Below are 115,343 nucleotides of genomic sequence, written 5' to 3' on the forward strand. Positions count from 1 at the left end.
ACTGCGCTTTCGCGAGCAGGCTCGTTCCCACAAAGGTCAGTGGAAATCGCGGCTCTGCACGTGAATGCCGTTGAGCAGCGGGCTCAGGTCGCTCATGCGGCCGGCGATCAGGTGGCGCACATCGCCTTCGCGTTCCCAGCGGCCGTCGACCTTGAGCAATTGCGACCCCACCAGCACTTGGCGCTGACGCTCGGCCAGGTCACGCCAGACCACCACGTTGACGTTGCCGAACTCGTCTTCCAGGGTCACGAACGTCACGCCGCTGGCCGTACCGGGGCGCTGTCGGCCGGTGACCAGACCGGCCACGCTGACCGGCCGGCCATGTTCGATATCCATCAATTCCCGCGAGCTGCGGCAGCGCCGGGCCTGCAACTCGCCACGCAGCAATGCCAACGGGTGCGGCCCCAGCGTCGTCCCCACCGTGGCGTAATCAGCATGCAGGTCTTCGCCAACGCTGGGTTTGGGCAGGACGATTTTGACTTCTTCTTCGTTGGGCAGGCCGGCGAACAGGCCGAGTTGTTTCTGCACCCCAGCCACTTCCCAACGCGCACGATGACGATGCCCGGCCAGACCGCGCAAGGCGCCGGAGTCTGCCAGCAAGGCCTGCGCACGACTGTCGAGGGCGGCGCGCTCGCCCAAATCGGCAACATCGGCAAACGCCCCGTGTCGGCGCGCGGCTTCGATGCGCCGGGCATCTTCTTCGCGAAACCCCTTGATCATGCGCAGGCCCATGCGAATCGCCGGTTGCCCGGCACTCAGCGGCTCGAGGCTGCAATCCCAGTCACTGGCGCGCACGTCCACCGGACGGATCTGCAATTGGTGCCGCCGCGCGTCCTGCAGAATCTGGTCGGGGCTATAGAAACCCATCGGCCAACTGTTGATCAATGCGCAGGCGAACGCCGCCGGCTCGTGACACTTGAGCCAGCAACTGGCGTAGGTCAGCAAGGCGAAACTGGCGGCGTGGGATTCGGGGAAGCCGTAACTGCCGAAGCCCTTGATCTGCTCGAAGATCTGCGCAGCGAATTCCTGTGTGTAGCCGTTCTTTTTCATGCCGGCGGCGAGGCGCTCCTTGTGCGGCTCCAGTCCGCCATGGCGCTTCCACGCCGCCATCGAGCGGCGCAACTGATCGGCCTCGCCGGGGCTATAGTCGGCAGCGACGATGGCGATCTGCATGACCTGTTCCTGGAACAACGGCACGCCCAGGGTTCTTTTGAGTACGACTTCGAGCGCCGGCGATGGATAGGTTTCCGCCTCTTCGTTATTACGTCGGCGCAGATACGGATGAACCATGCCGCCCTGAATCGGCCCGGGCCGGACGATCGCCACTTCAATCACCAGATCGTAGAAGGTCTTAGGCTTCAGGCGCGGCAGCATCGACATCTGCGCCCGCGACTCGATCTGGAACACGCCGACGGTATCGGCGCGGCTGATCATTTCGTAGGTCGGTTTGTCTTCGGCGGGGATCGTCGCGAGCGTCAGGTTCAGATCACGATGCCGGCGCAGCAGGTCGAAGCAGCGGCGAATCGCACTGAGCATGCCCAAGGCGAGGATATCCACCTTGAGCAGGCCGACCGCATCGAGGTCGTCCTTGTCCCACTGAATGATGGTGCGGTCGGCCATCGCCGCGTTTTCGACCGGCACCAAGGTGTCCAGCGGCTGCTCGGAAATCACAAAACCGCCAGGATGCTGCGACAGATGCCGGGGGAAGCCGATCAGTTGCCCGGTCAGGCTCAGCACCCGGCGCAGCACCGGACTATCCGGGTCGAAGCCGCCTTCACGCAAACGTTCCAGCGGCGGCGTTTCATCGCTCCAGCGCCCGCAGCAGTCGGCCAGCGCGTTGATCTGATCCGGCGGCAGGCCGAGGGCCTTGGCCACATCGCGCACGGCACCGGTGGCGTGATAGGTGCTGACCACCGCGGTCAGCGCCGCACGCCGCCGGCCGTAACGGTTGAACACGTATTGCAGGACTTCTTCGCGGCGCTCGTGCTCGAAATCGACATCGATGTCCGGCGGCTCGTTGCGCTCTTTGGACATGAAACGTTCGAACAATAGCGTGGTGCGCTCCGGGTCGATTTCGGTGATGCCCAAGGCATAACACACCGCCGAGTTGGCTGCCGAACCACGGCCTTGACAGAGGATTTTCTGTGTGCGGGCAAAGCGCACCACGTCGTGCACGGTGAGGAAGTAGCTTTCGTAGCCGAGCTCGGCGATCAATTGCAACTCGTCATCGATCTGCTTGAGCACCTTGGCCTGAGGCCCTTGCGGCCAGCGCCAGGCAATGCCCTCCTCGGTCAGATGGCGCAACCAGGAACTGGCACTGTGGCCCTCGGGCACCAGCTCTTTCGGATATTGATAGCGCAGCTCGCTCAGATCGAAGGTGCAGCGTCTGGCCAGTTTTAGCGACGCTTCGAGCAAGTCCGGCGGATACAGGGCGCGCAGCTCATCGAGGCAACGCAAATGCCGCTCGCCATTGGGGTGCAGGCGCAGACCCGCTTCGGCCACGGGGACGTGATGACGGATCGCGGTCATGGTGTCCTGCAAGGCACGGCGCCCCCGGGCGTGCATGTGCACATCGCCGCTGGCCACGGCTGGAATCTGCAACTCAGCCGCCAGAGCCAACAATGCCGATAGTCGCTGCTGATCGTTCTGCCCGCGATGCAGTTGCACCGTGAGCCACAGGCGGTCGCCGAAGGTTCGTTTCAGCCAGCGCCCTTCTTCCCGGTCATCCACTGAATCCGGCACCCACAACACCAGCAAACCCGGCAGCGCTTCGGCGAAGTCTTCGCGCAGCACCTGATACTGGCCTTTCTGCGTACGCCGCCGGGCTTGGGTGATCAAGCCGCACAAGGCCTGATAACCGGCAAGGTTTTCCACCAGCAGCACCAGTTTCGGGCCGTTGTCGATGCGTATCTCGCTGCCGATGATCAACGGCAACTCAACGGACTTCGCCGCTTGCCACGCACGAACGATGCCGGCCAGGGTGCATTCGTCGGTGATCGCCAGCGCTTGATAGCCGTGCTTTTTCGCCCGCTGAAACAGTTCCAGCGCGCTCGAGGCTCCGCGCTGGAAACTGAAGTTCGACAGGCAATGCAGTTCGGCGTAATCGGCACTCATGCGAACCAGCCTTGCAGCCACAGCGGACCGCCCTCACCCACCGCCCGCCAGGCCCAACCCTGCTGACCGGCGCGGTTCTGGATCAGGTAGTAATCACGCCGCACGTCGCCACCGTCCCACCAACCGGATTCGATGCGCTCTGGCCCCATGAGAATCCGCGCCGAACCTTCCGGCACACTTTGCGGTTCGTTGAGCAGCCAGCCCGGACGCTGCACGCTGGGCAACCCCGTGCAAAGCTGTTTATCGGCAGCGTTCTGCCACGCGCACTCAGGGCGATGATCGGCCTGAAAGCGCAGCCCCTGCACCGCGTCATCACCCAGCCGTGCGCGCAGACGTTCGCGCAATTGCTCCCAGGGCAAGGTCTGCTGCGGGCGGTCGTCGAACAGCTCCTGATACTGCGGAACGAAACTCGGCAGGTCTTCGGCGCGCAAGCGAAAACCACGCACCGGTGCTTCGACCTGGACTTGCTCCAGCCGGCCACGGGCCAGTTCGAAGAGCATCGCCGCGTCACGCTCGGCGCTGAGCAGGCCGACCTTGATCACTGTGTCCGGCAGCCCGGCGTGTTCCAGAAGCAAATCGAAGCGCTGCACACCGCTGTCGCGCCCGCAGAGGAACGCCGACAAATCGCCGGTCAAGCGCCGTAACGGGAACAGCAAGGCTTGATGGGATTGCACGTCGAAATTCAGTTCGATGCGGATATCGAAACGGTCGGGCGGCAGATAGAACGCCAGCGCCAGAGGGCGTGCGCCGAACAGCGTATCCAAGTGCTTGAGCATCTGCGCTTCGAAACGCCGGGCCAGTGCCTGGCGTGGCAGGCTTTGCACCTGGCTGAGATTGCGCAGGCCCATGCGCGACAACGCCGTAGCGACATTCGGTTCCAGCCCGACGCGGTCGACCGGCAATTGCCCGAGATGATGCTGCAGAGCCTCGCCGTCCGGCACCACCAGGCCATCGTAGGCATTGGCCAGCACTCGCGCCGCCACCGGGTTCGGCGCGGCGACGATTCGATGGCGAAAGCCCAGATCTTTCAATTCCTGGCGCAGGCGAGCTTCAAATTGCGGCCAGGTACCGAACAGTCCGAGGCTGGATTCGATCTCGAAGACCACGGTACGCGGGTAATGCACGCTGACCTGAGCGCTGAAGCGATAGGCCCACGCGGCGAGAAACTGCTGCCAGTGCTCGACCTCGGCCACCTCATAATCGGCGGTGGCAAAGCCTTTGCTCATGGCTTGCGCGGCGGTCATCGACATGCCAGGGCGCAGGCCGAGTTTGCGTGCCGCCGGATTTACCGCTTGCAGCACCCGCCGCTGGGCCGGGCCGCTGAGCAGGACCAGCGGCTCTTCAGGGTCGGGCCGCTGACGCAGCACGGCATCGAGGGCCAATTGCGGAAACAGAATACATACCCAGCGCATGACGATCAGTGCCCCACGGCAAAGGCAATCGGCGCCGCCCGCGCCAGCCCGCCACGGCACTTGAGCACACGTAGCTGCGCCGGTTTGGCATCGATGGCAATCCGTAACGCTGCCGGTGACGGGTTGACCGCCTCGCTCAACGGGCGCCAGGCAAAGGCCAGGGTCTGGCCGGTTTCCGCCGCTACCTGCAAACGCCGCAAGGCTCGGTCATCGGCCTTGTTCGGCCAGCACAGCACCGCGCCGCAACTGCCCGAGCGCAGGCATTGCTCCGCCGCCCACAAGGCATCGCGCTCGCTGGCCTGAATCACCGACAACTGGCGCAGATCGACTCCGGCATTGGCCCAGGCCTGCGGGTATGGCACGAACGGCGGCGCCACCAGCACGATGCGCTCACCGGCCGCGGACAATCGCGCCAGGGTTGGCCAGACCAGTTGCAGCTCGCCGACACCGGGGCCGGCGAGAAGGATTTCGCTCAGCGCCGCTTCCGGCCAGCCGCCGCTGGGCAGAGCTGCGTCCAGTCCCGCATGCCCGGTCGGCTGCGGACTTGCCGCCGGTGGCGCAGGCCTGCCGCGCCAGACCTGGCCGCCATTGAACAGCGTATCCAACGCAACGACGGCACCCATCAGCCTTGCCTCACCAGACCACAGAACACGCCTTCGATGGCCAGATCCTGATCGTTACGCACAACGATGGGCTGATAGGCCGGGTTGCGCGGCAGCAGGCGCACTTCATCCCCGACCCGTTCGAAGCGTTTGATGGTGACTTCACCGTCCAGACGCGCAACGACGATCTGGCCGTTCAGCGCCTCGGGATTGCGCCGTACACCGACCAGATCGCCATCGAGAATGCCGTCTTCGATCATCGAGTCGCCCTGCACCCGCAGCATGTAATCCGGGGTGCGGGAGAACAGCGCCGGGTCGAGCAGCAAACGGTTATGGATATCGGCATCGGCGCCAATCGGTGCGCCGGCAGCCACGCGACCGAGTACGGGGATCTCCAGCAATTCCGGACGCGGTGGCTGACCGAGCAGGCGAATGCCCCGGGCCTGATGCGGATTGACCTCAATGAAACCGGCTTCGGTGAGCGCCAGCACATGCTTGCGCGCCACGCTGCGCGAGGCAAAACCAAAAGCCTCGCTGATTTCAGCGAGGCTTGGGGGCTGACCGTGCTCGGCGATGCGATCGCGGATAAAGGTCAGAATGGCAGTACGGCGGGGAGTCAGGTTCGTCATGGAGTACATTTGTACTCCTGTGGGAATTTCCTGACAAGAACCGCCAGTCGGCGCATGCCGACGCAGGCAGCTGCCGAAGGCTGCGATCTGATCGTTCCCACGCTCCGCGTGGGAACGATCATCGGATAAGGTCAGGAACCCAGTTGCGCCAGGTACTCCCACGGGTAAATCCCGCGTTGATGGCCATCGCTGAACACCAGTTGCACGCCATACCCCTGCGGATTTACCTCGATCAGGCGCACGCGATCATCAACCAGCGGCGTGACGCCGCGCAGGCGAAATGCGCGGCATTGCGAGCATGGGCATTGCCGGCGCAGATCGGCATGCGTGAGCAACGATTCGCGCCCGTCCGGCCAGCTCAGGCGCAACGTGCGTGCACTCTGCGAGTTGCCCACCGACAGTGGGTTCATTGCAACTGACTCAATGCGATGCGCACGGCTTTGCGTACTTCCGGGTCGCCGTCGTCCTGCGCTGCCTGCAACGCGGCCACGGCGCCGCGATCGTTCAATTCACCGAGGGCCAGCGCGGCTTCCTTGCGCAGATTGCTGATGCGGTGGCCGAGGGTGTCGATCAGCGCGTCCAGCGCCGGAACGAAGCGCAAGCGACCGAGGCTTCGGGTGGCGCGCAGGCGCACTTGCCAGTAATCATCGCTCAGCGCTTCGACCAAGGCCGGGCCGGCGTCGCTGTGGCCAACCTTGCCCAGCGTGGTCGCAGCTTCTTCGCGCACTTGCCAGGCAGGGTCGCGCAAAGCCTGGCGCAACGCTGGCAATACTTCGGCGCCACTGGCCAGACCCAGCGCACCCGTCGCGGCGCGACGCACTTCGGTGTCCGGGTCGTCGCTGGCCAGTTGCGCCAGAGCTGGCAGCGCGTCGAGCTGTTTGAGCCAGCCGAGCACACCGACCGCTTCGCGACGGACATTGGCATCGGTGTCCTCCAACGCGGCGACGGCAGCCGGCGCGGCCTCGGCGAAGCGCAATTCGCGTAACGCCCGAAAGGCGGCGATGCGCACACTGACATCGGCATGTGCGGTCCACGGCAGAATGACCCGCCCCGCCGCCGCAGTCTTGAGCAGGCTCAGACTCTGCGCCGCCGCCGATTGCACCGCGAGCGCCGGATCCGTCAGCGCTTCACACAAGGCTTGCACGACCGCCTCATCCTCCCACGCTTCGAGCAATCGCGCAGCTTCAGTGCGGACGTCCTCGGCGGGATCCTGCCGGAGTCGATCAACCAGCCAGAGCAAACCATCCGATTCCTCCAGATCGGCCAGATCAATCAGGGCAATGCGCCGCACTCCAGCGTCTTCAGCCGTCAGGCGCGGATACAGGGCGAGGATGTCTTCGTTGTCGGTCACAGCAAAAATAGAGGTCATAGGGCAAATCGCGGCAAAGGGTTTTCAGGAGGCAGGCCGAGCGGATTGAGGCGCGGCAGCGGTCGGTCGTTGTCGTGGCGCAGCAGGTCGAGGCAATGGCGTTTCAGTCGAGCGAAGTCGGGGCTGGTCACCAGTTCACTGGTACGCGGGCGTGGAAAGTCCAGACGCAGGTCTTCGATGATTCGCCCTGGTCGCGCGCTCATTACCAGCAAACGATCGGCTAGAAACAGCGCCTCGTCGATGTCATGGGTGACGAAAACCACGGTGGTGCGGATGCGCGTCCAGATGTCCAGCAGCAGTTCCTGCATGTTCAAGCGGGTCAGCGCATCCAGCGCGCCGAACGGCTCGTCCATCAGCAGCAGGCGCGGGCGGTTGACCAGCACCCGGGCAATCTCCACCCGCTGCTGCATGCCTCCGGAGAGTTGATCCGGCCAGCGCTCGGCGAAGCCTTCGAGGCCGACCAGTTTGAGGATGTCGTCAGCGGCGCGACGGCGCTCAGCCTTGCCGACGCCGCGCATCTTCAGGCCGAAGGCGACGTTGTCGCGCACCGTACGCCAGGGGAACAGCGTGTGGTGCTGAAACACCATGCCGCGCTGCGGCGACGGGCCGGTCACCGCGCTGCCGTCGACTTTCAGGGTGCCGGTACTGGCATTCAAGTGTCCGGCCAGGGCGCCAAGCAAGGTCGACTTGCCGCAACCGGACGGGCCGAGAATGCACACGAACTGGCCGGGTTCGATCTGGCAATCGAGGCCCTGCACCGCTTCGAAGGCTTCGCGGCCCTGGCCGAGGACGATGGACAACTGGCGAATGTCGATCCGCCCTTCCGGGGTTTGCATGACGCTCATCAGGCTTTGCCTCGCGGTCGATGCCAAGGCGTGAACAAGCCGCCCAAGCGTTTGATCAGCCAACTGCTGCCCATGCCCAACACGCCGATCAGGAGCATGCCGACAACAATGTCGGCGTAGTTCTGAATGGTGTAGGACTCCCATGTGTAGTAACCGATACCGAACTGCCCGGAGATCATTTCCGCCGTCACCAGGCAGAACCACGAAGTGCCCATGCCGATCGCCAGGCCGGTAATGATGCTCGGCGCAGCGCCCGGCAGGATTACTTCCAGCAGAATCGCCCGGCGCCCTGCTCCGAGGCTTTTTGCCGAGGCGATCAGGCGTGGATCGACGCCTTCGACGCCGTGCACGGTGTTGAGCAGGATCGGGAACAGCGCGCCGGTGAAGGTGATAAAGACCATCGACAATTCCGAGGATGGAAACATCAGGATCGCCAGCGGAATCCACGCCACGGCGGGGATCGGGCGCAGGACTTCCAGTGGTGGCAGCAAAATGTCTTCAGCCCATTTCGACCGGCCGATGGCCAGGCCCAGGGCGATGCCGATGATCAACGCCGCCACGTAACCGGCGAAGACGCGGCCGAGGCTGCTGCTCAGGTGCTGCCAGAGTTTGCCCGAGTCGCCCAGGCCCAGCGCGGCTTCGATCACCGCCAGTGGCGTCGGCACGTTGGCAAAGGTGACCAGGCCGAGGTTCCAGTGATGGCTGGCGGCGAGTTGCCAGAAGAGCAGGCAGAGCAGCAGTGAGGCGGCTCTTGATGTCCAGCGCAACGGTGTTTTCATAGTCCGGTTTCCAGTTCGGGTTCTGTGTGATGGCCGAGATTTACCCCCTCACCCCAGCCCTCTCCCCCAGGGGGGGCGAGGGGGAAAGGGAGCCGATTTGCGTGCTTTTCACGACCTGAGTTCGACTCGGTACTTCACGTCGGCGTATCTCTCAACAACAACTCGGTCAGTCCCCTCTCCCTCCGGGAGAGGGTTAGGGTGAGGGGCTTTTGATCTTCAGCGCGCAGCAACAACCTGCGCAGTGGCATCGCTGAAGTCGAACACCTTGCCACCCTGCGCCGCAGCGTATTGCTGGGCCTGGCCCTTGAGCAAAAATGCGCTGAGGCGGCCCTTGGCGTCGCTGGCAAACCACGCCTGTTCAGCGAGCAACTTGATCCCGCTGTCGCTGGCCTGCGCATACACCGCACGAATGTTCTTGCCCTCCTGCTTCAACGCCGCCAGCGCGGTGAACGCCGCTTCAGCCGAGCCGTAACGGCGGACTTTTTCCTCGCCACGCACCCAGATTTCCGCGACATGGCTGACGTCGGTGAAGGCTTTGCCCGTCGCCGCATCCACACCCGGCAACGGCGTCTGCGCGTAGTTGGCCAGTTGCGCGGTGTAATCAAGGTTTGAGGCCTTGAAGGCGGCGCGGATGTATTGGTCGTCGATGAAGCTGTTCAGGTCGAGCCCGCGATCGGCTTTCTTCAGCAGCTTCAGGGTATCGATGGCGGTACCGACGGCCTGGCGATATTCAGGCTTCCAGCTCAGGTCGCGGGTCTGCACGCCCAACGGGCCGTGGAACAGGTAGTTGACCTCGGCATCGACCCCGGTGACTTTGGCGATCAGTTCGCTGTACTTCTCCGGTTCGGTGGCGAGCAGTTGGTTGGCTTCGATGCTCGCACGCAGATAGGCGACGACGATTTCCGGATACTTTTTGGCGTAGGCCTGATCCACCAGTGCGCCATGGAAAGTCGGCGCGTTGGCCTGGGCGCCGTCGTAGATCTTGCGGGCGAAACCACGACTCGGGAACAGCTCGGCGAAGGGCACGAAATCGGCGTGAGCGTCGATCTTGCCGGCCTGCAATGCCGAGCCAGCGACTTCCGGTGGCTGGGCGATGATGTTGACATCCTTGAGCGGGTCCCAGCCCTGCTCTGCCACGGCGCGCAGCAACATGCCGTGAGCCGTCGAGGCGAATGGCACCGAAATGGTCTTGCCCTTGAGTTCGCTCAGGCTCTGCACCGACGAAGCGCTCGGCACGACGATGCCGTTGCCGCTGCCCTTGATGCTGCCCGACAGCACGCTGATGAACAGGCTGTGCTTGCCCGCCGTTTCGAACGCCACACCATTGAACGCACCGGGGAAATCGGCCATGGCGCCAAAGTCGAGTTTGCCGGCGACCATCTCGTTGGTCAGCGGCGCGCCACTGGTGAAGTTTTTCCACTGCACGTCGTACTTCGCGTCTTTGTAGGCTCCATCGTGGGGCAGGTATTTTTCCAGCAGACCGAGTTCACGGATCAACAGGCCGCCGGCGGCGCAGTTGATAGTGGTGTCCTGAGTGCCGATGGCGATGCGGATGGTTTCGGCCGAGGCCGACAAGGTGAATGAAGCCAGTACCAGACCGGCGAGTGCTGCACGCAACATGAGTGTTTCCCCTCGAATCATTGGTTTGAAGTTCGTCTCCGCCGCGATCAGGGCGCGGTGGGAAACGAGGGGTGTTTTGCATTCAGCGTCCGGGGTTCACCGGATGGCTATTGGATAATCACAATTGCAACGTGGGAGCGAGCCTGCTCGCGAAGGCGGCGGGTCAGTCACCATCATTGTTGAATGAACGATTGCTTTCGCGAGCAGGCTCGCTCCCACAATGGATTTGGGGTCAACGCAATAAATAGGGGATCTCGACTTTCACCGCCCCCGTCGGGCAATCCTTCTCGCACGGCATGCAGTACCAGCATTCATCGAACGCCATGTAGGCCTTTTGCGTGGCCGGGTTGATCGCCAGCAGATCCATCGGGCATACGTCGACGCACACCGTGCAGCCCTTTTCCGCGATGCATTTGTCCTCGTCGACGGTGACCGGGGCGTTGGAGCGGAAGAAGATTTCCTGAGCTTGGTAAGCCATGGTTCGGACTCTCTGAAAAATGATGTCTCAAGCGGCGAAAGCGCCGACGCGCAGGCGGTCGTAGGCCTGCATTTCCTCGGCGTCGAGCGGGATGATGTAAGGCTCGACGGCCTTCTTGAAACTGGTCATCTGGCCGTCCTCGCCCTTCTTCAGATGGCAGTGGCAGAACCAATCGGCGTCGTTGCGCTGCGGATGATCGACGCGATAGTGGTACAGGCCCCAGCGGCTTTCGGCGCGGAACAACGAAGCGCGGGCGGCCATTTCGGCGCAATCGCGGATCACGCTGGTTTCCATCGCTCGCATCAGTTCGTGAGCGTTGTTGGCTTTCATCTGCTCGAGATCGCGCTCGATGTCACTGAAGCGCTGCAGGCCGATCTGCATTTTTTTGGTTACTTTCGGCGGTTGCAGGTAGTCGTTGACGAAGCGCCGCAGCTTGTACTCGACCTGCGCCGGCGGCAGACCGTGTTCGCGATCGAGCGGCGCGTAGACCCGGGCCTGTTCCTTGGCGATCTGCTCGCTGTCCAGTGCGGAAAACTCGCGGCCGGCGGCAAACTCCGCGGCGTTGTACCCGGCGAACCAGCCGTAAGTGAACGCGCCAAGCATGTAATTGTGCGGCACCGCAGCCATGTCGCCGGCCGAGTACAAGCCCTTGACCGAAGTCTCGGCACGCTCGTTGACCCACACGCCTGACGCCGAATGGCCGCTGCAAAAACCGATTTCCGAAATGTGCATTTCGACCATCTGCGTGCGGTAGTCAGTGCCGCGATTGGCGTGGAACTGGCCACGGCTCGGACGCTCGTTGCTGTGCAGGATTTCCTCGATGTTCTGGATGGTTTCCTCGGCCAGGTGATCGAGTTTAAGGAACACCGGGCCGTTGCCGCTTTCCAGTTCCTGGTGAAATTCCCACATCATCTGCCCGCTCCAGTAGTCGCACTCGATGAAGCGTTCGCCCTTGTTGTTGGCGGTGTAGCCACCCAGCGGGCCGGTGACGTACGCGCAAGCCGGGCCGTTGTAATCCTTGATCAACGGGTTGATCTGGAAGCACTCGAGATTGGCCAATTCGGCGCCGGCGTGATAGGCCATCGCGTAGCCGTCGCCGGCATTGGTCGGGTTTTCGTAGGTGCCCATCAGATAGCCCGACGACGGCAGGCCGAGGCGCCCGGCCGCGCCGCAGGCGAGAATCACCGCTTTGGCCTTGATCACATGGAAGTCGGCGGTGCGGCAATCGAAGCCCATCACACCGTTGACCGCGCCCTCCTCGTCGGTCAGCAACCGCGTGCAGACCAGGCGATTGGTGATGCTTACCCGCGCGCGTTTCAACTGCCGATACAGGACTTTCTTGATGTCGTGCCCTTCCGGCATCGGCAGCACATAGGCGCCCATGTGGTGGACCTTTTTTACCGCGTAGTCACCGGTCTCGTCTTTCTCGAACTTCACGCCCCAGCGGTCGAGTTGTTCGATGGTTTCAAAACTGTGCGTCGCATAGGCGTAGACCGCCGCCTGATTGACGATGCCGTCATTGGCGATGGTGATTTCCTTGGTGTACTGCTCCGGTGTCGAGTGGCCGGGAATGATCGCGTTGTTCAGGCCATCCATGCCCATGCTGATCGCGCCGCTGCGCTTGACGTTGGCCTTGTCGACCAGCAAAACGCGCAAATCGCGGTTCTTCTCCTTGGCCTTGATCGCCGCCATTGGCCCGGCCGTACCGCCGCCAATCACGACGATGTCGTATTCCTGTTCTAGAACTTTGCGGGTCATGCCTGCTCCCCTTTTTGCCGGTCGATCCGCAGGCGGTACTGGAACGCATCGCCACGGTAATAAAGGTGTTCAAAGTCCAGCGGCTGGCCTTGGGCATCGTGGGTCAAGCGCTCGATGCGCATGATCGGCGAGCCCGCTTCGACGTTGAGCGCCTGGGTCAGGTCGCTGTCAGCCAGCACTGCGTCGATGGCCAGATCGGCGTGGCCGAGGGCGATGCCGCAGTCGTTTTCGAGGATCAGAAAGATGTCGCGGGTGACCAGATCCGCCTTCTCCAGCCTTTCGCCTACCGTTTTAGGCAGGTAGGTGATTTCCAGCGAGATAGGCTCGCGGTTGATCAGGCGCACGCGTTTGATCTGCGCGACGATCTCACCTTCGGCCACCTGCAGACGCTCGGCGACACGCTTGTCGGCCGGAATGAATTTGAAACTGCGCAGGCGGTTGATCACCTCGTAGCCGCGCCCGGTCATCGACTCGGCGAGGCCTTGCAGGCTGCTGACGTTCTGAAAGGTTTTCGGTTTGGCGACGAAGGTGCCCTTGCCATGGATCTTGAAGATCAGGCCTTCCTTTTGCAGATCACCGAGTGCCTGGCGCACGGTGATGCGGCTGACTTTGAACAGCGCACCGAGTTCGCTTTCGGAAGGCATCTGACTGTCTTGCGGGTATTCACCGTCGAGAATCCGCGCACGGAGCACGTCGCGCAGTTGGGTGTGCAGCGGAACGCTACTGAGGGAGAGAACGTTATCGGTCATCGCGGGATCACTTGTTATAACGAGTTATGACGTGATCTTAGAGAGGTTATGACGAGGTTGAGAAATATTGTTTGGGCATAACCTTAGATGCGCGTTGCGCCGGAAGACCTGTGGGAGCGAGCCTGCTCGCGAAAGCATTCTGTCAGTCAATACCTCCGTGACTGACACACCGCTTTCGCGAGCAGGCTCGCTCCCACAGGGGATCGTGAGCTATTCAGCGTTTGAGGATCTCGTCCATTACCCAATCGGTCTTGACGGCTTGCTCGGCCACGGCGGGATGCTGTGAATCACCCCGAATATGCGCATTCATCCCCAGCACGTGATGCCACTGAATATGCTCGTGATGAGCGATCTCCAGGCTGATCTGCTCATCGGCATCCAGCTGCACCGGATGCTCGTCAAACACCGAAAACCCGATGCGCCCTTTGCTGCCGATGATCTCGACCCGATCCTCGCGCCGGTCCGCAACAAAGTTCCAGCAGCCCATGCCCAGCGCTCCGGAAGCGAACCGCCACGTGGCGCTGACCGCATCTTCCGCCGCGTACAGACCCGCCTGACGCGCGGTGAAACCGGCGACCTCAACGATGTCGCCAAGCAGATACTGAAACAGGTCCAGGCCATGGCTGGCCAGGTCGGCAAAGTAGCCGCCGCCCGCCACCGCCGGGTCGGTGCGCCAATTATCGCGACCCTCAAGATCAGCCGGCGACGGCGCTTTGGTCAGTGTCCAGCTCAGATGGCGAACATCACCAATGCGCCCCTCCTCCAGCCATTGCCGCACCTGAGCGAAGCGCGGCAGCGAGCGGCGGTAATAGGAGACGAACAAGTGCAGACCGGCAGCGGCAAACGCTTGCTGCATCTCGCGGCTTTGCCCGGCGTTGAGTGCCATGGGCTTTTCCACGCAGCAATGCTTGCCGGCGGCGGCGACTTTAAGGCTGTAGGCGTGGTGGCTGTCGGGCGGTGTGGCGATGTACACCGCGTCCACTTCGGGATCGTTGATCAGCGCATCGACATCGGTATAGACGCGGCTGATGCCGTGGCGCGCGGCGTAGTCAGTCACCGCTTCGAGGCGTCGGCCCATCACTGCGACCAGTGCCGAACCGGGCGCCTTGTAGAAGGCCGGCCCGCTCTTGCGTTCAGCGACACTGCCGCAACCAATCATGCCCCAGCGCACCACGTTCATAGGCAGTCCTCAGCCGATGCGCAGCGCGCGCAGATCAAGGCGTCCGTCCTTGAGCGGCGGGCACCAGTAGTAGCCGCCGGTGATTGGCCGGCTGATCTGGTACAAGCCATCGGCAATACCGTCCTCCAGGCCGCTCATGCGCCGCAGCTGTGCTTCGAAAGCATCCAGCGAGAAACCGAAAGCGAGGAACATCAAACCGGCGCGATCGCCTTCGATCCACGGCATCGAGCGGCGCACGACGAACGCTTCCGGGGCGAAGCTCTCTTGCGCGGTGCGTTTGACGTGGGCGGAGATCGGCGCGTCGTCGATTTCTTCGTTATCGCTCAAGCGCCGTCCCATGATGTCGTCCTTGGCGCCGGCAGACAGGCGATGAAAACCCTTGAGGTCGTGCTGCCACTGCTGGATCGCAGCAAAGCTGCCACCGACCAGCCCGTCCGCGCCACTGCTCAGCAGCGCGGCGGCGACAGCGGCGTCATCGTGGGGGTTTTCCGTGCCGTCCTCATAACCGGTGAGGTCGTGGCCGTCCATGTGGCGGAAGGCTTCCTGCATCTCGACCAGACGCAAGGCCGGGGCCAGCGCGGCTTCGATAGCGTTGCAACGGTTGAGCAGTTCACCCCGGTCAACACCATGCAGCCAGATCCACAGGGCATGCTGGGTCGACGGGTTGTTCACGCCAACGCCGGTCAGCGCCGGGAAGCTGCGCAGGCCGGCGATTTCGACATTCAGCGCCTTGGTCAACGACTCACCAAAGCCAACCACCGCCGACTTGCCATCCACCAGCATCAGCAGGCTGTTGATCGCTTGCGGCAAGGCTTCAACCGACGCCAGGGCGAAAAACAGATGACGTGCTTGCGCAGGAACAGGGGTAGCGAGAATGCCCGGCTGGTAGTAACTCATGTGAACTCCTTGAAAAAGTGCGCGGAGTTTACCTGTAGCCGGATCGTTTGTGTGGGTGGCGAGAGCGTCGTCGTTCAGCGTTCAACGCCTTCGATCAACGCCTTCAAAGCCAGCGCATCGGCGGTGGCGGCACCGCTGGCGGTGTTGTCGAAGATGCACCAGATGTCTCTGCCGTCGGCCTTCGCGCGCCGCAGGTTCTGAGCAAGCTGTTGCAGATAGGCCGCTTCATAAGCGCTGTGATAAATCCGTGGCGAGCCGTGCAGGCGCCAATACTGCAGGCCTTGCCAGCCACCCGGTGCGGTGTCGGTGCTGATCCGCGAGGGATCGACCACCGCCTGGGCAATCTGCAAATCCACCAGCATTGCCTCAGCCTCAATCCACGATTCGTGTCGCGGCTCCAGCACTACCCTGCCCTTGAACCGCTCGCGCAGGGCATGAAAAAACGCCTCGGCCACCGGCGCATCGAAGGCAAGTTTTGGTGGCAGTTGCACCAGCAGGCAGCCGAGTCGATCAGCCAAGCCCTGGCATTGCCCGAGAAACTCATCGAGCGCGGCCGCGCTGTCCGCCAGCCGCTGTTCATGGGTGATGAGCTTCGGCACTTTCACGGCGAAGCGAAAGTCCGGCGCTACCGAGTCGGCCCAGCGCTCGTAGGTCTGACGCCGATGCGGGCGATAGAACGAGCTGTTGATTTCCACACAGTTGAAGCGCGCGGCGTAGCGTTGCAGGTGCGTGCCTTCGGCGGGGAATGCCGGCCAGTGCTCGCGCCCGAGACTCCAGCCGGCGCAACCGATGTAGATGGTTGACTCGTTCAAGCGCACACCGTCATTTCTTCCCGGGCAACACGGCGCCCAACACCTGCTTGGCGGTCTGCACGATCACCCCGGCTTCGTCCGGATCGCCCTTGAGCAGGGTCGTGGCGAATTTCTTCGCTTGCTCTAGCTTGATGTGCGGTGGCAGCGGCGGCACGTTCGGGTCGGTCTTGAACTCGATCAGCACCGGCACTTCCGAGGCGAGTGCCTGTTCCCACGCAGCGGCGACCTCTTCTTCACGATCAACGAAAATGCCCTTGAGGCCGATGGAAATCGCGAACAGATGATACGGCACGTCCGGGATGCTCTGCGACGCTTCGAACTTCGGATCGCCCTCCATCACCCGCTGCTCCCAGGTCACCTGGTTGAGGTCTTCATTGTTGAACACCGCGCAGATCCATTTCGGGCTCTGCCACTGGCGCCAGTATTTGGCGACAGTGATCAGCTCGGCCATGTTGTTCATCTGCATCGCGCCGTCGCCGACCAGGGCAATGACCGGGCGTTCCGGGTAAGCAAATTTCGCCGCGATCGCATAGGGCACCGCCGCGCCCATCGAGGCCAGGCCACCGGACAACGAGCATTTCATGCCGCGACGGATTTTCAGGTCACGGGCGAACCAGTTGGCGCAAGAGCCGGAGTCGCTGGTGATAATCGCCTGCTCGGGCAAACGCGGAGACAACTCGTAGACCACTCGTTGCGGGTTGACTGGATCGGCTTTGGCCATGGCGCGTTTTTCCAGGGTTTTCTCCCAGCTGCTGCGCCAGCCTTCGATCTTCTTGCGCCACTTGTTCGAGGTTTTCTGTTCCAGCAAGGGCAGCAACGCGGCAAGGGTTTCCGCTGAATCACCGACCAGATTGACCTCCATCGGATAACGCAGGCTGAGCATGTCCGGCTGCAAGTCGATCTGCACGCCGCGCGCCTGGCCTTCCTTGGGCAGAAACTCGGAATACGGGAAGCCCGAACCGATCATCAGCAAGGTGTCGCACTCGCTCATCAGCTTGTAGCTGGGCTCGGTGCCGAGCAGGCCGATGCTGCCGGTGACCCACTGCAGATCGTCTGGTAACGCTGCTTTGCCCAACAGCGCCTTGGCGACGCCCGCGCCGAGTTTTTCCGCCACGGCGATGACCAGGTCGGTCGCCTCCAGCGCACCGGCACCGACCAGAATCGCGACTTTCTCGCCACTGTTCAGTACCTCGGCGGCGCGTTGCAGATCGGCGGCATAAGGAACGACTTTCGGCTTGCTGTAGCCGACGCCGGAATGCGCGGTGCCATGGGCGCGCGCCGGTTGTTCGTAAGGCAGATCCTGCAAGTCATTGGGCAGAATCAGCGCGGTGACGCGGCGCTCGCCGACCGCAGTGCGCACCGCGCGATCAAGCAGATGGCGCACTTGCGATGGCGCCGAAGCCTGCTGCACAAACGCACCGGCGACATCCTTGAACATCGACACCAGATCCAGCTCCTGCTGGTAGTGACTGCCCAGCGCCGTACGCGCCTGCTGACCGACAATGGCCAGCACCGGCATGTGATCCATGCGCGCGTCGTAGAGGCCGGTGATCAGGTGCGAGGCGCCGGGACCCGAGGTGGCGATGCACACGCCCAGCTCGCCGGTGAACTTGGCGTGGGCCGAGGCCATGAACGCAGCCATTTCCTCGTGCCGTGCCTGAACGAATTCGATCTTGCCTTTGGCCCGGCTCATGGCGCCGAACACGCCGTTGATGCCATCCCCCGGATAGCCAAAAATCCGCGTCACGCCCCATTCGCTGAGCCGCTCAACCAGAAAATCACCAACTGTCATCGTCATCTTGACCCTCGCCATTTACCGCTGCATGGACATGTAAGGGTCTGGACAGCCCGGTGCGCGATGAAGTTTCGCTGGATTGCACGGGCATGGGCTCAGGCACCTTGTTTGCGCGGCAATGATTTTTTGAGGCGTGCGCCCTGCTCTGTGGTCGATTGAGAAATGATCAAAGGAGGATGGGCCATGACTGAAGTACAAACCCTGCTGCTTCAACGCAATGACTGGGTGCCGAACAATCCGCGTCTGCCAGTGCTGATCTACCGCAGCGCGATTGCCGTTGAAGGCGACGATCCGGCGGCACGCTTCGAGCAAACGTTCGGTGCCAATGGCTGGCCGGCGCAGTGGCGCTACGGCATTTATGACTATCACCACTATCACACTGAAGGCCACGAAGTGCTTGGCGTGGCGGCCGGTCAGGCGCGGTTGATGTTGGGCGGGCCTGACGGGCAAGCCGTCGACGTCAGCGCCGGTGATGTACTGTTGCTGCCGGCGGGGACCGGGCACTGCAATCTGGGATCGAGTGAGGATTTTCTGGTGGTGGGTGCTTATCCGCCGGGGCAGCAGGCGGATATTTGCCGGGCCGCGCCAAGTGGTGCGCAGTTGGCGCGGATCGAGGGGCTGGCGTTTCCTGAGACAGATCCGGTGCAGGGACTCGGGGGTGCGGTTGGGCGGTATTGGAGCCGTTAGGCGCGGCGACACTGCCGACGCTTTCGCGAGCAGGCTCGCTCCCACAATGAATACGGGTGAACCCTGTTTCTCTGTCCAATACATACCCCTGTGGGAGCGAGCCTGCTCGCGAAGGCGGCAGATCGGTTTGCATCATTCAATATGAATAACCGCACTCACCGCTGGCACCCGCCGGAAATTTTCCCTACGGTGTCTACCTGTTCTCTCCCAGCATCGACGAGGTCCGTTTCATGAGCAATGCGTCTTACGTTCCGCCCAAGGTCTGGAAACACGAAGCCCCTTCCGGCGGCCACTTCGCCAGCATCAACCGGCCGATCGCCGGGCCGACCCACGATAAGGAACTGCCGGTCGGCAAGCATCCGCTGCAACTGTATTCGCTGGCCACGCCCAACGGTGTGAAAGTCACCATCATGCTCGAAGAGCTGCTCGCACTCGGCCACAGCGAGGCCGAATACGACGCGTGGCTGATCCGCATTGGCGAGGGCGATCAGTTCTCCAGCGGTTTTGTCGAGGTCAACCCGAATTCGAAAATCCCGGCGCTGCTGGATTGCAGCGTCGAGCCGCCGATCCGGGTGTTCGAGTCCGGTTCGATCCTGCTGTATCTGGCGGAAAAGTTCGGCGCCTTGCTGCCCAAGGATCCGGCCGGTCGTACCGAAACCCTCAACTGGCTGTTCTGGCAAATGGGCTCGGCGCCGTATCTGGGCGGCGGCTTCGGGCACTTCTACGCGTATGCGCCGGAGAAGCTCGAATATCCGATCAACCGCTTCACCATGGAAGCCAAACGGCAACTGGATGTGCTCAACCGCCGTCTCGCCGACAACACCTATCTGGCCGGCGACGATTACACCATCGCCGACATCGCCGTGTGGCCCTGGTACGGGCAACTGGTGCGCAACAACGTTTACTCGGCGGCGGAATTTCTCGCGGCGCATGAATACACCCATGTGCAGCGCTGGGCCGAAGCAATCGCCAAGCGGCCAGCGGTCATGCGTGGGCAGCGAGTGAATCGCACCTGGGGTGATGAAGACAGTCAGGTGCCGGAGCGGCATGAGGCGAAGGATCTGGACTGATTTCAAAAAAACCGCATAACCCTGTGGGAGCGAGCCTGCTCGCGAAAGCGGAGTATCAGACAACGCATCTGTTGAATGACACACCGCCTTCGCGAGCAGGCTCGCTCCCACATTTGCGTCCGAAGGCCATCGAATCCAATTGTGAAAAAATCATTAACTAACTGACTCGTACGGGTTTATTCCCCCGGAAACTTCCGACATACTAATGCGAATAATTCTTACATGCACTCGCATTAGTTTCGTTTGGGTAAATCTTGGGGAAGCAGATAGATGTCGTTTCACACCATTCACCGCCGCTCGAACCTTTCACCTAACCTCCTCGCAATCGCCATCGGCATGGCCAGCATCGCTCCTGCGTTGGCTGAAGAAACCGCAGCCACTGCGCCCACCAATGGCCCGCTGGAACTGCAAGCGACCGAAATCGGCGCTACGCAGATGAGCAGCACCACCGAAGACACGCAGTCCTACACCACCGGCCCGATGCAGACCGCGACCAAGCTGTCGCTGACCATGCGCGAAACGCCGCAGGCGGTGACGGTGATCACTCGCCAGCGCATGGACGACCAGAACATGACCAGCGTCAACGACGTGGTGCGTGGCACGCCGGGGCTGTTCCTCAGCGAGGCCAGCGGCCCGGGCCGGCAGACTTACAAGGCGCGCGGTTTCGACATCGACAACATCATGTACGACGGCCTGCCCAGCTCGTATTCGCCGTTCACTTTGGCCGTGCAACCGAACCTGGCGATGTTCGACCGAGTGGAAATCGTACGTGGCGCAACCGGCCTGGTCACCGGTGCCGGCAACCCGTCGGCGGCGATCAACATGGTGCGCAAACGCCCGACCGCTGATCAGCGCGTGACCCTCACCGGCGCCGCCGGCAGCTGGGATGACTACCGTGGCGAAGTCGACGCCTCCAGCCCGCTGAACGACAGCGGCACCCTGCGTGGCCGGGTGGTGACGTCGTATCAGGGCGCCGACAGTTTTCGCGACAAGGAAGAAAACGATCACGGCCTGTTCTACGCCATCGGTGAAGCCGACCTGAGCGACAGCACCACGGCGACCCTCGGTTTCTCCCGGCAGAACGATCAGACCAACTATTTCTGGGGCGGCCTGCCGATCGGCGAAGACGGCCACCACCTCGACCTGCCCCGCTCCACTTACCCGGGCACCGACTGGGAAAACCGCAAGCTGCAAGTCGACACCGTATTCGGTGAAGTCGAACACCGTTTCGACAACGACTGGAAACTGCACCTCGGCGGTTCCACTTCGACAACCGAAGGCGAATTCTCCGGCACGTATTTGTCGCGCTACGACGGCCCGCTGGAAACCACCGCCTACCAATCGCACCACACCGACAAGCAACGCGCCTTCGATGGTTTCGCCAGCGGCCCGTTCGAAGCGTTCGGCCGTACCCACGAACTGGTAGTCGGCGCCAGCAATCGGGTGTACGACGCCACCACCAAGGAATACGCGCCCTACGACACCGGCCTGCCGATCGCCGCGCCAAAACCTGACTTCGTGCGTAGCGGCAAATCGCGCAACGTCACCACTCAGGACGCGGTTTACCTGACCACGCGCTTGAGCCTGGCCGACCCGCTGACGTTGATCCTCGGCAGTCGTCTGGACTGGTATGACTACGACGATCGCAGCGCCGACGGCGACTTCAAAGTCACCCGCAACCTGACCCGTTACGCCGGCCTGATCTACAAACTCGATGACCATCACTCGGTCTACGCCAGCTACACCGACATCTTCACCCCGCAAACCCAGAAGGACCTCGGCGGCAAAGTGCTTGAGCCGATCGTCGGTGAAAACTACGAAGTCGGTATCAAGGGCGAATATTTCGACGGCGCGCTGAACGGCAGCGTGGCGGTGTTCCAGATGGACCAGACCAACCGCGCCACCCAGGCGGCGACCCAGCTCGGCTGCCCGGAACTGACCTGCTACGAAACCTCTGGCAAGGTTCGCGCCCAAGGCGTGGACATGGAACTGCAAGGTGCACTGACCGAGCAATGGCAAGTCGGCGCCGGCTACACCTACACCCGCGCCCACTACATCAAGGACGAAAACCCGGCCAACAATAACCAGAAATTCGACACCGACATGCCCGAGCACCTGTTCAAGGTCTCCACCGTGTATCGCTTCAAAGGCCCGCTGGAAAAACTGCGCGTGGGCGGCAACGTCTACTGGCAGAGCCGCATGTACAACGACATCGCTCTGGCCAACGGCGGCAGCTATCGCCTCGAACAGGGCGGCTACGCGGTCACCGACCTGATGGCCGGTTACGAGGTCAACAAGCACCTCGACCTGCAGGTCAACGCCAACAACATCTTTGACCGCAAGTACTATTCCTCGATCGGCACCGACGTGACCTGGGGCTCGACCGATAACTACGGCACCCCGCGCAGCTACATGATGACGGCCAAGTACAAGTTCTGAGGCGATAGCGCTCAGCAAGCACCACACAGGGCGCCGGGAGTTTTCCCGGTGCCCTTTTTTGCAGGTTCATTAGGCAAGGCCGGCAATTACCGATAGTCTCTGGCGACACTTTCGCGAAGCACCGGCCATGCCCCAGACAGATTTCTCCTCCGACCTCCAGGCCATCGGCAGCATTGACGCTGTGCCGGTGATCCTGAGCATGGTCAAGCACATCACCGGTATGCGCTTCGCCGCCGTAGCGCGGGTCACCGAGAGCAAGTGGATCGCCTGCGCCGTGGATGATTCGATTGACTTCGGCCTGTTGCCCGGCGGCGAACTGGTGCTGGAATCGACGATTTGTCATGAGATCCGTCAGCACCATCAGCCGGTGATCTTCGGCCATGCCAGCCAGCACCCGCTGTTCTCCACGCACCACACGCCGAAAACCTACGGTCTGGAAAGCTACATCTCCATTCCGATCATCAAGGCCGATGGCGATTTCTTCGGCACGCTGTGCGCCATTGATTCGGTGCCGGCGAACCTTGACGACCCGGCCATCGAAAAGACCCTCACCCTCTTCGCCCAACTGATTGCGATGAGCCTGGATACCCAAGGCCATTTGCACGCGACCAAAACCGCGCTGGCCGATGCCAACGAAATGGGCCGTCTGCGCGAGCAGTTCATCGCCGTTCTGGGCCATGACTTGCGCACGCCACTCAGTGCCATCCGCATGAGTGCCGATCTGCTGGACAGCAAAGTCGAGGACAAGCGCTCGCGCACGCTGCTGTCGGCGATTCGCACCAGCTCGGTGCGCATGGGCGTGCTGATCGAAAACATCCTCGACTTCGCTCGGGGTCGGCTCGGCAGTGGCATCCCGGTACAGCGCAAACTGGTCGATGACTTGCAGCAAACGCTGCGCCAGACCCTGGAAGAAATCCAGGTGGCCTACCCGCAGGCGAAGTTTATCGATTCGCTGGAGGTGCCGGCCGGGGTCTATTGCGACCCGCTGCGGATCAGCCAGTTGTTGTCGAATCTGCTGGGCAACGCCGTGACCCACGGCTCCACCGCCGAACCGATCGTGCTCAAAGCCTTTGCCGAGGGCGACGAAATCGTTATTTCGTTGACCAATCAGGGCACGCCGATCCCGCCTGCGCTGATGCCGCTGCTGTTCGAACCGTTTTCCCGTTCCGAAGCAGGCCAGCGTCATGAAGGGTTGGGACTGGGCTTGTACATCGCCGGGCAGATTGCCAATGCGCACAACGGCACCTTGAGCGTGACATCCGACCGTGAAACGGGCACCTGTTTTGTCGCGCGCTTCCCTGCCCGCTTCAAGTGGGTCTGAGCGCCGCTCTAAGTATTCAGTGGCGTCTGCGGCGTGTCCGGGTTGAGCTGGCGGCGGCGGAACTGCCCCGGTGGCTGGCCATGAATCTGGCGAAACCGCCGGGAGAAATAGGCCTCATCGGCGAACCCGCACAACCGCGCCACCTCGCCCACCGAGCGCGTGCTGTTGAGGAGGAAGTTGCGCGCCGCGTGCATGCGCCGCTCCAGCACCAGCTCGGTGAAGGTCTTGCCGATCTCTTTGCGCAGCCAGTGCGTCAGGTAGGTCGGTGACAGATATGTCGCAGCGGCGACTTTGATCAGGTTGAGATCAGGATCGGCGATGTTCTTCCGCAAATACTCGAACATGCGGCTCAAGGCGTCGCGACGACTGTTCTCGGCAGCATTCTCTTCCGCCAGACGCTTGAGCGGCTCGGCGTAGAGAAAACACACGCTACCGATCATCTGCAGCAACAAGCCCTTGAGCATTTCCCGCGTGCCGAACTGACGGTTCTCATCGAGTGCGCGCATCTGTTCGATCAGGCCGCAGACCTGAGCGAAATCCTCATCGCCCAAAATGAAATCCAGATGTTCCTGAAAGCGGAACGGCGACAGCTCCGGCGCGAGCAGGATTGACACCTCTTCCAGATCCATCGGGTCGCATTGCAGATGCGGCAAGAGAAACGTCTGGGAAAAATTGATGACGATGAAATTGCTGTCTGCGGGATGCGGAATCACATGCACGCGGTGCGGCAGGATGAACGCCAGGGTGTTGCGCGGGAATGGCCGCTGGACGCTGCCGATGTGCTGCACGGTGTCGCCACCGAGATTGATCTGAATCTGGAAGTACTCGTGCCGGTGAGGCGCGGTTTCGGCGCGCCGACCCTTTTTGTCGCGAATGTAGAAATCGGTCAATTCGCTGCGTTGCTGCATGACGTAAGTCGGGATACGGCTGGGTGAAGACATGGGCAGAAGGTCCTCCGGGCAGTGAGGTGGCGCCTGTCATCTTGCAGGGTTGGGAGGTGGGCGGCAATGAGTCATACGATGACGTTGTTTTTTTTGAAAGAAGCCTCGCGATGAGCCTGTCCAAAAACCGCATTACTACAAAAATCAAGATAGTCGTTATTTTTCAGTATCTTGGGATATGATCCTGATCTTTATTCTCAAGACAAATCGTATTTATCTTTTTGGACACGTTCGCCAAACCCACTTTTTTCAAGAAAAAACGTTCTAACCCATCGGTTGATTTAGAACCGTTGTACGACCACTGTAATGACCAACGCAGCCCAACCTCTTTCAAAAACAATCAAAGGTGCGCACGTCATGATCCTGCTATTTCCCCTCGCCGCCCCGCCCGACCTCCCCTTGAAATCAATTGCACAAAGACGTTCCTGAACGTCTGAAAGCCGCGCTGCAACCCGTTCGATTGCCTTGCCCCACACGTTGCGGGCAACGGCATCGGCTGCTTGAAAAATCTCGATTCTTCTAACAATAACGAGGTCTCCGCATGTCCAACTCCCATTCTTCCAGTGCCACGGTGCCGCCGGTGATAGCCGGTGCACGCGATGCCGCTTCGGCGCAGCGTCTGCCTACCCGGCGGCGCTGGTTCATGCTGTCTTTGCTGCTGATCGCGACGATCATCAATTACATCGACCGGGTGAACATCTCGATCGCCGCGCCGTTCATGGCCAAGGACCTGGGCCTGGACAAGATCGAGATGGGCCTGATTTTTTCCGCGTTCGCCTGGACCTATGCCTTGGCGCTGGTGCCGGCCGGCTTCATTGCCGACCGGTTTGGCTCGCGCTTCACCTATGGCGTTTCGCTGATCAGTTGGTCGACCGTCACCGTCTGCCAGGGCTTCGCCACAGGATTTGCCTCGCTGTTCGGCCTGCGCCTGGCGGTCGGCGCCATGGAAGCCCCGGCGTTTCCGGCCAACAGTCGCGCCGTGACAGTGTGGTTCCCGGCGCGGGAACGCGGGATGGCCAGCAGCATTTACGTGTGCGGTCAGTACCTCGGCACGGCGCTGTTCACCGGCGCGCTGCTGTGGCTGGCGACCACTTTTGACTGGCGCCACGTGTTCTACAGCACCGGCGCACTCGGCATCGTCTTCGGTGTGCTGTGGCTGTACCTGTATCGCGATCCGCTGAACTGCAAGAAAGTCAGCCAGGAAGAATTGAAGTACATCGAAACCGGCGGCGGTCTGGTCAAGAGCAGCCAGGAGCGCACGCGTTTCAACTGGCGGCAGATCGCCGAGCTGTTCAGCTACCGGCAGATCTGGGCGATCTGCATCGGCAAATTCGCCAGCACCTCGGCGCTGTACTTCTTCCTCACCTGGTTCCCGACCTACCTGATCGAAGAACGTAAACTGACCATGATCAAGGCCGGGATCTTCGCCGTGCTGCCCTTCGTCGGTGCCACGGTGGGGATTCTGCTGGCCGGCATCGTTTCCGACCTGCTGATCCGTCGCGGCTACTCGATGTCGTTTGCGCGCAAGTTGCCGCTGGTGGTCGGTTCGATGCTGGGCATGTCGATCGTGCTGGTGAATTTCACCGACTCCAACCTGATCTGCATCGCCGTGCTGACCATCGCGTTCTTCGCCCAAGGCATCGCGTCCTCGTCGTGGGCGGCGGTGTCGGAAGTCGCGCCGAAAGAGCTGATCGGCCTCACCGGCGGCATTACCAGCCTGGCGGCGAACATCGGCGGCATCGTCACGCCGATCGTGATCGGCGCCATCGTCCACGCCACCGGCACCTTCGCCTATGCCTTCTGGTTTATCGGCGGCGTGGCGCTGATCGGCACCCTCTCCTATTCGTTACTGCTCGGGCGCCTGTATCGCATCGAGCTGAAGGTGCGCTGAGGCGAAATACCCGGATTTGTCCAACGGCAGGCGGCTTTCGTCCAACTTCACCGACGCCAGCCGCCGTACGCTGCCCTTTCAAACAGGATGACCCGCAGGATGAACATGACTGAATACGTCTTTACCCCGGATCTGCCCGTGACTTTGCCGGTACTCGGCACCGAGCAGCGCTTCCCCGTTGGCCGGGTGTTCTGTGTCGGCCGCAACTACCCATGGCCGGACACTCAAGGCCAGTCGCGCCAGCCGCCAGTGTTTTTCATGAAACCGGCAAGCTGCGTGGTCGACGCCGTCGGCGACATCGCCTTCCCCTCAGTGTGCGAGGACTTCGTTCACGAAATCGAACTGGTCGTCGCCATCGGTGAAGGCGGCGCCAATATCCCCGAGGATCAAGCGCTCGCCTACGTCTGGGGCTACGCCGCCGGCCTCGACCTGACCCGCCGCGATGTGCAACGCGCAGCCAAGAGCAACGGCTTGCCGTGGGAAGGCGCCAAGGTGTTCGACGGCGCCGCGCCGATGACTGCCGTCGTCCCGGTGAGCCGCAGCGGCCATCCCGAGGGCGAGTTGTGGCTGAACGTCAACGGCGAAGAACGCCAGCGCGACAACCTCGACAGCCAGATCTGGTCGGTCAGTGAAGTAATCGCGCGCATCTCGCAATCCGTGGCCCTGCGCGCCGGCGACCTGATCATGACCGGCAGCCCCGCCGGCGTTGACAGCCTGCAACCGGGCGATGTGATCAACGCTGGCATAGACGGCATCGGCCACCTGGAAATGCGCGTCGGCCCACGGCCCTGATTCCAGCGGATTGAGAAAAAGGAGAACAACACTATGACGACCTCTTTGAAAGTCGCGCTGGTCACCGGCGCCGGCAGTGGCATCGGCCGCGCCGTGGCGCTGGGCCTGATGGCCGATGGTTTCACCCTGGTGCTCGCCGGACGCCGGCCCGAGCCCTTGCAAGCGCTGGTCGAACTGGCGCAGAGCCAGGGTCACCCAGCGCTGGCGGTACCCACCGACGTGCGCGATCCGGCCAGTGTCGACGTGCTGTTCGCGACCATTGCCGAGGTCTACGGCCGCCTCGATGTGGTCTTCAACAACGCCGGCGTCAACGCCCCCGCCGTGCCGCTGGATGAACTGACCTTTGAGCAATGGCGCAACGTGATCGACACCAACCTAAACGGTGTCTTTCTCTGCGCTCGCGGCGCGTTCGGGCTGATGCGCAAACAACAGCCGCAGGGCGGACGCATCATCAACAACGGTTCGATTTCCGCACACACACCGCGCCCGTTCAGCAGCGCCTACACCGCGAGCAAACATGCGGTGCTCGGCCTGACCAAGTCCCTGGCGCTGGATGGCCGCGAATTCAACATCGCCTGTAGCCAGATCGACATCGGCAATGCCCTGACAGAAATGTCGGTGCGCATGACCAAAGGCGTACGCCAGGCCAACGGCAGCATCGCCGTCGAGCCGATGGTCGACGTCAAACACGTCGCCGATGCGGTGCGCTACATCGCCGGCCTGCCGCTGTCGGCCAACGTCCTGAACATGACCGTCATGGCCAGCGCCATGCCGTTTGCCGGCCGCGGTTGAGCCGGCCTTTTTATTGCGTAACGAGGTAGCCATGAAGCCAGAAATCCTGCAACTGAGCCCGATCCTGATCCCGGAAATCAACGCGCGTCTGGACGAACTGTTCACCGTACGCCGCTACTACCAGCAAGCGGACAAACCCGCCTACATAAACGAACACGGGGCCAACATCCGTGGCGTGATCACCGGCGGCCACACCGGCATCAGCCAGGCGCTGATGGCGCAACTGCCGAACCTGGAAGTCGTCGCGGTCAACGGCGTCGGCACCGATGCCGTCGATCTGGCCTACGCCCGCGATCGCGGCATCCGCGTCACCGCCACCATCGGCGCCCTCACCGAAGACGTCGCCGACCTCGCCATCGGCCTGCTCATCTCGGTCTGTCGCGGCCTGTGCACCAGCGACCGCTACGTGCGCTCCGGCCAATGGCCACAAAGCCCGACCCCACTCGCCCCGCTGCCCTTGGCCCGACAAGTCTCCGGCATGCGCATCGGCATCGTCGGCATGGGCCGCGTCGGCCGCGCCATCGCCACCCGCGCCGCCGCCTTCGGCTGCCCGATCAGCTACACCGACCTGCAACCGATGAGCGACGTCCCCCACACCTTCGTCGCCGACCTCAAACAACTGGCCCGCGACAGCGACGCCCTGATCCTCGCCGCCGCGGCGGACAAGGGCGAAGCGATCATCGACGCGCCAGTGCTGCAAGCGCTGGGCAAGGACGGTTATCTGATTAACGTCGCCCGGGGCAAACTGGTGAACGAGGCGGATCTGGTGGCCGCGCTTTCGGCTGGGGAAATCGCCGGGGCTGGGCTGGATGTATTCGTTGATGAACCGAATGTGCCTGAAGCGTTGTTTGCTAATGAACAAGTGGTTCTGCAACCGCATCGGGCCAGCGCAACATTGCAGACACGCACGCGGATGGGGGAAATGGTGGTGGCGAGTCTGGTTGATACGTTTGCGGGGAAGGTGCCGGTTGGGTGTGTGACCGGGTGAACGGGTTCCGGAGCGCTGTTCGTGATCGCGGCACACACCGCCTTCGCGAGCAGGCTCGCTCCCACAGGTTTGATTGCGTACATTCAGTGAGAAATGGGGCGTCTGTCAGGCCGCCTTCGCTGGCAAGCCAGCTCCCACAGGTTTTTGTGGCGTAGACAGGAACTGGTCAACACCCAACGTCCAATGCAGGCTTGCTCTCAACAGAAAAGCAAAAGCGAAGGCCAGATCAAAAGATCGCAGCCTTCGGCAGCTCCAGTTGGATCGCGTTCCGCTCAAGAACAGGTCGGCTGTCAGGCCGCCTTCGCGAGCAGGCTCGCTCCCACAGAAAAGCAAAAGCAGACCCCATCGCTTTTCACCACTCAATACAATGAGCGCAAGCTCGAGTAGCTTTTGATCCTGGAGCCCGTCGGCAGGCTGAGTGGAGGGATTGATCCGGGGGTGGGAGCGCAGCGACCGTCTGGCGCAGCCAGACACAGCGGAAGGAGGTGCAGCGAAGCAAACCGTAGCCGCTGCGCCCGGATCGATTCCGGAGCGAAGGAACCCCGAGCTCCAGCGAGCGGGCCGAACGTCAGGGCGAAGCCTTTTTGGGTACTTTTTCGGCGTCTGGAAAAAGTGCCTCGCCGTAAGGGCGAAACCGCCAGCCGCAACACCACCAAAAAAGGATATACACCCAAAAACCCAAAGCATGGTCGGCCCAAAGGCCGCCAAATCCCCAAAAAAAACCCCACAACCGAAAACCAGTGTGGGGCGAAAAAATTGGTTGGTTGCGGCCAACCAAAGGAGCTCTGTCAAAACCATTCAAGCGCTCAGATCAAATACACTCCTGAGCCGCCCGCTCAAAACTCGAAGGCAACAAATTCGACGCCAGCAAATGCCGCTCATAAATGAACACCTTGCCGCCCTTCCCCGCCTTGTACGCCTCCAGCACGTTATCCGCCGACACCTTGCTCGGCACCACAATTCGATAACTGCGCTGACTCTGCGAAACCGTCGGATTCAAGGCACTGCCCTGCAATTTCGGCACCACGCAATCGGCGTACTGCGCCGGCGTCTTGCTGGTCTGCAAGGTCAGGGTCGGATCGTTCGGCGCCGAAGCGCAACCGGCGAGCAACAGGGAAACAAAAGCCATGGCTGGCACGAATAAAGGACGCATGGAGTAAATCCTGAAAATAAAGGTTCGGTTCAACCGGCAACGGTTCGACTTCACGGCGCCGCCGTTGCCATTTACGTTTTAAGAATCAGCTCGACGCCACCAGGGCCTTGAGCGACACATCGAATTGCTTCAGCGCATTGAGTTGCAGGTCACGCTGCTGATTGATCTGCGCGGCGATCTGCGGCGCCGCCTGGTTGTGCACCCAGACCGAAGGCAACTCTTGCTCGATCGCTCCCTCGGCCTTGCCGATGTACTGCAGATCGGCGTCGTAGAACCGTGCGGAAAAACGCGCCTCGACCAAACTGTTGCGCTGAGTCAGCAAGCGGTTGAACGTGTCGAGCTTGACCACCACGTCCGGATGGGCCTGAACCAGCGCATCGAGGTTGTCATAGACGGTCACCGAGACGAACTGCTGTTGCAGCGAACTCACCAGCCAGTCGAGGGCCAGTTCCGGGTCGGAGCTGCCGACAAAGGCGTCGCGGATTCGCGAGTCCGGTGCGTCTTTCGCACCGTTCAGCGCCATGTCGTGGTAGCGCTCCAGGTATTGCAGGTTCTGCAACGTGTTTTCGCTCAACAACACACCCACGGTCTGCGTGTGCTGCAACGCCGAGGCGCTGGCGGCGATGGGTTGCAGGTGACACGACCGGGCGTCGTCTGCGTAAGCCGGTGCAGTAACCACCCCGCCCATCAGCAGGGCGATCATTGCCAGTCGAGTCAGAATGTTCATCGCGCAATTTCCTTGAGCTGCGTCTTCGATGGAGGCGATTTTCCGCCGATCGCCGGCAAAGCAGAACTTGCGTTTCTTGATGGTCACTATTACTTCCAGCAATAGTTGCGCGTCGCGCAGACTGATGCACACTGAGCACATTCAAGAAAAATGATGAGGGTCTCGCCTTGAGAACGTTTGATCTGATCCGTGACGCCGTGCTGCCCGAATATCGCGATCGCGTAGCCGAATACCTGATGCAGTACGAAAGCGTCCTGCTGGACAAAAACGCCCGCGATGCACAATTGATCCGCGACACTGCCCAGCAACTGCGCGGTTATCTGCGCGGGCTCAACACCACGCGGGTGCTGGGCATGGCCTATTGGGAAGAGCTCGATCGCCGCGTGGTAGACACCTGGCTAAGCCCGCAAGAGTGACCGCTGGAGCGCCAGTGGTCTGCCCGGCAACGCGCCCCCTGCGAAAAACCTGACCAAACGCTTACAATCGCAGGCCTATTGCCATACAGACAGGCCTGCCCGGAAATGCCGCTCGACCCGCCAACGATGCTGACCATCACGATCGCCCTCGCAGCCGCTGCCGCGCTGTACCTGGCGGTCGAGTGGCGCAGCATCCGTGAGCCTTCGCTACTGTTCTGGAGCGCCGGTTTCGCCACCATCACCATCGGTTCCACCCTCGCTCTGCTGCGCAGCAGCGGTTTTCTGCTGCTGGGCATCTGGTTCGCCAACGGCCTGCTGGTGACCGCGCACTTCTTCTTCCTCCTCGGCGTGGCGCGCTTCACCCAGACCCGACTGTCGCCGGCGTGGTACCTGATTTTCGCGACGTGGCTGATCATGTTGATGTTGCCGGACGGCCCGCTGTGGTCCAAGGCCATGCTGGTGGCCAACTCGCTGCTGGTGGCGATCCCGACACTCAAGGCCAGTTCGCTGCTGCGCCCGCACGGCAAGTCGTTGAGCGTTGGCGCGGTGCAATTGCGCTATGTGCTGCTCGGCCACGGCATCTTTTATGTGGCCAAGGCCCTGACCGTGGTGATCCCCGGCACGCTGATCGATCTGGCGGCGTTTCGTGGCGAGATCATTCAGATCTCGCTGGTCGAAGGCGCGATGGCGATCATGTTGATCGCCCTGTCGATGACCGGCACTGAGCGTTATCGCCGGGAAAAGCAGATCGCCCGCCTCGCCGAGCGCGATCCACTCACGGCCCTCTACAACCGCCGCGCCCTGGAAAAACGCACGCCACGCCTGTTGGCCGGTGTCTCCGCGCAAAGACCGGGTGCGTTGCTGTTGATCGATATCGACAACTTCAAACTGGTCAACGACCAGTACGGGCATATCGCCGGTGATCGCTTGCTGATTGCTCTGAGCGAGATGATCCGCGCCCAGCTGCCGCCCCATGCGCTGACGGCGCGGCTGGGTGGCGATGAGTTTCTGATGTTGCTCAACAACGCCTCAGCCGAAGCTATCCTTGAATTGGGCAATGCCTTGCGCGAACAGTTTCTGGCCTTGGCGTCGCACACCTATCCCACGTCCGCTGCGGTGACTTTGAGCATCGGCGCCACCCTGTTCGACAAACCGCCGGCCAGTCTGGCGGCGCTGATCGAACTTGGCGACGCCGCGCTCTACGAGTCCAAACGCGGCGGCCGCAACCGCTTGCGCCTGTCCGGCCTCGCCACTCCAGGATGACCCCAGCCATGTCCAGCCACGCCACCCCGCTGCAAGACCTCGCCGCCCCCGAAGGCGTTTGTTACGGCTGCGGCGGCCGCAATCCGCAAGGCCTGCACGTGAAAAGTCGTTGGGATGAGGACGGCAGCCACGTCATCGCCGAGCATCTGCCCGACGCTCAATATTGCGGCTGGCCGGATCTGGTTTACGGCGGGCTGATTGCCATGCTCGTCGACTGTCACTCCAACTGGACCGCCATGGCCTGGCACTACCGCGCAGAAAACCGCGAAGCCGGCAGCCTGCCGCGCATCGACTGCGTCACCGGTAACCTCGGGATCAAGTTCATCAAGCCAACGCCGATGGGCGTACCGCTGCTCTTGCGCGCACGGGTCGAAGGTGAAGTCGGGCGCAAGACCCGGGTGATTTGCGAGGTGTATGCAGGGGAAGTGCTCACGGCAGTGGGTGATTCGGTATTTGTGCGGGTGGATACGGGGCAGTTGGCGGATGCAGCGCATGGCCGCGAAAGCCAAAGTCCCTCACCCTAGCCCTCTCCCAAAGGGAGAGGGAACTGACCGCAGTGTCTGGTGGAAATAGGCCGACCTGGGAAACCGAGTCGAACACAAATTCTGAAAAGCTTGAAAATCGGCTCCCTCTCCCTCGGGAGAGGGCTGGGGTGAGGGGCTGCGGTTCAAGCCACGCAGCCACACTCAAGCCGAAAGCGAAACGTTCGTAGCCAGCTCTTCAGCGCGACAACGCCGCCACACCAGCGCGCGCCGCGTGCAGCTTTTTATAGCTCTCGATCAAGCGCAAATGCCGATCCAGCCCTTCCAGCTTCATGCTCGTCGGTGTCAGGCCATAGAACCGCACACTGCCATTCACCGAACCAATCGCCGCATCCATACGCTCGTCACCAAACATCCGACGGAAGTTGGCCTCGTAGTCTTCCAACTCGAGATCCTCGTCCAGCTCCATCTCCAGCACCACATTCACAGCCTGATAGAACAAGCCGCGCTCAACAGTGTTGTCGTTGTATTGCAGGAATGCCTCAACCAGATCCTTGGCCTCGTCAAACTTCTGCAGCGCGAGGTAGATCAGCAGGCGCAGTTCCAGAATCGTCAACTTGCCCCACGGTGTGTTGTCATCGAACTCGATGCCGATCAGCGTGGTGATATCGGTGTAGTCGTCCTGCTCGCTGCGTTCCAGGCCTTGGACCAGATTGCGCAAGCCAACCTTACTGAGGTTGTGCAGATTGAGGATGTCGGCGCGGAATTGCAGGGCTTTGTTGGTGTTGTCCCAGATCAGGTCTTCGATCGGGTAGATTTCCGAGTAATCCGGCACGAGGATGCGGCAGGCCTTGGCGCCGATGTGCTCGTAGACCGCCATGTAGACTTCGTTGCCCATGTCTTCGAGGATGCCGAACAGGGTCGCGGCTTCTTCGGCATTGGAGTTTCCGCCTTGGCCTGAGAAGTCCCATTCGACGAATTCGAAGTCTGGTTTGGCGCTGAAGAAGCGCCACGACACCACACCGCTGGAATCGATGAAGTGCTCGACGAAGTTGTTCGGCTCGGTCACTGCCTGCCCGGAGAAAGTCGGCTGCGGCAAGTCATTGAGACCTTCGAAGCTGCGGCCTTGAAGCAGTTCAGTCAGGCTGCGTTCCAGCGCGATTTCCAGGCTCGGGTGCGCGCCGAAGGAAGCGAAGACGCCGCCGGTGCGCGGGTTCATCAGGGTCACGCACATCACCGGGAATTCACCGCCCAGCGAGGCGTCCTTGACCAGCACCGGGAAGCCCTGCTCTTCCAGGCCTTTGATGCCGGCGAGGATGCTCGGGTATTTCTCCAGTACCTCTTGCGGTACGTCCGGCAGAGCCATTTCGCCTTCGAGGATTTCGCGTTTGACTGCGCGCTCGAAAATTTCCGACAGGCACTGCACCTGCGCTTCGGCCAGGGTGTTGCCGGCGCTCATGCCGTTGCTCAGGTAGAGGTTTTCGATCAGGTTGGACGGGAAGTACACCACTTCACCGTCCGACTGGCGCACGAACGGCAGCGAGCAGATGCCGCGCTGGGTGTTGCCGGAGTTGGTGTCGTACAGGTGCGAGCCACGCAGTTCGCCGTCGCGGTTGTAAATGCCGAGGGTGTAGTCGTCGAGAATTTCGCTAGGCAATTCGTCTTTCGGACCCGGCTTGAACCATTTCTCGTCCGGATAATGGACGAATTCGGCGTTGGCGATGTCTTCGCCCCAGAACTGGTCGTTATAGAAGAAGTTGCAATTGAGGCGCTCGATGAACTCGCCCAGCGCCGACGCCAGTGCGCCTTCCTTGGTCGCGCCCTTGCCGTTGGTGAAGCACATCGGCGAATGCGCATCGCGAATGTGCAGCGACCAGACGTTGGGCACGATGTTGCGCCACGAGGCGATTTCGATCTTCATGCCGAGGTCGGCAAGGATCTTCGACATGTTGGCGATGGTCTGTTCCAGCGGCAGGTCCTTGCCGGCGATGTAGGTGCCTGCCTGGGAATCGGACTGCGGCATCAACAAGGCCTGGGCATCGGCGTCGAGGTTGTCGACTTCTTCGATGATGAACTCGGGGCCGGTCTGCACCACCTTCTTCACGGTGCAACGGTCGATGGAACGCAGGATGCCCTGGCGATCCTTGTCCGAAATATCGGCGGGCAATTCGACCTGGATCTTGAAGATCTGGTTGTAGCGGTTTTCGGGGTCGACGATGTTGTTCTGCGACAGGCGAATGTTCTCTGTCGGGATGTTGCGCGTGTCGCAGTACAGCTTGACGAAGTAAGCCGCGCACAAGGCCGACGACGCCAGGAAGTAGTCGAACGGCCCCGGTGCCGAGCCATCGCCCTTGTAGCGAATGGGCTGATCGGCGATCACCGTGAAGTCGTCGAACTTGGCTTCAAGTCGAAGGTTGTCGAGAAAATTGACCTTGATTTCCATGCGGGATTACCAGAATACGGCTAAACGAATGGCGGCCATTATCCGGTTTTTGTGCGGGAAGTCTCGCCCTTTCGGGATTCGCCGCTGGCCGGCGCTGCTGGAAATTCCAACGGATTCGCTACACTTTGAAAAAATCCAGGCGATACCAATAACAACAATCTGAACATTGTGCGCTCGCCATTGTTCTAGATTCAGAAGACACCGGATCAAGGACGAGCACATGGCCGTTACTCTCCCTGCGCAGCCAATCCCCACCCCGCAACGCGCCGTGACCCGGCGCCTGGCCATCGCCGTTGGCGCACTGTTCATTGCGGGTGTCATCGCCGCGATCAGCACCTTGCTTGGCATTGCCAATACCCTTGACGCGAAAGATCTGGAACAGAACCAGTTCTATTCCGTGCGCGCCGTGGAAAACCGCATCACCGCGTCGAAAAACTACATCACCAGTTATGCCTACTGGACCCGCGCCTATGAGGCCTTGAGCGGGCCGATCGACGTCAACTGGGCCTACACCGAACAGAACATGGGCAAGACCCTGTTCACCAGCGACGGCTACGACGGCGTGTTCGTCCTCGATCGCAATCGCACCAAGTACGCGGTGATTCGCGGGCAGATGGTTGAAACCGACGTATCCAGCGTACTGCAAGCGCCCGCCTCGGCGTTGGTCGAGCAGGTGCTGAGTCAGCCTGATCTGACCAAGCCGATCAGCCGCTATTCATTGTTCGAAGGCTGGCCGGCGTTGATCACCGCTGCCGCGATCATTCCCAACGACGAGCGCCCGCTGGATGAACTGAGAAACACCTCGGTGCTGGTGTTCGTCGACAAGCTGACCCCGACCAAACTGCGCAAGATCGGCAGCGGTTATGGCCTGACGAACCTGACCCTGGTCCCGGACGACACCATTGAAAAAGGCCATCCAAGCGTGCCGCTCGACAGCACCGGCTACAGCCTGGTAGCCGACCTGCAACGGCCCGGTCAGCAATTGTTGTGGACGCTGGTGCCGCCGCTCGGCGCGACGTTTCTGGTGCTGATGCTGCTGACGGCATACTTTTTCCGCCACGCCCTGCGCTCTTCGCAATACGTCGACAACAGCATTCATGCCATGCAAGCCTCGAATCAGGCACTCGAGAAAGCCAATCATGCCCTCGAAGCCAGTGAAGAACGCTTTCGCGCCGTGGCCGAAGCGGCGTCGGACTGGATCTGGGAAGTTGATGATCAGTTGGCGCTGACCTATCTGTCGGCGCGCTTCAGCGAAGTCACCGGCTACCCGCAAGCCCTGTGGCTGGGCCAGGACATCGGCGAATTACTGACTTGCGACACCACGCCACTGGAGCTATGGCTGCGCAAACTCAGCGAAGAAAACAGCGCCGGCGATTTGCGCTGCACTTATCGCGATCACTCCGGGCAGCCACGCCACTGCCGGCTCTCGGCGCGGCCGATTTTCGACAAGGACAGCGTCGTCGGCTATCGCGGCACTGCCAGCGATATCACCGACGAAGTCGCCGCCCATGCGCAGATCCAGCACCTGTCGATGCATGACGCCCTGACCGGCCTGCCCAACCGCAACAAACTGGCGCGTTATCTCGACGACGTCCTGGTATTGAAGGAACACGCGCCGCCGCTGTCGCTGCTGATGATCGATCTGGACAACTTCAAACCGATCAACGATTCCCTCGGCCATCCTGCCGGTGACGCGGTCCTCCAGGAAGTCGCCACGCGCCTGCGCGAATGCACCCGCGAGCACGACCTCGTCGCCCGCCTCGGTGGTGATGAATTCGTCGTGGTGCTCAATGGCATGGACAGCCATAACGAGATCGACAAATTCTGCACACGGCTGATCGGCAGCCTGCATCAGCCGATCCTCTACGAACAGCATCCGCTGCATATCGGCGCCAGTGTCGGCATCGCCCTGAGTCGTCGACACGGTTTCGTCGCCAGCGATCTGATCCGCTACGCCGACATCGCGCTGTATCAAGCCAAATCCGACGGCAAGAACACTTGGTGCTACTTCGAAGCGCACATGAGCGACCAGATCCAGACGCGCCGGCAAATGGAAGATGACCTGCGCCATGCGCTAAAACACAACGAATTCGTCTTGCACTATCAGCCGCGCTACAAGGTCGACGGCAAACACATCGTCTCGGTGGAGGCGCTGGTGCGCTGGCAGCATCCGACCCAGGGCCTGCTCGGGCCGGACGTGTTCATTCCGCTGGCCGAGCAGACCGACCTGATCGTACCGCTGGGCCGCTGGGTGCTGCGCGAAGCCTGCGAAACCGCGCTGGAATGGCCCCATGACATTCTGCTGTCGGTCAACCTTTCGCCTGCGCAGTTCGCCCTCAGCGATGTCGTCGAGGATGTTCGTGAAGTGCTGGTGGATACGCGTTTCCCGGCCAGCCGTCTGGAGCTGGAGATCACCGAGAACGTGATGCTCAATGACACCGACGGCGCGCTGACCACCATGAATCAGCTCAAGGAGCTCGGCGTGCGTCTGAACATGGACGACTTCGGCACCGGTTATTCGTCGCTCGGTTACCTACGCGCCTATCCATTCGACGGGATCAAGATCGACAAACGCTTTATCGCCTCGATCAGCAGCGGCACCAACGACCGTGCCGTGGTGCAGGCGATCATTGGCTTGGGCAAGGCCATGGGGCTGACGGTGACGGCCGAGGGCGTCGAGACCGAGGAGCAACTGGCGATTCTCGGCAAGGATCAATGCAACGAGGTGCAGGGTTATTTCATGAGTCGGCCGATCGACAAGGCGGCTTTTGCTGATCTGCTACGGGCTTCGCGACTGTCGCTGGTGAGCAAAAAAGGTCGGGTGACGTGAATCTCAGCTATCGCTGGCAACGCGCACTTTGCCGCTGAACACGCGGAAACCGAAGGTGTTGTAGGCCAGCGTGATGGGGATCAGCACGGCGAATCCGACCAGCATGAAGATCTGGCTGGTGGGGCTTGAGGCTGCTTCGCTCAAGGTCAGATCCGGCGGAATGATGAATGGATACAGCGCGACCAGCATCACCGCGACAGCCAGCACACAAACGCCCAGTGCGGCGAACAGTGGGATGAAATCGAAGCGGCAGTGAAAGCCTTTGCTGAACACCCATCCTAGAGCGCTGACGATCAGTCCTGCCGGCAACCACAGGCGAATATCGGCGAGCCTCCGGGCATATTGCGGCTGCAACGTCGCCGTCCATGCAATCAGCACCAGCAATAACGCCACGACGACCAGCGACAGCACGCGGGCCTGGCGGGCCGAGTGCTGCTGCAATTCATCCAGGGTCCGCCAGTACAACCAGCACGTCCCCAGCCAGACGTAACCGAGCACCAGCACCAAACCGCAAAATACCGGGAACGGATTCAGCCAGTCGCGACCATCGCCAATGTACTGACCGCCCTGATGGGCGATGCCTTGCACGAGGGTACCGAGCACCATGCCCTGGACCAACCCGGTCAGCAGCGAAGCCAGCGCCAACACGCCGTCGACGATGCGCTTGCGTCGCTCGTTCGGTGCGTAATCGCGAAACTCCAGCGCCATGGCCCGCGCGATCAAGGCGAGGAACATCACGATAAAAGGCACGTACAAGGCCGGAAGCAAGATCGCGTACGCCAGCGGAAACAACGCCAGCAGCCCGCCGCCGCCGAGCACCAGCCAGGTTTCGTTGGCGTCCCACACCGGCAGAATCGACACCGCCATCGCCCTGCGCTGCTTGCTGCAAGGCGTGAGGCCCATGAGCATGCCGACGCCCAGATCGGTGCCGTCGAGCACCACGTAGTTCATCACCGAGAACGCCAATGCGGCAGCGCACAACAGCGTCAGCCAGTCGGTGTCCATGTCTGCGACTCCTCAGTGCCCGGTTTCGTCGGCAAGCGTGGGCTGCGGCCCGGGTTGATCCTCCTGCGGCGGCTCGCGCAACAGGCGCAGCAACACCCACAGACCGATGCCGAAGATCAGCAGATAAAACAGCAGAATCAACCACGTCGACCCGACGACTTGAGCCCTCGACACCGACGACAGACTGTCCGCCGTGCGCATTAATCCGTAAACGGTAAACGGCTGTCGCCCCACTTCGGTGACGACCCAGCCGCTAAGCATCGCCAGAAACCCGGCCGGCGCCAGCAGCACGCACGCGCCCAGCCAGCGACGCGCCGTGTACAGGCGATTACGTCGGCGCAGGATCAGGCTGACCACGCCCTGCCCAAGCATCAACAGTCCCAGCCCGACCATCAGCCGGAACGCGAAAAACACCGGCGCCACGGGCGGGATGTCCTTAGCCGGGAACTCATCAAGCGCAGCGATGGTGCTGGTCAGATCATGCTGCAGGTAGAGGGAGCCGATGCGAGGAATGGCGACTTCCCAATTGTTGCTCCGCTCGTCCATATCCGGCCATGCGAACAGGCGCAGTGGCTCCCCCGCGCCCTCTGGCGGGCGCGTCCATGAGCCTTCGATGGCCGCCACTTTCTGCGGCTGGGCGTGCAAACTGTGCCGGCCATGCAGATCCCCGACAACAATCTGCACCGGCATCAGCAGCGCAATCACCCACAGCGCCATGGAGAATTGCAGGCGAGCACGCGGGTTTTCCCGGGCCTTGCGCAATTGCCAGGCGCTGATCCCGGCAATCAGCGTCGCGCTGCCGATGAACACGGCAAGCAGCATATGCGCCAGGCGATAGGGAAACGAAGGATTGAAGATGATTGCCCACCAGTCCGCGGCGAGGAGACGCCCGTCCGCGCCAATCGAATAGCCGGCGGGGGTTTGCATCCATGAGTTGGCGGAAAGAATCCAGAACGCGCTGATCAGCGAGCCCACCGCCACCGCACACGTGGCGAAAAAATGCAGACGCGGGCCGACCTTCTTCAGGCCGAACAGCATGATGCCGAGAAATCCCGCTTCGATGAAAAATGCCGCCATCACTTCATAGAACATCAGCGGGCCGAGGACATCACCGGCCTGCACCGACAGCCGCGACCAGTTGAGGCCGAACTGATACTCCAGAATCAATCCCGACGCCGTGCCCACTGCGACATTTAGCGCAAACACTTTGAGCCAGTAGCGATAGACATCCAGATAAACCTGGCGCCCGGTCCTCAACCACAACGCTTCCAGCACCATGAGGAAATTCGCCAGACCGATGCTGAACGCCGCCAGCACGATGTGAAAGCTGATCGTGATCGCGAACTGAGCGCGGGCGGCCATCAGGGCCGAATCAACAGGCTCCATCCATCAGCCGCTGTAGAACACAGCCAGCTTGTTGCCTTCAGGATCGCGCAGATAGGCCACGTAAAAGTCCGGCGTATAGGCTTCGCGCGTGCCAGGCGGTCCTTCATTGCTGCCGCCACTGTCGAGCCCGGCCTTGTGCACCTGATCGACCTGGTGCCGCGAGTCGGCGCGAAATGCCGGCATCATGCCGTTGCCGGGCGTCGCCGGCTCACCATTGAACGGTTTCGAGATGTGCACACTGCCGGGCCCGTTGGACTTGTCGGCGCAATCGGGCAAGTAGAAACAGTAGTGTTCTTCACGGTCATGCCGGTAGCCAAGCGGCGTCAGGATCGCCTTGTAAAAAGCCGCCGAACGCTCGACATCGTTGGCGCCGATAAACAGATAACTGAGCATGGGATGTCCTCCGATGGCAGCTGTCAGCGCTGTGGCTGTTCCTCGTTCAGGGTAAAAACGTTGCCGGCGTCACGCACTAATTGACGCCATTCGGCACTGGTAATCAGGCCCTGCTCCTCCATCTGATCCGCAGCCTTGAGCAACTCGTCATATTGCTGTTCCGGATCCAGATCGCCCTCGGCCTGCTCCGCCATCCTGCGCCATGCCGCCAGTGATGCCTTTTTTTGCTGATCGAACATACGGGTATCTCCTGAGGGACTTACCCGGTAGAAAAAACAGCGCGACAGAGGTTCAGGGCAGACGACGGATGGACGGGTGATACGCAAAACCTTGTCGGAGTGAGCCTGCTCGCGATAGCGGTATATCTTTCAAAACATTTGAATGTGCCTCCGTCATCGCGAGCAGGCTCGCTCCCACAGAAAAGCAAAATCAAAAGATCGCAGCCTTCGGCAGCTCCTACAGTTGGTCGCGTACCACCTCAAGTACAGGTCGGCTGTCAGGCCGCCTTCGCGAGCAGGCTCGCTCCCAAAAAAGCAAAGCAGCGCAGCTGCCCGCGGCGAAGCCGCCCCACTCAACAATGAGCGCAAGCTCGAGTGCTCTTGATCTTGATCCACCGGCGACGTCGGAAGGCTGAGTGGAGGGATTGATCCGGGCGTGGGAGCGCAGCGACCGTACGACGCAGTCGTACACAGCGGAAGGAGGTGCAGCGAAGCAAACCGTAGCCGCTGCGCCCGGATCAGTCCCGTAGCGAAGGAACCCGAGCCTGCGAGGGCCGAACGTAGGAGCAAAGCGTTTTGGTTACTTTTGGGCGTCTGCAAAAGTGACCCGCTGTAAGAGCGGAACCGCCAGCCGCAACACCCGAAAAAACGGATATACACCCAAAACCCCAAGAGCCTGGTCGGCCCAAAGGCCGCCAAGCCCCAAAAAATCCCGCAAAGTCAAAACCGCTCCGCCACCCGCTTGTACGGATAATCCGGCTCCCGATACTTGCCCGGCTTCTGCCGTTTCGGCAACTCGACCTTGTCGCGCTTCACCTCTTCATAGGGGATGCGACTGAGCAGATCAGTGATTATGTTCAGCCGTGCACGACGCTTGTCATTGGAGTCGGCAACCCTCCACGGCGCCCAATCGGTGTCGGTATGCTTGAACATCTCGTCCCGCGCCCGTGAGTAGTCATACCAGCGACTGTAGGATTTCAGATCCATTGGTGTCAGTTTCCAGGTCTTGCGCCCGTCATTGATTCGCGCTTCGAGCCGGCGGGTCTGTTCCTCCGGACTGACCTCAAGCCAGTACTTGAGCAGGATCACCCCCGAATCGACGATGGCGTTCTCCACCCAAGGGATCGACTTGAGAAACTTGTCAGCCTGTTCTTCCGTGCAAAAGCCCATGACCCGTTCGACGCCGGCGCGGTTGTACCAACTGCGGTCGAAAATCACCACCTCACCGCCCGCCGGCAGATGTGGCAGGTAGCGCTGCACATGCATCTGGCTCTTTTCGCGATCGGTTGGCGCCGGCAGTGCCATCACCCGGAAAACCCGTGGGCTGACGCGCTCCGTGATCGCCTTGATCACCCCGCCCTTGCCCGCACCGTCGCGCCCTTCGAAAACAATACACACCTTGACACCTTTGGCGATGACCCACTCCTGCAGCTTGACCAGCTCAACGTGGAGCTTGCGCAGCTGTTCGAGATAGTCCTTGTTTTTCAAGCGTGGACGTTCGATTGCCTTTGCAGGTTTCTTCTTGTCTTTCGCCATGAACCTGTCCTCGCGCTTCAACAGCCCGCTGAATTTGTTTATTGACCCGATGGCCCTGATCCGTGAGGTTAGTTCACGCCCGGTTGTTTGCCATTGCCGGGCAAAAAAGCCCTGTCGCCATGTGTTTCCTGAGGTTGTTCCGACGTCGCACTGTTCATTGCCCGATCCCTGTTTGCTGGAGTTTTTTGATGCCGTCGTCCAAATCATTGCCCACTGCCCTGCTCGGTCTGGCCCTGGCCTGCCCGGCGATGGCCGAGACCCAAGGTCTGGAGCTGGGGCAAGTGCTGATTTCGGCAGATGAGCGCAGTGGCAGCGATGCAGCGGTCGAAGAAGCGCGGGAACGCCTTGAGCAGGTTCCCGGCGGCACCAACGTGGTCGACATGCGCCAGCCGTTGCAGGGCCGTGTTGCCAGCAATCAGGATGTGCTCGCCTATCAGCCGGGGGTGTATGCGCAGTCGGCGGGCAACGAAGGCGTGAAGATTTCCATCCGCGGTTCAGGCATCAACCGCGCACCCGGCGCCCATGCGTCGGGGCTGTACACGATGCTGGATGGCTTGCCCCTCACCGGCCCCGGCGGCACGCCGTATGAATTGCTTGAGCCGTTGTGGGTCGACCATGTCGAAGTGCTGCGCGGCGCCAACGGCTTCGATCGCGGCGCGCTGGCGCTGGGCGGCGCTATCGATTACGTCAGCCACACCGGTTACACCGCGCCGAAGCTGCAGGTGCGCTACGCCACCGGCAGCCATGGCTTTCAGCAGCGCCAGGTCAGCTCCGGGCAAGTGCTGGGGAATTTCGATTACTACGTGTCCCTGATCGATGCCAACGCCGACGGCTATCAGGACCACACCGCCAGCGAGAGCAAAGGCCTGATCGCCAACTTAGGCTATCGCTTCAACCCGAATCTGGAAACCCGCTTCTACTTTCGCTATCGCGAAACCGACAACGACCTTGCCGGTCGCGTGACCAAGCATTCCATCGAACACAGCCCACGGGCAGCCAACCCGGCGTATGTGGCCCGCGATGACAGCCGCAAGCAGCCCGGCAGTACCTTCATCGGCAACAAAACCACGTTCTACCTCGACGACGATTCGAGCATCCAGACCGGCCTCGCCTACCACGACTACCCGATGGATCTGCGCGAAGGCCCGAACCGGTTGAAAGTGGCTTATACCGACGTCAGCGGCACCTTCGACTACAAGCGCCGCGACACCCTGTTCGGCATGGAAAGCCGCAGCAATGTCGGCCTGCGCGTGACCAAGCACCTGCCCAACGATGGCGCCAGCGAGTTCGTGCGCATCCCGAGTGGCAACACCGCCAGCTATGCCCCGGGCACGCGGATGCGCAACTTCACTTATCAGGGTTCGGACACCGTGCTGCATTTCGGCAATGACCTGGAAATTGCCGACGACCTCTGGCTGACCACCGGCCTCGCCGCCATTTACACCCGCCGCGAAAGCGCCGTGACCTATCCGCAGGGCGGCGGCAAAACCAGTCTCAGCGACTGGGACTATGCACCGCGCATCGGCCTGCGCTACCAGATCACCCCGGACGTGCAAGTGTTCGGCAACCTCAGCCGCTCCGTCGAAGCACCGCACCCGTGGTCGCTGATCTACAGCTCCAACGTGCGCTTCCCTGCCGGCAATGGCGCCGCCACCGGCACCCAGCGCGACCCGGTCGAACTGCAAAACCAGACCGCTACCACTCTGGAACTCGGTGGCCGTGGCGACAGCAAACTGGGCGAATGGAGCCTGGCCTGGTACTACGCGCAAGTTCGTCACGAACTGCTCTCGGTACTGCCGGACGCCAACGCCGTCACGCCCTACGAACTCAACGCCAGCCCGACCGTGCACCAAGGCATCGAGGCCAGCCTCAACAGCAAACTCTGGACCGCCGCCGACGGCCGCCAGTTGAGCTTGCGCCAGGCCTACACCTTCAGCGACTTCCACTACCGCGACGACGAACGCTTCGGCGACAACCGCCTGCCGGGCCTGCCAATGCATTATTACCAGGGCGAACTGCGTTACGACTGGCCGCAGGGCTTCTTCGCCGCCGCGAACACACAATTGGTGTCCAAAGTTGCCGTGGACTACGCCAACAGCTACTACGCCGACCCTTACGCCCTGTTCGGCGCCACCCTGGGCTACAACGCGCCGAAGGGCGACTGGCAAGGCTGGGTCGACATGCGCAACCTGACCGGCAAACGCTACGCGGCAACGGTCACGCCGGGGTATGACGACAAAGGTCTGGATGCCGCACGGTCGACGCCGGGTGAAGGGATGGGGGTTTATGTTGGGGTTTCGTGGAGTTTGCTATAAGACCCAACGCGAGGTTCAAATGTGGGAGCGAGCCTGCTCGCGAAAACGGTGTACCAGTCGTGAATTATTCGACTGACACGACGCCTTCGCGAGCAGGCTCGCTCCCACAGTTGGCTTTGTGGTGCTGGTTAGAAGGGCGCAGGATTCAAGTCTCTGGACGAGAATCATCGTGACAGCAGGTCTCCTCGACTGATCAGACAACCATCACTCTCCATAGAAAATAACGGATTAATCTCATGGACACGTCCCAAGAAAACCCATTGGAAACATCACTCCGGCTGGCCGCGGACGAACCCGCGCATCGCCCTGAGTTCTATCGAACCCTCCTGGACTCGACCGTCTACATCCTCGGCACCGCCGGTGCGGCGCAAGGCCATGTCAATCTCCAGGCCGGCAGCAACATCAGCATCGCTCATTGGCAGAAGCCCGATGGCACGCCGGTCATTCCGTTCTTCTCCTCGCTGCCAACGCTGCAACAATCCATCGACAGCGAGCAGAGCTATGTGGAGATACCCGCCCGATCATTGTTCGAAATCACGCTGGGCGCGCTGCTTTTTCTGAATCCGAAGTCGCCGTACGGCAAGGAATTTCTTCCGGCGGAAGTGCAACGCCTGCTCTCAGGCGAAATCGGCCGGCCCGCCACGCAGCGTACCGTGGAAAAAGAAACCAACGTCTTGCTTGGACAGCCTTCGGACTACCCATCGACGATGGTCCATTCGCTCTCGCAATTGCTGGCCAAACACGCCAATGTGAAACGCGCATTCCTGGCGCTGATGCACGACCCCTCGATTGATGAAAAACCGCACTTGATCGTCGGCATCGAAGCGGATGGCGATATCGAACAGGTCATGCGCGAAGCCGGCAATGTCGCTGCGGACACAGCCCCCGATGGCGGACCAGTTGATTTTTGCCGCGTGCTGACGGGACAAGCCGGGCTGAGTGATTACTTCCTCAGGGAGACCAAACCGTTCTACGAACGCAAGTCACCGAGCAGGCTGCGTTCGTTATTTGGCTTTGGTTGACACGCCTGCATGCCGCTTGATCAGCAGGCCAGTGGTCGATTCTGATGAGCGTAACCTTGGATTCTCTCAACCCGCCCTCATAACAGTGGGTATCCCCACATCGTCTCGAGAGGAAGCACACACCATGACCACTCAAACCGAAACTGCCATTCTCGCCGGCGGCTGCTTCTGGGGCATGCAGGATCTGTTGCGCCGCTATCCGGGTGTGCTGAAAACCCGCGTCGGCTATACCGGCGGCGATGTGCCGAATGCGACCTATCGCAACCACGGCAACCACGCCGAAGCCATCGAGATTGAATTCGATCCGGCGGTAATCAGCTACCGGCAGATCCTCGAGTTCTTCTTCCAGATCCACGACCCGAGCACGCCCAACCGTCAAGGCAACGATCTTGGCCCGAGCTACCGGTCGGCGATCTACTACCTCAACGACGAGCAGCGTGCCGTCGCCGAAGACACCGCTGCCGATGTCGACGCCTCGAAGCTGTGGCCGGGCCGTGTGGTAACCGAAATCGAACCGGCCGGGCCGTTCTGGGAAGCGGAACCCGAGCATCAGGATTACCTGGAGCGGATTCCGAATGGCTACACTTGCCATTTCATCCGGCCTAACTGGAAACTGCCGAAGCGCGGTTGAAGAAACTGCTGGCGGGGTTCAATGCCCCGCCACCACCGAAGCTTCTACAGAGCGCGGGCCCGACTTGAAACCGTGGGCCCGGGCACCCCAGGCAATGGCGAAGGCGATAGCGACCAGTGCCAGCATGGCCCACGGAAATGAGGCAACGCCCCACTGATCGAGCAGCACGCCGCCGACGACACCGCTGCCAGCGATCGCGCTGTTCCACGCCACTACATTCAACGACAAGGCGACATCCGCTCCGTTGCCCGCCGCGTCAGCCAGCGCCGTTTGCAACAGCGTCGCCGCGCCGCCGAACGTCAAACCCCATACCGCCACGCCGAGATAAATCACCTCTGGGTTGCGTCCGCCAAAACCCAGCGCCACGCAGACCGCGGCAAAGGTCGCCAAACTCAGCAGAACAGTCGAGCGCAGCAGCGGCTCGACCAGCTTCGCCGTCAGCCATATCCCGACCAGCGCGGCGATGCCGAAGATCAACAACACCACATCCACCCGCTCGGCCATGCCCGCCGGCGCCACGAACGGAGCGATATAGGTGTAGAGAATGTTGTGCGCCAGCATCCAGCTGATCACCACTGCAAGCACAGGACGCACGCCCGGGGTAGTCAAGACTTTGCTCAGCGATAGGCGTTGATGGGCCGGCTGCGGCGGGTAGTCGGGCACTTTCACCAGCACCCAGACGATCAGTACCAAGGTCAGCGCCGACATCAGGCCGAATGTAGTGCGCCAACCGACCAGCCCACCGAGCCACGTACCCAGAGGCACGCCCAGCGACAGCGCAATCGGTGTGCCGACCATCGCCAGTGCCAACGCCTTGCCCTGCTGTTCGGGCTCAACCATGCGTCGCGCATAGCCGGCCAACAGACTCCATGCCAAACCCGCTGCAACCCCGGCGAAGAACCGCGCGACCAGCGTAACGCCGTAGTGCGACGACAGCGCGGTAATCGAATTGAACAGCAGGAAACCGACAATCGTCAGCAGCAGCACGTTGCGGCGCCGCCAGCCCCGGGTGGCGATGGTCATCGGGATCACCGCCAGTACGGAACCCAATGCGTACGCGGTAACCATTTGCCCGGCCATGGACGGCGAAATCGCCAGGCCTTCACTGATCAACGGCAACAGGCCCGCCGGCAGGGTTTCGGTGACGATGCAGATGAAGCCAGTCATGGCCAGCGCCAGCAAAGCGCCGATGGGCAGACCTTTTGGCGTAGCCGTTAACGTGATTGAAGGTGTCACTGGAAGCTCCTCGAAAAACCGACTCAGATTTAAATACCGATCGATCTAGATCCTGAGGGTGCATGCGCAGCGTTGTCAACAATTTCTGTATCGACTAGTCTTTATATTAAATCAATGAGGAGTCAGGTCATGGCGAGAACCGGTCGCCCCCGTCAGTTTGATCGCGACGACGCCGTCGATCAGGCTTTGCAACTGTTCTGGCAACACGGCTACGACGCGACATCGCTGGCCCAATTGAAGGCAGGCCTGGGTGGCGGTATCTCTGCACCTAGCTTCTACGCCGCGTTCGGTTCCAAGGAAGCGTTGTTCGATGAATGCGTGCAGCGTTATTTAACCACCTATGCGCAAGTCACCGAGTGCCTGTGGGACGACAGCCTGCCACCACGCCAGGCGATCGAGACCGCTTTGCGCCAGTCGGCACGCATGCAGTGCGACGACACACACCCCAAGGGCTGCATGGTTACCCTCGGCGTCATGAGCGCACCGAGCCCGGAAACCGCCCATGTGGCGCAAGCCCTGACCCACTCAAGGCAGCGCACCCGTGCCGGCATTCAAGCCTGCGTCGAACGCGCTGTGAATGCCGACGAGCTGGCCAGCGGCACAAGTGCGGCGGCGATGGCGACGGTATTCGACAGTTTCCTGCAGGGCATATCCATCCTCGCCAGAGACAACACCGCGCTGGATAACATTGATGCTGCTATCACTCAGGTCATGCAAACCTGGGACATTGCCGTCACGCGTAAGGCGGATTGATCAAATCACAAATGCACCGGTGCCACCGGCGCCGAACCCGGCTCCGGCACATCGACATTGACCTTCAGTGCAATCAGCAGCGCGGCCAGCAACATCAGAATTCCAGCCGCTACAAACACACCATGGATACCGCTGAAACTGAACACCGAACCGCCGGCGGCGGCGCCTGCGGCAATCGCCGACTGCACCGATGCGACGACCATGCCGCCTGCGCTTTCGGCCTGATCGGGTATCGAGCGCGCCACCCAGTTCGACCATGCGACCGGCACGCCACCGAAGGCCATCCCCCACAGCGCCAAGAGCAACGCCTGCCCGGTGACCGACGCCGGTAACCCGACCAACGCCAGAGCGGCAACACCCACCAACACCGGCATCAGCACCAGTGTTGCGCGTGGATTGCGCTGCAACAGCCAGCCGGCGAACAGCGTGCCGGCAAAGTTCGCCACGCCGAAACCAAGGAGCATCAGTGCCAGCGTCTGCGGGCCGACGCCGGTGGTGCTTTCCAGAAATGGCCTGATGTAGGTGAACAACGCAAAGTGACCGGTGTGCACCAATACACAGCCAAACATGCCAATAGCAATGCCCGGTCGCAGCAACACCTCAAGCACCGTGCGCAGGCGTGACGGACGATGCGGCGCCAGACTGGGTAGCGTGAACATTTGAAATACCAGCGTCACCACGCCAACCGCCGCAGCTGCGAAAAACGCACTGCGCCAGCCAAACTGACCGCCGAGATAACTGCCCAATGGCACCGCGACCACGGTCCCCACGGCGATCCCGCTGAAGATGATCGACAGCGCACGCGGCAGCAGCGCCGCCGGCACCAGGCGCATCGCCACGGCCGCCGCCATGCTCCAGAATCCGCCCAGAGCTATGCCCAAAAGGATGCGCATGATCAGCAATACTGCGAGGCTGGACGACAACGCGACCAGCAGATTCGATGCGATCATCAGTGCCGAGAAACCGAGCAAGACCAGGCGCCGATCAAGGCTGCGCGTCAACCCGGGCACCAGTAATCCGGCAAACAGCGCGACCACCGCAGTCACCGTCACCGCTTGCCCGGCCAGCGCTTCGCTGACGCCGAGATCGAGCGCCATCGGCGTCAGCAGGCTGGCCGGCAGATACTCCGCCGTGAGCAGACCAAACACGCCCATCGCCAGTGAAAACACCGCCATCCACGCAGGCACCAGCGGCTCCCCGTCAGTTCGCCCATCACCTACACGTTCATTCATTTCAAGACTCCCTCGGACATTTCGAGAGGGCAGTCTATTGGCGGCAAACCGGATGATCTATGATGCGCAGTCTTGAACTTTTGATCGAAACCCCGAATATGAGCAGCATTGATTCCTTCTCTGTGTCCTCAGACCTCATCACCGAGTTGCTGCGCAGCATGCGTCTGCGTGGCGTGCAATATCGTCGGATCCACGCCGGTCCGCCGTATGGTCTGGGTTTCAGCGACAAATCGGGCCATGCGTATTTCCACTTCGTTGCCGCTGGATCGACGGTATTGCGACTGGAGGACGGCAGCCTGTACGAGTTGTCAGCAGGCAATGCGGTATTCATTGCTCATGGTGCCGCGCACCAGTTGCTGTCACACGCCGGAGCTGAAGTGCAGGACATTGACAGCGCCGTCGCCGCGCCACTCGGCGATACGGTCTGCGCGATGCAGGTCGGGCACAGCGCCGATTCGCCCGATAGCGCCCTGCTCTTCAGTGGCTGTATGGAGTTCGAGCTCGGCAGCCTGCAAGGCCTCGGTCGGCTGATGCCGGGTCTTATGCTGATCGACGCCGGCGGCCAGCGTTATCCGGGACTTATGCCAATCCTTGCGACCATGGAACGCGAAGTCAGCGCAGCGCGCATTGGCTTCGCCGGCATTCTCGCGCGCCTTGCCGACGTAGTGGCGGCAATGATTGTTCGCGGCTGGGTCGAATGCGCTTGCGGCAATGCCTCCGGTCTCGTCGCCGCCCTGCGCGACCCTCGCCTGGCGCAGGCCTTGCTGGCCCTGCACCAACAACCGGGGCGCGACTGGAGCGTCGCCGAACTGGCAACGCTGTGCAACACCTCACGCTCGGTCTTCGCCGAACGCTTCCAGAGCACCCTCGGCACCCCGCCGCTGCGCTACGCCACCGAACTGCGCATGCGCCTGGCCAGTCAGTGGCTGACCCTGGAAAGACTGCCGATCGAAGAAGTGGCGCAGCGCATGGGCTACACCTCCCAAGCGGCGTTCAGTCGTGCGTTCAAGCGGATAACAGGAAGCTCACCGGGAGCGAGTCGGCGCCAGCGCGCACTATAAGAATTGCATTAACAGAGCGGCAATGAATCCGAGCCGCCCTCACCGCTGGATTTTGTCCAGCCCCGCGCCCACCCGCTCAGCAGCCTGCAAATCCCCACGCGCCTCCAACTCCTGCGCCACTTGCCGCAACTGCTCAACCGTCAATCCCACATTCAGACTGATCTTCAAATGCGACTCCAGCTGTGATTCCACCCCAGCCATTGCCGCCAGCGCGCCAACCGTCGCCAGTTCCCGATCCGTCCATGCCAGGTTGTCGCGGGCGAAGATGTCGCCGAACAAGTGCACTTTCAGAAACTGATCGATCGCCGGGGCGAATTCGAACAGTGGGCCGGACACTGGCGCACCGACCAGACGGGTCTGATTGTCGGTGCCGAGTTCGGTGAGCGCATATCCCGACGGAACCGGACCCGGCTCGCGTCCCGGCACGTCTTTGATGCCCCGCGCGGCGCGTTCCTGCAAAACCTTCATCAGCAATGACAAGGCGTTGAGGCTGCGCGGAAAACCGGCGTAAGCGTACAGCTGCACCAGAATTTCCTTGGTCTCGCTGATGCTCAGCCCGGCATCGAGACCACGATTGAGTGCGTCGTGCAAACGCGGCATGTCGCCGATTGCAGCGTTGGCGGCAATCGGGGCGATCGCCAGTTGTTCAGGCGTCAGAGGCTGTTCTTTCATGATCGGTTTCTCCGGTGATCGGGAAGGATTGGCGCAGAGGGGATTCACGCAGGCTGCACTGGCAAGGACCGCGCAGCCGAGGGCGACGATGCGCAGGAGACGCCCTTGATTTAAGGATTTCTGGTTCATCAATGACTCTCCTCACTCATGCAGAGTGAACGTCACCCGCACATCGCCGCGCCCCAAGACTTCGGCCAAGTCCTGCGGGCGTTCGATGCGGCCAAGACGCGAATAGCGGTAGGACGAATCGAAGGTTTTGTAGAAGACCACCAACGTATCGTCGCCATACAGAAGGAAATCGCCGCTGTGGATCGTGCCCGGCCGGTAGGGTTGGGTGGGCAATGGCGGCTGCACGGTGGCGTATTTTTCATTGCCGTGCAGGTCGGTCATCTCCAGGCTCAGCGGCAATCGCGTGAGCAATTGCCGCGTACTCGGGTTGTCATCCAGAGCAATGGCAAAACGCTGTTCTGCGACGGTCATCCACATCGTGCTGGCCTCCATAGCGGTCGGTGCAGACAGAGCAACGGGCAACCATGCCATCAGTACGAATCCCTTCCAGCCGTTGGCAAAAGTCCGCATCGCTTTGCTCCGTCGCGTTGAAAGTTACTTCAGGTTGCTCTTGAAGAACTGCGTCAGCTTGGCAAAAGGAATCAGCTCGACCCGGTCGTACAGATCGACATGGCCGGCATTCGGCACGATCACCAGTTCTTTCGGCTGCCCCGCCAACCGGAATGCCTCTTCGCTGAACTCACGGGAGTGCGCGTCGGCACCGGCAATAAACAACATCGGGCGCGGCGAGATGCTCTCGATATCGACGAACGGATAGAAGTTCATGAACTTGGTGTTGCTGCTCAGCGTCGGACGCGTGGTCTGTTGCGGCGTCGAGTTGGCCGGGGTGAATTCGCCGCGCGGGGTGCGGTAGAAATCGAAGAATTCACGCTGGATCGGATGGGTGTCGGCCTTCAGTTCCAGCACCGTGCCGCCGGTGTATTCGACCTTGCCGCCAGTAAACTCGGCGTAACGCTGCTCGGCCGCTTGCGCAATGATCTGCTTGCGCTGCGCAAGGCTTTGCGAGTGCTTGAGGCCATCACGGTTGGCCGCGCCCATGTCGTACATGCTGACCGTGGCGATGGCTTTCATGCGTGGGTCGATTTTCGCCGCGCTGATCACGAAGCTGCCGCTGCCGCAGATGCCCAACACGCCGATGCGCTCGCGGTCGATGAATGGCCGTGTGCCGAGGTAATCGACGGCCGCGCTGAAGTCTTCGGCATACATGTCCGGCAGCACCGCGTTGCGCGGCGCGCCTTCGCTTTCGCCCCAGAACGACAGATCCAGCGACAAGGTGACAAAACCCTGCTCCGCCAGTTTCTGCGCATACAGATTGGCGCTCTGCTCCTTTACCGCGCCCATCGGATGGCCAACGATAATCGCCGCGCTGCGCGCTGCCGGGTCGAGTCCTTTAGGGACAAACAGGTTGCCGACCACGGTGAGTTGATATTGATTTTTGAAGCTGACCTTCTGCACGGTCACCTTATCGCTTTTGAAGAAATTGTCGGCACCGTGGGACATGTCAGCTCCGAATGCAGTAAATGAACTCAGGAGAAACCCGAGCAGTATGAACAGTCGTTTCATGGGGGCGTCCTTGATCGAGAAGCCAGGCGTGGCCGGGATGAAGGTATTGTTGCGCACGCTCGAGACTTTGATTAGCTAATGAGTGCTTAATGCGGTTATAAACGCTGCTAATCAATAAACCTGAGCATTGCGCCATGGCCAAACCCAATTTCAACGACCTGCTCGCCTTCGTCACCGTTGCCCGCAGCGGCAGCTTCACCCGCGCGGCGGTGCAACTGGGCGTGACGCAATCGGCGGTGAGCCAGGTAGTCTCGGCGCTGGAAGCGCGTCTGAAAATTCGCTTGCTGACCCGCACCACACGCAGCGTGTCACTGACGGCGGCCGGCGAACGCTTGCTGCACACCGTGGGCCATCGTTTCGATGAAATCCAAGCCGAGCTGGACGCGCTGACCGAGTTGCGCGACAAGCCTGCCGGTACGGTGCGCATCACCTGCGGCGACAACATCATCAAGACCACTCTGCTGCCCAAGCTGACGCCACTATTGCTGCAATACCCGGACATCAAGCTCGAGTTCGATATCAACTACGGTTTCCGCGACATCGTTGCCGACCGCTTCGATGCCGGCGTGCGTTTCAGCGATACCGTCGCCCAGGACATGATCGCCGTACCGATCGGCCCGCCGCTGCGCATGGCCGTCGTCGCCTCGCCCGACTACTTTGCCCGGCACCCCGCCCCGCAACATCCGCGCGAGCTGGCGGCACACCGCTGCATCGACATTCGATTTCCGACCTACGACGGTGTCGATGCCTGGGAATTCGAGCGGCAGGGCAAAAAGCTGAAAGTGCGGGTCGACGGCCAACTGGTGTTCAACTCTACCGTGCACATCGCCGACGCCGCTGTGAACGGGCTGGGGATTGCCTACCTGCCTGAAGACGAGTTCGGTGCGCATCTGGCTGAAGGGCGTTTGGTCAGAGTGCTGGAAGACTGGTGCGAACCGTTCGGTGGTTTCCACCTCTACTACCCCAGCCGCCGCCAACCATCGCCGGCGTTTTCACTGGTGGTGGATGCGTTGCGCGTGGATCCAGCCCCGTTGTAGGAGCGGGCCAGTTCGCGATAGCGTCGGCACATCCAATAGAGTAAGTGCCTGACCCAGCGCTTTCGCGAGCAGGCTCGCTCCCACAGGTTTTTGCGTCAGCTCCCGGAAATCATCGATTCACAAATCCATTGTGGGAGCGAGCCTGCTCGCGAAGGCGCCAGACCAGGCACATCATCTCTGCATGCCAGCCCCGCGACCCCCTCACAACTTCGACACGTCCCCGGTCGCCTCGGCAATCGTCGCCAACGTTTCCTCCATGCTGGCGATGTCTTCTTGCAGCTTTTGAAACACCAGATCCAGCGACTCAGGGGCGTCCACGGTCTGATGGCCACGCAGCGACTCGACGCTAGCGCTCTCCACGTGCTGGAGAATGTCCACACTTTCTCGCAGTGCCAACAGCTGATCGAAGATCGCGGCAATCTGCGCCTGGCTGCGGGTGCTCATTATTTCCACCCGAGCCTGGCAATGATTTCACGGCGATACGGCGTGTCGATCTGCGCCGGCACCTGTTCGATATAGTCGCGCGCTTGTTCGTGCGCCGCGCCGCTCAACCCGGCCAGATAAGAAACTGCGTCGTCGACATTCGGCACCAGGCCTTCAATGTTCTTGAATCTGCCGGGCAGCGCCGTCCAGATCACCGCATCGAGTTGCCGAGGAATTGCCCATTCAGCAAGCACGCCCATCGCCGAGGGACCGACGGTGAAGCTGCCGATGCCATCCTCCCTGCCCTCCGGCACGCCTTCTCGAATACGCAGGAGTTCACGGGCCTGATCGAGATCGGTCACGTCGAGGACCGACCACAGCACTTTGCACGGCGGCGCGTTCGCGCTTATGGCTGTAGTCAACTCGCCAGTGTCACTGACGCGAACGAAGTCGATCGGTACCTGCGGCCCGTCGGCAAACCACTCGCTGGCCAGCGGCAAGCCGTCCGGTTTCCAGATCAGTGAGCCCCATCCCAGACATGCAATGACCATAAATCAGACCCTTCTGAAGAAACGATGAACACAGAAAAGAACAGCCTGCTCAGCCTTTGGTTTTTCGCGGGTCGGCTGCGCGCGGAAAGGTGCGTTCTTCCTGAATCGTCCCGTCTTCTTTATGGATTTTCAGCGAGGCGGTTTTGTCCTGCAGATAGTCACTGGCGATCTGGGTGATCTCGGCTTTGGTCGCAGCCGTTTTCGACGCACGCTGCGCGCCCTCTTTGACCAGTTCCCAGCGCTGCTGGTTTTTGTTGATGTGGTAGTTATCCATTCCTTCACCTCTGACGTGAATATGTGACCGGTAATGGATTGACCTTGGCCGGTTCAGAGAGTTTGAAAGAATTGCGCCGGTCTCAATAAGCGAACTCGTGGCCCAGCTCGCTCTCCATCCACGCCAGAAAACGCCTGACCCGTGGAAAGCTGGAATGCGCTTTGGGGAATACCAGATGGTGCGCAGCCACCGCAGCACTCAGAGATTCAGGCGCTACTTCAACCAGCGTGCCCGCGGCCAGATACTTCTGCGCCAGCAATGTGCTTTCCAGTGCGAAACCCAAGCCATGACTCGCGGCTTCCAGCGACATGTATGAACGATCGAAGCTCAGCGCGTACGGCCGCTCCGGACGCGCCAGACCATGCTGGGCAAACCATTGCGGCCATTTGAGCAGAGTGGCCTCGGACAGGATCAGATCGCACTCCAGCAGATCCGCCGCGCCGCGTACCGGGCGTTGTGCGAGCAGTTTCGGTGAGGTCAGCACCGCGAACGTCTCGTTCCTGACCGTGCGCACCTCATAGCTTGGCCAGTTCGGCAGACCATGGCGGATATCGACGTCGATCTTGTCGCGACTGAAGTGCAGCGATTCATAGGAGCACGACAGGTTGATCTGAATGTCCGGATGACTGGCGCGAAACGCTTCCAGGCGCGGCATCAGCCAGAGCAGGCCGAAGCTTGGCGATGAGTGCAAGCGCAGGCAATCGAGGCTGACATCGCTGGCCGCACGCTCGGTGGCAACGGCGAGGCTGTGCAGAATCCCGGAGACTTCCTTGAGGTACTGCTCGCCGACCGGCGTCAGCGAGACGCCCCGAGCAGCGCGAACGAATAATTGCCGGCCGATCATCCCTTCCAGTTTCGCCAGTTGATGGCTGACTGCCGAGGGTGTCAGGTCCAGCACTTCCGCCGCTCTGGCGACGTTGCCGAAGCGCGCGGTTTGTTCGAAGGCCTGAATTGCTTTCAGCGGTGGCAGGATGATCGATGCCTCAGTGTCAGAGCGCATGGTGACTCCGTGGTGACTTCTTGTGATGTACCGGCAGGTTTCATTCAAGCATTTGCGAAACGGCCTGACGAGTGCTGAATTTTTTTCAGCATTGAGTGACTTCCGCGTTATTGCTCACGCTCGCCCCGGAGGACAAGCTGAGTCATCGGTTACTTACACACCGACCCAATAAAAACAATTCGAGGGAATCCTCCATGCTTCTTCAAGGCAAAGTCGCAATCATTACCGGTGCCGCATCTGCCCGTGGCATTGGCCGCGCTACCGCCAGCACATTTGCGCAACACGGCGCTCGCGTGGTCATCCTCGATCTGGATGCATCCGCAGCACGTGACGCCGCCGCAGCACTGGGCGAAGGTCATCTGGGCCTGGCGGCCAACGTGGCCGACGAAGCGCAGGTTAAGCAAGCCGTCGCCGCCATCATCGAGCACTTCGGGCGCATCGATATTCTCGTCAACAACGCCGGCATCACCCAGCCACTGAAGACTCTGGATATTCGCCCATCGGACTACGACAAGGTGCTGGACGTCAGCCTGCGCGGCACTTTGCTCATGTCCCAGGCGGTGATTCCGCTGATGCGCCAACAGTCTTCCGGCAGCATCGTCTGCATGTCGTCGGTGTCGGCCCAGCGCGGCGGCGGCATCTTCGGTGGCCCGCATTACAGCGCGGCCAAGGCCGGTGTGCTGGGGCTGGGCAAGGCCATGGCGCGGGAATTGGGGCCGGACAATATCCGCGTCAACTCCATCGCCCCGGGCCTGATTCACACCGACATCACCGGCGGCCTGATGCAGGATGACCGCCGCCACGCCATCATCGAAGGCATTCCGCTCGGGCGCCTGGGTCAAGCGCAGGACGTCGCCAACGCCGCGCTGTTTCTGGCCAGCGACCTGTCCGCCTATCTGACCGGCATCACCCTCGATGTGAACGGCGGCATGCTGATTCACTGAGTAACTCTGGGCGGGCCTGCGTGGCCCGTGCGGTTCTGGATCGATGACGCAGCCGGGCCTGATGGCCTGGCGGTCAATAAAAACAAGAGATCAGACCATCATGACTACCCTGTCGCTCGAAGCGGTTTCGACCGTGCGATCTTCTGCCTATCGCAAAACGGCCTGGCGGCTGATGCCGTTCCTGATGCTGTGCTACCTGTGCGCCTATCTGGACCGGGTCAACGTCGGTTTCGCCAAGCTGCAAATGATGAACGATCTGGCCCTCAGCGAAACGGTCTACGGACTGGGCGCGGGGGTGTTTTTCATCGGCTATTTCCTTTGCGAAGTGCCTAGCAACATCATCCTGCACAAGGTCGGCGCACGGGTGTGGATTGCGCGGATCATGATCACCTGGGGCATCGTCTCGGCGCTGTTCGCCTTCGTCGAAACCGCCTGGCAGTTCTACGCGCTGCGCTTTCTGCTGGGGATTGCCGAAGCCGGTCTGGCGCCGGGCCTGCTGCTCTACCTGACCTACTGGTTTCCGTCCTATCGGCGGGCGCGCATGACCGTGTTGTGGTTTATCGCCATTCCGCTGTCGGGCATGGTCGGTGGCCCGCTGTCGGGCTGGATCATGAACCACTTTGCCGGTGTGCACGGCTGGGCCGGCTGGCAATGGATGTTCGTTCTCGAGGCGGTGCCCACCGTGGTCGTCGGCCTGCTGGTGCTGAGTTATCTGAAGGACGGCGTGCATCAGGCGACCTGGCTCAATGACGAGGAAAAAGCGCTGATCACTCGCGAGCTCGCCGAAGACGACCAGCAAAAAGTCACCCACGCCTCGGTCGGCGAGTTCATTCGCGACCGGCGCTTGTGGCTGCTGGCGGCGATCTACTTCTGTGTGGTCATGGGCCAATATGCGATCACCTTCTGGCTGCCGACACTGGTACGTAATGCAGGGGTTTCCGACCCGCTGCACATCGGTTTCCTGACTAGCCTGCCCTATCTGTGCGCCATCGCCGCCATGCTCTTGGTCGGCCGCAGTGGCGACAAACATCGCGAGCGCCGCTGGCACCTGATCGTGCCGATGATCGCCGGTGCGATCGGCTTGAGCCTGGCAGCAATGATGGGCGGCAATCCGACCTTGTCGATCCTCAGCCTGTGCCTGGCCGCCTCCGGCATTCTGTCCGCCACCTCGCTGTTCTGGATGCTGCCCACCACGCTGCTTGGCGGGGTGTCTGCGGCCGCCGGCATCGCCGCGGTCAACAGCTTCGCCAACCTCGCCGGGTTCTGCTCGCCTTATCTGATCGGCTGGATCACCACCCTGACCGGTTCCAGTGCCATCGGCATGTACCTGATTACCGGCGTGCTGTTCCTCGGCGCGAGCCTGGTTCTGCGTATTCCTGCCGCTTTGGTCAATCGTTGAGTCAACGGAGTTTCATCATGACGACTAATCTTGCAAACGCTGCATCGCTGAGCCTGACCCAGCGCGCGCACAACATTCGCCGCCATGCACTGCGCATGGGCCAGGTTCAGGGCCAGGGCTATGTAGGCCAGGCCCTCGGCGCGGCTGACCTGCTGGCGGTGTCTTACTTTCATGCGATGAATCATCGCCCAGCAGATCCCGCGTGGGAGCAGCGCGATCGCTTCTATCTCTCCATCGGCCACTACGCCATCGCGCTGTACGCAGCGCTGATCGAAGCCGAGATCATTCCGCTCGACGAGCTGGAAACCTACGGTTCGGATGACAGCCGCCTGCCGATGTCGGGCATGGCCGCCTACACCCCGGGGATGGAAATCACCGGCGGCTCGCTGGGTCAGGGCCTGGGTATCGCGGTCGGTGCCTGCCTGGGCCTCAAGCGCAAAGGCTCGTCATCTTTCGTTTACAACCTGCTGTCCGATGGCGAACTCAATGAAGGCTCGACCTGGGAAGCGGTGATGTCGGCTTCGCACTGGCAGCTCGACAATCTGATCGCCATCGTCGACGTCAACAACCAGCAGGCCGACGGTTACTCCAGCGAGATTCTCTCGTTCGAACCCATCGTCGATCGCTGGCAAGCCTTTGGCTGGTTCACCCAGCGCGTCGACGGCAATGACCTCGACGCCCTGGTCGCTGCATTCGATGCCGCGCGCAATCAACCCGGCGGGCAACCGCGCGTGATCATCTGCGACACGAAAATGGGCAAAGGCGTGCCGTTTCTGGAGAACCGGGAAAAGAACCACTTCATTCGCGTCGAAGAACACGAATGGGACCTGGCACTGAGCAACCTTGAAGAAGGAAAAGACCAATGAGCAACGCCGCCAACACTGCGCCTTCGACTGCTACTGGCGCGCCGGTGAAAAAGCGCCTGACCACCTCGGCGATGATTGCCTCGATTGCCTCCGAGGGCCAGGCGACTCGCTCGGCACCGTTCGGCCATGCGCTCGCAGCGCTGGCAGACCAGCGCGCGGACATCGTCGGTCTCTCGGCTGACCTGTCCAAGTACACCGACCTGCACATTTTCGCCAAGGCGCATCCGGAGCGTTTCTATCAAATGGGCATGGCCGAACAGTTGCTGATGAGCGCTGCGGCGGGCATGGCGCGTGAGGGTTTCGTACCCTTCGCCACCACCTACGCGGTGTTCGCATCGCGCCGTGCTTACGACTTCATCTGCATGGCCATCGCCGAGGAAAATCTCAACGTCAAAATCGTCTGCGGGCTGCCCGGCCTCACCACGGGTTACGGGCCGAGCCACCAGGCCACCGATGACCTGGCTATTTTCCGCGCCATGCCCAATCTGATGATTGTCGACCCGTGCGACGCGCTGGAAATCGAACAGGCCGTGCCGGCCATCGCCGCTCACCAAGGCCCGGTCTATATGCGTTTGCTGCGCGGCAATGTGCCGTTGGTGCTGGACGAGTACGGTTATAAATTCGAGATCGGCAAGGCCAAGACCCTGCGCACGGGCAACGACGTGCTGATCATCTCCACCGGGCTGATGACCATGCGCTCACTGGAGGCGGCCAAGCAATTGCAGGCCGACGGCATTGATGTGGCCGTGCTGCACGTGCCGACCATCAAGCCGCTGGATGAACAAACCATTCTCGCCGAAGCGCGCAAATCCGGGCGTCTGGTGGTCACAGCCGAGAACAGCTCGATCATCGGCGGTTTGGGTGAGGCGGTTGCCGGTTTGTTGTTGCGCAATGGCGTGACGCCCACCTTCAGGCAGATCGCGTTGCCCGACGCCTTCCTTGACGCCGGCGCCCTGCCGACGCTGCATGATCGCTACGGCATCTCGACGCCGGCCGTTTGCGCGCAGATCAAAGCCTGGCTGTAACTCCACCGTGGGCGGCGCTTCGATCAGAGGCGCTCGTTCATTCGAAAACAGGAGGCAGAACGTGAAAGCACATGAACTGCTGGATCCCGACTTCAAAAGCTTTTTAACCCCCGGCGCAGAAGCCTGGACGTTGGAAACGCTGCCCGCGATCAGGGAGCGTGTTCACGCGACATTCAAATCCCGAGAACAAGCGCGCGGTGAAAGCCAATGGATAAAGTCCCAGGACGGTGAGGATTTGCGCCTGTGTCTTTACCGGCCCGCCGCCGCAGCACCGGACGGTAATTTTGCGGTGATCCTGTACATCCACGGTGGAGGTTTCGTCCTCGGTTGCCCCGAAATGGCCGATGACTATCTGGCTAACCTCGCCGAAGCACTTCAGGCGATCATCGTCGCCGTCGATTACCGTCTCGCGCCAGAGCCCCCCTTCCCTGTTCCTCTGGAGGATTGTTACACCGCCCTCGGCTGGGTTTTCGCCCACCAGCAAACGCTCAATATTGACGCCGACAAAGTAATCGTCATGGGCCACAGTGCCGGCGCCGGGCTGGCAGCAGCGCTGGCCATTGTGGCGCGGGATCGCGGCGAACATCCCATCGCCAGTCAGGTGCTGGTTTATCCGATGCTCGATTACCGTTCGGGCAGCGCAGCCTCGCCTCAGCAGAACAGCACGACCGGCGTGATTGGCTGGCCAGCGCAAGCCAACCAGTTCTGCTGGGATTGCCTGCGCGCTGACCAAGCGCTGGATGATCTGCCAATCGGCTGGTTTTCGCCGGCCCTGCAGGACGATCTGCGTGACTTGCCACCGACGTTTCTGGCCGTCGGGGCGCTGGATCTGTTTCTGGAAGAGGACGTGGCATTTGCCCTGCGTCTGTCCCGCGCCGGGGTTGCCGTCGAACTGCATGTCTACCCTGGGGCGCCGCATATGTTTGATCAGTGCCCCGGCAGTGTTAGCGATCAGTCTGCGCTGGATATCGTCCGATCACTTCGGCGATCGATAGCTAGCGCATTAACTGCTGAGGGATAGAAAGAACAGCTGAAACGGTACAACGGGATTTCTTATACAAAGCCTTTCCCCCCTCCCACGCTTATTGATTAATACCTTCGCAGACAGGCAACTGCGGAGTGTGGCCTGCGCTTTGAGAAATTCAATATCGCTTAGCCATCACCCTCGGCGATTCCGCCCGGACCTTTTCCAGCGTCCCTTTGGATAATGTCGAAAACGACACATTTTGTTGCATCCAAAAAGCGCTTGGATCCAACGTCCCGACAAACGGTAACGACCTGAATAGATCAGATTTTCAAATAGATAAACGTGGGCAAATGGCCCATCCATACGCTCGTCAAAAATCAGGCAGCCCCATCTGACACTCCCTATCTATGGTTTTAAAACCACCCGTGGACGTCCGCCCCACCCATTTACAGGGAGTAGTAATGGACAACATCGTCATTGCCGACAAAGCCAATTCTCAGCTCACTGCCCAGAACTGGGGCAATGTTCAGCTCAGTCAGCCTTCAGTTGTACAAATGCCGGTTCGGCCCGATCAATTGGCGTCGACCAGTCGCAGCGGTCAGGATTTGATCGTCAATCTGAAGTCCGGCGAGCAAATCAAAATCTCCAATTTCTTTGTCACCAGCCCTGACGGCGTGCCCAATGACATTGTCTTTCAGGGTGACGACGCGACGCTGTGGCAGGCGCGCTACAGCGCCGAGCCGTTCAATGGCTTTACCTTTGACGAAATCAATTCGCTGGACGAGCTGATCGCTGGCGTCGGAGTGGTGGATGGTGCGACGCCGGCCTGGGCGATTGCCGGGCTTGGCCTGTTGGGCGCGGGTGGTGCGGCAGCCGCTGCCGGCGGAAGTGGGGGCGGCGGCGGTGGCGGTGGCGGTGGTGGTGGCGGTGGAGACGCGACGCCTCCGGCGCCCGCGACCGGATTAACCTTGTCGGCCGATGGCCGGGTGCTGAGTGGTTTTGGCGAAGCTGGCAGTGTCGTTCAGATACGCGATGCAGCCGGCAACCTTTTGGGTTCCGGAACCGTTGGCGTCGATGGCAGTTTCCAGGTCGACCTGGGTACGCCGCAGAACAATGGTCAGCCGCTCGACGTCACGCTCACCGACCCTGCGGGCAACGTTTCGACACCCGGTACGGTCACTGCGCCGGATACCACCGCGCCCACCGCGCCTGGCAACCTCGCTGTGAGCGCCGATGGCACGCAACTCGGCGGCACCGGTGAAGTCGGCTCGACCATCCAGGTGCGCGCCGCCGATGGCAGCCTGCTCGGCAGCGCCGTGGTTGCGGCCGATGGCACCTTCAGCGTCGTCCTCAGCCCCGCGCAAACCGGCGGTCAGCCGCTGACAGTGAATGCCACCGATGCCGCAGGCAACACCTCGACCGGCGCAACGGTCAGCGCGCCGGAGATCGTCGAACCGACGACGCCAGGCAATCTTGGTTTGAGCAGCGACGGCAGCCAACTGACCGGCACCGCCCGGGCCGGCACCACGATCGAAGTCCGTGCCGCCAACGGCGAATTGCTCGGGCGTGCGGCGGTGGCTGCTGACGGCACTTTCCTGCTGACGCTGACTCGTGCACAGGCCAACGGTGAAACCTTCAGTGTCGTGGCAGTCAACAGCGCCGGTGCGCAATCGCCGGCCATCACCTTCAATGCGCCGGACATCACCGGCCCCGCCGCTGCGACGGATCTGGCCGTGAGCAGCGATGGCCTCTCGGTCACCGGCCGTGGCGAACCCGGCAGCACAGTCGGCGTCACCAATGCCCAAGGCACACTGCTGGGGACAGCTCTGGTCGCCGCCGATGGCTCGTTCACTGTGCAACTCAACGCCGCGCAAATCGATGGTGAGGCGCTGAGCGTGCAGGTCACCGACGCCGCTGGCAACCCTTCGCCAGCAGCGACCGTTATCGCTATAGATCTCGATGGCCTGACTCAACCCAGCGACATCGCGGTGAGCATCGATGGCACGCAGTTGAGTGGGCGCGGCCAGGTCGGTTCGACCGTAACGGTGCGCGACGCCAACGGCAATGTGCTCGGCACGGCCGTGGTGGCGGCGGACGGCACGTTCAGCCTGCAACTGAGCAGTCCACAGAACAACGGCGAAACACTGCAGATCAGTGCCAGCGACGCCGCTGGCAACACCTCCGCGCCGCTGAGCTACGTCACACCTGACACCCAAGGGCCGACGGCCGTCTCCGATCTCGCGCTCGACGCTCAGGGGCAGACGCTCACCGGTAAGGGTGAGTTGGGTGCGTCAGTCACCGTGCGCGATCCGGCCGGCAATATCATCGGCACCGGCACGGTGGGTGCCGACGGTAATTTTACCGTTCCACTTTCCACACCACAGACCGATGCGCAACAACTGCAAGTGATCCAGACCGATGCGGACGGCAATCCTTCGGCGCCGGTCAACGTGATCGCACCCGATCTGACCACGCCGGTTGCCGTGACCGATATAAGCATTTCCGCCAATGGCGCCGTGGTCTCCGGCGCGGGTCAGATCGGTGCGACCGTTACTGTCGCTGACACCAATGGGACCGTGCTGGGAACAGCTGTCGTCGGCAGCAACGGCCGGTTCGAAGTCACCCTGTCCTCGCCACAAACCAATGGCCAGAACCTCAGCGTCGTGCAGACCGATGGCTCGCCGTCGGGCTCGCTGGCAGTTCCAGTTGAAGCGCCGGATATCCAGGCCCCAACGGCTCCTTCGGATCTGACGCTGAATGCAGGTGGCACTGAACTGAGCGGCACCGGCGAACCCGGTGCCACCGTGTCGGTCAAGGATTCGGCCGGCAATGTGTTGGGCACCGCGATCGTCGACGGCAGCGGCGCCTTTACAGTGCCGCTGAACAGCCCGCAGATCGAAGGCCAGCAACTGCAAGTCAGCCAATCCGATGGCGTGAACGTTTCTCCCAGCACACCACTGACGGCGACGGACACCACCGCGCCGCTGGCGCCGGACAATGTCGTGCTCGCCAGTAACGGCGTGACCTTGACCGGCACCGGGCAAGCGGGCAGCACCGTAACCGTCAGCGCGCCCGACGGCACGGTGCTCGGCACTACGGTGGTCGCCAGCGACGGCAATTTCAGCGTCAACCTGAGCCCGGCTCAGCTCGACGGTCAGGTGCTGAACGTGATCCAGACCGACGCGAGCGCCCTGCCCTCGCCGGCCACGCCGGTCACCGCACCGGACATCACCGCCCCGCCTGCACCGACCGGGCTGGTCGTCGATCCTTCGGGTGCCACCGTCACCGGTACCACGCAACCCAATAACACGGTGCAGGTGCTGGATGCCGACGGCAACGTCATCGGCACCGCGACCGCTGACGGCACGGGCGCCTTCACGGTCAACCTCGACACGGCTCAGACCAATGGCGAAGCCTTGCAAGTCGTGGTGTCGGACGGCGCCAACAGTTCGCTGCCAGGCAGCGTTGCCGCGCCGGACAGCACCCCGCCGGCAGCGGTCAGCGATCTCGCGCTCAACCCGGCCGGCACGCAGGTCTCTGGCCTTGCCGAACCGGGCACCACGGTCACCGTCAGCATTGCCGGCGGTGGCGCTGTGCTGGGCACCGCGACGGCCGATGCGGATGGCCGCTTTGTCGTGACCCTCAGCCCACCGGCCGAGCCTGGCGGCAATCTGGAAGTCATCAGCACGGATGGCGGCGGCAATGATTCGCCCGTCGTGCCGCTGGCAGGACTGGACGGTACCCAGGTCGCGACCCCGACCGATCTGGCCTTGAGTGCCGATGGTTTCACCCTGACTGGCGCCGGTACGCCCGGTTGCACCGTGACGGTGACCAGCAGCAGCGGCGCTGTGCTCGGCTCAGGTCTGATCAACAGCTTCGGCCGCTTCACCCTGTTGCTCAGCAGCAAACAGATCAACGCGCAAGTCCTCCAGGTGACGGCCACCAGTCCCGACGGTGACGTGTCGATTCCGGGCACGGTGACGGCGGTCGATGGCACGGCGCCGGACGCTGTGACCAATCTGGCGCTGAACACCAACGGCACGACACTCACTGGACGCGGAGAGGCCGGGGCGACGGTCACTGTCACCGACGCCACAGGTACCGTGCTCGGTACTGCACTGGTCGCCAGCAACGGCACGTTCAGCCTGACGCTGACGCCGGCACAACTTAATGGCCAGGCGCTTACCGCGATCCAGAGCGACGCCGCTGGCAACCTGTCGCAACCTGCCGGCATCATTGCCAGCGATCTGCAACCGCCAGCCGCAGCGATTGGCGTTACGATCAATGACGTCGGCACCGTGGTCAAAGGCCAGGGCGAAGCCGGCAGCACCGTGACCGTGCGCGATGCCGCCGGTAACGTGTTGGCCACCGGCGTAGTCGATCAGAGCGGCAACTTCCAGGTCACCTTGCCCAATGCGCAGAACACCGGCGAAACCCTGCAGGTCACTCTGACCGACGCCAATGGCAACGCCTCGACTTCCACTGGCGTGATCACCGTCGATGGCACCCCGCCCGCCGCTGTGCAGAATCCACTGATCAGCGCCGATGGCAGCACCCTCAGCGGCACTGGTGAGGCTGGCGCAACAATCAATGTCACCACCGCCAACGGCACCTTGCTCGGCAGTGCCGTGGTTGGCGCGGACGGCGCCTTCAGCGTGACCCTGGCGCCCGCGCCGACCAACGGCGAGGCGCTGGCGATCAGCCAGACCGACCCTGCCGGCAATGTCTCGCCGTCGACCAGCGTCAATGCGCCCGACATCAGCCCACCAGCTGCACTGACCCAAGTCGCGGTGAATGCTGACGGTGTCACCGTCACTGGTCATGGCGAACCGGGCGCAACGGTGTCCGTGCGCAGCGCCGACGGCACCTTGCTCGGCACCGCGCAGGTCGGCAGTGGCGGCGCGTTCACGGTCACCCTCAACGCAGCACAACTGAATGCCGAAGTGCTGACCGTCACTCAGGAAGATCCGCCGGGCAATGTCTCGACGGCGGTTGAAGTGGTTGCGGTGGATCTGACTGCGCCGGCGATCCCGAGCGGCTTGACCTTGAATGCAGCAGGCGTGCAACTGGCCGGTAACGCCGAGGCCGGCAGTACGGTGACCGTACGCGACAGCCAGGGCAATCTTCTCGGTACCACCACGGCGGCCGCAAACGGCACTTTCCAGATTACCCTCAACAGCCCGCAAACCAACGGCCAGTCGCTGAACGTGACGGCCACCGATGCGGCAGGCAATCCGTCATCCCCGGCAATCGTCAATGCCGTCGATAGCACGGCACCGTTGGTAGCGAGCGATCTGGCGGTGAGCGCCAATGGTGCCACCCTGACCGGCATTGGTGAGGTCGGCGCCAGCGTGGAAGTTCGCGATGCCGGCGGTGTTTTGCTGGGTACTGCGACCGTTGCCAGCAATGGCAATTTCAGCGTCACGTTGTCCCCGGCGGCGGTGGCTGGATCGAATCTTTCCGTGGTGCAGATCGATGCTGCCGGCAACACCGGACCGGCGGCGCCGGTGACTGCACCGGGCAATCTGGCGGAAAGTGCACCGACCAATCTGGCCCTCAGCGCCGACGGTCTGACCCTCACCGGCTCGGCCACCGCCGGCAGCACCGTGAGCATTCGCAATGCCTCGGGCGTGTTGCTCGGCAGCGCGCTGGTGTCGGCCAATGGCACTTTCAGCGTCACCCTCAACGCCGCGCAACTCAACGGCGAACAGCTGTCTGCCGTGGCAACCTCGAGCACCGGCATTAATTCGTCGCCGACCGACTACACCGCTGCCGATATCGCCGCGCCAACACCGCTGAGTGAACTAAGCCTGGCACCGAATGGCACGGCCCTGACCGGGCGCGGTGAAGCCGGCGCCACCGTGACCGTGCTCGGCACCGGCGGAACGGTTCTCGGCAGCGCGGTGGTGGCGGCCAACGGCACCTTCAGCGTCACCCTCAGCCCGGCACAGACCTCTGGCCAGACTTTGAGCCTGAGCCAGGCCGACGCCGCCGGCAACGAATCCAACAGCGTCAACCTGATCGCCCCGGATCTGATCGCGCCCAATGCGCCGGCGGCGCTGGTGGCAAGTGCTGACGGCACCTTGCTGTCGGGTACCGGTGAGGCCGGCACCACGGTCAACGTGTACAACGCCGCCGGAGCGCTGGTCGGGACAGGCACCGTGAGCATCGACGGCACGTTTGCGATCACCCTGACCACGCCGCAAGCCAATGGCCAGGCGCTGACCGTGTCGCTGACGGATGCGGCGGGCAACACCTCGACAGCCACGCCGTTCACTTCGGTCGACAGCACACCGCCAGCGGCCGTTTCGCAACTGAGCATCGGCGGCGACGGCGCAAGCCTGACCGGGCGCGGCGAACCCGGCGCGCAAGTCCGGGTCATCGACAGCGACGGCAACGTGCTTGGCACCGCCGTGGTCAGCGCGACCGGTACCTTCACCCTGCCACTGAACCCAGCGTTGACCAACGCCGAAGTGATCACCGTGGTCCAGGCCGACGCAGCGGGCAACGACTCGCCGGCAGTGAACCTGACCACACCGGACTTCACCCCGCCTGATCCACTGGACAACGTCGATATCAACTCGTCCGGCGCGTTGGTCATCGGTACTGGCGAACCCGGCGCGACCGTGACCGTGCGCGATGCCAATGGCACCTTGCTCGGCACCAGCGTGGTACTCGGCGACGGCACCTTCAGCGTCACCCTCAATCCGCCGCAGATCAATGAACAGATTCTCAGCGTGCAGCAGGCTGATCCACCCGGCAACGTCAGCGCGCCGGTGTCGATCACCGCACCGGATCTGACCCCGCCAGCGACGCCGGCCGATCTGCAACTGAATGCCGATGGCGGTCTGCTCACCGGTACCGGCGAAGTCGGCGCCATTGTCCGCGTGACGTCGGCCGATGGCACCGAACTGGGCACCGGCACCGTGGGCAGCGATGGTCGTTTCGAGGTCACGGTGATCCCAACACAGACCAATGGCCAAGCGCTGTTCGTAGTGTTGGCGGATGCGGCCGGAAATGCCTCGCCTGCCGGCACCCTGACCGCGCCGGACAGCACGCCTCCTGCCGCACTGACCGATGTCGAGATCGACGCCAGCGGCAGCCTGATCACCGGCTCCGGTGCGGCTGGCTCGCAGGTGGTCGTCACCAACGCGGTGGGCACCATCGTCGGCACTGGCACGGTGCAGGCCGACGGCAGCTTCAGCGTGACGCTCGACCAGCCGCTGCTAAATGGTGAAGCCTTATCGGTGATCCAGCGTGATGCGGCGGGCAACCCTTCGCCGATCGTGCCCGTCACTGCGCCGGACATCACCCTGCCCGCTGCGCCCACCGACCTCGTTCTCACCCCTGATGGCCTGACACTGACCGGTACCGGTGAAGCCGGCGCTACGGTGCGCGTGCTCAGCGCGACTGGCACGGTACTGGGCTCGGCAACCGTGACCGGCAATGGCTCGTTCAGCGTGACCCTCAACCCGCCGCAAGTGAACGGTGAGCTGTTGAGCGTCAATCAGACCGATCTGGCATCTAACACATCGCCGGCAGCGCCCGTGCAAGCGGGCGATATCACCGATCCATTGGAGGTGGCCGACCTCAACGTCAGCCAGGACGGCTTGACCGTGACCGGTACCGGCGAGCCCGGCGCGACCGTCACCGTGCGTGACGGCACGGTGGTGCTCGGTACAGCGACCGTGGCGGCAGATGGCAGTTTCAGCGTCACGTTGTCGGCTGCGCAACTCGATGGCCGCGCACTGTCGGTCGTGCAGGCCGACGCACAAAACAACCAGTCCGAGCCCGTTCTGGTCGACGCGCCGGACAGCACTGCACCGATCGCACCAACGGTGACATCGCTGACCGGCGCCGGCACCTTGCTCGCCGGGACCGCCGAAGCCGGCAGCACCGTGACTGTGCTGTCCGCCACCGGCACCGTGCTTGGCACAGCGGTGGCATTGGGCGACGGCACCTACACCGTCACGCTGAATCCGGCCCAGGCCAACGGTCAGTTGTTGTCGGTGATCGCGACGGACGAAGCGCAAAACGCATCGCCAGTGCTGCTCTACCCGGCGGCTGATACTACCGCTCCAGATGCCGTCACCGGTCTGACCATCAGCGGCGATCTGAGCCAGCTCGCCGGTCGTGGCGAAGCCGGTGCCAGTATCGAGGTGACCGATGCGCTGGGCAACATTGTCGGCAGCGGCACAGTGGCCGCCAACGGCACATTCCTGATCGATCTGGCCCCGGGCATCACCACCGGCCAAGTGCTGACAGTGAATCAAACAGACGTCGCGACTAACGTGTCCGCAGACGCCGACCTGACTGTTCCGGCAGTGCCAGCCCCGGCTGCGCCGGACAATCTTGTGCTGACAGCCGACGGCGTGACGCTGACCGGCACGGCGGCGATCGGCACCACCATCAATGTCTACGCGCCGGACAACAGCCTGATCGGCACCGGCGTCACCGGCGGGGATGGCACGTTCAGCGTGGTGCTGACGCCTGCGCAAACCAACGGCGAAAGCCTGGAAGTCACCGCCAACACTGCGCTGGGGGGTGCCTCGCTGCCGACTGAAATCACCGCAGGTGACACCTCGGCGCCGGCGCCACTCAGCGATCTGGCGGTCAACGCCAACGGCACACTGGTCACCGGTCGCGGCGAAGTCGGCGCGTCGGTGACCATCACCGGCGCGGGCGGCGTGGTGCTGGGCAATGCGACGGTCGGCGCCAATGGCACTTTCAGCGCGCAGCTCAATACCCCGCAGGTCAACGGTCAGGTGCTCAATGCGACACAGACCGATGCGTCCAACAACAGCTCATCCGGGCTTAACGTAACTGCGCCCGATATCACTCCTCCGGCGGCTCCGACGGCGCTGGTACTCAGCGGTGCCGGTCTGGTCCTCGGCGGGCTCGGTGAAGCCGGCGCCACCGTCACTGTTCGCGGTGCGGGTGGCGCGGTGCTGGGCACGGCGACGGTGGCGGGCAATGGCTCGTTCTCGGTGACCTTGTCATCGGCGCAACTCAACGGCCAACAGTTGAGCGTCACGCAGAGTGATGCGGCGGGCAACGTTTCGCCGGTTACCAACCTCAGCGTCGCCGATACCACCGCGCCAGCGCCGCTGAGCAATGTCAGCCTGAACGGCACCGGCCTGGCGGTCAGCGGCACCGGTGAAGCCGGCGCGACCGTCAGCGTGACCAACGCAGCCGGCACCGTCCTCGGCACCGCCGTGGTCAATGCCGGCGGCACCTTCACCGTACAACTGTCCAGCGCGCAACTGAACGGCCAACAGCTCAACGTCCAACAGGCCGACCCGACGGGCAATCTGTCGCCGGTCTTCGATCTGACGGCCCCTGACGTGCAGGCGCCGATTGCAGCCAGCGGTCTGACGCTCGCTGCCAACGGTCTGACTTTGAGCGGTACGGGCGAAGCCGGTGCGACGGTCAACGTCTACGGCCCGGGCGGCGCGCTGATTGGCACTACCACCGTGGGCAGTGGCGGCACGTTCAGCTTCAACCTGAACACCGCACAACTCGACGGGCAGCTGTTGACCGTGCGTCTGGTCGACCCGGCCGGCAACCTGTCGCCCAACGCCAGCCTGACAGCGCCGGATATTACCGCACCCGGCGCGCCGACCGGCGTCAGCGTCAATGGCAGCGGCACCGTGCTCACTGGCGTCGGCGTGCCCGGTTCGACCATCAGCGTACTCGGCGCCGGCGGTGTGGTGCTCGGCACCGCGACCGTTGCCGCCAACGGCAGCTTTTCGGTAGTACTGGCATCGGCGCAGATCAACAGCCAGGTGCTCAGCGTCACCCAGGCCGATCCGAGCGGCAACGTATCGGCTGCGGCGACTGCGACGGCGCCAGACCTGACACCGCCCGCTGCGGCCACGGCGCTGCTGGTCGGTGCCGATGGCCTGAGCGTCACCGGTACCGGCGAAGCCGGCGCAACCGTGACCATCAAGTCGGCCAGCGGCGCCGTTCTCGGCACCGGCACGGTCAACAACCTCGGCGTGTTTACCGTCACCCTGAGCAGTGCGCAGATCAACGGCGAAAACCTCACCGTCAACCTCAGCGACGCACGCGGCAACGTTTCGGTGGCCGCCAACGTCATTGCGCCGGACGTCGACGTCAACGCGCCAGTGATCGCCAGCGATAACCTCGCCGTCGGCACCGTCACCCTGGCCCCCGTCACCGCCTCGCAGACCTTCAACGACTCGTTCACCACGCTGCTGGCCGGATTCTCGAAAACCTTCACTTTCACCGTCGCCGGCGGCACGCGTCTTGATCCGACCCTGACGCTGACCACCAGCAGTCTGATTTCGCTGATCGATGGCGTGGTCTACACGCTGCAAGTCAAGGATGCCAGCGGCAACTGGGTGACTCTGGATGTCAATGGCAGCGGCGGCCTGCTCGACCTGATCGCGCTCGCCGGCCAGGGTGTGCGGGTCGACATCGGTAACTTGCTGTCAGGCGATTATCGACTGACGGTTTCGAGCACCGGCATCGGCGTGCTGACCACGGTCAATACCCAGCTGCAACTGGATGTCAGCAGCCTGACCCAGTTCAACGGCATTGCCGGGCCAGCGGTGACCGGCAACGTCATCACCAACGTCGGCGTCGATGGCACGGCCGATCAGACCGGCCCGGACAACGGCGCGCAGTTGCAGATCTTCAAGAACGGCGCCTGGGTCAGCGCCGGTGCCGGCACCACGGTGCAAGGGTTGTACGGCACGCTGACCATCGACGCCAACGGCAACTACAGCTACAAACCGAACGGCAGTGTTGGCAGCGTCGGCAAGGTCGACGTGTTCAATTACCAACTGGTGCACCCGAACGGTTTGAGCGACACCGCCAATCTGTATGTGCGCATCGACAGCCCGCAAGCCAGCGAAGTGTGGAACGACGCGAACCTTGGCAGCCCGGCGCTGGTGGTGGATGCCACAGCGGACATCGCCTCGACTGACGTCACCCTGATCAACCGTGAAGTCACCACCAACTCAGCCCTCGGCACCTTCAATGTGCTGCTGGGCGGCGGCAGCGGTAACTACAACACGGTGGTCGCGGCCGATACCGTCAGTGACCTGACCGTGGTGGTCAATTCGAGCAACCTGTTGGCGCTGCTCGGTTCGATGACGGTGGGCCTGTACAAACTCAACACGGCGACCAACCAGTACGTGCTGGTCAAGAGTTACGGCGGTAACGCCTTGGTCAATCTCGGCGGCGGCAACTACGGGATCAAGTTCGACGACCAGACCGCCGGCAGTTATCAGGTGCGGGTGGCCGTGGGCGGCCTCGGCCTGCTGACCAGCGTCAACACCAGCCTGATCAACGTCGCGACCTACAACAATCAGTTCGTGGTCGGCAGCTACACGCCGGTATCGGGCAATCTGCTCACCGACACCGCTGGCGGCGGCGCCGATGTGTTGGGCTCGGTCTATACCTTGCTCAGCGTGCTGGTCGCTGGGAGTTACGTCGCGCCGGGTTACAACGGCGTCTCGCTGGTCGGCAACTACGGCACCCTGGTGGTCCAGGCCAACGGCAACTACACCTACACGCTCAAGGCCGGCCTGACCGATGCGGTGATCGGCCAGGAAGACACCTTCACTTACCAACTCACCCACCCCAACGGCACCGTGGATACCGCGACGCTGACCATCGACCTGAACAATGCCGGCGCATTCGCCAGCACCGCGTTCTCGGCACTGGCCAGCGATGACCTCGGTCTGGCCCATGCCACTGGCAGTGACTTGATCCAGGGCACCGAGGGCAACGACACCCTCGACGGCTCGCACGGTGGCGCCGTGACCCTGCAAGGTGGCGGTGGCGACGACACGCTGATCATCGCCGATCAGCAGTTCACCTCGGTGGATGGCGGCAGCGGCACCGACACCCTGCTCTGGGCCGGTGGCGACGTGTCGATCAACCTCGGCGATCTGCAGAGCAAGATCCACAACGTCGAGATCCTCGATCTCAACCATTCCAGTGCGGTTGCGCTGACACTGAATCTCAGCGATCTGCTGGCGATCACGTCCTCGGACAACAACACCCTGCTGATCAAGGGTGACGACAGGGACAGCGTGCACATGACCGATGGCTGGGTCGCCGATGGCACGCAACAGGCCGACGGCATCGACTATGTTCAATACACGGCACAGGAGGATCCGAGCCACCACTTGTGGGTACAGAACGGCATTCAAGTGGTTTGAAACAAGACATCAAACGTTGGTCTCTCAACAGTAAGGGAAGTCTGTGGAGTCAGTTTTTCGCCAGAAATGGCCGGTGGTCCTGTTGACCATCGGCCTCTACCCCGCTTTCACCGTCGACGTTCGCGCCGACGACAATCTCGACAGCAGCTTGCGCAGCATCAGCCCGTCGCAACTGCAACAACCGGCAGGCAATGACAATCGTCAGCGCCCTGCCCCTGCTTCAAAAACGGCCGCCAACGCAGATACTTTGGGGCTGGAACAAGCGGTCAGGCTCGCCGTGGACTGGCACCCACGCATCGGCGAAGCCATCGGCACCCTGTTCCAGCAAGGCGAAGGCGTCAACGTCGCCGAATCCGGCTATTACCCGCAGGTCACCGGCGGCATCAAGGGTGGCTACACCAGCGGTTACGGCAGCGATGCCGGCAGCCAATCGGTGAACATTTCCCTCAAGCAGATGCTGTATGACTTCGGCAAGGTTTCCAGTTCGGTCGACGCCGCCCGCGCCCGGGTGGCGCGCAGTCAGGCCGGGATTCTGCTGGCGATCGACGACATCGCCCGCGACACCGCCAGGGCCTACATCGAGGTGCAGCGTTATCAGCGTCTGCTTGAGGTTGCGCGCGAGCAGATTCAGGGCATCGGCGGCATCGTCGACCTGGCCAAGCAACGCAGCGACATGGGCGCCAGCACCCGTTCCGATATGGTCCAGGCACAGTCCCGGGCCGAAGGCGCGACGGCCACATTGCAGGAATTCAAGGCGCAATACGCGCGCTGGCAAGCAACGCTGACCAGCTTGCTTGGACGGCGCACGCCGCCGGCAGTCAGCGACGCCGCCGCGCCGACGTTGACTCAGGCCTGCGACGCCTCGCATATCTCCGACACCCTGCCCGCCGTCCTCCAGGCCGCCGCGCAACGCACTCAGGCCCAGGCCGAGCTGGCCCAGGCCAAAGCCGAGGCCTATCCGACCCTGTCGCTGCAACCCTCGGTCAACCAATACCTGGACGACCACTACGACGATCAAAACTCGCGGGCCGATCGCACTCAGGTCGGGATCTTCCTCAACCTCGAAGTGCCGATCTATCAGGGCGGTGCGATCAGTGCGCGCAGCCGCGCCGCCGGGCATGCGCTGACCGCAGCGGATTCGGCCGAAGACTTCGCCCGCCTGCAAGCGCGCCAGGGTCTGGCCGAAGCCCAGGCGCAAACCTCGGGCCTGAACCGGCGGCTGCGCTCGCTGGAATTTCGCCAGACCAGCATCACCGAGGCGCGCATGTTGTATGGCCGCCAGTACCTGGAACTGGGCACGCGGCCGCTGCTCGACCTGCTCAACGCCGAGCAGGAAATCCATCAGTCGCGCTTTGATCTGGTCAACACCCAGGCTGATCTGCAACGCCTGCAGATCGACTGCTTCTACAACAGCGGTGCGATTCGCCGGGTCTTCGGCATCGACCACAGCGCCATCCAGAATGTCGAGATCCTGCCATGACCGATGCCAGCATCACTGTTCCCGAACCCGCTGCTGCCGAAGCTCGCGAAGATTATTCACCGTGGCTGGAAGCGGTGTTGAAGGTCGCCCGTCACTATCGCCTCGACGTCTCGCCGGAAAGCGTGCGCCTGGCCTCGGTGCACAGCGAAGGCCGCGTCGAAGAAGTGGTTCGGCACATGGCGCGTCAGGCCGGTTTGAGCGTGAAATTCGCGGTATTCGACAGCAAGAGCCTGAGCCGCTGGCGCACGCCGCTGGTGGTGCAACTGCGTGATGGTCAGGTCGGCGTGCTCGAAAGCATCGGTGAGACCGGAGAGCTGGGCATCTGCTTCAGTGGCGATCAAGGTTTGCAAAGTCGCATGGAGGCTGGCGCGCTCGCCGAACAGGCATTGCGCACGGTGATTCTGCGTCCGACGCAACCGGTGGCGGACGTGCGCACCAACGATTACATCAAGCCCTACGACGAGCACTGGTTCCGGCGCATCGTCCTCACCGATCTGCGGCCCTACAGCCAAGTGATGATCGCCTCACTGGTCGCGAATCTGCTGGGCATGGCCGGGGTGCTGTTTTCCATGCAGGTGTACGACCGGGTGATTCCGGCCGAGTCGCTGCCGACCCTGTACGTGTTGTTCGGCGGGGTGATGCTGGCGCTGCTGTTCGATTTCGTCATGCGCATTCTGCGTCTGCGCATCACCGATGTGCTGGGCAAGCGCGCCGATTTGCGCGTCTCCGATCTGGTCTTCGGCCACGCTTTGCGCCTGCGCAATTCCGCACGGCCGAAATCCACCGGTTCGTTCATTTCGCAATTGCGCGAGCTGGAGCAGATCCGCGACCTGATCACCTCCAGCACCGCCACGGCACTGGCGGACATGCCGTTTTTCCTGCTGTTCCTGCTGGTGTTCTATTTGATCGGCGGGCCACTGGTGCTGATTCCACTGGTGGCGCTGGTGTTCATGTTGCTCCCCGGGATCATCGTGCAACCGCGTCTGGCGCGACTGGCCAATGCCTCAATGCGTGAAGCTGCGCTGCGCAACGCCATGCTGGTAGAAAGTATTCAGGGCCTCGACGACATCAAGGCATTGCAGGCCGAGCAGCGTTTCCAGCAACAGTGGAACCAGTACAACGCCGCCTCGGCGGACAGCAGCCTGCGCCTGCGCACCTTGACCAACAGCCTGGTGGCGTGGACGCAGAACGTGCAAGGCGGAGTGTTCGCAGTGGTCATCGTGTTCGGCGCGCCGATGGTGATTGCCGGCGACCTGACCACCGGCAGTCTGGTCGCGGCGTCGATTCTGTCGTCGCGGATGATGGGGCCGATGGCGCAACTGACCCACGTGCTCACCCGATGGCAGCAGGCCAAGGTCGCGCTCGAAGGCTTGAACCGGATCATGCAGATGCCGGTGGATCATCCCGAGGGCAGCCAGCGCGTGCACCTGCCGGCGATTCGCGGCGACTACCGCATGCGTCAGGCCAGTTTTCGCTACAGCGAGGAATCGACCCCGGCGCTCAACAACATCGACCTGAGCATTCGGCCCGGCGAGCGCATCGCCCTGCTCGGCCGCAACGGTGCTGGCAAGTCGACGTTGCTGCAAGCACTGGGCGGCGCGATGGATCTGAGCAGCGGTGAAACCACTCTGGACGGCATCGCCCTGGCACATCTGGATCCGGCCGATCTGCGCCGCGACGTCGGCCTGCTGTCGCAACAGGCGCGACTGTTTCATGGCACCTTGCGCGACAACATCACCCTTGGCGCCGGTCAGGCCAGCGATCAGGAAATCATCGCCGCGCTGAATGTCACTGGCGCGCTGGACTTTGTTCGGCAGCTGCCCAAAGGCATGGATCACCTGGTGCTTGAGGGCGGCCTGGGTTTGTCCGGAGGTCAGCGTCAAAGCCTGTTGCTGTCACGCTTGTTGATCCGTCAGCCACAAGTGCTGTTGCTCGACGAACCGACGGCCGCGCTGGATGACGTCACCGAGCGTCTGCTGCTGGAAAAACTCGCGAGCTGGACCCAGGGCCGAACGCTGGTGGTTGCCACGCATCGGGTCAGTGTGTTGCAACTGGTCGAGCGGATCATCGTTCTCGACAATGGACGCATCGTCATTGACGACCACCGCGACGCGGCATTGGCGCGGCTGCGCGCACCGGGCAAAGGAGTGGCGGTATGAAGCCGATGATGACCGATGTGCCGGACCCGATGTCCTACCTCGACGGCCGCGATGAGCGTGCGCTTGCCGGTGGCGCAAAGGTGATCTGGGGGTGCGCGCTGATGCTCGCCTGCTTCATTGCCTGGGCGGCGTGGTTTGAAATCGTCGAGGTCTCGACCGGCACCGGCAAAGTGGTGCCGAGCTCGCGCGAGCAAGTGATTCAGTCGATGGAGGGCGGCATTCTCGAGCAGCTCAATGTCAGCGAAGGCGCATTGGTCGAGCGCGGGCAGATCCTCGCGCAACTGGACCCGGTAAAAAACCAGTCCAACGTCGGCGAAAGCGCGGCCAAGTACCGCGCGGCGCTGGCCAGCGTCAACCGCTTGCAAGCCGAAGTCAGCGAAAAGCCGCTGACCTTCGACGCATCGCTGCAGGAATTTCCCGATCTGATCCGCGCCGAAACCGAGCTCTACCAGACCCGGCGCAAAGGTCTGGCGGAAACCCTAGACGGTATTCAGAGCTCGCTGAAACTGGTGCGCAGCGAACTGGCGATCACTGAAAACCTGGCGAAGATCGGCGCCTCGAGCCGGGTCGAAGTGCTGCGCCTGACCCGTCAACGCTCGGAGCTGGAATTGAAGGCCACCGAAGCCCGCTCCGATTACATGGTCCGCGCCCGCGAAGACCTGGCCAAGGCCAACGCCGAAGCGCAGATGCTCGAAGCGGTGATCCGTGGGCGCACCGATTCACTGTCGCGCCTGACCCTGCGCTCGCCGGTGCGCGGCATCGTCAAGGACATCGAGGTCAGCACGATTGGCGGCGTCATTGCGCCCAACGGCCAGGTCATGCAGATCGTACCGCTGGATGAACAACTGCTGATCGAGACGCGTATCTCGCCGCGCGACATCGCCTTCATTCACCCGGGCCAGGCGGCGAAAGTGAAAATCACCGCCTATGACTATTCGATCTACGGCAGCCTCGACGGCGAGGTGGTGACGATCTCGCCGGACACCATCCAGGACGAAGCCAAGCCGGAAATCTTCTATTACCGCGTGTTCATCCGTACCGCTTCGGATGAACTGCGCAACAAGGCCGGGAAACGCTTCGCCATTGTGCCCGGGATGATCGCCACGGTGGACATCCGTACCGGCGAAAAAACCGTGCTGGACTATCTGATCAAACCGCTCAACCGCGCCCGCGAAGCGTTGCGCGAACGCTGATCAGCGGCTGGCGAGTTTGGTCGCTGGTGGCGCTGTCGGGGTGATGCTGGCCTGATAGCGCGACCACTCGCGATTGATCTCCGCGTACGGCAGGAAAATGCTCACGCGCGGTTGATCGAGCAAGTCCTTGCGCTTGAGGCGGCTGACATCATCGCGGGTGAGAAACGCCACGTTGATGCCAACCACTTTGCCATCGGCGGAGAACACCGGCCCGCCGGACATGCCTTTGGCCAGCGCGCCATTATGGGTGCCGTAAAGCACGTTGCCCTCTTTGACGTCGAGGCGAACCATCGCCGGCAACGCCTGGCCGGTGCCTTTGACAGACATGTACAGCGAATTGAAGCCCACCGAAGTCAGCTCCTCGCCCGGCTTGTAGCCGCGCCACGCCGGCACGCTATTGGCCTTGTGACGGAAGAACTGCACATCTGCCTGCCCCTGGAAAACCGTGCCCGACAAGTAAGGAATGTGCTTCACCGTCACGGCGAAGTCTTCATTCCATTGCACAGCCGAACCCATCAGCACGTACGGCAAAGGCGCGCCGGAGTGAACGACAAAGGCTTGGTCTAAAACAGGATCCTGAACAAAAGCGACTGGCATTCCATTGCACCCGCTGAGCAGCAACGACGCTGCAACAAGTGACTTGAGGGGGCGCATTTTCGGTACATCTTGAAGTGAGGAAAGGTGCTGCAATATGTCATTGCGCCATCACTTTGGGCAATAGGCTCAGCCTACCGCTTGTCGGCGTGCGATATAGTGGGTCAATGATTGGATCCAAGCAATTTTCCGGCAATACGCGCAATCAACAGCGAATGAACGCAAATGATCGCGATTGTCTTCAACCAGGTCGATTGATCCCATGCTGACGAAGCTTGCGGTACAGCGTATTGCGGCTAATCCCCAGACGACGGGCAACTCGCGCGACATGCCAGTGTTCAGCTTCGATCATGCTGAGCAGAGTTTGCCGTTCGGATACGCCCAGTGGATCGTCAACAGGTTGGTCGTCACTTGCGGGCAGTAACTCGTGCACGTCCTCCAGCGTGACCCGGCCTTCCACTGCCAACGCCACCAACGTCCGCAAACAGGTGCGCAGTTGCCGGACGTTGCCCGGCCAGGGCTGCGCCAGCAAGCGCTCTCGAACTCCCGCTTGCAGCCGCACAGTGGCGCCCGCCGCTTCTTCGCGCAGCAGCAGGTCGAGCAGACGGCCCTTGTCGGAACGCTCGCGCAGCGGCGGCAGTTCCACAGCGAAACCGCCAATGCGATAGAACAGGTCCTCGCGCAGGCGTCCGTCGGCCACGCAGGCTGGCAGATTCTGGTGACTGGCGCTGATCAGGCGTACATCAAGCGGTCGCGGCGTTGCGCTGCCCAGCGGCACGACCTGGCGCTCTTCGAGCACCCGCAGCAGACGGGTCTGTAGCGCGAGGGGCATGTCGCCGATTTCGTCGAGAAACAGAATGCCGCCATGGGCCTGCTCAAGCTTGCCGACCATGCCGTCCTTGCGCGCGCCAGTGAAGCTGCCGCCGCGATAGCCGAACAGCTCGCTTTCAATCAGCGTCTCGGGGATCGCCGCGCAGTTGATCGCGACAAACGGCTGGCCGGCGCGGGAGCTGGCGCGATGCAGCGCTGCCGCAAAGGCCTCCTTGCCGGTGCCGGTTTCACCTTGCAGAAACACTGGCACGTCGCGCTCCAGTACACGGAGTGCGCGGGCGAATCCGCGTTGCAGGCGCGGGTCTTCCAGGCATACGCGCTCATCCTTGATTGCCGGGACAGGTGCAAGCGTCAACGGCGCGGAGCGGATCGGTTCGCGCAACTGGCCGTAGAACAAGCGCCCGTCGGCCAGGCGCATCGGCCAGCAGACGTGCGTCTGAGCACTGGCCTGATCGAGCAACTGCTCCATCGGCGTTTCCAGCAACATGGTCAACGACTGCCCGACCATCTGCTCGCGGCTCAGGCCCAACAGATCCAGCGCCGCCGCATTCACCGAACAGATCCGCGCACTCTCGTCGAAGCTGAGCAGGCCTTCACCCAGCAGCCCGACAAACCCGGCATCGGGATGAAACCGCAGCAAATAGCGTTGCGGATCGTGGCCAAGGAAAAAACAGCTCTCGATCAACCTGGCCGACAGATTGGTCAGGGCCATGGCCTTGAAGCGTTGCTCAAGGCTGCTGTCCTCGCGCACGGAGGAAAGGTTGAGCACCGCGAGCAACTCACCGCTGGCGTCGAATATCGGGCTGGCCGAACAGGTCAGGCCGACGTGCTGGCCACGGAAATGCTCGTCGCGGCGAATGGTCACGTGCTGGCGCTCGACCAGGCAGGTGCCGACACCGTTGGTGCCCTCGTGCTCCTCGCTCCAGACCGAGCCGAGCCACAGCCCGGAGCGCTGGAACTCGCCGCGTTCGGCTTCGTTGAACACGCTGTCGATCGCCACGCCGCGCGCATCGGTGAGCAGCACGACATGGCCGTCACGTCCCAGTTGCTGGTGCAGGCTGTTCATCTGCCAGTGCGCCACGGAAATGATGTGTTCCAGCGGCGCACGGTGTTCGCGCAAACGCGCCTGTTCGAGCACGTCCGGCGCGCGGCGGCTGGCCGGATCAAGCTGGTATTGATCCAGGCAGCGCCGCCACGAACGGGTGATCGCCAGGTCTGCCGCCGCGCTGTGGCTGGCAACAGAGCCCTGCACGGCTTGCAGTACCTGGCGCGCGTGGGCGTTGATCGAGGCCGGTTTCATTGTTGTTGTTCTCCGCTTCGGTGAAGACACGGGTGTGTCCGCAGCTTAGATGAAAAGCTCGTTGCGGGGGAATTTCGCGCCGAGTGACACAGTGTCATCCGCGATTCTCGAATTTGTGACATGTCGCCTGCGCCAAGCCTTGTCGGCCTTTGCATCAAACGCTCTGGCCCGCGCCTTTCAATGAGATGGCCCAAGCCTTGCTCTGATGCCATGGCTTACCAAAACAACAAGATCGGGAGTGGCCCCATGAACATCGCTATTGAAACCCCTTTGCAATCGCCAACAGCGCAACTTGCGGCCTGGGTCGAACGCCTCGGCGAACGTCTGGCGCAACGAGATGTGGACGGCACGCTGGAGCTGTTTGCCGAAGAATGCCACTGGCGTGACTTGCTGCTGTTCAGCTGGAACCTCGTCACCCTGGAAGGCAAACCGGCGATTCGCGACATGCTCGAAACACGCCTTGAGCAGACCCGGCCCGAACGCTGGCAACTCGAAGGTGAAGCCACGCTCACCGATGGCGTGCTTGAAGGCTGGATGAGTCTGGAAACCGACACTGCGCGCGGCAAAGGCTACGTGCGCCTGAAGGACGGTCTGTGCTGGACGCTGCTGACCACCATGCGCGAACTCAAAGGCTTCGAAGAACCCAGCGGCCGCCGCCGGCCGATGGGCGCGAGCCACGGCCATGCCCACGCTGACAAGCGCAACTGGCTGGAGCGCCGCCGCGATGAAGAAGCGGCGCTGGGCATCACCACGCAACCGTACTGCCTGATCGTCGGCGGCGGTCAGGGCGGGCTCGGCCTCGGCGCAAGGCTCAAACGCATGGGCGTACCGACGCTGATCATCGACAAAGCCGAACGCCCCGGCGATCAATGGCGCGGCCGCTACAAGTCGCTGTGCCTGCACGACCCGGTCTGGTACGACCACATGCCCTACCTGCCCTTCCCCGACCACTGGCCGGTGTTCACCCCGAAAGACCAGATCGGCGACTGGCTGGAGATGTACACCAAGGTCATGGAACTCAACTACTGGCCGCGCACTGAATGCCTCGGCGCTACGTTTGACGAAGAGACTGGCCGCTGGACCGTGGAGGTCCTGCGCAACGGCGAGCCCGTCACCCTGCAACCGACGCAACTGATCCTCGCCACCGGCATGTCTGGCGTACCGAATGTGCCGGTGTATCCAGGCGCCGAAAACTTCCAGGGCCAGCAACATCACTCCAGCCGTCACCCCGGCGGCGATGCGTGGAAAGGCAAGCGCGCAGTGGTCATCGGCGCGAACAATTCAGCCCACGACATCTGCGCCGATCTGGTGGAAAACGGCGCCGAGGTGACCATGGTGCAACGTTCGAGCACGCACATCGTGCGTTCGGACAGCCTGATGGAACTGGTTTTCGGCGGGCTTTATTCCGAAGAGGCGCTCGAGTCGGGGCTGACCACGGACAAGGCCGACCTGCTGTTCGCCTCGATTCCGTACAAGGTCATGCCACAGTTTCATCGGCCGATCTTCGACGCGATCAAGGAGCGCGACAAGGACTTCTATGAACGCCTGAGCCGGGCGGGTTTCATGCTCGATTTCGGCGATGACGAATCGGGTTTGTTCATGAAATACGTACGCCGTGGCTCGGGTTACTACATCGACGTCGGCGCCTCGGAACTGATCGCCAACGGCACGATCAAGCTCAAGAGCGCGCCGGGCCTCGGTGTCGAACGCATCGAAGCGGATGCGGTGGTGCTCACCGATGGCAGCCGCTTGCCGGCCGATCTCATCGTTTATGCGACAGGTTATGGCTCGATGAACGGCTGGGCCGCGAAGCTGATTTCTCAGCAAGTCGCCGACAAGGTCGGACGCTGCTGGGGCCTGGGTTCCGGCACCACCAACGACCCCGGCCCGTATGAAGGTGAACTGCGCAACATGTGGAAGCCGACCCAGCAGCAGAACCTCTGGTTCCACGGCGGCAACCTGCATCAGTCACGGCACTATTCGCTGTATCTGGCGTTGCAGTTGAAAGCCCGTTTCGAAGGCCTCGATACCGATGTTTATCGCCTTGCAGAGCGGCATCATCTGGGCTGATTCCTCAAGTGGTCGTTCGTCGGTGCGCAGGCCAAGTGCACCGGCGAACTGGAAAGTGCGTGCTAGGGTGTCTAGCCCAAGCACGTTTCAATCCAGGAAAAATGAGGAGGATTCATGCCACTTCATCCCATTCTGTTCATGGGCGGCTCCGGCGCCATCGGCCACCAGACGGCCCGCGCATTGCGCGCAGCGCATCCCGACGTCCCCTTGCTGATCGGCGGACGCGACCTCGCCAAGGCTGAGCAAACCGCCGAGCAAATCGGCAATGCCCAGGGTGTGGTCATCGATGCTCGCGCAGATGATCTGGGGCTGGGTGATCGCCCGGTCAGCGCCATCGCCCTGTTCTACATGGACCACGCCCTCGCCGGGCTGCGCTTTGCGCAAAAGCGCAAGGTGCCGCACCTGAGCATCTCTTCCGGCGTGTTCGAAATCGCCCCGCAAATCGCCAGTTTCATTCACACCCCCGACGCGTCGCCCATTGTCCTCGGCTACGAATGGATGGTCGGCGCCACCACCGTCGCAACGCTGCACATCGCCAAGGCATTCGCCCGCGTGCACGACATCCGCATTCATGCCCTGGTCGACGAACAGGACGGCGGCGGCCCGACCGTAGCCGTCGATTTCGAGCACCTGAACAAAATGCTGCCCGCCGCGCTGACCCGCCGTGACGGCGAATTCATCTGGCGTGAAGGCGACGATGCCAAGGTCAGCTTCCGCGCCGTCGACGGCACGACCCTGCAGGGCGCCGGCTTCTCCTCCATCGACGTGACAGGCCTGGCCGCCGCCACCGACGCCCCGAACGTCGAGTTCAACCTCGCCAGCGGCATCAGCTCGACCCGGCGTCAGGGTCTGCCGATGTCGACGGAAATACTCATCGAACTTGAAGGCATGGATCACGATGGACAGCCGTTGCGCACACGCCACGCCGTGGTTCACCGATCAGGCGCAGCGGCGTTGACCGGGCTGAGTGTCGCTATGCTGCTGGAACGGCTGATTGGGCTGGACGGGCAAGCGCCTGTACGGCCGGGGCTGTATTTTCCGTATCAATTGCTGGAGGCGCAGGTGTTTTTACAGCGGCTGGAAAAAGACGATGGCGAGCTGATCGAATTGGACGTGTGACCCCCCTGGACAAAGGCTGGTCAATTTTGCCCGAGCGCCTGTACGACACGCTCCGCGATGGCGAGACAGCTCGTCAATCCTGGAGATTCGATGCCGAACAGATTAACCAGCCCCGGCACTCCATGCACCGATGGGCCACTGATGACAAAGTCCGCCGCCGGTTCGTGTACGGCGTTGATTTTCGGGCGGATGCCGCTATAGGCCGGTTCCAGGCTGCCATCGGGCAGGCCGGGCCAATAGCGGCGAATCGCCTGATAGAAACCTTCGGCCCGCTGAGGATCCACACGGTAATCAACCTGATCGACCCACTCGACATCCGGTCCGAAACGCGCCTGCCCCCCCAGGTCAAGCGTCATGTGCACGCCGAGACCCGCGGCTTCGGGCGCGGGATAGATGAGATGGCGAAAAGGTATCCGACCGCTGAAGCTGAAGTAGCTGCCTTTGCACAACCTGGCCAACGGGACGTATCGTGAAGACAGACCGACAATGTGACCCGCAAGCTGGGGCGCAGACAAGCCCGCACAGTTGATCAGTTCGCCACAGCTGACGTTCATGGGTTGCGCACCGCCGATCTGCAACTCAAAACCCTGCGGGCGACGACAGGCCGATTCGAACGGCGTGTTAAAGGCAAACGAGGTGCCCGCCGCCTCGGCGTCTGCCTGCAAGGCAAGCATCAAGGCATGGGAGTCGACAATTGCGGTAGAGGGCGACCAGAGTGCCGCGATACATGACAACTCAGGCTCCAGTTCCAGCGCCTGCCGGGCGCTGAGCAGTTGCAGGTCGTTGACGCCATTGCGCCGTCCCTGCTGCCATAACCGCTGCAATGCCCCGCACTGCGCCTCATCGGTTGCGACAACAAGCTTGCCCAGAGGTTGGCGCGCTACTGCGTGCGCTTCGCAAAAGGCATACAGGCGATGCCTGCCGTCGACGCACATTTGCGCCTTGAGGCTGCCAGTGGGGTAGTAGATGCCGGCGTGAATGACTTCTGAATTGCGCGAGCTGATGCCGGTTCCAATGCGTTCACCCGCCTCCACCACGATCACTTCACGGCCGCTCACGGCCAGGGCCCGGGCGACAGCCAGCCCGAGCACTCCGGCGCCAATCACGACACATTCGATATCGACGCTCACCACCTCACCGCGCGTTCAAATTGCTTGATCAGCGTGACGACCTTTTCTACATCGCCATCCGACAAATGATGGTGGCAAGGAAGTGTGATCATTTGCCGGGACAGGCGTTCGGTTGTGGGCAACGCAATGCGCGGCTGACTGCTCAACCATGCCTTCTGCCAATGAATGGGCACCGGATAATGAATGGCCGCTTGCACATCATGCTCTGCCAGATAAGCCTGCAGCTCGTCACGATGCGTGGATTGCACGACATAGTGATAGTAGGCATTTCCCGGTTTGCCGCGCCCCAGGTCAGTGCCCGTGCGGGTTGTCGAGAGGACGTCATCATAGAACGCGGCAATTTCCACGCGTCGCTTCAGCCACTGATCCAGATACTGCGCTTTGATGTTGAGTGCTGCTGCCTGCAACGAGTCGAGTCTGGAGTTGATGCCGAACCGGATCGATTCGTTACGGTTTTCCAGGCCGTGATTGCGTGCAATCCGCGCGTATTCGGCAATTCCCGGATCGCGAGTCACCAGCATCCCGCCGTCACCCAGACCACCGAGCGTCTTCAACGGATGCATGGAAAACGCTGACGCATCAGCGCGAGTGCCGACTTGCCGGCCATCGATCACGGTGCCTATCGCCTGAGCGCAATCCTCGATCACGGCAACCCCGCCCGAGCGGCACAGGTCGATGATTGGGTCGATATCCAAAGGGCGTCCGCGCAGATAGACAGGAATCACGGCTTTGGTCCGATCATTCACAAGTGGCGCAATCGTCTCGACGCTCAGGAGTTCATCGTCACCCACATCTGCCAGGATCGGCCGGGCACCAACAGCAACAATGGCTCCGACAGTGGCAACAAAGGTATTGGCGCAGGTGATCACCTCGTCACCGGGGCCGATATCGAGCGCGCGCAATGCCAGAAACAGCGCATCCGTGCCTGAATTGAGGGCAACGGCGTGCGCGCCGCCACAACGATCCGACATCCATGACTCGAACGCCAGAACCTGATCGCCGAGAATGAACTCGCCCGATTGCAACAGCTCCCGCCAGCGTTCAAAGATCTCGCCACAGAGATCCTGGGCCTGTTCCTGTACGTTATTGCACTTGATCATTACGCGCACTCCCTGGCATGAACATGATGGACGTCAGGACGATCAGCAGAGTGCCAACCGCGCTGATGACGGCGGTCAACGCAAGCGTCTGGGAATAGCCGATCATCCCGCCGACTACGCCGCTGCCCAGATAAATGAACGGGTGCACACCGCTGGTGACAAAGGTATCCACCGCCACGACTTTGCCCAGATCCTTTTCGGGCGACAGTGTTTGCATGGCGGTTGCCCAGCCGGTGAGCCAGGACGCTTCGACGATACCGACGAACGTCGCCCCCAGAACCGCCATCCATGCCGCCGTCCCCAGCCCGAGTAACGCCATCGCTCCGGCCAGGAACAACCCGCATACCACCGCAAGTCCCACCAGGCGTTCGTGCCCCGAGGCCAGCACGGTGACAACCGATCCGAGACAAGCGCCGAACCCTGATGCTGCCAGGCAATATCCCCACATTTCTTCGCTGAAACGAAGACTGATCGCGTAGGGTGCAACGACCAGAAAAATCGGAAAACACAGCACGTTCACCACCAGCGTCGCCGCAAACCCCAGCAGCAGCGTGGCGTTACGGCTGACCACGGTGATGCCCTTGAACGCCTCGCGTAGGGAGAACTCCTCTTCGGATTCATGACGGCCGACATTCGGTAACTGAGCGGTGTAAATCGCCGCGCCGAAGAAGGTCAAGCCATCGATCAGTATCCCCCAGACCGGATCCCACAAGATGATGAACACGCCCAACGTCGCCGGAAACAGAATGGCGACCAGGTTATCGATGAAGTTCATCGCGCCGTTGCCCGCGACCAGCGCCTTTTTGGGTAACAGGCTGACCAGCAGCACCTGAGCGCAGGGCCGAGAAACGCCGATGCCGATGCCGAAGATCAGATAGGCCAGCACCAGCCAGCCCCAAGGCGCACCGGTCAGAAGCAGTGCGACGGCCGCAAGCTGCGCCATGCCTCGGGCCGTATCGGTGTAGATGAGCACCTGTCGAGGCGACTTGCGATCCGCCAGCATGCCGCCGGCCAGAGCACCGACGACGGTTCCGATTCCGACTGCGGCCATGATGAAGCCAAACACATCACCACCAAAACCGTCCCGTATCAGCGCTATCGGCAGCGCCGCCAGACAGATGGCGTCGCCGGCCATCGACAGGCCCTGGCCGATCAGCAACTTGCGAAAAGGCAAGACTCGCAGCGCATCGTTATAGGGGGATAAGCGTTCTTTGATAGAAATCATCGGTGCCCCTCCTTGAGGCATATATATCCATCCTGGCCACGTTCGGTTGGCAACTGCCGGCCGCCCTCGCGGATTTCCAGCTCATCGTCTCCGATTACGGAAATGCGCAGACGCCGGCCCCGAAACTCAAGGGTGAAGTGGTAGGCATCCCAATCGGCGGGCAACCTCGGGCGGAAGGCCAGTTGGTCCGCAACGAGATCAAGTCCTGCCAACCCTTCCACCAAGCCCTGCCAGGCTCCGGCATAGGCGGAAAGATGCAGGCCATTGCTATAGTCGTCGAGCGGAGTGAAATCGAGGTTGTAGCGGCTGGCCCGAGCAATGAAATCGGCACTGATCGACGTCTTGCCCAAGTGCGCGGCGACAACCGCGTGCGGGCCGTAGCTCAATGACGATTCATGCACCGTACGCGGTTCATAATATTCGAACGCTGCGCGTTTCACGTCCGTTGAAAAATCTTCTGGAAACATCGACATCAACAACACGATGTCCGCCTGTTTGACTACCTGCGACGCGAAATTCTGCAGATTCTCTGCGCTCTCCCGTTCGGCCTCGTCCGCAAACTGCGGCCCACGCTTTTTGTCGGAACGCAGCTGCGTGTCAGGTAAGGCGGCATAACCCTCAAACTCTTCAGGAATGACCACCCCACCCACAGTTATCCAGGGCAGAAAGACGTTATCGGCTATCGACTGCCAGCGCCTGAACTGTGCCTCGGGCAATCCCGGAAAGCCCGGCCGGTCGCACAGGGAAAGCGCTGACCGGAGGCACCAGCGCAGCATGTAATTGGTAAAAAAGCTGTTGTCCACATGATAGTGGTATTCGTCCGGCCCCATGACCGATTCAACGACATACGCCTGACGACTCTCGGACCACTTGAACACGGACGCGGCGAAACGGGCGCACTCGAGCAGCATTTCAAAGCCGCGAGAGATCATGAACGCATCGTCACCGGTGACCTTCCAGTATTTGTTCACGGCATAGCAAACGTCTGCCGAAATGTGGAGCACCTCATGGACACTCCACTCTCGTCGAATGTCCTGTTCGGGATACGCCAGCACATAATGGGGACCATTTTCCCGCCCTCGATCATTGGCTGCTTCCGGAAAACGCGCTCCCTCATAGCCACTGGCCCGAGCAAACTCCCGCGCTTGTTCCAGACAGTGGTAGCGATAGTCAATCAACGCCCTGGCGACACCGGGTTCGTTCCAGATCCAGAACATGCACTTGTGCAGTTCGGTATCGAAAAACGTCGCTCCGGAGTGATACGTACTGGTCAGGCCGCGCGCCGGCGAGAGCGTTCCCCGCTCGGGGGGTGCGACTCCCACGCCGTGCTGTAGCAATTGAAACATCGCGTATTTGATGCCCAGATCGGTACGTCTCTGCGCGGTTTGAACAGTGACGTCATGCTCGCTCCAGATCCTGCTCCATCGGTCAAGATGGCTGCTCTGGATATGGGTCACATCGAAGTCGCCAGAAAGCGCGTCGGGCATACTGTGCTCGCCATCGATTGCAACCCGCCAATGCGTGGCGATGCGATGCTGCAACACCGAGTCGAAATCCATGGTGACGGAAGTAATACAACCCTGCAGGCCGTGTCGCCAGCAAACAACGGAACTCGCCGCTGAACCGGACTGTTCGACACGTACGTCGTAGCGCAGCCGATACTCTGCGGCATCGACATCCACAGTGAAGGCCGTTCGATCGACAACACTTTGCCCAAAACGGTAATGTCGGGCGGTCAGCCAGTCACTGGTGCCCAGGTATTCATTCTCGGCACTGCCATCCACGCCGTAATCCAGTCGCAATCGGTGCGCACCGGTCGGCTCGCCCAGTCGAGTCAGACTGATGCGGGTCGACACGGCACTGTCATCAGGGGCATCAATGAACTGATCAATCGTCAGCTCATAACGGACGCCCCGCAGTTGGAACAGCTCGCGACTGCTGACTGTCGCCTGATCCATTGCCAACACCACCGCCGGTCCATCGCCTGATGGCTCGAGAGGTTCGCCCGTGTCCACATCGTAGAGGCGCAGGACTGCCGGCGCTGGCAAAGAAATGATCTCCCGCGAAACGCCGACCCCGGGTGCATAGACCCCCGCGCAGAGCAGTTGCGTGCGCCGTGTGCGCGGCGAGGCACTGGGCACATGCGGGCGCACGCCGATCAAGGGATTGGCCAGCATTGCCACGCAGGCTGCGAAGGACGATGTCCGCGGCTCGATACCGACGATATCCTCGCACTCCTCTCCATAAGCGATGGTCAGCACGACGTGTCCCCCGACGGCTGGAACGACCAGTCTTTGTGCAGCATGTTGCGCACATTGTGATAGCGGGTGTCGGACAACACATCGTCACTGTCGTTGAAGTTCCCGGATTGCCATTGCTCGCAGATTTCCACGATGGCATCCCTGATCGAATAGATGAACTCGAAACCCAGTGTCTCCTGCACCCGTCGCGAATCCAGACGGTAAGACCGAACATCATCGCTGCGGGTAGTGGTGATCGGCACGTTGACGAGGAAGTAACGATCGACAACCTGTTTTACCTGATCGGCTATCTCGGTCACCGTGTGGTTTTCGTAGCCGACGTTGATTGCGGTTCCGCAGACTTCGTCCAGCGATTCGCGCTCCACGAGCATCGTATACAGCCGGGTCAGATCGCCGATATGCACATTGGGGCGGTATTGACTGCCGCCGAACACGGTAATTTCACCGCGCGCCAGCGCACTGGCGGTAAGGATATTGACGGTCAGATCCAGGCGCTGGCGAGGCGACCAGCCGCACACGGTAGCGGCTCGAACCGCGACGGTTTCAAAGGATGCATCAGTGAGCCCGAACAGTATTTTTTCGCCGTCAGCCTTGAAGCGGTTGTAGTCGGTGATGGGCACGCAGGGTTGGCGCTCATCGACAAATGGTTCTGTATTGACGCCGTAGACACTGGCTGAGGATGCATAGATAAAGCGCCGGCAGCCAAGGCGCTTTGCACTGCTCATGAGATGCGGCAGACAATCGATATTGATGGACTGGCCGAGTTCGGGTGCCGAATTGAAACTGGGATCATTGGCCACTGCGGCAAGATGGACAACGGTGTGCATCCCCCGAAGCGACTGCTCGACGAGCAGCGGATCGCGAATATCGCCCTTTATGAATTCCAGTGCCGGATGGTTCATCACGCCCTCCAGGCCGTTGCCGAAATAAAGCGCATCCAGTACCCGGACCCGGTAACCGGCAGCCAGCAGTTTTGGTACCAGACGCGAGCCAATGTAGCCCGCACCGCCTGTAACGAGAACAGCGGATTGATTATTCATGGTCCTTCCTTGGGATGGGTTTGCCAGCGGGTATTCATCAAGCGATGACAGTATTGATGCCTGTGGATGAGCAGCCTTGGGCTCAAGAGCATGCCGGCGGATCTGCCAGGCATGGAGCCCCAGGCCACAGGCCAGATCCGTTGCATAGGGACTGTCGTCAATCAGCTCGACATCCTGCGGATCGCGGCTTCCGACCAGTTGTTGAATCAGCGCTTCGCGGCTCTGACCGGGCGCCTGTCGGGTAATCGATAACCTGGATTCTTGCCGCAGACTGGAGCGCTCGATAGCCGCCTCGAACAACTGCGGCGCATTCAGAGACGCCGTATAAAACATCACTGGCTGTGCGGCTTGTGCAATGCGTTCCAGCAAGCGCTTTGCATCCTCGAACAGCTCAGTGCCTTGGGAGAGTTGTAGAAATTCCTTTTGTTTGTGCTGCGCCAGTTCGTCTGCGCTGAGCGAGCCGCTCCTTTGAGCACCGATGTCATCGGTGATCAGCGCCAGCAATCGTGAAGCGCCTTCCATGCGAGGACGTCCGGCAATGTGGTCAATGTATTCGCGCTGAGTCAGTTGTTTGCCGGCAAGTCTGTGAGCGACGTTGCTCCACGCTTGAAAATGCGGCGTGTCGATCATTGTTCCGTCGAGGTCAATCAGCAAAAGTTTTGACATGATTGTTTACCTGTCATCTGTGCGTGGACATGACGAGCCGGGCGATTCTGGACGTCGAGTCGAATATCTTGTCGTCCGTCAAGATCATTCGCCCCCCTGCGCTTTCAACCAGTGCGCGCTCCGCCTGAAGTCTCACGTCTGACCCGTCACTGTAATCCGCACCCTTGAAATAGAGGTTGGGACGTAGCGTCTTGATCATCAATTCAGCAGTGGGTGTGTGATTTACGATGACATGATCGCAATAGCGAATAGAGGCAAGAAACTCTGCGCGTTTTTGATCGGGGAATACCGGCCGGTCCGCTCCTTTATTGACATATGGGTCGGCGGTAACTGACACGAACAATCGATCCACCATTGTTCTGGCACGTTGCAAATGATAAAGGTGCCCAGGATGCACAATGTCGAAACAGCCGTGACAAAGACCGATAGTCAAACCTTTTTCGCGGCAATAAACCGCCTCATCCTGCAGTGCAGTGATGTCACTTAAAACGCCCATGATTATTCATTCCTTTGAGATAAGAGATTTAGCCATGATGTTCAGGTGTTCAAGTTCTCCCCAGTAATCGGGAAGCTGCCCGACGATTTGAAAACCATTGCGTAAATGAAAACGGTAGGCTGCACGTTCTTTGTCAATATTTCCTATATCCAGACATAACCATGTCTTTTCATTTGCCAGAGCGTACTTTTCAATTTCGTCATATAACAACGAAGCCACCCCGTATCGACGGTATTGGCTATCAACAATCAACCAGTCTGCCCACAGGACATACTTCGAGGGGATCGGACCTGCGGCGCAGCCCATCGTCCCGATCACCCGTCCGTCTACTGTGGCGACAAATCGCCCCCCCTCAAATTGAGGATTGGCAAGTTCATTGGCAAATTGCTGACCCGCAGACTCGGTAAGATCCTCGCCAGAGGCAATCTGGGCGACCAACCCCAGAACAGCTTCCATGTCAGCCTTTGCAAATCGCCGCAGGCGAATCTTCGTAACAGGTTCATTTGGCATGGTACTGAACCCTCTTGAGTGCCGAATCCAGCCGCTCACAGGCGTCCGCCAACATTTCAGTCGTATGCGATGCACTCAGGGTGACAGGCTCTGGGCAATAACTGAGGGGCATCAAAAAGCCATACAAGTTGTACTCACGGGATAGCAGGGCGAACAACTTCTGGGCAAAGGCGATCGGGTAGAAATGCTCTATCTCCCTCATGGTTCGAGGACGTTCGGAGGTTCCGATGTGGACGCCGATTCGACCGCCGTACCCATCGATATGACAGGGTATGTGGTGTTTATCGAAAACGTCCCTAAGCCCGGCCTTCAAGCGCGATTCCAGCGCGGCGATGTGCCGGTGCACCGTTCCATCCTGCAAATGCTCGATGGCGGCAAGCGCGGCGGACACGGACAGGTATCGCCCCGTATTGGTCCCGCTGACCTGAACAGGACCGCGTGGTGCGATTACGTCCATGTATTCGGCTTTACCGGCAATACCCGCGATCGGCATGCCGCAGCCGAACGCCTTGCCGAAGGCGGCGATGTCGGGTACGACACCGAAGTCCTTTTGCGCACCACCAATGTTTGCGCGGAAACCGGTGAGCACTTCGTCGAAGATCAGCAGCGCACCCTTACGGCTGGTCAGCGCACGCACATTTTGCAGAAAACCTTCATCCGGTCTGATGCATCCGATATTCAATGCAACAGGTTCCAGGATCACCCCTGCCACATCGTCCTTGTATTTTTCAAAAGCATTTTCCAGCGCTTCCAGATCATTCCATGAAACCGAAACCGTCAAGTTGCCGAATTCGTCAGGAATTCCCACAGTGCCCGATAAACGTTCCAGTTCTCTTCCCGCCAATAACGCGCCAGAGCGCGGTGAAGAATCCACGTTCCAGGTCAAAGAGTCATTAAGCCCATGAAAATGCCCTTCGAACTTGATGATGATGCGTCGACCGGTAACGGCACGGGCGATACGCGTCGCATACATGGTCGCTTCCAGTCCGGAGTTGACCAGCCGCAACTTTTCGGCGCAGGGGACGACCGCACAGAACCGCTCACTCAACAGACGATGTTCATCGGTCTCATACTGCTGAAGAAAGCCCCGCTCCAGTGCCTTGAGAATGGAGTTTTTGATGACCGGACTATCGTGCCCCAACAGGCAGGATCCCCAGCCCATAATATAATCATCGCGCCATTCGCCCGATGACAGCTGAACGCGCGCGCCGGCGGTATTCTGCACATTTATCGGCCCGACTACCGACAAGTGGTTCCATCCCGATAGAACATTGCCAACACGTGTTTCCTTTAAACAATCCATGACGACTGACTCTCCCTTTAAAAAGTTTAGAGCGAACAAAGTCCAATACCCAGGCAAATGAAATTCGCCATGGCATTCGAACAAGATTCGATCGTGCGATACGCAATAACGTAGAAAGCAGCGCAGCAAGTTGGAGGAAAAACTAGCCCCGCCATCTACGCCGCGTCAATTTAAAAAATAAATGGCCGCCTAACAGCTTGTTTGCCAATGAAAACTGTTTTTCTTAAGAGAAAGTAGCGCAAAACATCAGGCGCATTATTTCAAACAGATATAAATGAATTTTCGCACTTATATTTCAGCAAGTTAGCCACAGCAAAACGCATTCTTTCAATGATTGGAAAATCTGATCCGCAAGTTTCGCAAACAACTGTGATGCTTATTAATCACATCCTGTATAAGCGGCGGACCTGGTTAATGACGAGGGTCAACTCCGCACACTTGAAAACTCCAATAGCCAAGAGAGAGAGTTAGTCGCGGATAGCAAAAGGCCCGTCATTGACGGGCCTCTTTCAAACCTGACCTTATACCGAACGCGAGGGTTGAACCTGCCCCCTGTTCTCAGGCCGAATCCTGAACCAGATCGCATACATCGCCGGCAGAAACACCAGCGTGATGACGGTGCCAACAAACGTGCCGCCGATCAGCGTGTACGCCAGCGTGCCCCAGAACACCGAGTGGGTCAGCGGAATGAACGCGAGAATCGCCGCCAGCGCGGTCAACAATACCGGGCGCGCCCGTTGCACTGTCGCTTCGACCACGGCATGGAACGGCGCCAGCCCTTCCTGCTCGTTATGATGAATCTGCCCGATCAGAATCAGCGTGTTGCGCATCAGAATCCCCGACAGCGCAATCAACCCGACCAGCGCATTGATGCCGAATGGCTGGTTGAAGATCAGCAGCGTCGGCACCACGCCGATCAAGCCTAACGGCGAGGTCAGGAAGACCATGATCATCGCCGAAATCGAGCGTACCTGGACGATGATGATCAGCAAGGTCATGGCTATCATGATCGGCAGCAATGGCAGAATCGCTTTGCCGGCCTTGCCGGATTCTTCGATGGCGCCCGCCTGTTCAATCCGGTAGCCGGAAGGCAGGTTTTCGATGATCGGCTGCAACTGCTGGATGATCGCACCGGAAACGTCCGGTGGCTGCAAACCTTCGGCGATGTCGCCACGGACGGTGATGGTCGGCGTGCGATCGCGGCGGCGCAGGATCGGGTCTTCCATGCGCACTTCGACCTGGCCGATCTGCGACAGCGGGATGCGCTGCCCCGCCGCACCGACCAGGGTGAAGCCTTCGATCTGTGCCGGGTCCAGGCGGATATTGCCCGCCGCACGGCCAACGACCTGCACGGAACGGATGTCCTCGCGCACCGCCGTGATCGGCACGCCGCTGAGCAGAAATTGCAACTGCTGGGCGACCGCGCTGGACGTAAGCCCCACCGCCTGCAAGCGGTCCTGATCCAGGTTGAAATGCAAGGTCGGCGTCAGCGGCCCCCAGTCAGTGTTGACGGTTCTCATCATCGGGCTGTCCTGCATCACTGCCCTGACCTGCTCGGCGATGTCGCGCAATTTCGCCGGATCAGGCCCCATCACCCGATAGGCCACCGGAAATGGCGAATACGGGCCGAAGACAATTTGCGTCGCCCGAACCCGCGCCTCTGGAGCAAGCCCTTCGGCGACCGCTTCGCGCAAACGCAACTTCAGAGTTTCACGGGCGTTTTGGCTGTCGGTCAGCACAACGATTTTGGCGAACGATGGGTCCGGCAACTCCGGCGCCATCGCCAGGAAAAACCGTGGTGCACCCTGACCGATATAGGCGGTGACGATTTTGGCCTCTTCCTGCTGATGCAGCCAGGCTTCGACCTTGGCCGCCGCGGCACTGGTCTGCTCGATGGACGTGCCGTAGGGCATCTGCACTTCGATCATCACTTCGGGGCGGTCAGAGGTCGGAAAGAACTGCTTCTTCACCAGCCCCATGCCTGGAATCGCAACGGCAAACAGCGCGACCACCGCACCGGCCACCAGCCATTTGCGCGTGATCACCCACGCCAGAACACGCCGGAAACGGTTATAGCGCGGCGTGTCGTAGATTGCCGCGTGCCCGCCTTCGACTTTCTTGATGTCCGGCAACAGCTTCACGCCCAGGTACGGCGTGAAAGCCACGGCGACGACCCACGACGCAATGAGCGCGATGCCGACAATCCAGAACATGTTGCTGGTGTATTCGCCCGCCGTTGATTGCGCGAATCCGTTGGGCAGAAAGCCAATCGCCGTCACCAGCGTACCGGCCAGCATTGGCGCTGCCGTGTGGCTCCAGGCATAAGCGGAGGCCTTGATGCGGTCGTAGCCCTCCTCCATCTTCACCACCATCATTTCGATAGCGATGATCGCGTCATCGACCAGCAGCCCGAGCGCCAGAATCAGCGAGCCGAGGGTGATCCGGTCAAAGTTCTTGCCGGTGGCCGCCATCACCACAAACACGATCGCCAGGGTCAAGGGCACCGCCGCTGCGACCACCACGCCGACACGCCAGCCCATGCTGAGAAAGCACACCAGCATGACCACCAGCAGCGCGACAAAGAACTTGACCATGAACTCGCCGACCGCCGAGTCGATATTCACCGCCTGATCGGTGACTTTCGACAGCGTCATGCCCAACGGCATTTCCCCGTTGATCCTGACTGTCTCGGCATCCAGCGCCTTGCCCAGATCGAGACCGTTCCAGCCCTCGCGCATGATCACGCCGAGCAATAACGCTTCTTCGCCGTTGTTGCGCACCAGGAAGGTTGCCGGGTCTTCGTAGCCGCGCTCGACCGTGGCCACGTCAGACAGCTTGAGTGTTCGGCCCTGAGCGACAACAGGCGTGTCACGGATTTTCTGCAACGTATCGAACGCGCCATCGACGCGCAAAAACACCTCTGGCCCTTTAGTTTCGACCGATCCGGCGGGGGTCAGCACGTTTTGATTGTTCAGCGCGGCGAAGATGTCCTGCGGCGACAAGCCCAGCGTCGCCAGCCGATCATGGGAAAACGAAACGAATATCCGCTCGGCCTGCTCGCCGATGATGTTGACCTTTTTCACCCCCGGCACGTGCAACAGGCGCTGGCGCAACGTCTCCGCGTCGCGCACCAGCAAGCGCTGCGGCTCGCCCTTGGCTTTCAAGGCGAACAGCGCGAAGGTCACGTCGGAGAACTCGTCGTTGACCATCGGCCCGACGACACCCGCCGGCAGCTTGATTGCTTCGTCGTCGAGCTTTTTCCGTGCCTGATAAAACTCTTCCTGCACTTGCGACGGCGGTGTGCTGTCGAGCAACGAGACCATGGTGAATGCCAGTCCCGGGCGCGTGTAGGTTTCCGTGCGGTCGTACCACTTCAGTTCCTGCAAGCGTTTTTCGAGGGGTTCGGCGACCTGATCCTGCATCTCTTGCGCGGTCGCTCCCGGCCACGCGGTAATCACTGTTAGCTGCTTGACCGTGAACGGCGGATCTTCCGCCCGGCCCAATTTGAAGAACGACAGGACGCCGGCCACGGCGATGAGAAAAATCAGAAACACCGTGATCGCACGTTGGCGCACGGCGATAGCAGAAAGGTTGAACCGGCCCTCGCTCATGGACGACTCCCGGCAATCTGGCCATCGTCGCGGGCAAGCAAGCGCACTTCTTCGCCATCGCGCAGCAGATGCGCGCCCAGCGCGACAATCGGCTCACCGACGTTGAGCTGGCCAGCGACACGGGCCGAATCATCGCTCAAGCCCAGCACCTCGACCGGGCGCCAGCTCACTTTCGCCGGTGTGCCGGCGATGACCCACACGCCGGGGCCTTTGCCCGGGTCGTAGATCGCGGCGACGGGCACTTTCAGCGCCTGATCTGGCGAAGAACCCTGAGCAATTTCGACGGTGACCGTCGAGCCGATTGGCGCATTGGCCAAACTGCCTTCGAGCACATAGCGTGCCTCGAAAGTACGAGTTGTGCTGTCGGCCGAATCGGAAAGCAGACGCAGTTTTGCGCTCACCGCAGCCGACGTATCGCCATACAGTTTTGCCTGAGCGGTTGAGCCCGGCGCGGGGCGCAAGGTCTCGGGCAGATGGACGATGGCCTCCCGCTGACCGGCCCGCGCCAGCCGCACCACCGGTTGTCCCGGGCTGACGACTTGCCCCGGCTCGGCAAGGGTTTCCACCACCACGCCATCAGCGTCCGCCAGCAAAACCGCGTAGCCCGAGGCGTTGCGCGCTACGTCCGCTTGCGCCACAGCGGCATTGAGCTGCGCCCTGGCGGTGTCGGCTGCGGCTTTGAACTGATCGTAGGCCGATGCCGAAATAGCGCCGGCGGCGACGAGTTTGCGATTGCGCGCTTCGTCACCGGCAGTCTGTATGGCTCGGGCGCGAGCGGCGCTCACCGCTTCTTGCTGGGCTCGCGCCTGCAGGCCGAGGTCGATCGGGTCGAGGCGCATCAGTGGCTGGCCGCGCTTGACCGTCTGACCGGTATCAACCAGACGCTCGAGCACCTTGCCCGAAACGCGAAAGCCCAGATCGCCCTGGGTGCGCGCGGCGACGACGCCGGTGAATGATCGAGATCCATTTTCTGCCGGTTGCACCGCCGCCGATCTGACAATCGGCGCCAAGGTACGTGGATCTTTTGCGCTGGAGGAATCCCCGCACGCCGTCAGGGCCAAGGGCAACAAACATACCGCGAGGGGGAAAGGTCGGAGCCGGCGCATGGAATTCCTTTACTGAAAATAGGATGATCATCATATTCTCAGTCTTGTGACCGATATCGTCAACAGTCACATAGTCACCGGCCCGATGTTCAGCGCTGAATCAGAAGCGATAGCTGACAGAAGTACCGAGCCCGCTGGCGCTGTTCTTGTATTTCGCGCTGTACGACCTCCGGTACGCAGCACTGAAATAACCAAAATGCGGCGGCCATGTTGCCCCAGTGACCATACCAGTAATGAGTCACAAACAGAACAGCGGAAATGTCGTTGCGTCAGGAACAGGATTGGGTTGGGGCGACTGATCCGACTCCTCGGAGCAGCAGAGGGTCAAGGCATCAAGCTGCGCAAGATGAGGTTCGAAGTCAGCGTGGGCGCCACTTCGATGAAATCGAGGTTGTGTTGCAGCATCAGTGGATTGACGAAGGGCCGCAGCGCCAAGTGGATCGACTCGACCGTCTCGTCCAGCGGCGTCCTGCGCTCGAACTCACCGGCCTCGCGACCATCGCGGACAATGTCGGTGATAAAGCGCTTGATCTGCGCATCGTAACGCTGCGCACTTGGCCAGTTCTCACCCGCTGCAAACGCAGCAATGTCGTAGAGTTTGCGATCGTTGAAGAACAGGTTCACGCCCGTAGCGATCACGGTTTTCACCAAACGGCGGAAACGCTCGGTAGGCGTCAGGTCTTCCTCGTTTATCGCTTGCTCGACCGCCGCAACGATCTGCCCCAGACAATTCGCGCAGATCGCTTCGCCGATCGCCTGTTTGGAATCGAAGAATTTGTAGATGTACGCCTTGGAGAAACCGATGGCCTTGGCCAGATCGGACACCGTGGTTTTGGCATAGCCGTACTGGCTGAAATGCTCGTTGGCCGCCGCGACAATCTGATCACGAATGTCGTGATCGACGGGACCACGCGGGCCGGGGAAGGATGGGGAAACTGAGGACTGATTCATGTCGGCAGCTTACTCACCCGCCCGCCGACTGACAACGTGTGACTCATTCTGAAAAACACCACCCATCCACTGTGGGAGCGAGCCTGCTCGCGAATACGCCCGCCCAAACAACACGAATTTCCCAAGCTGCTGCACTACCCGGCCTTACTGATCGCAGAAAAATTGATACGAGAACAGCCATGCAGCAACATCCCGACAATGATCAACGCCCCCGCGCGCAACCATGTCTCCCACCCCTGCTGACTGAGCAGCACCAGACACGACACGATCGCAAGCACCGGAACGAAGGTCGGCACGCGAAAGTGGTCCTCCTCTACCCTGTCACGACGAAGAACCAGCACCGCCACATTGGTACTCAGAAAAACGAACAGCAACAGCAAAACCACCGTCTCTGCCAGCGTTGCCAGCGTCCCTGTGAGTGTCAGGGCAACAGCGACCAAGGTCGTTACAACAATGGCAGCCCAAGGAGTTTTTCGTTCAGGCAGCACCGCACCCAAAACACCCGGCAACAGCCCCAGATTCGCCATGCCATAGGTCAATCGGCTGGCCATGATCATGGTTAACAGCGCACCGTTGGCCACAGCGATCAGCGCGATAAAAGAGAAGAGCGCCGGCGGGATGTCGAGGGTCGATGCGCGGACAACTTCGAGCAAAGGCGCTGACGTCGCCACCAACTTCTCGGTAGGCAACACCGAAGAAGCCGCCACGCCCACCGCCATGTAAACCACGCCAGCGGTGAGCAAAGCGGCGAACAAGGCGCGCGGGTAGACCTTGCGCACGTCTTTGATTTCCTCCGCAAGATTGGCCGAGGTTTCGAAGCCTACGAAGGAATAGAACGCCAACAATGCCGCCCCCAGCACCGCCAGCATGGGACTGACGCCCGGTTTGAACGTGAGCGTCCGCCCCAGATCCGCATCGCCTGTGCGGAAATACCAGACCGCAGCCACGATCACCAGAATCAACCCGGACAGCTCAATCACGGTCATCACCAGGTTTGCCCCAAGCGACTCCTTGATCCCCCGCGCGTTGAGCAGGCCTATCGCCAGGAGAAACACCAGGGCGGCAATCTGCGGCGATACGTCGACAAAAGCGTTGAGGTAATCACCGGCAAACGCCAGCGACAAACCCGCAGCGCTGGTGACCGCAGCCGCCAGCATGCAGAAACCGACGAGGAAGGAAATGAGCGGTGACTTGAAGGCCTTTTCCGCGAACACCGAAGCCGCGCCGGCGTGGGGATATTTGGTCACCAGCTCCGCGTAGGAACCCGCCGTCAACATGGCGAAGAACAACGCGATCAGCAGCGGCACCCAAATCGCGCCGCCCACCTCCCCCGCGATCGTTCCGGCGAGGGCGTAAACACCCGCGCCGAGTACATCGCCGAGAATAAACAGAAACAGCATCGGGAAAGTGATTGCCCGGCGCAGAGCAGGTTTATGAGTGGGAGCCGTCACGGTCATTCCTTGGTTCGGGTGTGGAGGAGCTGGAGGGTTGTCACCTCAAACAATGGAAAATGGTGAGCAAAGCAAAGTTCCAAATCTATGACGGCCCGATTGGCACGGCGCTATAAACATTGCCCACTCGACACCTGTGGGAGCGAGCCTGCTCGCGAAGACTCCAGCCCGTTCAACACAAAACCTCAGCCAAAACCATTTCCCTAAACACCTCGTTTAAAACCGACATCCAGACTATTCCAGCAAGCTACAACGCCTTGCGCCATTGCCTACGACTACGCCAGAATCCGCCGGCTTGTGCGCCTCGGGCCGGGGCTCTATCGTTGGCCGGTCACTGAAAAACAGTGATCGGGTTTGGTAGCCCGCTTTCCACATGGCGCATAACGTCATCCTATGCAGATGCTTTCGCATCGGTTTTATGGTGGCCATGCGCAGGGCGTTTTCGAGCGCGCCGGTTTTTCCATGTGGGCCGGTCTACCAACCTTCGTATGGCCACCACCCTTCGTTTGGTAGCGAGAGTGATGGCTCCCTTGGTCACATATGGAGCTTCACCATGTTCAAAGTCACGCCAAACCCGCCACAGTCAGACGCAACCTCCCCATACGAATCCCTCGACTCAAACAAACTCCACAAAGCCGCCGACCGCGCCCTCGACCACTACCTCAAACCCACCGACACCCTCAAAACCACGCCCTACCAGACCAGCAGCATGTTCCTCGCCAACCCGAAAACCGCGACTGAAGAATTGCTGGTCAACGCCAGCGAATCGCTGGGCTCGGCTTCGGTGATGTTGAGTGATGTGATCGGGATGGTTGAAGGATCTGCTCGCAAGACACTGCAAGGTATCGCGCAAGTGGTAATGCTCGGCGAGCTGGCGGTTAATCAGGCGTTGGATAACGTCGTGCCGGTCGAGTAATCCTGCGGATGCAGGCGTTCGCTAATGCCTCGCGCTCATCGCGCGCGCCTCGATAGCCCAGCCTTGCGCTGGGCTTTTTGCTCGTCAGTGGCAGTGGTAGTCGTTGGTTTTATGGTTGCGATGGCAACCCTTTGCATCAGTGCCACCGCTGTGCGCAAAGGGTCTTATGCGCTCAGGCCGATCCAGCCATGAAAGCCGACATACAGGCCAACGCCAATGATCAGCACGCTGGACAGGTAAGGAGCGCGGCGCGCCAAGGTTCCCAGCCACGGCCAGCGATTGGAAGCCTGTTTGGCACCGATGGCCGCAGCGGCACCGACAGTGACCAGAGTCAGCGCCAGGCCGATGCTGAAACACAGCACGAGCATGCCGCCGAGCGCGACCTCTTTGACTTGCAGGCACAGCAACAGGACAGTGATGGCAGCCGGACAGGGAATCAGGCCGCCAGTCAGTCCGAACATGACGATCTGACCCGTGGTCACTTCGCGGTTGGTGAAGCGCTTACGGATGTCGTTGGCATGAGCACGTTCGTGCGCATCCTGATAGCCATCAATCGACAGCTCCAGGCCTTCGAGTTCGGAATGCGCATGCCCGTGATCATGCTCCTGGAACGTCAGGTCGTAATCATGCGAATGCCCGGCATGTCCAAGGCTCAAGCGAGCGCTGAACTCGTGCGGTTCCGGAATATCCACCGTCGACTGCAGAAAACCTTCACGCTCGACGAACGCGAACGATTGGCTGCTGCCGTCCGGACGCGTCGTGGTCAGGCGAACATCCGAGGCTGCCCAGGCGTGTCCGCTCAAGGTCTTCAGGCGCCAGTGCGGTGGCATGCCTTCCTCGAAGATCGACAGTTCAACACGGCCATGGCCGGTATCTATTCGGTGCGTTTCATCATGATGACCATGGTCGTGTTCGCCGTGATGGTGATCATCGCTTTGCTCGAACTTGAACATCTGCTCACCGCGCCAGGTACGCCACAGCATCCACAGGGCAATCGCGATGATCAGTGCAGAGGAAGCAAGCTGGAAGTACGGCTCAGTGGTTTCAGCGTCCAGGCCTTTGCCCAGGTACATGCCGCCGATGGCGACCAGCCACACCACGGCGGTGTGCGAAAGCGTTGCGGCCAACCCCAACAAAACAGCCTGTTTGACCGAGCCACGGATGGCCACGATGAAGGCTGCCATCATGGTTTTCGAATGACCTGGTTCAAGCCCATGCAAGGCACCGAGCAGAATCGCGCTCGGGAAATACAGCCAGGCGTGAGCCCCGCCTTGCTGCAACAGTTCAGCGAAATCGGGCATGTCAGACCTAAAGGTACTTGGTGATTTGTTTGAAGGCTTCCAGCGGTGCGCGCTCGCCATTGCCTAGCGCCGAAACGGTATCTTCGAGGCAGTGGTCGATGTGATCCTGGATGAGCGTGCGTTTGGCCTGGCAAATCGCTTTCTCAACCGCATGAAGCTGCTGGGCGATATCCACGCACTGACGCCCTTCTTCGATCATGGTGATGATGCCGCGCAAATGCCCGTCCGCCCGTTTGAGGCGTTTGATGATCGCCTCATGACTTTGGTGGGTGTGGGGATGGCTGTGGTCGTGTTCGTGCTCACTCATGAGTTGAGTCTCAGGGCTCGATGAATTACGCTGGCATCGTATCCCCCCAGGGGGGATTAGGCAAATCGCTTGAGCGCCCGGTCAACGAGTTGAAACATTTAACGCCATGTTCAGCAAAACACTGACAACGACGGTAGTAATCGCGCTTGCTCTCGCCATGTTCATGGCCTGGGCCGGGCATACCTATTCGTTGTCAGTCACCTCGGGGCAGCCAGCCTGGGAGATCGCTGAGGACGTCCATCATGCTCACGGCGAAGAGTCGTCATCCAGCCACTCAAGCTTTTCAGAACACTATCACTCGCCATTGACCCCTGATCATCAGCATGAAACGCCGCAACTCACAGCCGCGTTGATGTTGGCGACATCGCCGATGCCATCGATCCGGGTCGATGCACTTCGACACCCGGTTCCTCTGCCGCCGATATTTTTGATCGAGCGTCCACCTCGCCCTTCGTTCGCATCCTGACCACGGCCGCAATGCGGCCCACGATCATTGCAACGTAGGATTGCCCCATGCATTCGCACTCGATGAGCGGCACAGGCGTACTTACTGCGCCTTCGCACCACCCGCTACTGCTGTTGTTTTTACTTGTCGCTGCACTTTTACTCGGGACACCCGAGGCGATGGCTCACGCTGTTGCGGAAGGCGACAAAGGTTTCATCCAGGAAAGCTCAGGTGTCATGTTGCTGCCCTTCATCTACATGGGCGCCAAGCACATGATGACCGGCTACGACCACCTGCTGTTTCTGTTCGGGGTGATCTTCTTCCTCTACCGCCTGAAGGATGTTGGCCTTTACGTCACCCTGTTCGCCGTAGGCCACTCGGTCACGCTGCTGCTTGGCGTGCTGGCCGAGGTCAGCATCAGCTCCTACATCATCGATGCCATTATCGGCTTTTCGGTGGTGTACAAAGCCCTCGATAACCTCGGCGCATACCAACGCTGGTTCGGTTACCAACCCAATACCAAAGTGGCCACGCTGATCTTCGGCTTGCTCCACGGTTTTGGTTTGGCGACCAAGATTCAGGAATACGAGATCTCACCAGACGGCCTGATTCCGAACCTGATCGCCTTCAACGTTGGTGTCGAGATTGGCCAATTGCTGGCCCTCAGCGCGATTCTTATTTTGATGGGGTATTGGCGGCGCACCGGCAGTTTCTGGCGCCACGCGTATACCGCCAACGTCGCCATGATGAGTGCCGGTTTCCTCTTGATGGGTTACCAGATCACCGGCCTGTTTGTCTCCGCCTAAGGAATTCCGACGATGTTCAATACTCCGCTTCCAACTGTTAATGAATTGCCAAGCACTCGCAAACTGCTGCGCTCGACTGTCATCGCGATACTGGTTGCTACCGGCCTTTTGGTGACTGTTGTCATGCCTTCTGAATACGCGATCGATCCGACAGGTGTAGGCCGAACACTGGGGCTGACCCAGATGGGCGAACTTAAAATCATCCTTGCTCAGGAAGCGTTGGCCGATGCCGCGCCGCCTCAAGCAGCCGCTCCAGCTCCGGCTCCAACTGCGGCTCCAACTCCGGCGCAGCAAGTTGCGCAAGTCCAGACCGTTCAGAAGCCTGTTGCTCAGCCAGTGACGGCACCCTCCCCGGCCCTGAAGTCCAATCAGATGAGCGTAACGCTCAAACCTGGCGAAGGTACGGAAATCAAACTGGAAATGCTGAAGGGCAAGACTGTCAGCTACGAATGGACGGCCACTGGCGGGCTCGTCAACTACGACACTCACGGCGAGCCCTACAACGGCGAAAAGGGTTACTTCCACAGCTACAACAAGGGCAAGCAGGTCAAGAGCAATAAAGGCGAATTCACCGCGTTATTTGACGGCACTCACGGCTGGTTCTGGCGTAATCGCAGCAACAAGGACGTGACCATCTCGCTGAATACGACCGGCGATTACCTGAGCGTCAAAAAGTAGTCCGGAACACATTGAAAACGAGGCCGCAAATGCGGCCTCGTTTTTTTCTGCGCGACGAAAAGCGCTGGATTCAAATTCCACAAATGTCCGTGCGCAGCCGCCAGGCGTCTTTCGCCGGTGGCATGCCGAACAGACGGGCGTAGTCTCGGCTGAACTGCGAGGGACTTTCGTACCCGACTGCATATCCCGCCTCTGCGGCGTCGACCGCTTCAGTGACCATCAGCCGGCGTGCTTCCTGTAGCCGCAACTGGTTACGAAATTCCAGCGGGCTCATCGAGGTGATCGCCTTGAAATGCGTATGAAACGAAGAACGGCTCATGCCGGCGATTTCGACGAGGTCATCTATTCGACACGCTTCGTTGTAGTGGCTGCGCAGCCAGGCAATGGCCTTGGCAATCTGGTTCAAGCGGCTGTCTGCTTGTGCCATCTGCCTGATGAGGCTGTTGCCGTTTTCGGTTAGAAGGCGATAAAGCATTTCGCGAATCACCAGCGGAGCGAGCGCTTCGATATCCCGTGGCCTGTCGAGCAGCCCGGCCAGCCGAACCGCAGCATCCAGCAGTTCTGGAGTCGTATCGTTGAGCGTAATGACTGCCGGCGGTGCACTGACGCTCTCTTCTCGTAGCGGATGGCGCAGCGCAAGTTCACTCAACACAGCGGTATCGAGATCCAGCGCCAGGCACAGATAAGGAACAGCCTCACTCGCCTCGATGACCGAGCCCATCACCGGAAGGTCTACCGATGCAATCAGGTACTTGGCCGGATCGTAAACATAGGCGGTAGTACCCAGCATCGCTTGTTTTCGTCCCTGAGCGACAAGGCAGAGCGTTGGCTCATACACCACCGGCATAGGCATCGTGGGCGAAGCCGAACGAATCAGGCTGACACCCGGAATCGCGGTGCTGTGAATGCCGTCATCCCGGACGTGACGACCAATGATATCGACAAGCTTTGAAAGGGAATTCAAACACAACTCCATCACGTGGGGATTCGGCGGTTGGGCATCTGGTATCGGATGATCAAGCAAGAAATCAGGACGATCCTGCAACAGCCCTCCTCCGCTCGTAAGTCACACTTCAGATGAAGCCCAGAGGTACTGCCGGCCACACCCGCGCCGATTCTTTGCCAAAGCCCCATATAGAGCAACGGCGTGAGGGAACGCAACTAGCGGCTTACAGATAACAACAACGGCCCATCCAACTCGACGGGGCTCATCGGACAGATTAAGGAGCACGGGAAATGACGTTTGTTCAACGCCTCTCTACAGCGCTAGCACTGGTCCTCACCACACTCATTGCAGAGCCGGCGCCCGCCGTGGCCAGCGAACCGGCTACGGAGCGCAACCGCCAATTCGTTGCGCAAGCGTTCAACCAGTGGGCTCAGGGCGGCCGGACGTTCTTCACAGATGTCCTGGCTCCCGATGTGATCTGGACAATCAAGGGGACGAGCCCTTCGGCGGGCACTTATCGGGGCCGAGATGACTTCCTGAAACGCGCAGTCCAACCATTCGCAAAACGGCTCGCCTCGCCCGTTCGCCCGACGGTGGCGGATATCTGGGCTGAAGGCGATGACGTCGTCGTGCACTGGGACGGCACCGCCACCGCAGCCGACGGCGCGCCTTATCGCAACAGCTACGTATGGATCATGCGCATACGAAATCTGCAGGTAGTTGAGGTCGTAGCCTTTCTCGACCTGGTGCCTTACGACGACGTTATCAGGCGAATTCCGCTTGAAGCGGGAGATCTTGAATAGATAAGCCTGCCAGAATCGGCTGAAGGATCTGCCTGTAGGAAACTGCGAGATATTACGCAGGTGGACATGTCACCGAATGTCGGCTTTCGGCCATAAGCTGACGTTTCCATACGACCGCATGCGGTCAGTATCGGACACATCTAAGATGTCGACGAAACTATGGGTATTTCAGTGTTGTGACACCAAATATTAGGTCTCTCATGTAGCTATCGAGTAACTCATTCGGGCCTTCGAATAATTCGCATATTTCCTTTGAGGTGATTATTTTTGTATATATTTTTCGAGCCATTTCGTCGCAGTGCTTAGAGGTTTCAGTAAGTTCTTTCAAGTCATTGCTTGATATGATGTCTCCGTGAACGGCTTTGGAGCGAATCCCATAAGCTTTTTTTGTTTTTTTGTATATCTCTAATCTTTCATGAGGATCGCTAGATAGGAAAAAGGCTATTCTCTCTGAAAGCTGATGTGAAAGCTCTGTATTGCTTGTACTGAATAATGACTCAAAGAAAGAACAGTAAGTTGCAATTTTAATCGCTAAATCGTTAGCGGATCTTGCCATCTGTAAGTGATACGTGGAAATATTGACCCTCCCGGTTGCTTTTTGCAATGCTGTATGTTTTGGGTTGTTTTGCTCTTTCAAACCTTTGAAGGTAGATACGGATAATTTACACGCGGACTCTAATTCAACTTGATTTATTTTCAGCGCCTTATTTGTTCCGTTAGATAGGGAATAGTTTAGACTCAAGGTGTTGCAGTGCATGCCATCATTATTTAATCCGATTGCAAAACCTGTATCACAGTTGACGCTGCAGTCTTTCGCCATCCAGAGAGAGGTCAAAATCGCATGGGCTTCCCTAAGCGTATTTATCACCTCGATATGAGCCCCTTCCTCGACAAGAACCTGTCCCTTCTTATAAATTACAGGCCTGCCGCAAGTTAGGAACTTGTACTCAAGCCCCCCTAGTGTCGGGAGCTGCCAATTAGGGATTAGTGACTTTATTAAGCCGGGGTTATTTGTTACAAATGTTTTGTCGGCTGTTTTTATTGGCGTCGCAAGGGTTTCGGTTATTTCCAAATCGACAAGCCCAACTATATATAAATAATTCAATTTGACCCTCGCAACGCTTTATGAGCTGGCAACTACAATTCTGATAGTTAAGGACTAATAAATCCACACTTGCTGAATTTATAAATAAGCTGGTTTTCCCCAATCACCAAGGTTCGGTGAGCGCGTCAACGGGCTTCCATGGATTGCATAAATTTCGTCTTGGGCGAAATTCAACATCCGGGACTCGATGTATTTATGGATGGCCGGCTTCAACGACTCGTACCACTCAGGAGAAAGTGCAACGTTTTCACTTAGATCGAGTGCTGCGTGTATGACGGCTAATGTAGGTGATCCTGAGTTCGCCAATGACTCAAAAAGTCTCAATGGTGCGTCATTCGCTGTATCGAGCCAAGAAAAAATTGCTGCGCTACCAGACTTTAGGGGAATGATAGAAACCATTACATGGGATATTTCGACCGCCCTATCTGCTAGGTCTTGAAGCCGATTTCCGTTCAAGTCGACGGTTGGCTCGATAGCGAAAGACGCTACTAACGTTGGCGGTTCAGGGAAGATCAAAGCCCGAGACACGAGCCTTTTCCAATCCTTGGCTATCAATATTTCATCCAGCCGGCTCTTCAGCGCTTCAATGTCTGACGCGCTTTCGAGTACCTCTGAAAGATATTTTTCAAATTGCTCTGAAAATTGTACTTCTTCTTGGATGCTATGCATCGCGGCGAACTGTTCAAGTGAGGGGGTGGACTCAAACTGTTTTCGCTTGTAATAGCTTTCCCGAGCTACGGCCCGATATGCAAGCATAAACAGTTGTTCAGAGGTAAATTCGAATGGTCGAGTCTCAATGCATGCGAATAGATCTCGGTCATGTGCACGGCAGAAGCCGTTAAAAACAGAAACATCTCGCAAACCCTGCAACTCGAGATTCAGTGGGAATTTTAGGTGGTCCCCACTGATGTTTCCGCGCATAGCATAAACACGACCATCTCTTGATATAGGTCTTAAAAATGCTTCGAGAGACAGAGTGTGCGCAGATACGATTGGACCTTCATGATTTTGGTGTGGTGCAAGACACACCTTGGTCTGATACAGCTTGTTGAACCTAGCAATCTGCTGGCCCACGGCTCGCCGACGCTCTGCGGCTGCGCGCTCTGCATCCTTTTGGCGATTTAGTGCTTGTTCAACTCGTTCTTGTTTGCTGCCTCGTGATTTCGCCTGTCCCATTTCTGTTCCCCACGTCCAAGTTGCGAACCATACAGCGGTAGTTCAAATGGTTGCTGCCCCTGGAATGACACGCATTCGTCCCTGCAAGGGTTTTACTCAAAATCAGACTTACACTACCTCATCAATTCAGACCAGCCAACTATCTAGGTACCATCCGCTCCCGACCCGAAGCCGTTCGAAACTGTGGGAAGCAGGTGATCGCAGTCGAGATGAATTAAATTCTATAAACCGCAGAGCTCAGCGCCATTTGATTGCTATTTTCAATGGTCTCTAGGCCTAACCACAGTCGCAATAATTATTATATATAATCACACGTTTATCTGTGCAAGCGCACAAACACACTAAAAATATTAGAGCTGTCAAATATATCCAATTAACGACCACTTAGCGCTCGGACCGTTGCCTTTTCGTATAGTGTAAGAAGCTTTCTTTAAAAAAGCACTGGTATGGGTAGTATTTTTGTGCGCAAGAATTTGAGTGATATTCTCATTTGACGCCTCTCCAAATTCATGTAGATAGTCAAACAGCTTCACATGTTTGCTTGACGTTTGGCTGATCTTGAGAGGATTCTGTGCTTTAAAGTAGGCCGCCCATATCGGCTTGAATCGTACAAAAATTCCTTTATTCGTTCCGCACAACTCTAGCTCGCTATGCTTTTTAACAGATAACTTGATGGTTTCCCAAGCGTTACCATCGTGAGCGGAAATTCTTTTTGCAAGCTCTATAACGTCCATATATCCTACACGATATAGACTATTGAATATTACAAGATCGGCCAAGCTAAACTTATCGGGAGAGTTTTGCACCTTCACAAAAATCTCTGAAATAATCGCTTTGGCAGAAAGGGATACTTCGATCGTATCAAATGACTCTTTAAAAGAAGGGAACTCTCGGCCGTAAGCAAGTGAACCGAAAGTCATCCGCTTTACTCCCATTCCCGCGCGATCTACAAGTTGGAAGTTCATCAGCAATTTGGCAAGAGCTTTGTTTCTATGGCGGGGCTGGTGTGAGGTGATATTTTCCGCGGTAACTCCACCATAAAAAACGCCTGGATTGGTGACCATCATTCTTTCAAAATCGTAGTCAACAACTACCATTCCCTCAATGGAATAGTCACGGTGTACAAGAGCATTCATGAAGCACTCGTGGAATGCTGTACTGTCTAATTTTTTACATAAGTGCGTTTTGCCAGCGTATTCAAGGGGGATCTCCGAATTGCAGGAATTAAAGCGCTCTTTTATGAATTGAATTGTATTCCAAAGATTGTCATCCCAGACGGCGTTCTGAAGAATTTCTCCGCTACTTTTACGCCATGTAAATCTATACTCGTAAGACCCAAGCCACTTTGTTATGTCTTTTGGTTTTCCAAGAAATAGAAGCCCGGACTTTGTCACTCTACCATTAGTTGTTGCTCCGATGGCCTCTAGAAAAGCTGAAGTAGTCGGGCGCTTGTCTATGGCATACCTTTTTCTAGCGCAATAATCGTTGTACGCAGCGTCGACGGCTTGAGAGTCGAGGGCAGTATCTGGAATTTGATCCATTACTTCTGCGGTCCAGTCATAATTGACGAGGCCCGATACAGCTAAGCGGATTTCCTCTGGCGCCATCGGTCTGCTGGAGCGACCGTCGCGAATACATGTCTTGCCACTTGAGGTCGAAACAAGCGTATCTCTGCGGGTGGGTACGTGAATTGCGAGATATCTTTTTTCTTCGAATTCTACATATTGTGCTTTAAGGTCAATGTGAGGACGAATCTTGCCTCTAATGCGTTGTTCAATTTCGATAGTGTCCGATAATTCAAAGCCAACGAGCTGATTAGCCCATTGCTGATCGTGGATTTTTCCTCCATCCCGAATCCCGACAAGAATGACGCCGCCTTTTTTATTGGCCAAAGCTGAAACCTCTTCGGCCAGCTCTTTAGATCCGTGAAGGGATGATGCGTTCGAGAATTCCTTGAATTCCACTTCCTCACTCTCGAGGAGCTCACTGTTAACATGCTTGCAAGCTTGGATTAAACCTCTGATTTCGTCTTCGCTCTTCATGAACATGGTAGCGAGTTCCTTTTAGCGCGGGATAAAGCAAAATATTACATCACGGCGAATTGCCATAGCGATGTTTGATCGCATATGTGAAAAAAGCGATCGCTTCGGTGCGCTGTTTTCTGCTGGCAGTCACAAAGGCTCTTGGCCGGTAGCGGTCGCTTGCGATCGTCCGCTACTGGCCGATTGCTGCCAGTCGCCATGGGCGCTCTGCTGCCAGGCCATGTATTCGCCTCACGAAACCGCGCTTCAAACACCTGAGCTTTCCGCAATCTCCCCTTCCCCCCGCAAAAAATCCACAAACGCCCTCAGCGGCGAAGGCATGTGGCGGCGGCCGTGGTAATACAGAAACGGACCGTCGAAGGTCTGCCACCAGTCCTCGAGAATCGGCACCAGTCGACCATCGGAGAGCGGCTCGCGCAGAAAATCCTCGAAGGTATAGATGATGCCCAGCCCGTTGATGGCCGAACGAATTGTCAAATCGTGGGACGACGTCAGCAGTTGCCCCTGAGGCGGGATACGCACGATACGGCCGTCTCGATGGAACTCGAATACGCCGACTTTGCCACTCTCGAAGCGATGGCCGAGCAGGTCATGGCCCGGCAGTTCTTCGGGGTGAATGGGCGTACCGCGTTCAGCCAGATAGCCCGGGGCGGCGGCTGCAACGAAGCGTTGGCGACGCGGGCCGATGGGCACGGCGATCATGTCCTTGGCCAGGCTCTCTTCATAGCGCACGCCGGCGTCATATCCGCCAGCGTTGACGTCGACAAAGGTGTTGTCCATGACGACTTCGACACTGATCCCTGGATAAAGGCGCAGAAAACGCGCCAGCAGGTCGGGCAACAGAAAGCGTGCCACCGGCACTGGCACATTGAGTTTGAGCGTGCCGACCGGGCGCTGAGCGTCGTCGTCGAGATCGTTGAAAGCGGCGTCGATTTCTTGCAAGGCCGGGCGCAGGCGCTCGAGCAATCGTTCGCCGGCCGCCGTCGGCGTGACGCTGCGCGTGGTTCGATTGAGCAGGCGCACACCCAGGTCGCTTTCCAGCCGGCGCATGCAGTCGCTCAACGACGAGGCGGACAGCCCGCGCTTTTGCGCGGCAGCACGAAATCCCCCCGCCTCGACCACCGCAGCAAATATCGACACATCGGTAAGGTTTGGTTTACGCATGAATGCTTCCTCCGCAGGCGCCTGACTGTACGCCATACCGTACGGGTCATCCACCAATGCCCGACTTATCCTCGGGCACTCGTACACCGATACTGCTCACTCGCCCCGCCAAGCGGGAACCTGTCACGCGAATGAGAATCCCCCGATGAGCCATTCACCCGCTACGCCGAGCAATACCGCGACCCAACGCCTTCTCAAGGCCACCCGAATGCTGTTCGCCATTTCCGCGATGGCCGGCACACTGGCTGCGCAGGCGACTTCCCGAACGGAGCCGAAGCCGGACTGGTCCACCCACGACATGCCCAGCCAGAAAGGCCGCATCGTGCTGGTGACCGGAGGAACCAGCGGCATGGGCTATGAAGACGCGCTGGCCCTGACCCGAGCCGGTGCCGAGGTGATCATCGCCGCACGCAACGCCGAGCGCGGCCGCGAAGCGATCACGAAGATCAAGCAAGCCGTGCCCGAGGCGCGGGTGCAATTCGAAACGCTGGACCTTGCCAATCTGCAATCGGTGCGCGACCTCGCCAACCGTCTGCAAGGGCGCCTGCCGAGGCTCGACGTGCTGATCAACAATGCCGCGATCATGTCGCCGCCTGTTCGAGGCGTTTCCGCCGATGGCTACGAGATGCAACTGGCGACTAATTACTTGGGGCATTTCGCCTTGACCGGCCTGCTGATGCCCCTGCTACGCAAAAGCGACGATGGTCGGGTGGTCAGCCTGTCGAGCATCGCCGCCGGGCGCGCAAGCCTGAACTTCGATGACCTGCAGGCTGAGCGCAGTTACGACCCTTTTGCCAGCTACAGCCAATCGAAACTGGCGGTTCTAAAGTGGAGTATTGAGCTGCAGCAGCGCAGCGATGCCGCCGGTTGGGGGATACGCAGCATCGCCGCGCACCCCGGCGTTGCCGTGACGGATCTGATCGCCCGGGGGCCTGGCCTGGACAGTGAATTCGGCAAACAATGGGCTGTAGAGCGGGACCTGTATCATTCCGCAGCGCAGGGCGCGCTGCCGACGCTGTATGCAGCGACGGCGCTGGAGGCGGTTGGCGGCGCCTACTACGGCCCTACCGGTGATAACGAGAAGCGCGGGCCGCTGGGCTTCGCCAAGATGCCGCCGGCCGCTGCCGATCGCTCGAATTCGGCCACACTGTGGCAACTCTCCGAGCGGCTGACCGGCGTCACCTACCGCTGACCGCCCGGCACGGGGTAGGCCCCGTGCCATTGCCCCACCACTCCCACAGGAGCGCAACATGGATACGTCTCTTCTCGCCCACCGCGCCGGCGCCATCATCAATGCCGAGGCTCACGAGCTGCGCCCTGCGCTCAACGGTTTTCTGCTGTTCGTTTGCCTGTTCGCCGGCTATTTCATGCTCCGTCCGATCCGCGAATCGATGGGCATCACTGCCGGCGTCGAGAACTTGCATTGGCTGTTCACCGCGACCTTCCTGGTCATGCTGGCGGCCGTGCCGCTGTTCGCCTGGCTCAGCGCACGCGTGCCGCGCCTGCATTTCGTGGACTGGGTGTACGGATTCTTCTGCACCAACCTGCTGTTGTTCGCCGCCTTGTTCCTGGGCGAGGAAAGCCCGTGGCTGGCGCGCGTGTTTTATGTGTGGATATCGGTCTACAACCTGTTTGTCGTATCGGTCGCCTGGAGCCTTATGGCCGATGTATTCGACAGTGCCCAGGCCAAACGTCTGTTCGCGTTCATCGCGGCGGGCGCCAGCGTCGGCGGCCTGAGTGGCCCTGCGCTGAGCGCCTTGCTGATCGGTCCGCTGGGTGAGTCCGGCCTGATGCTGCTGGCCGCTGTTCTGCTGGCCGCTGCGATGTGGTTCAAGCGCCAGTTGATGCGCTGGCGTGAACGGGGTGGCGCAGGACGCCCCGATGCCGCGCCGAGCGAAAGCCCTCGCAGGCCGTTGCCGGGCAATCCGTTCAGCGGTATGACGGCCGTTCTGAAATCACCCTATCTGCTCGGCATCTGCGGTTTTGTGGTGCTGCTGGCGACAGTCTCCACC

Annotated in this window: 92 protein-coding genes (1 of these 92 running past the window's edge); 36 read left to right on the forward strand and 56 right to left on the reverse strand. The window is 60.7% G+C overall.

Features of this window, described 5'->3' with window-relative positions:
* Positions 1–36 precede the first annotated feature (36 nt).
* The 16 genes from V8J63_RS04150 to V8J63_RS04225 all read right to left on the reverse strand — a co-directional run bounded on the left by V8J63_RS04150 (position 37) and on the right by V8J63_RS04225 (position 18,042).
* Entirely contained in the window at positions 37–3,114 is a 3,078-nt protein-coding gene (locus tag V8J63_RS04150) for an error-prone DNA polymerase (RefSeq protein WP_336463622.1), read from the reverse strand.
* Positions 3,111–4,526, reverse strand: coding sequence for a Y-family DNA polymerase (locus V8J63_RS04155; protein WP_130926618.1), 1,416 nt, complete (start codon positions 4,524–4,526; stop codon positions 3,111–3,113). The genes V8J63_RS04150 and V8J63_RS04155 overlap by 4 nt, the downstream gene beginning before the upstream one ends.
* Positions 4,527–4,531: 5 nt before the next feature.
* Positions 4,532–5,149: a translesion DNA synthesis-associated protein ImuA gene (imuA, locus tag V8J63_RS04160; RefSeq protein ID WP_041478676.1), complete on the reverse strand. Its 618-nt coding sequence runs from the start codon at positions 5,147–5,149 to the stop codon at positions 4,532–4,534.
* Positions 5,149–5,766: a transcriptional repressor LexA gene (gene lexA / locus V8J63_RS04165; protein ID WP_076563218.1), complete on the reverse strand. Its 618-nt coding sequence runs from the start codon at positions 5,764–5,766 to the stop codon at positions 5,149–5,151. Before lexA ends, imuA begins: the two co-directional genes overlap by 1 nt.
* Positions 5,767–5,888: 122 nt before the next feature.
* Complete coding sequence (locus V8J63_RS04170) at positions 5,889–6,167, reverse strand: DUF971 domain-containing protein (RefSeq protein WP_130887097.1); 279 nt, start codon at positions 6,165–6,167, stop codon at positions 5,889–5,891.
* On the reverse strand, positions 6,164–7,126 hold the full coding sequence (locus V8J63_RS04175) for a HEAT repeat domain-containing protein (protein WP_130887096.1): 963 nt from the start codon (positions 7,124–7,126) through the stop codon (positions 6,164–6,166). The genes V8J63_RS04170 and V8J63_RS04175 overlap by 4 nt, the downstream gene beginning before the upstream one ends.
* Positions 7,123–7,971, reverse strand: coding sequence for an ABC transporter ATP-binding protein (locus V8J63_RS04180; RefSeq protein ID WP_336463623.1), 849 nt, complete (start codon positions 7,969–7,971; stop codon positions 7,123–7,125). The genes V8J63_RS04175 and V8J63_RS04180 overlap by 4 nt, the downstream gene beginning before the upstream one ends.
* Entirely contained in the window at positions 7,971–8,750 is a 780-nt protein-coding gene (locus V8J63_RS04185; RefSeq protein ID WP_024012709.1) for an ABC transporter permease, read from the reverse strand. The genes V8J63_RS04180 and V8J63_RS04185 overlap by 1 nt, the downstream gene beginning before the upstream one ends.
* 216 nt (positions 8,751–8,966) lie before the next feature.
* Entirely contained in the window at positions 8,967–10,370 is a 1,404-nt protein-coding gene (locus tag V8J63_RS04190; protein WP_130887094.1) for an ABC transporter substrate-binding protein, read from the reverse strand.
* A gap of 232 nt (positions 10,371–10,602) precedes the next feature.
* Positions 10,603–10,848 (reverse strand): 4Fe-4S dicluster domain-containing protein, encoded by a 246-nt coding sequence (locus tag V8J63_RS04195; RefSeq protein ID WP_007959413.1) that lies wholly within the window; start codon positions 10,846–10,848, stop codon positions 10,603–10,605.
* A 27-nt stretch (positions 10,849–10,875) separates the two neighbouring features.
* On the reverse strand, positions 10,876–12,606 hold the full coding sequence (locus V8J63_RS04200; RefSeq protein ID WP_336463624.1) for a fumarate reductase/succinate dehydrogenase flavoprotein subunit: 1,731 nt from the start codon (positions 12,604–12,606) through the stop codon (positions 10,876–10,878).
* A complete protein-coding gene (locus V8J63_RS04205; RefSeq protein WP_130887973.1) occupies positions 12,603–13,355 on the reverse strand; it encodes a GntR family transcriptional regulator in 753 nt (250 codons plus the stop codon). Before V8J63_RS04205 ends, V8J63_RS04200 begins: the two co-directional genes overlap by 4 nt.
* 214 nt (positions 13,356–13,569) lie before the next feature.
* A complete protein-coding gene (locus V8J63_RS04210; protein ID WP_336463625.1) occupies positions 13,570–14,535 on the reverse strand; it encodes a Gfo/Idh/MocA family protein in 966 nt (321 codons plus the stop codon).
* Between the two features lie 9 nt (positions 14,536–14,544).
* The gene (locus V8J63_RS04215; RefSeq protein ID WP_336463626.1) at positions 14,545–15,432 is read right to left on the reverse strand and encodes a Dyp-type peroxidase; all 888 of its coding nucleotides are present in this window, start codon (positions 15,430–15,432) and stop codon (positions 14,545–14,547) included.
* Between the two features lie 74 nt (positions 15,433–15,506).
* Entirely contained in the window at positions 15,507–16,244 is a 738-nt protein-coding gene (locus tag V8J63_RS04220) for a DUF72 domain-containing protein (protein WP_336463627.1), read from the reverse strand.
* A gap of 10 nt (positions 16,245–16,254) precedes the next feature.
* Positions 16,255–18,042, reverse strand: a complete 1,788-nt coding sequence (locus tag V8J63_RS04225; protein ID WP_041478664.1) for a thiamine pyrophosphate-requiring protein — start codon at positions 18,040–18,042, stop codon at positions 16,255–16,257.
* Between the two features lie 180 nt (positions 18,043–18,222).
* Between V8J63_RS04225 and V8J63_RS04230 the strand changes: the two genes are divergently transcribed.
* The 4 genes from V8J63_RS04230 (at position 18,223) to V8J63_RS04250 (ending at position 23,556) form a co-directional block, all read left to right on the forward strand.
* Positions 18,223–18,726 carry a cupin gene (locus V8J63_RS04230; RefSeq protein ID WP_336463628.1) on the forward strand — a complete coding sequence of 168 codons (504 nt, stop codon included), beginning with the start codon at positions 18,223–18,225 and terminating at the stop codon, positions 18,724–18,726.
* A 230-nt stretch (positions 18,727–18,956) separates the two neighbouring features.
* Complete coding sequence (yghU, locus tag V8J63_RS04235) at positions 18,957–19,796, forward strand: glutathione-dependent disulfide-bond oxidoreductase (RefSeq protein WP_125927445.1); 840 nt, start codon at positions 18,957–18,959, stop codon at positions 19,794–19,796.
* 270 nt (positions 19,797–20,066) lie between these two features.
* Positions 20,067–22,235, forward strand: a complete 2,169-nt coding sequence (locus V8J63_RS04245; protein ID WP_336463629.1) for a TonB-dependent siderophore receptor — start codon at positions 20,067–20,069, stop codon at positions 22,233–22,235.
* A gap of 127 nt (positions 22,236–22,362) precedes the next feature.
* Entirely contained in the window at positions 22,363–23,556 is a 1,194-nt protein-coding gene (locus V8J63_RS04250) for a GAF domain-containing sensor histidine kinase (RefSeq protein WP_336463630.1), read from the forward strand.
* 8 nt (positions 23,557–23,564) lie between these two features.
* Here the strand turns inward: V8J63_RS04250 and V8J63_RS04255 are convergent, their stop codons facing one another.
* Positions 23,565–24,497, reverse strand: coding sequence for a helix-turn-helix transcriptional regulator (locus V8J63_RS04255; RefSeq protein WP_024012697.1), 933 nt, complete (start codon positions 24,495–24,497; stop codon positions 23,565–23,567).
* 541 nt (positions 24,498–25,038) lie between these two features.
* On the opposite strand from V8J63_RS04255, the gene V8J63_RS04260 reads away from it, so the two are divergent.
* The 4 genes from V8J63_RS04260 (at position 25,039) to V8J63_RS04275 (ending at position 28,960) form a co-directional block, all read left to right on the forward strand.
* Positions 25,039–26,388 (forward strand): MFS transporter, encoded by a 1,350-nt coding sequence (locus V8J63_RS04260; protein WP_336463631.1) that lies wholly within the window; start codon positions 25,039–25,041, stop codon positions 26,386–26,388.
* 99 nt (positions 26,389–26,487) lie between these two features.
* Positions 26,488–27,180, forward strand: coding sequence for a fumarylacetoacetate hydrolase family protein (locus V8J63_RS04265; protein WP_125927442.1), 693 nt, complete (start codon positions 26,488–26,490; stop codon positions 27,178–27,180).
* Positions 27,181–27,213: 33 nt separating this feature from the next.
* Positions 27,214–27,972: an SDR family oxidoreductase gene (locus V8J63_RS04270; RefSeq protein WP_095179705.1), complete on the forward strand. Its 759-nt coding sequence runs from the start codon at positions 27,214–27,216 to the stop codon at positions 27,970–27,972.
* A 31-nt stretch (positions 27,973–28,003) separates the two neighbouring features.
* On the forward strand, positions 28,004–28,960 hold the full coding sequence (locus tag V8J63_RS04275) for a 2-hydroxyacid dehydrogenase (RefSeq protein ID WP_336463632.1): 957 nt from the start codon (positions 28,004–28,006) through the stop codon (positions 28,958–28,960).
* 811 nt (positions 28,961–29,771) lie between these two features.
* Here V8J63_RS04275 and V8J63_RS04280 read toward each other — a convergent pair.
* Positions 29,772–30,113 carry a hypothetical protein gene (locus V8J63_RS04280; protein WP_071172017.1) on the reverse strand — a complete coding sequence of 114 codons (342 nt, stop codon included), beginning with the start codon at positions 30,111–30,113 and terminating at the stop codon, positions 29,772–29,774.
* Positions 30,114–30,198: 85 nt separating this feature from the next.
* Complete coding sequence (locus V8J63_RS04285; protein WP_336463717.1) at positions 30,199–30,840, reverse strand: ATPase; 642 nt, start codon at positions 30,838–30,840, stop codon at positions 30,199–30,201.
* 167 nt (positions 30,841–31,007) lie between these two features.
* Here V8J63_RS04285 and V8J63_RS04290 point away from each other — a divergent pair, with 167 nt between their 5' ends.
* The 3 genes from V8J63_RS04290 (at position 31,008) to V8J63_RS04300 (ending at position 33,043) form a co-directional block, all read left to right on the forward strand.
* Positions 31,008–31,256, forward strand: a complete 249-nt coding sequence (locus V8J63_RS04290) for a hypothetical protein (protein ID WP_123442669.1) — start codon at positions 31,008–31,010, stop codon at positions 31,254–31,256.
* A gap of 105 nt (positions 31,257–31,361) precedes the next feature.
* Positions 31,362–32,519 (forward strand): GGDEF domain-containing protein, encoded by a 1,158-nt coding sequence (locus tag V8J63_RS04295; protein WP_073474876.1) that lies wholly within the window; start codon positions 31,362–31,364, stop codon positions 32,517–32,519.
* Between the two features lie 8 nt (positions 32,520–32,527).
* The gene (locus tag V8J63_RS04300) at positions 32,528–33,043 is read left to right on the forward strand and encodes a PaaI family thioesterase (RefSeq protein WP_016774430.1); all 516 of its coding nucleotides are present in this window, start codon (positions 32,528–32,530) and stop codon (positions 33,041–33,043) included.
* A gap of 196 nt (positions 33,044–33,239) precedes the next feature.
* Here the strand turns inward: V8J63_RS04300 and V8J63_RS04305 are convergent, their stop codons facing one another.
* Positions 33,240–35,444 carry an OsmC domain/YcaO domain-containing protein gene (locus tag V8J63_RS04305; RefSeq protein ID WP_336463633.1) on the reverse strand — a complete coding sequence of 735 codons (2,205 nt, stop codon included), beginning with the start codon at positions 35,442–35,444 and terminating at the stop codon, positions 33,240–33,242.
* 220 nt (positions 35,445–35,664) lie between these two features.
* Between V8J63_RS04305 and V8J63_RS04310 the strand changes: the two genes are divergently transcribed.
* On the forward strand, positions 35,665–38,274 hold the full coding sequence (locus V8J63_RS04310; protein ID WP_336463634.1) for a bifunctional diguanylate cyclase/phosphodiesterase: 2,610 nt from the start codon (positions 35,665–35,667) through the stop codon (positions 38,272–38,274).
* Positions 38,275–38,277: 3 nt separating this feature from the next.
* On the opposite strand, the gene cydB is transcribed toward V8J63_RS04310, so the two are convergent.
* The 5 genes from cydB to ppk2 all read right to left on the reverse strand — a co-directional run bounded on the left by cydB (position 38,278) and on the right by ppk2 (position 42,812).
* Positions 38,278–39,279 carry a cytochrome d ubiquinol oxidase subunit II gene (cydB, locus tag V8J63_RS04315; RefSeq protein ID WP_336463635.1) on the reverse strand — a complete coding sequence of 334 codons (1,002 nt, stop codon included), beginning with the start codon at positions 39,277–39,279 and terminating at the stop codon, positions 38,278–38,280.
* A 12-nt stretch (positions 39,280–39,291) separates the two neighbouring features.
* On the reverse strand, positions 39,292–40,641 hold the full coding sequence (locus V8J63_RS04320) for a cytochrome ubiquinol oxidase subunit I (RefSeq protein WP_336463636.1): 1,350 nt from the start codon (positions 40,639–40,641) through the stop codon (positions 39,292–39,294).
* Positions 40,642–40,668: 27 nt separating this feature from the next.
* Entirely contained in the window at positions 40,669–41,058 is a 390-nt protein-coding gene (locus V8J63_RS04325) for a VOC family protein (protein WP_123442675.1), read from the reverse strand.
* Positions 41,059–41,081: 23 nt separating this feature from the next.
* Positions 41,082–41,297, reverse strand: coding sequence for a hypothetical protein (locus V8J63_RS04330; RefSeq protein WP_016774424.1), 216 nt, complete (start codon positions 41,295–41,297; stop codon positions 41,082–41,084).
* 699 nt (positions 41,298–41,996) lie between these two features.
* A complete protein-coding gene (gene ppk2, locus V8J63_RS04335) occupies positions 41,997–42,812 on the reverse strand; it encodes a polyphosphate kinase 2 (protein WP_024012681.1) in 816 nt (271 codons plus the stop codon).
* Positions 42,813–43,000: 188 nt separating this feature from the next.
* On the opposite strand from ppk2, the gene V8J63_RS04340 reads away from it, so the two are divergent.
* The 3 genes from V8J63_RS04340 (at position 43,001) to msrA (ending at position 46,780) form a co-directional block, all read left to right on the forward strand.
* Positions 43,001–45,127, forward strand: coding sequence for a TonB-dependent receptor family protein (locus V8J63_RS04340; protein ID WP_336463637.1), 2,127 nt, complete (start codon positions 43,001–43,003; stop codon positions 45,125–45,127).
* A 236-nt stretch (positions 45,128–45,363) separates the two neighbouring features.
* Positions 45,364–46,149 (forward strand): enhanced serine sensitivity protein SseB, encoded by a 786-nt coding sequence (gene sseB / locus V8J63_RS04345; protein ID WP_232245406.1) that lies wholly within the window; start codon positions 45,364–45,366, stop codon positions 46,147–46,149.
* A 124-nt stretch (positions 46,150–46,273) separates the two neighbouring features.
* The gene (gene msrA, locus V8J63_RS04350) at positions 46,274–46,780 is read left to right on the forward strand and encodes a peptide-methionine (S)-S-oxide reductase MsrA (protein ID WP_016774420.1); all 507 of its coding nucleotides are present in this window, start codon (positions 46,274–46,276) and stop codon (positions 46,778–46,780) included.
* 18 nt (positions 46,781–46,798) lie between these two features.
* Here the strand turns inward: msrA and V8J63_RS04355 are convergent, their stop codons facing one another.
* Positions 46,799–48,016, reverse strand: coding sequence for an MFS transporter (locus V8J63_RS04355; protein ID WP_016774419.1), 1,218 nt, complete (start codon positions 48,014–48,016; stop codon positions 46,799–46,801).
* A 129-nt stretch (positions 48,017–48,145) separates the two neighbouring features.
* Here V8J63_RS04355 and V8J63_RS04360 point away from each other — a divergent pair, with 129 nt between their 5' ends.
* Positions 48,146–48,769, forward strand: coding sequence for a TetR/AcrR family transcriptional regulator (locus tag V8J63_RS04360; RefSeq protein WP_016774418.1), 624 nt, complete (start codon positions 48,146–48,148; stop codon positions 48,767–48,769).
* A gap of 5 nt (positions 48,770–48,774) precedes the next feature.
* On the opposite strand, the gene V8J63_RS04365 is transcribed toward V8J63_RS04360, so the two are convergent.
* A complete protein-coding gene (locus tag V8J63_RS04365; protein WP_122692094.1) occupies positions 48,775–50,001 on the reverse strand; it encodes an MFS transporter in 1,227 nt (408 codons plus the stop codon).
* 59 nt (positions 50,002–50,060) lie between these two features.
* Between V8J63_RS04365 and V8J63_RS04370 the strand changes: the two genes are divergently transcribed.
* Positions 50,061–51,062 carry a cupin domain-containing protein gene (locus V8J63_RS04370; protein WP_442963510.1) on the forward strand — a complete coding sequence of 334 codons (1,002 nt, stop codon included), beginning with the start codon at positions 50,061–50,063 and terminating at the stop codon, positions 51,060–51,062.
* A 39-nt stretch (positions 51,063–51,101) separates the two neighbouring features.
* On the opposite strand, the gene V8J63_RS04375 is transcribed toward V8J63_RS04370, so the two are convergent.
* The 3 genes from V8J63_RS04375 to V8J63_RS04385 all read right to left on the reverse strand — a co-directional run bounded on the left by V8J63_RS04375 (position 51,102) and on the right by V8J63_RS04385 (position 53,366).
* Positions 51,102–51,734, reverse strand: coding sequence for a carboxymuconolactone decarboxylase family protein (locus tag V8J63_RS04375; protein ID WP_336463638.1), 633 nt, complete (start codon positions 51,732–51,734; stop codon positions 51,102–51,104).
* Between the two features lie 141 nt (positions 51,735–51,875).
* A complete protein-coding gene (locus tag V8J63_RS04380; RefSeq protein ID WP_336463639.1) occupies positions 51,876–52,313 on the reverse strand; it encodes a cyclophilin-like fold protein in 438 nt (145 codons plus the stop codon).
* A gap of 24 nt (positions 52,314–52,337) precedes the next feature.
* The gene (locus V8J63_RS04385; RefSeq protein ID WP_336463640.1) at positions 52,338–53,366 is read right to left on the reverse strand and encodes an alpha/beta hydrolase; all 1,029 of its coding nucleotides are present in this window, start codon (positions 53,364–53,366) and stop codon (positions 52,338–52,340) included.
* A 134-nt stretch (positions 53,367–53,500) separates the two neighbouring features.
* Between V8J63_RS04385 and V8J63_RS04390 the strand changes: the two genes are divergently transcribed.
* The gene (locus V8J63_RS04390; RefSeq protein WP_336463641.1) at positions 53,501–54,403 is read left to right on the forward strand and encodes a LysR family transcriptional regulator; all 903 of its coding nucleotides are present in this window, start codon (positions 53,501–53,503) and stop codon (positions 54,401–54,403) included.
* A 201-nt stretch (positions 54,404–54,604) separates the two neighbouring features.
* Here the strand turns inward: V8J63_RS04390 and V8J63_RS04395 are convergent, their stop codons facing one another.
* From V8J63_RS04395 to V8J63_RS04410, 4 genes are all read right to left on the reverse strand, one after another.
* Positions 54,605–54,847 (reverse strand): hypothetical protein, encoded by a 243-nt coding sequence (locus V8J63_RS04395; RefSeq protein ID WP_016774412.1) that lies wholly within the window; start codon positions 54,845–54,847, stop codon positions 54,605–54,607.
* On the reverse strand, positions 54,847–55,377 hold the full coding sequence (locus V8J63_RS04400; RefSeq protein WP_336463642.1) for a hypothetical protein: 531 nt from the start codon (positions 55,375–55,377) through the stop codon (positions 54,847–54,849). The genes V8J63_RS04395 and V8J63_RS04400 overlap by 1 nt, the downstream gene beginning before the upstream one ends.
* A gap of 49 nt (positions 55,378–55,426) precedes the next feature.
* Positions 55,427–55,651, reverse strand: a complete 225-nt coding sequence (locus tag V8J63_RS04405) for a DUF2188 domain-containing protein (RefSeq protein WP_016774410.1) — start codon at positions 55,649–55,651, stop codon at positions 55,427–55,429.
* Positions 55,652–55,733: 82 nt separating this feature from the next.
* Complete coding sequence (locus tag V8J63_RS04410; protein ID WP_024012668.1) at positions 55,734–56,651, reverse strand: LysR substrate-binding domain-containing protein; 918 nt, start codon at positions 56,649–56,651, stop codon at positions 55,734–55,736.
* A gap of 194 nt (positions 56,652–56,845) precedes the next feature.
* On the opposite strand from V8J63_RS04410, the gene V8J63_RS04415 reads away from it, so the two are divergent.
* From V8J63_RS04415 to V8J63_RS04455, 9 genes are all read left to right on the forward strand, one after another.
* Positions 56,846–57,595: an SDR family NAD(P)-dependent oxidoreductase gene (locus V8J63_RS04415; RefSeq protein WP_336463643.1), complete on the forward strand. Its 750-nt coding sequence runs from the start codon at positions 56,846–56,848 to the stop codon at positions 57,593–57,595.
* A gap of 100 nt (positions 57,596–57,695) precedes the next feature.
* Complete coding sequence (locus V8J63_RS04420; protein WP_123442684.1) at positions 57,696–58,994, forward strand: MFS transporter; 1,299 nt, start codon at positions 57,696–57,698, stop codon at positions 58,992–58,994.
* Between the two features lie 17 nt (positions 58,995–59,011).
* The gene (locus V8J63_RS04425) at positions 59,012–59,860 is read left to right on the forward strand and encodes a transketolase (protein ID WP_336463644.1); all 849 of its coding nucleotides are present in this window, start codon (positions 59,012–59,014) and stop codon (positions 59,858–59,860) included.
* Positions 59,857–60,885 carry a transketolase family protein gene (locus V8J63_RS04430; RefSeq protein ID WP_071171997.1) on the forward strand — a complete coding sequence of 343 codons (1,029 nt, stop codon included), beginning with the start codon at positions 59,857–59,859 and terminating at the stop codon, positions 60,883–60,885. Before V8J63_RS04425 ends, V8J63_RS04430 begins: the two co-directional genes overlap by 4 nt.
* A gap of 61 nt (positions 60,886–60,946) precedes the next feature.
* Entirely contained in the window at positions 60,947–61,906 is a 960-nt protein-coding gene (locus V8J63_RS04435; RefSeq protein WP_336463719.1) for an alpha/beta hydrolase, read from the forward strand.
* A 407-nt stretch (positions 61,907–62,313) separates the two neighbouring features.
* A complete protein-coding gene (locus tag V8J63_RS04440) occupies positions 62,314–74,046 on the forward strand; it encodes a BapA/Bap/LapF family large adhesin (protein WP_336463645.1) in 11,733 nt (3,910 codons plus the stop codon).
* Positions 74,047–74,089: 43 nt separating this feature from the next.
* Positions 74,090–75,526 carry a TolC family outer membrane protein gene (locus tag V8J63_RS04445; protein WP_442963511.1) on the forward strand — a complete coding sequence of 479 codons (1,437 nt, stop codon included), beginning with the start codon at positions 74,090–74,092 and terminating at the stop codon, positions 75,524–75,526.
* Positions 75,523–77,685, forward strand: a complete 2,163-nt coding sequence (locus V8J63_RS04450; RefSeq protein WP_130927569.1) for a type I secretion system permease/ATPase — start codon at positions 75,523–75,525, stop codon at positions 77,683–77,685. Before V8J63_RS04445 ends, V8J63_RS04450 begins: the two co-directional genes overlap by 4 nt.
* A 5-nt stretch (positions 77,686–77,690) precedes the next feature.
* Entirely contained in the window at positions 77,691–78,878 is a 1,188-nt protein-coding gene (locus V8J63_RS04455; protein WP_370593533.1) for an HlyD family type I secretion periplasmic adaptor subunit, read from the forward strand.
* Here V8J63_RS04455 and V8J63_RS04460 read toward each other — a convergent pair whose 3' ends face one another.
* Together V8J63_RS04460 and V8J63_RS04465 are read right to left on the reverse strand one after the other, a co-directional pair.
* A complete protein-coding gene (locus V8J63_RS04460; RefSeq protein WP_122750270.1) occupies positions 78,879–79,475 on the reverse strand; it encodes a trypsin-like peptidase domain-containing protein in 597 nt (198 codons plus the stop codon).
* Positions 79,476–79,713: 238 nt separating this feature from the next.
* Positions 79,714–81,603: a sigma-54-dependent Fis family transcriptional regulator gene (locus tag V8J63_RS04465; RefSeq protein ID WP_336463646.1), complete on the reverse strand. Its 1,890-nt coding sequence runs from the start codon at positions 81,601–81,603 to the stop codon at positions 79,714–79,716.
* A gap of 246 nt (positions 81,604–81,849) precedes the next feature.
* Between V8J63_RS04465 and V8J63_RS04470 the strand changes: the two genes are divergently transcribed.
* Entirely contained in the window at positions 81,850–83,673 is a 1,824-nt protein-coding gene (locus V8J63_RS04470) for an NAD(P)/FAD-dependent oxidoreductase (RefSeq protein ID WP_336463647.1), read from the forward strand.
* Between the two features lie 114 nt (positions 83,674–83,787).
* Entirely contained in the window at positions 83,788–84,792 is a 1,005-nt protein-coding gene (locus tag V8J63_RS04475; RefSeq protein ID WP_197890446.1) for an NAD(P)-dependent oxidoreductase, read from the forward strand.
* Positions 84,793–84,812: 20 nt separating this feature from the next.
* Here the strand turns inward: V8J63_RS04475 and V8J63_RS04480 are convergent, their stop codons facing one another.
* The 12 genes from V8J63_RS04480 to V8J63_RS04535 all read right to left on the reverse strand — a co-directional run bounded on the left by V8J63_RS04480 (position 84,813) and on the right by V8J63_RS04535 (position 101,648).
* Positions 84,813–85,922, reverse strand: coding sequence for an NAD(P)/FAD-dependent oxidoreductase (locus V8J63_RS04480; RefSeq protein WP_130888003.1), 1,110 nt, complete (start codon positions 85,920–85,922; stop codon positions 84,813–84,815).
* On the reverse strand, positions 85,919–87,022 hold the full coding sequence (locus tag V8J63_RS04485) for a DegT/DnrJ/EryC1/StrS family aminotransferase (protein WP_130888004.1): 1,104 nt from the start codon (positions 87,020–87,022) through the stop codon (positions 85,919–85,921). The genes V8J63_RS04480 and V8J63_RS04485 overlap by 4 nt, the downstream gene beginning before the upstream one ends.
* The gene (locus tag V8J63_RS04490; protein ID WP_110599251.1) at positions 87,006–88,247 is read right to left on the reverse strand and encodes an MFS transporter; all 1,242 of its coding nucleotides are present in this window, start codon (positions 88,245–88,247) and stop codon (positions 87,006–87,008) included. Before V8J63_RS04490 ends, V8J63_RS04485 begins: the two co-directional genes overlap by 17 nt.
* Positions 88,244–90,508, reverse strand: a complete 2,265-nt coding sequence (locus V8J63_RS04495) for a glycoside hydrolase family 65 protein (RefSeq protein WP_206663208.1) — start codon at positions 90,506–90,508, stop codon at positions 88,244–88,246. The genes V8J63_RS04490 and V8J63_RS04495 overlap by 4 nt, the downstream gene beginning before the upstream one ends.
* Positions 90,502–92,214 (reverse strand): NAD-dependent epimerase/dehydratase family protein, encoded by a 1,713-nt coding sequence (locus V8J63_RS04500; protein ID WP_130888005.1) that lies wholly within the window; start codon positions 92,212–92,214, stop codon positions 90,502–90,504. Before V8J63_RS04500 ends, V8J63_RS04495 begins: the two co-directional genes overlap by 7 nt.
* Before the next feature lie 13 nt (positions 92,215–92,227).
* On the reverse strand, positions 92,228–92,710 hold the full coding sequence (locus V8J63_RS04505; protein WP_039758830.1) for an adenylyltransferase/cytidyltransferase family protein: 483 nt from the start codon (positions 92,708–92,710) through the stop codon (positions 92,228–92,230).
* Positions 92,711–92,716: 6 nt separating this feature from the next.
* Complete coding sequence (locus V8J63_RS04510) at positions 92,717–93,220, reverse strand: GNAT family N-acetyltransferase (RefSeq protein ID WP_039758832.1); 504 nt, start codon at positions 93,218–93,220, stop codon at positions 92,717–92,719.
* Positions 93,210–94,523: an aspartate aminotransferase family protein gene (locus V8J63_RS04515; RefSeq protein WP_336463648.1), complete on the reverse strand. Its 1,314-nt coding sequence runs from the start codon at positions 94,521–94,523 to the stop codon at positions 93,210–93,212. Before V8J63_RS04515 ends, V8J63_RS04510 begins: the two co-directional genes overlap by 11 nt.
* 521 nt (positions 94,524–95,044) lie before the next feature.
* Positions 95,045–98,134, reverse strand: coding sequence for an efflux RND transporter permease subunit (locus V8J63_RS04520; RefSeq protein ID WP_336463649.1), 3,090 nt, complete (start codon positions 98,132–98,134; stop codon positions 95,045–95,047).
* Positions 98,131–99,240 carry an efflux RND transporter periplasmic adaptor subunit gene (locus V8J63_RS04525; protein ID WP_336463650.1) on the reverse strand — a complete coding sequence of 370 codons (1,110 nt, stop codon included), beginning with the start codon at positions 99,238–99,240 and terminating at the stop codon, positions 98,131–98,133. The genes V8J63_RS04520 and V8J63_RS04525 overlap by 4 nt, the downstream gene beginning before the upstream one ends.
* 324 nt (positions 99,241–99,564) lie before the next feature.
* A complete protein-coding gene (locus tag V8J63_RS04530; RefSeq protein ID WP_071171985.1) occupies positions 99,565–100,191 on the reverse strand; it encodes a TetR/AcrR family transcriptional regulator in 627 nt (208 codons plus the stop codon).
* Between the two features lie 134 nt (positions 100,192–100,325).
* Positions 100,326–101,648: an APC family permease gene (locus V8J63_RS04535; protein WP_336463651.1), complete on the reverse strand. Its 1,323-nt coding sequence runs from the start codon at positions 101,646–101,648 to the stop codon at positions 100,326–100,328.
* Between the two features lie 547 nt (positions 101,649–102,195).
* Between V8J63_RS04535 and V8J63_RS04540 the strand changes: the two genes are divergently transcribed.
* Positions 102,196–102,558 (forward strand): DUF6124 family protein, encoded by a 363-nt coding sequence (locus V8J63_RS04540; RefSeq protein WP_130888012.1) that lies wholly within the window; start codon positions 102,196–102,198, stop codon positions 102,556–102,558.
* Positions 102,559–102,642: 84 nt separating this feature from the next.
* On the opposite strand, the gene V8J63_RS04545 is transcribed toward V8J63_RS04540, so the two are convergent.
* Genes V8J63_RS04545 through V8J63_RS04555 form a run of 3 tightly spaced genes read right to left on the reverse strand, consistent with a single transcriptional unit; the run spans position 102,643 to position 104,166 of the window.
* Complete coding sequence (locus V8J63_RS04545; protein ID WP_110599553.1) at positions 102,643–102,744, reverse strand: YHYH domain-containing protein; 102 nt, start codon at positions 102,742–102,744, stop codon at positions 102,643–102,645.
* Positions 102,723–103,859, reverse strand: a complete 1,137-nt coding sequence (locus tag V8J63_RS04550) for a nickel/cobalt efflux protein RcnA (RefSeq protein ID WP_336463652.1) — start codon at positions 103,857–103,859, stop codon at positions 102,723–102,725. Before V8J63_RS04550 ends, V8J63_RS04545 begins: the two co-directional genes overlap by 22 nt.
* 7 nt (positions 103,860–103,866) lie before the next feature.
* Positions 103,867–104,166: a metal-sensing transcriptional repressor gene (locus V8J63_RS04555; protein WP_016774379.1), complete on the reverse strand. Its 300-nt coding sequence runs from the start codon at positions 104,164–104,166 to the stop codon at positions 103,867–103,869.
* 106 nt (positions 104,167–104,272) lie between these two features.
* Between V8J63_RS04555 and V8J63_RS04560 the strand changes: the two genes are divergently transcribed.
* From V8J63_RS04560 to V8J63_RS04570, 3 genes are read left to right on the forward strand one after another with little or no spacing between them, the layout of a single operon-like run.
* Positions 104,273–104,632 carry a hypothetical protein gene (locus V8J63_RS04560; RefSeq protein WP_336463653.1) on the forward strand — a complete coding sequence of 120 codons (360 nt, stop codon included), beginning with the start codon at positions 104,273–104,275 and terminating at the stop codon, positions 104,630–104,632.
* A gap of 47 nt (positions 104,633–104,679) precedes the next feature.
* On the forward strand, positions 104,680–105,417 hold the full coding sequence (locus tag V8J63_RS04565) for a HupE/UreJ family protein (protein ID WP_336463654.1): 738 nt from the start codon (positions 104,680–104,682) through the stop codon (positions 105,415–105,417).
* A gap of 12 nt (positions 105,418–105,429) precedes the next feature.
* Entirely contained in the window at positions 105,430–106,095 is a 666-nt protein-coding gene (locus tag V8J63_RS04570; protein WP_130927582.1) for a transmembrane anchor protein, read from the forward strand.
* Between the two features lie 70 nt (positions 106,096–106,165).
* Here V8J63_RS04570 and V8J63_RS04575 read toward each other — a convergent pair whose 3' ends face one another.
* Positions 106,166–107,140 carry an AraC family transcriptional regulator gene (locus V8J63_RS04575; RefSeq protein ID WP_241663641.1) on the reverse strand — a complete coding sequence of 325 codons (975 nt, stop codon included), beginning with the start codon at positions 107,138–107,140 and terminating at the stop codon, positions 106,166–106,168.
* Between the two features lie 191 nt (positions 107,141–107,331).
* Here V8J63_RS04575 and V8J63_RS04580 point away from each other — a divergent pair, with 191 nt between their 5' ends.
* Entirely contained in the window at positions 107,332–107,844 is a 513-nt protein-coding gene (locus tag V8J63_RS04580; protein WP_336463655.1) for a nuclear transport factor 2 family protein, read from the forward strand.
* Between the two features lie 157 nt (positions 107,845–108,001).
* Here the strand turns inward: V8J63_RS04580 and V8J63_RS04585 are convergent, their stop codons facing one another.
* From V8J63_RS04585 to V8J63_RS04600, 4 genes are all read right to left on the reverse strand, one after another.
* A complete protein-coding gene (locus V8J63_RS04585) occupies positions 108,002–108,949 on the reverse strand; it encodes a hypothetical protein (protein ID WP_336463656.1) in 948 nt (315 codons plus the stop codon).
* 78 nt (positions 108,950–109,027) lie between these two features.
* Positions 109,028–110,125: a hypothetical protein gene (locus V8J63_RS04590; protein ID WP_281894807.1), complete on the reverse strand. Its 1,098-nt coding sequence runs from the start codon at positions 110,123–110,125 to the stop codon at positions 109,028–109,030.
* 359 nt (positions 110,126–110,484) lie between these two features.
* Positions 110,485–112,173 (reverse strand): RNA-binding domain-containing protein, encoded by a 1,689-nt coding sequence (locus V8J63_RS04595; RefSeq protein WP_336463657.1) that lies wholly within the window; start codon positions 112,171–112,173, stop codon positions 110,485–110,487.
* A gap of 240 nt (positions 112,174–112,413) precedes the next feature.
* Positions 112,414–113,331, reverse strand: a complete 918-nt coding sequence (locus V8J63_RS04600) for a LysR family transcriptional regulator (protein WP_336463658.1) — start codon at positions 113,329–113,331, stop codon at positions 112,414–112,416.
* 145 nt (positions 113,332–113,476) lie between these two features.
* Between V8J63_RS04600 and V8J63_RS04605 the strand changes: the two genes are divergently transcribed.
* Entirely contained in the window at positions 113,477–114,523 is a 1,047-nt protein-coding gene (locus V8J63_RS04605) for an SDR family oxidoreductase (protein ID WP_125926138.1), read from the forward strand.
* A gap of 58 nt (positions 114,524–114,581) precedes the next feature.
* A protein-coding gene (locus tag V8J63_RS04610; RefSeq protein ID WP_336463659.1) for an NTP/NDP exchange transporter crosses the window boundary here: on the forward strand, positions 114,582–115,343 show its 5' portion. 549 nt of this gene lie beyond the right edge of the window; 762 of the gene's 1,311 nt are visible here — the first part of the coding sequence; it begins with the start codon at positions 114,582–114,584; its stop codon lies beyond the right edge, outside the window.

Origin of the sequence: Pseudomonas sp. CCNWLW23, from assembly GCF_037095675.1 — a bacterium.
Lineage (GTDB): Bacteria > Pseudomonadota > Gammaproteobacteria > Pseudomonadales > Pseudomonadaceae > Aquipseudomonas > Aquipseudomonas atacamensis.

What these genes read in the sequence shown, in the direction of transcription:
- V8J63_RS04150 (WP_336463622.1), bottom strand. Translation starts at nt 3,114, where the DNA reads ATGAGTGCCGATTACGCCGAACTGCATTGCCTGTCGAACTTCAGTTTC.
- V8J63_RS04155 (WP_130926618.1), bottom strand. Translation starts at nt 4,526, where the DNA reads ATGCGCTGGGTATGTATTCTGTTTCCGCAATTGGCCCTCGATGCCGTG.
- imuA (WP_041478676.1), bottom strand. Translation starts at nt 5,149, where the DNA reads ATGGGTGCCGTCGTTGCGTTGGATACGCTGTTCAATGGCGGCCAGGTC.
- lexA (WP_076563218.1), bottom strand. Translation starts at nt 5,766, where the DNA reads ATGTACTCCATGACGAACCTGACTCCCCGCCGTACTGCCATTCTGACC.
- V8J63_RS04170 (WP_130887097.1), bottom strand. Translation starts at nt 6,167, where the DNA reads ATGAACCCACTGTCGGTGGGCAACTCGCAGAGTGCACGCACGTTGCGC.
- V8J63_RS04175 (WP_130887096.1), bottom strand. Translation starts at nt 7,126, where the DNA reads ATGACCTCTATTTTTGCTGTGACCGACAACGAAGACATCCTCGCCCTG.
- V8J63_RS04180 (WP_336463623.1), bottom strand. Translation starts at nt 7,971, where the DNA reads ATGAGCGTCATGCAAACCCCGGAAGGGCGGATCGACATTCGCCAGTTG.
- V8J63_RS04185 (WP_024012709.1), bottom strand. Translation starts at nt 8,750, where the DNA reads ATGAAAACACCGTTGCGCTGGACATCAAGAGCCGCCTCACTGCTGCTC.
- V8J63_RS04190 (WP_130887094.1), bottom strand. Translation starts at nt 10,370, where the DNA reads ATGTTGCGTGCAGCACTCGCCGGTCTGGTACTGGCTTCATTCACCTTG.
- V8J63_RS04195 (WP_007959413.1), bottom strand. Translation starts at nt 10,848, where the DNA reads ATGGCTTACCAAGCTCAGGAAATCTTCTTCCGCTCCAACGCCCCGGTC.
- V8J63_RS04200 (WP_336463624.1), bottom strand. Translation starts at nt 12,606, where the DNA reads ATGACCCGCAAAGTTCTAGAACAGGAATACGACATCGTCGTGATTGGC.
- V8J63_RS04205 (WP_130887973.1), bottom strand. Translation starts at nt 13,355, where the DNA reads ATGACCGATAACGTTCTCTCCCTCAGTAGCGTTCCGCTGCACACCCAA.
- V8J63_RS04210 (WP_336463625.1), bottom strand. Translation starts at nt 14,535, where the DNA reads ATGAACGTGGTGCGCTGGGGCATGATTGGTTGCGGCAGTGTCGCTGAA.
- V8J63_RS04215 (WP_336463626.1), bottom strand. Translation starts at nt 15,432, where the DNA reads ATGAGTTACTACCAGCCGGGCATTCTCGCTACCCCTGTTCCTGCGCAA.
- V8J63_RS04225 (WP_041478664.1), bottom strand. Translation starts at nt 18,042, where the DNA reads ATGACGATGACAGTTGGTGATTTTCTGGTTGAGCGGCTCAGCGAATGG.
- V8J63_RS04230 (WP_336463628.1), top strand. Translation starts at nt 18,223, where the DNA reads ATGACTGAAGTACAAACCCTGCTGCTTCAACGCAATGACTGGGTGCCG.
- yghU (WP_125927445.1), top strand. Translation starts at nt 18,957, where the DNA reads ATGAGCAATGCGTCTTACGTTCCGCCCAAGGTCTGGAAACACGAAGCC.
- V8J63_RS04245 (WP_336463629.1), top strand. Translation starts at nt 20,067, where the DNA reads ATGTCGTTTCACACCATTCACCGCCGCTCGAACCTTTCACCTAACCTC.
- V8J63_RS04250 (WP_336463630.1), top strand. Translation starts at nt 22,363, where the DNA reads ATGCCCCAGACAGATTTCTCCTCCGACCTCCAGGCCATCGGCAGCATT.
- V8J63_RS04255 (WP_024012697.1), bottom strand. Translation starts at nt 24,497, where the DNA reads ATGTCTTCACCCAGCCGTATCCCGACTTACGTCATGCAGCAACGCAGC.
- V8J63_RS04260 (WP_336463631.1), top strand. Translation starts at nt 25,039, where the DNA reads ATGTCCAACTCCCATTCTTCCAGTGCCACGGTGCCGCCGGTGATAGCC.
- V8J63_RS04265 (WP_125927442.1), top strand. Translation starts at nt 26,488, where the DNA reads ATGAACATGACTGAATACGTCTTTACCCCGGATCTGCCCGTGACTTTG.
- V8J63_RS04270 (WP_095179705.1), top strand. Translation starts at nt 27,214, where the DNA reads ATGACGACCTCTTTGAAAGTCGCGCTGGTCACCGGCGCCGGCAGTGGC.
- V8J63_RS04275 (WP_336463632.1), top strand. Translation starts at nt 28,004, where the DNA reads ATGAAGCCAGAAATCCTGCAACTGAGCCCGATCCTGATCCCGGAAATC.
- V8J63_RS04280 (WP_071172017.1), bottom strand. Translation starts at nt 30,113, where the DNA reads ATGCGTCCTTTATTCGTGCCAGCCATGGCTTTTGTTTCCCTGTTGCTC.
- V8J63_RS04285 (WP_336463717.1), bottom strand. Translation starts at nt 30,840, where the DNA reads ATGAACATTCTGACTCGACTGGCAATGATCGCCCTGCTGATGGGCGGG.
- V8J63_RS04295 (WP_073474876.1), top strand. Translation starts at nt 31,362, where the DNA reads ATGCCGCTCGACCCGCCAACGATGCTGACCATCACGATCGCCCTCGCA.
- V8J63_RS04300 (WP_016774430.1), top strand. Translation starts at nt 32,528, where the DNA reads ATGTCCAGCCACGCCACCCCGCTGCAAGACCTCGCCGCCCCCGAAGGC.
- V8J63_RS04305 (WP_336463633.1), bottom strand. Translation starts at nt 35,444, where the DNA reads ATGGAAATCAAGGTCAATTTTCTCGACAACCTTCGACTTGAAGCCAAG.
- V8J63_RS04310 (WP_336463634.1), top strand. Translation starts at nt 35,665, where the DNA reads ATGGCCGTTACTCTCCCTGCGCAGCCAATCCCCACCCCGCAACGCGCC.
- cydB (WP_336463635.1), bottom strand. Translation starts at nt 39,279, where the DNA reads ATGGACACCGACTGGCTGACGCTGTTGTGCGCTGCCGCATTGGCGTTC.
- V8J63_RS04320 (WP_336463636.1), bottom strand. Translation starts at nt 40,641, where the DNA reads ATGGCCGCCCGCGCTCAGTTCGCGATCACGATCAGCTTTCACATCGTG.
- V8J63_RS04325 (WP_123442675.1), bottom strand. Translation starts at nt 41,058, where the DNA reads ATGCTCAGTTATCTGTTTATCGGCGCCAACGATGTCGAGCGTTCGGCG.
- V8J63_RS04330 (WP_016774424.1), bottom strand. Translation starts at nt 41,297, where the DNA reads ATGTTCGATCAGCAAAAAAAGGCATCACTGGCGGCATGGCGCAGGATG.
- ppk2 (WP_024012681.1), bottom strand. Translation starts at nt 42,812, where the DNA reads ATGGCGAAAGACAAGAAGAAACCTGCAAAGGCAATCGAACGTCCACGC.
- V8J63_RS04340 (WP_336463637.1), top strand. Translation starts at nt 43,001, where the DNA reads ATGCCGTCGTCCAAATCATTGCCCACTGCCCTGCTCGGTCTGGCCCTG.
- sseB (WP_232245406.1), top strand. Translation starts at nt 45,364, where the DNA reads ATGGACACGTCCCAAGAAAACCCATTGGAAACATCACTCCGGCTGGCC.
- msrA (WP_016774420.1), top strand. Translation starts at nt 46,274, where the DNA reads ATGACCACTCAAACCGAAACTGCCATTCTCGCCGGCGGCTGCTTCTGG.
- V8J63_RS04360 (WP_016774418.1), top strand. Translation starts at nt 48,146, where the DNA reads ATGGCGAGAACCGGTCGCCCCCGTCAGTTTGATCGCGACGACGCCGTC.
- V8J63_RS04365 (WP_122692094.1), bottom strand. Translation starts at nt 50,001, where the DNA reads ATGAATGAACGTGTAGGTGATGGGCGAACTGACGGGGAGCCGCTGGTG.
- V8J63_RS04370 (WP_442963510.1), top strand. Translation starts at nt 50,061, where the DNA reads ATGATGCGCAGTCTTGAACTTTTGATCGAAACCCCGAATATGAGCAGC.
- V8J63_RS04375 (WP_336463638.1), bottom strand. Translation starts at nt 51,734, where the DNA reads ATGAAAGAACAGCCTCTGACGCCTGAACAACTGGCGATCGCCCCGATT.
- V8J63_RS04380 (WP_336463639.1), bottom strand. Translation starts at nt 52,313, where the DNA reads ATGCGGACTTTTGCCAACGGCTGGAAGGGATTCGTACTGATGGCATGG.
- V8J63_RS04385 (WP_336463640.1), bottom strand. Translation starts at nt 53,366, where the DNA reads ATGAAACGACTGTTCATACTGCTCGGGTTTCTCCTGAGTTCATTTACT.
- V8J63_RS04390 (WP_336463641.1), top strand. Translation starts at nt 53,501, where the DNA reads ATGGCCAAACCCAATTTCAACGACCTGCTCGCCTTCGTCACCGTTGCC.
- V8J63_RS04395 (WP_016774412.1), bottom strand. Translation starts at nt 54,847, where the DNA reads ATGAGCACCCGCAGCCAGGCGCAGATTGCCGCGATCTTCGATCAGCTG.
- V8J63_RS04400 (WP_336463642.1), bottom strand. Translation starts at nt 55,377, where the DNA reads ATGGTCATTGCATGTCTGGGATGGGGCTCACTGATCTGGAAACCGGAC.
- V8J63_RS04405 (WP_016774410.1), bottom strand. Translation starts at nt 55,651, where the DNA reads ATGGATAACTACCACATCAACAAAAACCAGCAGCGCTGGGAACTGGTC.
- V8J63_RS04410 (WP_024012668.1), bottom strand. Translation starts at nt 56,651, where the DNA reads ATGCGCTCTGACACTGAGGCATCGATCATCCTGCCACCGCTGAAAGCA.
- V8J63_RS04415 (WP_336463643.1), top strand. Translation starts at nt 56,846, where the DNA reads ATGCTTCTTCAAGGCAAAGTCGCAATCATTACCGGTGCCGCATCTGCC.
- V8J63_RS04420 (WP_123442684.1), top strand. Translation starts at nt 57,696, where the DNA reads ATGACTACCCTGTCGCTCGAAGCGGTTTCGACCGTGCGATCTTCTGCC.
- V8J63_RS04425 (WP_336463644.1), top strand. Translation starts at nt 59,012, where the DNA reads ATGACGACTAATCTTGCAAACGCTGCATCGCTGAGCCTGACCCAGCGC.
- V8J63_RS04430 (WP_071171997.1), top strand. Translation starts at nt 59,857, where the DNA reads ATGAGCAACGCCGCCAACACTGCGCCTTCGACTGCTACTGGCGCGCCG.
- V8J63_RS04440 (WP_336463645.1), top strand. Translation starts at nt 62,314, where the DNA reads ATGGACAACATCGTCATTGCCGACAAAGCCAATTCTCAGCTCACTGCC.
- V8J63_RS04450 (WP_130927569.1), top strand. Translation starts at nt 75,523, where the DNA reads ATGACCGATGCCAGCATCACTGTTCCCGAACCCGCTGCTGCCGAAGCT.
- V8J63_RS04455 (WP_370593533.1), top strand. Translation starts at nt 77,691, where the DNA reads ATGATGACCGATGTGCCGGACCCGATGTCCTACCTCGACGGCCGCGAT.
- V8J63_RS04460 (WP_122750270.1), bottom strand. Translation starts at nt 79,475, where the DNA reads ATGCCAGTCGCTTTTGTTCAGGATCCTGTTTTAGACCAAGCCTTTGTC.
- V8J63_RS04465 (WP_336463646.1), bottom strand. Translation starts at nt 81,603, where the DNA reads ATGAAACCGGCCTCGATCAACGCCCACGCGCGCCAGGTACTGCAAGCC.
- V8J63_RS04470 (WP_336463647.1), top strand. Translation starts at nt 81,850, where the DNA reads ATGAACATCGCTATTGAAACCCCTTTGCAATCGCCAACAGCGCAACTT.
- V8J63_RS04475 (WP_197890446.1), top strand. Translation starts at nt 83,788, where the DNA reads ATGCCACTTCATCCCATTCTGTTCATGGGCGGCTCCGGCGCCATCGGC.
- V8J63_RS04485 (WP_130888004.1), bottom strand. Translation starts at nt 87,022, where the DNA reads ATGATCAAGTGCAATAACGTACAGGAACAGGCCCAGGATCTCTGTGGC.
- V8J63_RS04490 (WP_110599251.1), bottom strand. Translation starts at nt 88,247, where the DNA reads ATGATTTCTATCAAAGAACGCTTATCCCCCTATAACGATGCGCTGCGA.
- V8J63_RS04500 (WP_130888005.1), bottom strand. Translation starts at nt 92,214, where the DNA reads ATGTCAAAACTTTTGCTGATTGACCTCGACGGAACAATGATCGACACG.
- V8J63_RS04505 (WP_039758830.1), bottom strand. Translation starts at nt 92,710, where the DNA reads ATGGGCGTTTTAAGTGACATCACTGCACTGCAGGATGAGGCGGTTTAT.
- V8J63_RS04510 (WP_039758832.1), bottom strand. Translation starts at nt 93,220, where the DNA reads ATGCCAAATGAACCTGTTACGAAGATTCGCCTGCGGCGATTTGCAAAG.
- V8J63_RS04515 (WP_336463648.1), bottom strand. Translation starts at nt 94,523, where the DNA reads ATGGATTGTTTAAAGGAAACACGTGTTGGCAATGTTCTATCGGGATGG.
- V8J63_RS04520 (WP_336463649.1), bottom strand. Translation starts at nt 98,134, where the DNA reads ATGAGCGAGGGCCGGTTCAACCTTTCTGCTATCGCCGTGCGCCAACGT.
- V8J63_RS04525 (WP_336463650.1), bottom strand. Translation starts at nt 99,240, where the DNA reads ATGCGCCGGCTCCGACCTTTCCCCCTCGCGGTATGTTTGTTGCCCTTG.
- V8J63_RS04530 (WP_071171985.1), bottom strand. Translation starts at nt 100,191, where the DNA reads ATGAATCAGTCCTCAGTTTCCCCATCCTTCCCCGGCCCGCGTGGTCCC.
- V8J63_RS04535 (WP_336463651.1), bottom strand. Translation starts at nt 101,648, where the DNA reads ATGACCGTGACGGCTCCCACTCATAAACCTGCTCTGCGCCGGGCAATC.
- V8J63_RS04540 (WP_130888012.1), top strand. Translation starts at nt 102,196, where the DNA reads ATGTTCAAAGTCACGCCAAACCCGCCACAGTCAGACGCAACCTCCCCA.
- V8J63_RS04550 (WP_336463652.1), bottom strand. Translation starts at nt 103,859, where the DNA reads ATGCCCGATTTCGCTGAACTGTTGCAGCAAGGCGGGGCTCACGCCTGG.
- V8J63_RS04555 (WP_016774379.1), bottom strand. Translation starts at nt 104,166, where the DNA reads ATGAGTGAGCACGAACACGACCACAGCCATCCCCACACCCACCAAAGT.
- V8J63_RS04560 (WP_336463653.1), top strand. Translation starts at nt 104,273, where the DNA reads ATGTTCAGCAAAACACTGACAACGACGGTAGTAATCGCGCTTGCTCTC.
- V8J63_RS04565 (WP_336463654.1), top strand. Translation starts at nt 104,680, where the DNA reads ATGCATTCGCACTCGATGAGCGGCACAGGCGTACTTACTGCGCCTTCG.
- V8J63_RS04570 (WP_130927582.1), top strand. Translation starts at nt 105,430, where the DNA reads ATGTTCAATACTCCGCTTCCAACTGTTAATGAATTGCCAAGCACTCGC.
- V8J63_RS04580 (WP_336463655.1), top strand. Translation starts at nt 107,332, where the DNA reads ATGACGTTTGTTCAACGCCTCTCTACAGCGCTAGCACTGGTCCTCACC.
- V8J63_RS04590 (WP_281894807.1), bottom strand. Translation starts at nt 110,125, where the DNA reads ATGGGACAGGCGAAATCACGAGGCAGCAAACAAGAACGAGTTGAACAA.
- V8J63_RS04595 (WP_336463657.1), bottom strand. Translation starts at nt 112,173, where the DNA reads ATGTTCATGAAGAGCGAAGACGAAATCAGAGGTTTAATCCAAGCTTGC.
- V8J63_RS04600 (WP_336463658.1), bottom strand. Translation starts at nt 113,331, where the DNA reads ATGCGTAAACCAAACCTTACCGATGTGTCGATATTTGCTGCGGTGGTC.
- V8J63_RS04605 (WP_125926138.1), top strand. Translation starts at nt 113,477, where the DNA reads ATGAGCCATTCACCCGCTACGCCGAGCAATACCGCGACCCAACGCCTT.